The organism is Psychrobacter sp. JCM 18902, assembly GCF_904846615.1.
Taxonomy (GTDB): domain Bacteria; phylum Pseudomonadota; class Gammaproteobacteria; order Pseudomonadales; family Moraxellaceae; genus Psychrobacter.
The window spans coordinates 1,038,085-1,153,427 of the sequence record NZ_CAJHBK010000001.1; the positions used below are offsets into that span (position 1 = coordinate 1,038,085).

At 42.5% G+C, this 115,343-nt stretch carries 81 protein-coding genes, 1 tRNA gene and 4 pseudogenes (1 of these 86 running past the window's edge); 56 read left to right on the forward strand and 30 right to left on the reverse strand.

All coding sequences use genetic code 11. The annotated features are described in order from the left end of the window. The 4 genes from lysS to JMY05_RS04315 all read left to right on the forward strand — a co-directional run. Positions 1–807, forward strand: the 3' portion of a protein-coding gene (lysS, locus tag JMY05_RS04300; protein WP_045447448.1) for a lysine--tRNA ligase. 732 nt of this gene lie to the left of the window's left edge; only the last 807 of its 1,539 coding nucleotides appear in the window; its start codon lies off the left edge, out of view; it ends in the stop codon at positions 805–807. A 114-nt stretch (positions 808–921) separates the two neighbouring features. After that, positions 922–2,184, forward strand: coding sequence for a hypothetical protein (locus tag JMY05_RS04305; protein ID WP_201614242.1), 1,263 nt, complete (start codon positions 922–924; stop codon positions 2,182–2,184). 69 nt (positions 2,185–2,253) lie between these two features. Further along, the gene (gene dnaX, locus JMY05_RS04310; protein WP_201614243.1) at positions 2,254–4,212 is read left to right on the forward strand and encodes a DNA polymerase III subunit gamma/tau; all 1,959 of its coding nucleotides are present in this window, start codon (positions 2,254–2,256) and stop codon (positions 4,210–4,212) included. Between the two features lie 234 nt (positions 4,213–4,446). Continuing rightward, positions 4,447–5,346: a LysR family transcriptional regulator gene (locus JMY05_RS04315; protein ID WP_045448120.1), complete on the forward strand. Its 900-nt coding sequence runs from the start codon at positions 4,447–4,449 to the stop codon at positions 5,344–5,346. 114 nt (positions 5,347–5,460) lie between these two features. On the opposite strand, the gene JMY05_RS04320 is transcribed toward JMY05_RS04315, so the two are convergent. Continuing rightward, on the reverse strand, positions 5,461–6,642 hold the full coding sequence (locus tag JMY05_RS04320) for an aspartate aminotransferase family protein (RefSeq protein ID WP_045448123.1): 1,182 nt from the start codon (positions 6,640–6,642) through the stop codon (positions 5,461–5,463). A gap of 47 nt (positions 6,643–6,689) precedes the next feature. Continuing rightward, entirely contained in the window at positions 6,690–6,881 is a 192-nt protein-coding gene (locus tag JMY05_RS04325; RefSeq protein WP_045448126.1) for a DNA gyrase inhibitor YacG, read from the reverse strand. A gap of 209 nt (positions 6,882–7,090) precedes the next feature. Between JMY05_RS04325 and JMY05_RS04330 the strand changes: the two genes are divergently transcribed. Continuing rightward, positions 7,091–7,768, forward strand: a complete 678-nt coding sequence (locus JMY05_RS04330) for an SAM-dependent methyltransferase (protein ID WP_045448129.1) — start codon at positions 7,091–7,093, stop codon at positions 7,766–7,768. A gap of 155 nt (positions 7,769–7,923) precedes the next feature. On the opposite strand, the gene JMY05_RS04335 is transcribed toward JMY05_RS04330, so the two are convergent. Together JMY05_RS04335 and purD are read right to left on the reverse strand one after the other, a co-directional pair. After that, entirely contained in the window at positions 7,924–9,318 is a 1,395-nt protein-coding gene (locus JMY05_RS04335) for an ABC1 kinase family protein (protein WP_045448132.1), read from the reverse strand. Between the two features lie 298 nt (positions 9,319–9,616). Then, complete coding sequence (gene purD, locus JMY05_RS04340) at positions 9,617–10,945, reverse strand: phosphoribosylamine--glycine ligase (RefSeq protein ID WP_045448156.1); 1,329 nt, start codon at positions 10,943–10,945, stop codon at positions 9,617–9,619. A 457-nt stretch (positions 10,946–11,402) separates the two neighbouring features. Between purD and JMY05_RS04345 the strand changes: the two genes are divergently transcribed. Further along, the gene (locus JMY05_RS04345) at positions 11,403–16,250 is read left to right on the forward strand and encodes an NAD-glutamate dehydrogenase (protein ID WP_201614244.1); all 4,848 of its coding nucleotides are present in this window, start codon (positions 11,403–11,405) and stop codon (positions 16,248–16,250) included. A gap of 164 nt (positions 16,251–16,414) precedes the next feature. On the opposite strand, the gene JMY05_RS04350 is transcribed toward JMY05_RS04345, so the two are convergent. After that, positions 16,415–20,368 carry an AAA family ATPase gene (locus tag JMY05_RS04350; protein WP_201614246.1) on the reverse strand — a complete coding sequence of 1,318 codons (3,954 nt, stop codon included), beginning with the start codon at positions 20,366–20,368 and terminating at the stop codon, positions 16,415–16,417. A gap of 104 nt (positions 20,369–20,472) precedes the next feature. Beyond that, positions 20,473–22,035: an exonuclease SbcCD subunit D C-terminal domain-containing protein gene (locus JMY05_RS04355; protein WP_045448135.1), complete on the reverse strand. Its 1,563-nt coding sequence runs from the start codon at positions 22,033–22,035 to the stop codon at positions 20,473–20,475. A 272-nt stretch (positions 22,036–22,307) separates the two neighbouring features. Between JMY05_RS04355 and JMY05_RS04360 the strand changes: the two genes are divergently transcribed. Beyond that, on the forward strand, positions 22,308–22,973 hold the full coding sequence (locus JMY05_RS04360) for a DUF4377 domain-containing protein (protein ID WP_201614248.1): 666 nt from the start codon (positions 22,308–22,310) through the stop codon (positions 22,971–22,973). 97 nt (positions 22,974–23,070) lie between these two features. On the opposite strand, the gene cysG is transcribed toward JMY05_RS04360, so the two are convergent. Both cysG and JMY05_RS04370 read right to left on the reverse strand, forming a co-directional pair. Then, positions 23,071–24,675, reverse strand: coding sequence for a siroheme synthase CysG (gene cysG, locus JMY05_RS04365; protein WP_045448138.1), 1,605 nt, complete (start codon positions 24,673–24,675; stop codon positions 23,071–23,073). A gap of 260 nt (positions 24,676–24,935) precedes the next feature. After that, on the reverse strand, positions 24,936–25,886 hold the full coding sequence (locus JMY05_RS04370) for an acetyltransferase (RefSeq protein WP_055125451.1): 951 nt from the start codon (positions 25,884–25,886) through the stop codon (positions 24,936–24,938). 390 nt (positions 25,887–26,276) lie between these two features. Here JMY05_RS04370 and JMY05_RS04375 point away from each other — a divergent pair. Further along, a pseudogene (locus tag JMY05_RS04375) lies at positions 26,277–26,990 on the forward strand (DUF817 family protein); the annotation flags it as partial. Positions 26,991–27,103: 113 nt separating this feature from the next. Here JMY05_RS04375 and JMY05_RS04380 read toward each other — a convergent pair. The 3 genes from JMY05_RS04380 to JMY05_RS04390 all read right to left on the reverse strand — a co-directional run bounded on the left by JMY05_RS04380 (position 27,104) and on the right by JMY05_RS04390 (position 30,117). After that, the gene (locus tag JMY05_RS04380; protein WP_045448141.1) at positions 27,104–27,742 is read right to left on the reverse strand and encodes a phosphoadenosine phosphosulfate reductase family protein; all 639 of its coding nucleotides are present in this window, start codon (positions 27,740–27,742) and stop codon (positions 27,104–27,106) included. A 70-nt stretch (positions 27,743–27,812) separates the two neighbouring features. Further along, positions 27,813–28,433, reverse strand: a complete 621-nt coding sequence (locus JMY05_RS04385; RefSeq protein ID WP_045448144.1) for a DUF934 domain-containing protein — start codon at positions 28,431–28,433, stop codon at positions 27,813–27,815. Further along, entirely contained in the window at positions 28,426–30,117 is a 1,692-nt protein-coding gene (locus tag JMY05_RS04390; RefSeq protein ID WP_201614249.1) for a nitrite/sulfite reductase, read from the reverse strand. Before JMY05_RS04390 ends, JMY05_RS04385 begins: the two co-directional genes overlap by 8 nt. A gap of 242 nt (positions 30,118–30,359) precedes the next feature. Here JMY05_RS04390 and sat point away from each other — a divergent pair, with 242 nt between their 5' ends. Continuing rightward, complete coding sequence (sat, locus tag JMY05_RS04395; protein WP_045448147.1) at positions 30,360–31,610, forward strand: sulfate adenylyltransferase; 1,251 nt, start codon at positions 30,360–30,362, stop codon at positions 31,608–31,610. Between the two features lie 116 nt (positions 31,611–31,726). Here sat and JMY05_RS04400 read toward each other — a convergent pair whose 3' ends face one another. Further along, positions 31,727–32,233 carry a hypothetical protein gene (locus JMY05_RS04400; protein WP_227676745.1) on the reverse strand — a complete coding sequence of 169 codons (507 nt, stop codon included), beginning with the start codon at positions 32,231–32,233 and terminating at the stop codon, positions 31,727–31,729. 531 nt (positions 32,234–32,764) lie between these two features. Between JMY05_RS04400 and JMY05_RS04405 the strand changes: the two genes are divergently transcribed. The 5 genes and pseudogenes from JMY05_RS04405 to JMY05_RS04425 form a co-directional block, all read left to right on the forward strand. Further along, on the forward strand, positions 32,765–33,781 hold the full coding sequence (locus tag JMY05_RS04405) for a sulfate ABC transporter substrate-binding protein (protein WP_201615342.1): 1,017 nt from the start codon (positions 32,765–32,767) through the stop codon (positions 33,779–33,781). A 250-nt stretch (positions 33,782–34,031) separates the two neighbouring features. Next, on the forward strand, positions 34,032–35,129 hold the full coding sequence (locus JMY05_RS04410) for a sulfate ABC transporter substrate-binding protein (protein ID WP_201614250.1): 1,098 nt from the start codon (positions 34,032–34,034) through the stop codon (positions 35,127–35,129). 267 nt (positions 35,130–35,396) lie between these two features. Beyond that, the gene (gene cysT / locus JMY05_RS04415) at positions 35,397–36,281 is read left to right on the forward strand and encodes a sulfate ABC transporter permease subunit CysT (protein WP_045448154.1); all 885 of its coding nucleotides are present in this window, start codon (positions 35,397–35,399) and stop codon (positions 36,279–36,281) included. Continuing rightward, positions 36,281–37,219: a sulfate ABC transporter permease subunit CysW gene (gene cysW / locus JMY05_RS04420; RefSeq protein ID WP_201614251.1), complete on the forward strand. Its 939-nt coding sequence runs from the start codon at positions 36,281–36,283 to the stop codon at positions 37,217–37,219. Before cysT ends, cysW begins: the two co-directional genes overlap by 1 nt. A gap of 119 nt (positions 37,220–37,338) precedes the next feature. Next, positions 37,339–38,058 (forward strand): annotated as a pseudogene (locus tag JMY05_RS04425) (sulfate/molybdate ABC transporter ATP-binding protein); the annotation flags it as partial. A 152-nt stretch (positions 38,059–38,210) separates the two neighbouring features. Here the strand turns inward: JMY05_RS04425 and JMY05_RS04430 are convergent. Next, positions 38,211–38,540: an ArsR/SmtB family transcription factor gene (locus JMY05_RS04430; RefSeq protein WP_045447327.1), complete on the reverse strand. Its 330-nt coding sequence runs from the start codon at positions 38,538–38,540 to the stop codon at positions 38,211–38,213. Positions 38,541–38,918: 378 nt separating this feature from the next. Between JMY05_RS04430 and JMY05_RS04435 the strand changes: the two genes are divergently transcribed. The 3 genes from JMY05_RS04435 (at position 38,919) to bfr (JMY05_RS04445) (ending at position 40,582) form a co-directional block, all read left to right on the forward strand. Beyond that, a complete protein-coding gene (locus JMY05_RS04435; protein WP_045447323.1) occupies positions 38,919–39,110 on the forward strand; it encodes a bacterioferritin-associated ferredoxin in 192 nt (63 codons plus the stop codon). Positions 39,111–39,546: 436 nt separating this feature from the next. After that, positions 39,547–40,035 carry a bacterioferritin gene (bfr, locus tag JMY05_RS04440; protein WP_045447320.1) on the forward strand — a complete coding sequence of 163 codons (489 nt, stop codon included), beginning with the start codon at positions 39,547–39,549 and terminating at the stop codon, positions 40,033–40,035. A 67-nt stretch (positions 40,036–40,102) separates the two neighbouring features. Then, on the forward strand, positions 40,103–40,582 hold the full coding sequence (bfr, locus tag JMY05_RS04445) for a bacterioferritin (RefSeq protein ID WP_045447317.1): 480 nt from the start codon (positions 40,103–40,105) through the stop codon (positions 40,580–40,582). A 191-nt stretch (positions 40,583–40,773) separates the two neighbouring features. On the opposite strand, the gene JMY05_RS04450 is transcribed toward bfr (JMY05_RS04445), so the two are convergent. Then, complete coding sequence (locus JMY05_RS04450) at positions 40,774–42,150, reverse strand: DHA2 family efflux MFS transporter permease subunit (protein WP_201614253.1); 1,377 nt, start codon at positions 42,148–42,150, stop codon at positions 40,774–40,776. 355 nt (positions 42,151–42,505) lie between these two features. Between JMY05_RS04450 and yghU the strand changes: the two genes are divergently transcribed. The 10 genes from yghU (at position 42,506) to JMY05_RS04500 (ending at position 57,016) form a co-directional block, all read left to right on the forward strand. Further along, the gene (gene yghU, locus JMY05_RS04455; protein WP_045447313.1) at positions 42,506–43,360 is read left to right on the forward strand and encodes a glutathione-dependent disulfide-bond oxidoreductase; all 855 of its coding nucleotides are present in this window, start codon (positions 42,506–42,508) and stop codon (positions 43,358–43,360) included. A 359-nt stretch (positions 43,361–43,719) separates the two neighbouring features. Continuing rightward, positions 43,720–44,991, forward strand: coding sequence for a DUF1176 domain-containing protein (locus JMY05_RS04460; RefSeq protein ID WP_227678102.1), 1,272 nt, complete (start codon positions 43,720–43,722; stop codon positions 44,989–44,991). Positions 44,992–45,574: 583 nt separating this feature from the next. Next, entirely contained in the window at positions 45,575–47,239 is a 1,665-nt protein-coding gene (locus JMY05_RS04465) for a DEAD/DEAH box helicase (protein WP_201614254.1), read from the forward strand. A 176-nt stretch (positions 47,240–47,415) separates the two neighbouring features. After that, on the forward strand, positions 47,416–48,660 hold the full coding sequence (locus tag JMY05_RS04470; protein WP_045447311.1) for a DUF819 domain-containing protein: 1,245 nt from the start codon (positions 47,416–47,418) through the stop codon (positions 48,658–48,660). 299 nt (positions 48,661–48,959) lie between these two features. Then, entirely contained in the window at positions 48,960–49,508 is a 549-nt protein-coding gene (locus tag JMY05_RS04475; protein ID WP_201614255.1) for a peroxiredoxin-like family protein, read from the forward strand. Between the two features lie 418 nt (positions 49,509–49,926). After that, positions 49,927–51,690 carry a hydantoinase B/oxoprolinase family protein gene (locus JMY05_RS04480; protein ID WP_201614256.1) on the forward strand — a complete coding sequence of 588 codons (1,764 nt, stop codon included), beginning with the start codon at positions 49,927–49,929 and terminating at the stop codon, positions 51,688–51,690. A 49-nt stretch (positions 51,691–51,739) separates the two neighbouring features. Beyond that, the gene (locus JMY05_RS04485) at positions 51,740–53,821 is read left to right on the forward strand and encodes a hydantoinase/oxoprolinase family protein (RefSeq protein WP_045447309.1); all 2,082 of its coding nucleotides are present in this window, start codon (positions 51,740–51,742) and stop codon (positions 53,819–53,821) included. Between the two features lie 168 nt (positions 53,822–53,989). Further along, complete coding sequence (locus tag JMY05_RS04490; RefSeq protein ID WP_045447306.1) at positions 53,990–55,078, forward strand: AraC family transcriptional regulator; 1,089 nt, start codon at positions 53,990–53,992, stop codon at positions 55,076–55,078. Positions 55,079–55,165: 87 nt separating this feature from the next. After that, positions 55,166–56,176 carry a virulence protein RhuM/Fic/DOC family protein gene (gene rhuM / locus JMY05_RS04495; RefSeq protein ID WP_201614257.1) on the forward strand — a complete coding sequence of 337 codons (1,011 nt, stop codon included), beginning with the start codon at positions 55,166–55,168 and terminating at the stop codon, positions 56,174–56,176. Positions 56,177–56,272: 96 nt separating this feature from the next. Beyond that, positions 56,273–57,016, forward strand: a complete 744-nt coding sequence (locus JMY05_RS04500) for a zinc-dependent peptidase (protein WP_201614258.1) — start codon at positions 56,273–56,275, stop codon at positions 57,014–57,016. Positions 57,017–57,165: 149 nt separating this feature from the next. Here JMY05_RS04500 and JMY05_RS04505 read toward each other — a convergent pair whose 3' ends face one another. After that, entirely contained in the window at positions 57,166–57,831 is a 666-nt protein-coding gene (locus tag JMY05_RS04505) for a hypothetical protein (protein WP_201614259.1), read from the reverse strand. Between the two features lie 395 nt (positions 57,832–58,226). Here JMY05_RS04505 and JMY05_RS04510 point away from each other — a divergent pair, with 395 nt between their 5' ends. After that, complete coding sequence (locus JMY05_RS04510; RefSeq protein WP_045447303.1) at positions 58,227–58,712, forward strand: hypothetical protein; 486 nt, start codon at positions 58,227–58,229, stop codon at positions 58,710–58,712. Positions 58,713–59,929: 1,217 nt separating this feature from the next. Further along, positions 59,930–61,198, forward strand: coding sequence for a tyrosine-type recombinase/integrase (locus JMY05_RS04515; RefSeq protein WP_201614260.1), 1,269 nt, complete (start codon positions 59,930–59,932; stop codon positions 61,196–61,198). Positions 61,199–61,459: 261 nt separating this feature from the next. On the opposite strand, the gene lldD is transcribed toward JMY05_RS04515, so the two are convergent. The 3 genes from lldD to JMY05_RS04530 form a co-directional block, all read right to left on the reverse strand. Continuing rightward, complete coding sequence (gene lldD / locus JMY05_RS04520) at positions 61,460–62,602, reverse strand: FMN-dependent L-lactate dehydrogenase LldD (RefSeq protein ID WP_201614262.1); 1,143 nt, start codon at positions 62,600–62,602, stop codon at positions 61,460–61,462. A 127-nt stretch (positions 62,603–62,729) separates the two neighbouring features. Next, on the reverse strand, positions 62,730–64,436 hold the full coding sequence (gene dld, locus JMY05_RS04525; protein ID WP_045447344.1) for a D-lactate dehydrogenase: 1,707 nt from the start codon (positions 64,434–64,436) through the stop codon (positions 62,730–62,732). A 65-nt stretch (positions 64,437–64,501) separates the two neighbouring features. Then, a complete protein-coding gene (locus JMY05_RS04530) occupies positions 64,502–66,205 on the reverse strand; it encodes an L-lactate permease (RefSeq protein ID WP_045447300.1) in 1,704 nt (567 codons plus the stop codon). Positions 66,206–66,499: 294 nt separating this feature from the next. Between JMY05_RS04530 and JMY05_RS04535 the strand changes: the two genes are divergently transcribed. Continuing rightward, positions 66,500–67,405 (forward strand): LysR family transcriptional regulator, encoded by a 906-nt coding sequence (locus tag JMY05_RS04535; protein WP_201614263.1) that lies wholly within the window; start codon positions 66,500–66,502, stop codon positions 67,403–67,405. Positions 67,406–67,514: 109 nt separating this feature from the next. Here JMY05_RS04535 and JMY05_RS04540 read toward each other — a convergent pair whose 3' ends face one another. Then, positions 67,515–69,896, reverse strand: coding sequence for a TonB-dependent receptor (locus tag JMY05_RS04540; RefSeq protein ID WP_201614264.1), 2,382 nt, complete (start codon positions 69,894–69,896; stop codon positions 67,515–67,517). 523 nt (positions 69,897–70,419) lie between these two features. Here JMY05_RS04540 and JMY05_RS13955 point away from each other — a divergent pair. Then, positions 70,420–70,545 carry a hypothetical protein gene (locus JMY05_RS13955; protein WP_265089049.1) on the forward strand — a complete coding sequence of 42 codons (126 nt, stop codon included), beginning with the start codon at positions 70,420–70,422 and terminating at the stop codon, positions 70,543–70,545. A 35-nt stretch (positions 70,546–70,580) separates the two neighbouring features. Here JMY05_RS13955 and JMY05_RS04545 read toward each other — a convergent pair whose 3' ends face one another. After that, entirely contained in the window at positions 70,581–71,096 is a 516-nt protein-coding gene (locus JMY05_RS04545) for a hypothetical protein (protein WP_045447297.1), read from the reverse strand. A 340-nt stretch (positions 71,097–71,436) separates the two neighbouring features. Next, positions 71,437–72,393 (reverse strand): hypothetical protein, encoded by a 957-nt coding sequence (locus tag JMY05_RS04550; protein WP_201614265.1) that lies wholly within the window; start codon positions 72,391–72,393, stop codon positions 71,437–71,439. A gap of 237 nt (positions 72,394–72,630) precedes the next feature. Here JMY05_RS04550 and JMY05_RS04555 point away from each other — a divergent pair, with 237 nt between their 5' ends. The 14 genes and pseudogenes from JMY05_RS04555 to JMY05_RS04620 all read left to right on the forward strand — a co-directional run bounded on the left by JMY05_RS04555 (position 72,631) and on the right by JMY05_RS04620 (position 89,294). After that, positions 72,631–73,644 (forward strand): LysR family transcriptional regulator, encoded by a 1,014-nt coding sequence (locus JMY05_RS04555; RefSeq protein ID WP_201614266.1) that lies wholly within the window; start codon positions 72,631–72,633, stop codon positions 73,642–73,644. Positions 73,645–73,930: 286 nt separating this feature from the next. Next, on the forward strand, positions 73,931–75,229 hold the full coding sequence (locus JMY05_RS04560; protein ID WP_045454703.1) for an NRAMP family divalent metal transporter: 1,299 nt from the start codon (positions 73,931–73,933) through the stop codon (positions 75,227–75,229). Positions 75,230–75,583: 354 nt separating this feature from the next. After that, positions 75,584–76,474: a methylisocitrate lyase gene (prpB, locus tag JMY05_RS04565; RefSeq protein ID WP_045447287.1), complete on the forward strand. Its 891-nt coding sequence runs from the start codon at positions 75,584–75,586 to the stop codon at positions 76,472–76,474. A 93-nt stretch (positions 76,475–76,567) separates the two neighbouring features. Beyond that, positions 76,568–77,221 carry a DUF2059 domain-containing protein gene (locus tag JMY05_RS04570; protein WP_045447284.1) on the forward strand — a complete coding sequence of 218 codons (654 nt, stop codon included), beginning with the start codon at positions 76,568–76,570 and terminating at the stop codon, positions 77,219–77,221. A 189-nt stretch (positions 77,222–77,410) separates the two neighbouring features. Continuing rightward, positions 77,411–78,550: a 2-methylcitrate synthase gene (gene prpC, locus JMY05_RS04575; protein WP_201614267.1), complete on the forward strand. Its 1,140-nt coding sequence runs from the start codon at positions 77,411–77,413 to the stop codon at positions 78,548–78,550. A 140-nt stretch (positions 78,551–78,690) separates the two neighbouring features. After that, entirely contained in the window at positions 78,691–79,323 is a 633-nt protein-coding gene (locus tag JMY05_RS04580; RefSeq protein WP_201614268.1) for an MltR family transcriptional regulator, read from the forward strand. Positions 79,324–79,381: 58 nt separating this feature from the next. Then, positions 79,382–82,015, forward strand: coding sequence for a Fe/S-dependent 2-methylisocitrate dehydratase AcnD (gene acnD / locus JMY05_RS04585; protein ID WP_201615344.1), 2,634 nt, complete (start codon positions 79,382–79,384; stop codon positions 82,013–82,015). A 209-nt stretch (positions 82,016–82,224) separates the two neighbouring features. Beyond that, positions 82,225–82,473: pseudogene (locus tag JMY05_RS04590) on the forward strand (type II toxin-antitoxin system Phd/YefM family antitoxin); the annotation flags it as partial. A gap of 113 nt (positions 82,474–82,586) precedes the next feature. Then, positions 82,587–82,847 (forward strand): Txe/YoeB family addiction module toxin, encoded by a 261-nt coding sequence (locus tag JMY05_RS04595; RefSeq protein ID WP_045447278.1) that lies wholly within the window; start codon positions 82,587–82,589, stop codon positions 82,845–82,847. 84 nt (positions 82,848–82,931) lie between these two features. Then, the gene (gene prpF / locus JMY05_RS04600; RefSeq protein ID WP_201614269.1) at positions 82,932–84,185 is read left to right on the forward strand and encodes a 2-methylaconitate cis-trans isomerase PrpF; all 1,254 of its coding nucleotides are present in this window, start codon (positions 82,932–82,934) and stop codon (positions 84,183–84,185) included. A 73-nt stretch (positions 84,186–84,258) separates the two neighbouring features. Beyond that, positions 84,259–85,023, forward strand: coding sequence for a hypothetical protein (locus tag JMY05_RS04605; protein ID WP_201614270.1), 765 nt, complete (start codon positions 84,259–84,261; stop codon positions 85,021–85,023). 33 nt (positions 85,024–85,056) lie between these two features. Beyond that, positions 85,057–86,907, forward strand: a complete 1,851-nt coding sequence (locus JMY05_RS04610; protein ID WP_045447273.1) for an ABC transporter ATP-binding protein — start codon at positions 85,057–85,059, stop codon at positions 86,905–86,907. A 71-nt stretch (positions 86,908–86,978) separates the two neighbouring features. Continuing rightward, positions 86,979–87,605, forward strand: coding sequence for a GNAT family N-acetyltransferase (locus tag JMY05_RS04615; RefSeq protein ID WP_060491140.1), 627 nt, complete (start codon positions 86,979–86,981; stop codon positions 87,603–87,605). Between the two features lie 144 nt (positions 87,606–87,749). Continuing rightward, complete coding sequence (locus JMY05_RS04620) at positions 87,750–89,294, forward strand: bifunctional 2-methylcitrate dehydratase/aconitate hydratase (RefSeq protein ID WP_201614271.1); 1,545 nt, start codon at positions 87,750–87,752, stop codon at positions 89,292–89,294. A 120-nt stretch (positions 89,295–89,414) separates the two neighbouring features. Here JMY05_RS04620 and JMY05_RS04625 read toward each other — a convergent pair whose 3' ends face one another. Beyond that, the gene (locus JMY05_RS04625; RefSeq protein WP_201614273.1) at positions 89,415–90,206 is read right to left on the reverse strand and encodes an SDR family oxidoreductase; all 792 of its coding nucleotides are present in this window, start codon (positions 90,204–90,206) and stop codon (positions 89,415–89,417) included. 240 nt (positions 90,207–90,446) lie between these two features. On the opposite strand from JMY05_RS04625, the gene JMY05_RS04630 reads away from it, so the two are divergent. The 4 genes from JMY05_RS04630 to JMY05_RS04645 all read left to right on the forward strand — a co-directional run bounded on the left by JMY05_RS04630 (position 90,447) and on the right by JMY05_RS04645 (position 94,790). Then, the gene (locus JMY05_RS04630; RefSeq protein ID WP_045447270.1) at positions 90,447–91,811 is read left to right on the forward strand and encodes a DUF2868 domain-containing protein; all 1,365 of its coding nucleotides are present in this window, start codon (positions 90,447–90,449) and stop codon (positions 91,809–91,811) included. Positions 91,812–91,941: 130 nt separating this feature from the next. Further along, positions 91,942–93,567 (forward strand): DUF3482 domain-containing protein, encoded by a 1,626-nt coding sequence (locus JMY05_RS04635; RefSeq protein WP_045447267.1) that lies wholly within the window; start codon positions 91,942–91,944, stop codon positions 93,565–93,567. Positions 93,568–93,626: 59 nt separating this feature from the next. Continuing rightward, positions 93,627–94,601, forward strand: coding sequence for a hypothetical protein (locus JMY05_RS04640; protein ID WP_045447264.1), 975 nt, complete (start codon positions 93,627–93,629; stop codon positions 94,599–94,601). Further along, positions 94,602–94,790 carry a hypothetical protein gene (locus JMY05_RS04645; RefSeq protein ID WP_045447261.1) on the forward strand — a complete coding sequence of 63 codons (189 nt, stop codon included), beginning with the start codon at positions 94,602–94,604 and terminating at the stop codon, positions 94,788–94,790. It begins immediately after the preceding gene. Between the two features lie 38 nt (positions 94,791–94,828). Here JMY05_RS04645 and JMY05_RS04650 read toward each other — a convergent pair whose 3' ends face one another. The 3 genes from JMY05_RS04650 to JMY05_RS04660 form a co-directional block, all read right to left on the reverse strand. Then, entirely contained in the window at positions 94,829–95,845 is a 1,017-nt protein-coding gene (locus tag JMY05_RS04650) for an ArsA family ATPase (RefSeq protein WP_045447258.1), read from the reverse strand. Positions 95,846–95,878: 33 nt separating this feature from the next. Further along, positions 95,879–96,172 carry a cory-CC-star protein gene (locus JMY05_RS04655; RefSeq protein ID WP_045447255.1) on the reverse strand — a complete coding sequence of 98 codons (294 nt, stop codon included), beginning with the start codon at positions 96,170–96,172 and terminating at the stop codon, positions 95,879–95,881. Between the two features lie 123 nt (positions 96,173–96,295). Continuing rightward, positions 96,296–97,975, reverse strand: coding sequence for a carbon starvation protein A (locus JMY05_RS04660; RefSeq protein WP_201614275.1), 1,680 nt, complete (start codon positions 97,973–97,975; stop codon positions 96,296–96,298). Positions 97,976–98,271: 296 nt separating this feature from the next. Here JMY05_RS04660 and JMY05_RS04665 point away from each other — a divergent pair, with 296 nt between their 5' ends. Both JMY05_RS04665 and JMY05_RS04670 read left to right on the forward strand, forming a co-directional pair. Next, positions 98,272–98,940, forward strand: coding sequence for a hypothetical protein (locus JMY05_RS04665; RefSeq protein ID WP_045447252.1), 669 nt, complete (start codon positions 98,272–98,274; stop codon positions 98,938–98,940). A 102-nt stretch (positions 98,941–99,042) separates the two neighbouring features. Then, positions 99,043–99,606: a hypoxanthine-guanine phosphoribosyltransferase gene (locus tag JMY05_RS04670; RefSeq protein ID WP_045447249.1), complete on the forward strand. Its 564-nt coding sequence runs from the start codon at positions 99,043–99,045 to the stop codon at positions 99,604–99,606. A gap of 80 nt (positions 99,607–99,686) precedes the next feature. Here JMY05_RS04670 and JMY05_RS04675 read toward each other — a convergent pair whose 3' ends face one another. The 5 genes from JMY05_RS04675 to JMY05_RS04690 form a co-directional block, all read right to left on the reverse strand. After that, on the reverse strand, positions 99,687–100,205 hold the full coding sequence (locus JMY05_RS04675) for a MepB family protein (RefSeq protein ID WP_201614277.1): 519 nt from the start codon (positions 100,203–100,205) through the stop codon (positions 99,687–99,689). Between the two features lie 37 nt (positions 100,206–100,242). Then, a complete protein-coding gene (gene recD, locus JMY05_RS04680; RefSeq protein ID WP_201614279.1) occupies positions 100,243–102,453 on the reverse strand; it encodes an exodeoxyribonuclease V subunit alpha in 2,211 nt (736 codons plus the stop codon). Between the two features lie 74 nt (positions 102,454–102,527). Beyond that, a complete protein-coding gene (locus JMY05_RS14005; RefSeq protein WP_320157820.1) occupies positions 102,528–103,985 on the reverse strand; it encodes a PD-(D/E)XK nuclease family protein in 1,458 nt (485 codons plus the stop codon). A 145-nt stretch (positions 103,986–104,130) separates the two neighbouring features. Next, the gene (locus JMY05_RS14010) at positions 104,131–107,058 is read right to left on the reverse strand and encodes a UvrD-helicase domain-containing protein (protein WP_320157821.1); all 2,928 of its coding nucleotides are present in this window, start codon (positions 107,056–107,058) and stop codon (positions 104,131–104,133) included. Positions 107,059–107,134: 76 nt separating this feature from the next. After that, positions 107,135–111,679, reverse strand: a complete 4,545-nt coding sequence (locus JMY05_RS04690) for an exodeoxyribonuclease V subunit gamma (RefSeq protein ID WP_201614281.1) — start codon at positions 111,677–111,679, stop codon at positions 107,135–107,137. Positions 111,680–112,136: 457 nt separating this feature from the next. Between JMY05_RS04690 and JMY05_RS04695 the strand changes: the two genes are divergently transcribed. The 5 genes and pseudogenes from JMY05_RS04695 (at position 112,137) to JMY05_RS13960 (ending at position 115,044) form a co-directional block, all read left to right on the forward strand. Further along, positions 112,137–112,658, forward strand: a complete 522-nt coding sequence (locus JMY05_RS04695; RefSeq protein WP_045447235.1) for a hypothetical protein — start codon at positions 112,137–112,139, stop codon at positions 112,656–112,658. Positions 112,659–112,727: 69 nt separating this feature from the next. Then, a complete protein-coding gene (locus JMY05_RS04700; RefSeq protein WP_045447232.1) occupies positions 112,728–113,525 on the forward strand; it encodes a hypothetical protein in 798 nt (265 codons plus the stop codon). 67 nt (positions 113,526–113,592) lie between these two features. Further along, positions 113,593–113,668: transfer RNA gene (locus JMY05_RS04705), tRNA-Arg, on the forward strand. Between the two features lie 177 nt (positions 113,669–113,845). Beyond that, positions 113,846–114,595 (forward strand): annotated as a pseudogene (locus tag JMY05_RS04710) (IS5 family transposase). A gap of 362 nt (positions 114,596–114,957) precedes the next feature. Continuing rightward, positions 114,958–115,044 (forward strand): M48 family metallopeptidase, encoded by an 87-nt coding sequence (locus tag JMY05_RS13960; RefSeq protein ID WP_265089060.1) that lies wholly within the window; start codon positions 114,958–114,960, stop codon positions 115,042–115,044. The last annotated feature ends 299 nt before the right edge of the window (positions 115,045–115,343 follow it).

Genomic DNA, 115,343 nt, shown 5'->3' on the forward strand with positions numbered 1-115,343 from the left:
GAGCTTTACTTGAAGCGCTTAGTTGTTGGTGGTTTTGAAAGAGTGTTCGAGATTAACCGCAGCTTCCGCAACGAAGGTGTATCAACTCGCCATAATCCTGAATTTACCATGATTGAATTCTATCAAGCGTATGCTGATTATCATGACTTGATGGATTTGACCGAACGCTTATTTAATGAATTGGCGATGGATATCTTGGGCACAACTGAGATTACTTATCAAGAAGAAGCCATCAGTCTAAAAGCGCCATTTATACGTTTGTCTATGTCTGATGCAATTGCAAAATATGCCGAAAATTTCGATATGGCACGTATCAATGACCGTGACTATTTGGCAGAGTACGCTTCGACAACGCTTAAACAGCAAGTGAAAGAGGTGTTTGGTGTGGGCAAACTACAGACCATTATCTTTGAAGAAACCGCTGAACACCAATTGCGTCAGCCAACTTTCATCACTGAATATCCAGCGGAAACTTCACCACTGGCACGCCGTAGTGATGACAATCCTGAAATCACCGATCGTTTTGAGCTATTCATCGGTGGTCGTGAACTGGCAAACGGCTTTAGCGAGCTTAATGATCCTGCTGATCAGGCAGAACGCTTCCGTGGACAAGTCGCTGAAAAAGACGCTGGTGATGATGAAGCGATGCATTTTGATGAAGAATACATCGAAGCGCTGTCTTATGGCTTACCACCAACCGCAGGCGAAGGTATCGGCATTGACCGTTTAGTGATGTTGTTTACCGATTCTGCCAGTATTCGTGATGTGATTTTATTTCCGCATATGCGTCGCAAATTAGAAAGCTAGAACTGGTTTACTTGCCATAAATCCATGCTGGGACTAAACTGAACATAAGAAAGCTCTTTTGCTTTCAATGGAATGGTCCCAGATTCTTTATGAGACCTTATTTATAGGGATATCATGGATACTCAGCACGCGTCACCCTCACTTTGGCAACAAATGATTCACCAAAGTTTCTTATCTTTGTATGAGTTACCAGCAGATAAAACAACCAATCCTGAGCAGTTTCAAGGTTATGATTTTGTTTTTGAGTTTTCTAGCGCTATCATTTATTTGATCGTCAATGATGTAGTGATGCGAGCGAGTAGGCAAAAAGTAGACAGCGCTCAAGTTCGTGAGTGGAGAAAAGAAGTCGTCAACCAACTAATTAAGCGTCACGCTCAGCTTTATCTAAAAAACGATAGGTCGATGGCAGAAAGTAATACCTCGACAGCTGGTAAGGATGTTTATTTTATTGGTTTGACGTCACTGTCTGTCGTGCATCAAGATGATAAACCACAAGCATCCTCGCATACGGTTGATTATGAATATGGTAGTCAGTTTTTTGCTGAAGACTGTGTTTTAGATCTGGATGATGAGCAGAGTGTTTTACAGGTATTTAGCCATCAAAACTTTGTCGATATCATCAGCCAATTGGTTACGCCAAGCGATTTGTCCGCATTTTTAGACTTTCATCGCAGCCAGCTGACAGGGTTTGAGTCATTCCAAGACGAATCGACATTACTTACCCAGTTTTTACAGTCGCCTGACTTTCATCAAAGAGCGATTAGGGTGCAAGAGCAATTGATTGACAATCAGTTGATCGATCAGATTGAGCAACGCTTGCTCAAAGCTACAGAACCAGATCAGGCAGTCTTTGCCAAAGCACTCATGGCTGAGATTCAGAAAAATACTCGAATGTGGTACAAGCTGTTTAATAGTTTGATCAAAAATTATTATGAGGCAGGTCAACCACTACCAAAAGAGCCAGTCGATATTTTAGTCGATGAATCAATGTATACTTACGCTTGTTTGGTTGAAAAAATCTTAGCTTACAAAACGATGGATCAAGACTCTCGCTGGAATGGTTATGTTTGTCATGAGCACTCTTATCACGTGTTTGGGCGCCATTATCTGATGGTTTTCTATGCGCAAGATGATAATAGTTCGCTGAGTGCTGACAAGGTGCGCACGTCTCAACAAGACTTGTTATTGGAGCTCAATGCTCAAATGCAGGATCCAGTGATGGATGATTTTTTTTTGATTGGCGTAGAGTTTAGACCTTGTGATGATAGCGTCAATACAGAGGTGTACTTGGATGCCTTTTATCAAAAAGGCTCAGTGATTGACGCCAATACTCAGCGCTTATACGAACGTTTAGCACAACTTCAAGCGCAGTTATAATCTAAACCTAATATAGCCTACTGGTTTGACACTCCATCTATATTTGTATTATTCACATTGGCATTTATTATGACGCAGCAATATCAAGTTTTAGCGCGCAAATACCGTCCCAAAAACTTTCACGAGTTGATTGGGCAAACGCATGTTTCTCAAGCACTGATTAATGCGATTGATTATAACCGTTTGCATCATGCTTATCTCTTTACGGGCACACGCGGTGTGGGTAAGACCACGATTGCGCGTATCTTATCTAAATGTTTGAACTGCGATACGGGTATCACTAGTACGCCTTGCGGTGTGTGTGATAACTGCGTGGCCATCGATCAAGGGCGATTCATCGATCTTATCGAGATTGATGCGGCATCCCGTACCAAAGTAGAAGACACACGTGAGTTGCTGGATAATGTGCCGTATGCGCCAAGTCAGGGGCGTTATAAAGTGTACCTGATTGATGAAGTACATATGTTGTCCACACACAGTTTTAATGCGCTTCTTAAAACTTTGGAAGAACCTCCTGAGCATGTAAAATTCTTACTTGCCACGACTGATCCGCAAAAATTGCCGATTACCATTATTTCGCGCTGTTTGCAGTTTGTACTACGTCCGCTACCGCAAACGCTACTCAGCGAGCATTTGGCAAATGTTCTTACCCAAGAGCAGGTAGGCTATACGCAACCTGCGCTCTGGCAATTGGCCAGCGCCGCCAAAGGCTCGGTACGTGATGCGTTGTCATTGACCGATCAGGCCATTGCTTTTGGTCAAGGTGCGCTCGACGATGTCACTGTAAACGCCATGCTTGGTTTAATTGATGCGGCTGATCTGGTCAGTTTAATTACTGATATCTATAACCATGACAAATCTGCTGTCGCGGCTCATATAGAACAGATGCGCGCGCAAATGGTTGATGCGACGAGTATGTTTGATGGTCTTACTGAATTACTGCATCAATTGGCGTTGACTCAGCTGTTGCCTGAAGTGGCATTAAATGTGAATGAGGCACAGGCGCAAGATATTAACACGCTTGCGCAGCATATGAGTCCAGACGTTCTGCAACTGTATTATGAGATTGTTGTGCAAGCACGTGAAGGTGTTAAGCTTGCGAGCACACCAATGCAAGCGCTGGAAATGTGCATTTTACGTCTGCTGGCATTTCGTCCGTTGCCAGTCGATGAGATATTAAATCATACTTATGCTGGCTCTGTATCACCTGAAGTACCAGCTATAGAAGATGGAACATCTACACCTTCTACACAGTCATCGAATAAGTTATCAAATAGCCACTCGGCTTCTGCACCGCCATTACAGTCTTATGGCATTGATTATCAAGCACGAAATAATGATGATTTGCAAGTCGAGACCTATGACAATATTGAGCCAAGTTTGGCTCAAAATTCTGAGAAAAATCATGATGTATTAGTAACTAACCCTGAACCCGTTGTTGAGCCTGAACCCGTTGTTGAGCCTGAACCCGTTGTTGAGCCTGAACCCGTTGTTGAGCCTGAACCCGTTGTTGAGCCTGAACCCGTTGTTGAGCCTGAACCCGTTGTTGAGCCTGATGCAAATAATTCTCAGTTAACAAGGCAACTTGATGATCCTCGTACTTTGCTGCGTTGCTCACCGCAAGAACTGCTTGGTGAGTGGACACCAGAAAAATGGGATTATTGGCTACAAACGGCTCGTGAAGCGGAGATATTGGCTCAAGACGAATTGGCACTTGCGCGTCAAGGCATGATGACGGGCTTATGCGATGGCAAGGCAATATTTATAACAAGTGTAGATAGTCGGCATTTACAAACCACTTTTCAGCAATTAGCGGCTAAACTGCAACAGCAGTTCACCCAAGCAGAAATTGACTTGCAAATCGATGGCAGCGTCATGCAAGCAGAGGATAAGACGCCTGAGCGTCGCCAACAAAAGCGCTTGGTGCAAGCCAAAACGGTTGCAGAAGCAAGACTGCTTGCTACGCCTGTGATGCAGTATTTGAATGAGCGCGGTGAAGGAAAAATGGGTAAGGTTCAGTTGTATTAAACAGTCAGAAAAACTGTTGTTAAAATTATTTAAAAGTCTATATAGTTATTAAAGACAACTTTCATATAAAATATCAAGGCGATGTTGTACTATCGCCTTGATATTTTTGTTTTTATTGCAGATTAAATGGGCTTTTTTAAACAAGAGAGAAATATTTAATAACGATAAGATAAATTAAGATTCGTTATAATGGTTAAGTTATATTAAAAACTGAAATGAAGTTTAGGTGAGAATATGTTGGATAATTTACGCGGTATGGCTGTGTTCGCCAGTGTGGTTGGACATGGCTCTTTTAGTGGCTCTGCTCGTGAGCTTGGCATTACAACCAGTGCCGTCAGTCAGCAAATCCGCTCATTAGAAAATGAGCTGGGCGTCGTGCTATTACACCGCTCAACTCGTAAGCTGAGCTTAACAGAAGCTGGCGAAAGCTTTTATGAAGCCGCAAAGGATGTGGTAAGTGCTGCTGAACAAGGGCGGATTAAGGTCAATCAGTTGCGTGATGAGTTGGCAGGCAGCTTACGAGTGGCGACAACACCGGAGCTTGGCGTTAATCATATTTTGCCGGCACTCTCTACGTGGATGGCGGCACATGATGATCTTAGCATTACCTATCTGGCAGACAACCACTATATTGACATGATTGATGAGCGGATCGATATTGCGATTCGTATGAGTCCATCGATTAATGATTCGAGCCTCAGCAGTCATCCATTGACTGATGTGCGCCAAATGTTGGTTGCTTCACCGCAGTACCTACGTCAACATACCAAACTGCAGACGCCTAAAGATTTGGCTGACCATCAGCTGATTTGTATTGAAATCATGAAAGATGCCAATCAAATTGACCTCATTCAAACAGAAACGGGTAAAAAGACGCGTACGAAAATGAATTCACGCATTTATACCAATAATGTCTTTATGGCGACCACCTTGGCAAAAGAAGGTCATGGTTTGGTTAGAATGATGGAAATGGACATCAAAAAAGAGCTTGAAAATGGTGATTTGGTCGAAGTGTTGACCGGTTATCAATTACCAAGTTTTGTACTATATGCTGTCACCTTAAACCGTGATCAACAGCCAGCCAAAATCACTCGCTGTTTAGAGGTGTTAAAAAAGTACTTCCATGCCAATTAGGTGACGTTTGAATAACGCACCGTAGAGAGGAGTTTAAAGCCTCCAAAAGCAAAAAGCCTATAGACATATTATCTATAGGCTTTTTTAGTGTTAGCGTTTAGTGTGACTAATCATTTAAAATGATGGTTTTAGCAAGTCAATCAAACGCTCAGCCACTTGTGTGCTCTCATCGCGGCTCATATTAAGCGGCGGTAGCAAGCGCACAACATGCCCACCAGTGACATTGATGATTAGCTTTTGTTCATCACGTGCACGCTCAACCAACTGACTACAGTCCATGTCTTCAGGCAAAGAGATACCAATCATCATACCTGCACCACGACTGCTGACTCCATATTGTCCTAGTGTATCGACCAGCGTCTCTCGAATAAACAGCCCTTCGGTCACGGCATTGGTCATGATATCACTGTTAGCCAATACGTCATATACGCTATGTACCACACGACTGGCTAGCGGCGTACCACCATAAGTAGAGCCATGACTACCAGCACCAAACAGGCCATTAGCGCGGCCACGTACCATACATGCGCCTACTGGAAAACCGTTACCCAAGCCCTTAGCCGTCGTCAATACATCAGGACGCGCATTACTATGTTGATAAGCGAAGTATTTACCCGTACGGCCATTACCTGTTTGCACTTCATCCAGCATAAATAGCCAGTTGTGGGCTTCACACTCTGCTTGTAGTTCTTCAAGATACGTAAATCCGTTGGCAGCAGTATTTAAACCCCCTTCACCTTGAATAGGTTCTACAAAGATGGCGCAAATTTCATCATGATCTTGCGCGGCTTGCTTAATCGCGGCAATATCGCCAAAGGGTACACGGATAAAATCCTCATCTAATGTATAAAACCCTTCACGGGCTTTTGGGTTGGCGGTGGCTGACAATGATAATAAGGTACGACCATGGAATGACTGCTCCATAACGATGACTTTTGGGCGTTTAAAACCTTGCTGATAGGCATATAGACGCGCCAATTTAAGCGCCGCCTCGTTAGCTTCAGCACCACTATTGGCAAAGAACACACTGTCCATTTGGGCGGCTGTACATAGTACTTCACCCGCACGCTCTTGCCAGTCGATACCGAATAAATTACTGGTATGTACTAAAGTCGCTGCTTGCTGCTGAATGGCGTCAGTCACTTGCGGGTGGCAATGTCCTAAACCGCATACGGCAATACCAGTCAGCGCATCTAAATAAGGCGTGTCATCTTTGGTGTATAGCCAGCTGCCTGAACCGCGTGTAAAGCTGATTGGCTGACGGTTATAAGTGGGCATCAGATAAGTAGCAGACATATAAAACATCCTTAAGATGATAAATTAGTTAAAAGAGAAGGTGTTGATTATAGCTCGTCAGAAAAAGGCGTGGTTTCTGCAGGTAAGGTATAGTCTTCATTTGCCCATGCACCTAAGTCGATAAGTTTGCATTGACTGCTACAAAACGGCTTGTATTTATTGTCTTGCCATGCTGTTTTGGTACCACAACGTGGGCAAGGATAGGTTGTAGGGGAGGTTTGGGGGGTAGATTCAGTCATGATAGGGGTGGGAGTATCCTCAATTTATTTGTATGATGAACATCATTAGCGAGCGGCAGTCGGTAATTGCATCTATTTTCATCTCGTATGCGCTTGATAGACTACGATAGCGCGTTACTCGCTGTCGCCATATTACTATTGAAGTGGATTGGCTATATAATAGCATGCGCCTGAATAATGGCAAAAGACAAATACTTTAAGGATAGTAGATGACCGATAATATTGAGCTTACACATCAGCAACAGCGAGCATTTCAACCAGAAAAGCTTTCAGCACCACGTGATTTTATTATGCCAAATATCATTCATGACAATAAAAGCGCTGTTCCTTTAATATTAGAAATTGGTGCAGGGAAGGGTAAGCATGCGCTTGGTTTCGCTGCGAAAAATACTGATAAGCATCTGATTGCGATCGAACGTACGCGTAATAAGTTTGACGCTTTTGCCAAACTGGCAGTGCTACAAGACTCGCCGAATTTAACTGCCATTCATGCTGATGCGATCGCATGGATTGTGCATGCCATTAAACCCAATAGCGTCAGTCAAATCTTCATACTGTACCCCAATCCTGAACAGCAAAATCCCAACCAGCAATGGCTAAACATGCCTTTTTTCGAGTTTCTATTGTCGCGATTGCAAGTAGGTGGAGAGGTGGTACTAGTAACCAACATTGAAGCCTATATCAATAATGCAGAGCAGCAAACAACCGAGATATGGTCGTTGCCTAATGAGCGCTATCAAGTCGCTGATGACAGTCAGCGTACGCATTTTGAAATAAAATATTTAGCCCGTGGAGAGGTATGCTGGGAGCTTAATGTGCGTAAGCCGGAGGGTTATAAAACTAGGTTTGATGAGTGGCAGGCAGATATTGTGAATCAAGTTAAATAGCCTAAGTAATAAATCAAAACCAATATTGCCAATAATAAGTGCTAATTTGTAACATATAAAATAGCCTAAGTAAATAAAATACTAAAAAATAAAACCGCCAAAAAAGGGCGGTTCAAAAATTACTTGCTATTGGAAAAAATTTTCTTCAATCAGAATTACAAATAAGGTTTTACTAAAGTATCCGAATCGGTATAAGCATCAAGCACCGTCAAAAAGGTGTAAGCACCAATAAATTTTCGACTAATAAACATAAATTCTTTTGGTGGTAAGTTAAACTCAAAAGACTGCATCGCTTTTGTAGCTTGTGTTGAGAGGCGAGAGTGAAGTTTGCTGTTCGCCCAAATATAACGGTGGTCCTTATCTAGACAATCGCTAGGAATATCAGGATTGGTCGCTGGATCACTAAACGGTTCGGTTGCCAATAAAAATAGTGACGCCATATCAGAGCGTACTTTATCACTCATACTATCAAAGAAGTCATAACCCGTCATCGCAAGCATCATCGCCTGATGGTCATGGCGGTAACCAGCTTTTAGTAAGCCATGCGCAATGGTCAAAAGGTTGTTATCAAATTGACGAATAGCACCAAAATCTAATAATACTAATTTATCGATATCGCCTTCATTTTCACTGACACGAACCAGATAATTACCAAAGTTGGGGTCCGTCTGCATTTCACCCCACACAAAAATTTCCTGCATCATGATTTCGATGGCTGCCTGACCAATAGCGTTACGACGCTCATGAGGTAATAATTGTAATGCCTCAGAAACTACGGTAATACCTGGCTCATAAGACATACAGAGTAGGCGTTTTTTGGAATAAGTGCGATTAATCTTGGGAACTATGTAACGCGGATCATTACTCAGGCGGTCATAAAACCGTTCTGTCGTCGCGGCTTCAGCTTCATAGTCCACTTCATGATGGAGTAGGTCACGTATCTCTTCGAACCAAGCATCGAGCGAACGGGTCTGCGGAACGATATTACTCACTCTTAATAGTTGCTTAAATAAAGCAAGATCTGAATTGATTGCATCAGCAACACCTGGATACTGAATTTTTAATACAACTTGCTCGCCAGTTGCAATCACGGTGGCTCGATGAACTTGCGCGAGCGATGCGGTACCTATAGGAACCGTATCGACATCTAATTCATGTAATTTTTCGCCCAATAATTGCTGCAGCGTTTGTTGCATGGTTGGCCATGATAACGTAGCGGTATCGTCATTGAGCGTTTGCAAGGCACGGGTGATTTCTGGTGGCAAAATATGTTCGCCATAAATCGCTAGCATTTGACCAATTTTGACGACCGAACCTTTTAGCTTACCTAGCTCTTCTGCGAGGTAGTTTGCTTGGGCTTCCATAAATACTTGGTTACGTGCTGTGCGAGCTTCTTTATTTAAGAACATGCCAGACACACTATTACCCGCCCAGCGGCGACCAATATTTAAGGAGGTTTTAGCAATCGACATTCGTCTATCAAACCCTGAGGTTTTTAAGTTATCGATGGATTGCTTGGTGCTAGAAGGTTTAGACGTATCATTTGCCATAAATATAATCATTCATCCAGTTGGTATTGATTTGTGGGTTCAAAACCTACAATACAAGGGAGATGCGATGTACGGGTACAAAATTGTATCATATAAAGCACATTTGGTTGATGAGCCTAAGCTTGCCAATAGCAGTTACTTTGTAAGCCGCAGTATATATTTGCAGATTATAACTTCGTAAAAAATAATATCAAAAAATAAGACCTAGCATGATGCTAGGTCGAATCATAAAAGCTAAGAGTAATTTGGTGTATCAGACTAAAACTGCGAAAAGCTCTCGCCTGAGTAATATTGATTTTTAACTGTTTTCACGAGCAATGGCATGATGACCAATATCACGGCGATACTGTGCACCATCAAAACTAATCGCACCTGTTACCGCAAGTGCCGCTTGCTGAGCATCTGAAATACTATCTGCAAGAGCAGTCACGCATAATACACGTCCGCCATTCGTCACCACTTCTTTTTCACGGTCTATGGCATCGCCATCAGAAAAAGCAGTGCCAGCATGGAAGACTTTGACAGCGTTGTCATTATTGTCATCTAGTTCTGGCAAGCCAGCAATCACATCACCTTTTGATGATGTTTCAGGATAGCCTTTTGAAGCAATGACGATACCGAGGGCAGGGCGGCTGTCCCACTGAGCATCACTGGGCAACTGTCCTGCTAGACCTTGTGCCACCAAATCTACCATTGATGATTGTAAACGCATTAAGATAGGCTGAGTTTCTGGATCACCAAAACGGCAGTTAAATTCGATCACATAAGGGTCACCTGCTTCATCAATCATAAGACCTGCATATAAAAATCCCGTATAAGGGTGACCAGCATTATTCATTGCATCAACCACTGGTTGAATGACTTGGGTCATGACTTTTTCATGGACATCTTGAGTGACCACTGGCGCAGGGGAGTATGCTCCCATGCCGCCTGTGTTCGGACCTGTATCGCCTTCAAAAGCCCGTTTATGGTCTTGGCTCGTTGCCATTGGCAAGATATTTTTACCATCAATCATGCAGATAAAGCTGGCTTCTTCACCTTGCAAAAATTGCTCAATCACCACTCGGCTGCCTGCATCACCAAACTTATTGTCCGCAAGCATGTCATCGATGGCCTCATATGCCTGTTCGATGGTTTCTGCAACGATGACCCCTTTACCAGCGGCAAGGCCATCGGCTTTGATAACGATGGGTGCACCTTGTTCATCGATATAAGCTTTGGCAGCTACCGCTTCGGTGAAGCCTTTATAGGCTGCGGTAGGGATATTGTTTTGTTCCATAAATTCTTTGGCGAAGGTTTTGGAACCTTCTAATTGCGCACAGTATGCTGTTGGTCCCCACGCTTGAATCCCAGCATCGCGGCAAGCATCAACGATACCAGTGACCAAAGGCGCTTCTGGTCCAACAATGACCATATCAATGGCATTGTTTTGGCAAAAATCGATGATTGCACTATGCTCACTAGCGTTCTCGTCAGTAGATATTAGTACAACGTTTTGGCATTTAGGTTCAAGCGCTGTACCAGCATTACCAGGCGCGACGTAGACATTATTGACCTTATCGTCTTTTGCACATTGCCATGCTAGCGCGTGTTCGCGACCACCTGAACCAATCACCAAAATATTCATCATACGTCTTGCCCTTAGCATTAAAGTTAATTATGAGTTAGCCACACACTCTCAAATATACTGGCATATTCTAACAAAAAAGTCGTACCGATTGCCATGAGTATCCACTTGCCAGCAATTAATCATTAATAAACGGAAAAACCTGTCTCATGAGCAAATGTTATCGACATGTTGCTGATTCATGAAATGATGTTGTACGCTTTAGCTGGCGCGCTATGTACGTTACACTTCACTAAATTAATGGTATTAAATCCCAATTGCGACATATTCCTAAAAATAAGGGTTAAAAAAGGAGAGAAACTTAAAATATCAAGAAAAAACAGAATAAATTGCGTAAATGGATATACTGCTCCGCAGCACCAATAATGTTTCACATATTTATGCGCTGCCATTAGTTAGTACGAATTAATAAACTTAAATAAATGATAAATTAAATCTATAAAAAAGGATGAAGGACATGCCAAACTCCCTCAGTATCGCAAAAGAGCGCATCAGCCAGATAAGCGATATTGCTACCAGTTATGTACAAAAAGACAAATCATTATTTGATCATTTTATTCATAGCTATTATCAGCCATTGCACGCAGAGGCAGCTGAGACTATCAGTAATGCTGACCTAGCGGGCATGGCATTACATCATTTTACGTTGCTTCAAGCCTATGATGGTAGCAAGCCACAACTGAAGGTGCTAAACCCCAAAGCAGAAGAGCAGCATTTTCATAGCTCACATACGGTTATTCAAATTGTTGCCTATGACCGACCGTTTTTAGTCGATACGATTTTGATGAGTCTTGAGTCTGAAGGTATCGATGTTCATCGTACTTATAACATCATTGTCAGTGTTGCACGTGATGATAATGGTCATATTACTCATGTCGAAGGCGCACATGAAAGCGCGACATCTCATTTGTCTTTGATTCATTGTGAAATTGCCTATCAAGATGATGAAGATCTGGCTGCATTACAGCAAATGTTATTGGCAAAAATTGATACGCTAGATACAGTCGTTGGCGATTGGAAGCAGATGCGTGCGCAGTTGACGGATATCAAAGCTGAGCTATCAAACAAGCCGCTGCCAGAAGTTTTTTACTCGCAGCAAGAAATACAAGCATTTTTAGATTGGATATTAGACGATCATTTTATATTCTTGGGTTATCGTGAATACCGTTTGGAAGGCGGTCAGGCTGTCGAAGTGAATGCTGAACCTGCTGATTTAGATTTATTCGCCATTGGTAATAGCGGTCTTGGTCTATTACGCGGTGCTGAAGAAGATAAACTGTCAGAAAGTTTTAGCCAATTGCCAAAAGTATTAAAGCAACTATTGACTGAACCGCGAGTGTTGATGTTGTCCAAATCAAGCCGTGTATCGCCTGTGCATCGTCCCGTATATATGGACTTTTTGGGTATTCATAAGTTTGATGACAACGGTAAACTGGTTGGTGAATATCGATTTATTGGTCTATTGACCTCACAAGCGTATCAACTAACAGTACAGCAAATTCCGCTATTACGTGACAAAGCCAATAAGATTATGGCGATGGCAGAATTGCCGCGTGACGGTCATGCGCACCATAAAATGATGCATGTGATTAACACCTTACCGCGTGACGACCTCTTTCAAGCCAGCGTTGAAGAGCTATATCCTATTGTTTCTGGTATCAGCCAGTTGCAAGATAAAAAGAGCCTGCGCCTATTCAGCCGTGTGGATCATTATCAGCGCTTTGTCTCATGCTTGGTCTATATCCCGCGCGACAAGTTCAACACCGAGCTACGTATCAAAGTACAAAATGTCCTAAAAGAAGCCTACGGTGGCACATCATCAGGGTTTACCACAGAATTCAATGAATCAGCTCACGCACGTGTGCATGTCCATGTGCGTACAGTGCCAGGTCAAGTGAAAGATGTCGATACTGCTGCACTTGAAGCCAAACTATCTGCTTTAATGCAATCATGGAGCGACAGCTATCAAAAGATGCTGCTGGATAATGTGGGTGAGCAACAAGCCAATGCTTTAAACCGTCGCTTTTTAAATTATATCCCTGCGGCTTATCAAGAGCGTTTTGATGCCCGTACTGCGGTTGAAGACACCAAGCGTTTGGCTGTATTGACAGCAGAACAGCCGATGATTTGGCATTTATACCAATCAACGGGCGACGCAAGCAATCAATTACACCTAAAACTGTATGGTCGTGAACAGCCTGTTATTTTGTCTAAGGTCCTGCCAATCCTTGAAAACTTTGGTGTGTCTGTCATTTCAGCACAAACCTATGAGTTTGATTTGCCAGAGCAGCCCATTTGGATGCAAGAGTATGAGCTAACACTAGAGCATGTCGATACTGTCAATATGCAAGTGGTGCGTGGTCAGTTTGAAGACAGTCTCAAGCAGATTTGGGCGGGACATGTTGAGAGTGACTCCTTTAACGAGTTGGTATTGACGACCAATTTAGACACTTATGATGTGGTGGTACTACGAGCATTGTCACGTTATATGATGCAAGCGAAAGCACCATTCTCTAGTACGTATATTCAGCAAACGGTAGTAAAAAATAGCGACATTAGCGTGGCGCTAGGTAGTCTGTTTGATGCCCGTATGAACCCTAAATACAGTGAAGATGAACGCACAGAAAAAACCGCGCAGATTCAACAGCAAATCACGGCGGCATTGGCAGGTGTGGATAGCTTGGATGAAGACCGTATCTTGCGTTGGTATTTAGATTTAATTAACGCCATGGTACGCACCAACTTCTATCAAACCGATAGCGATGGTCAGCGTAAAGATCGTTTATCGTTTAAGTTTTTGGCAGCAGATATTCCTAATCTGCCAAAACCAAAACCGATGTTTGAGATATTCGTGTATTCGCCGCGTGTTGAAGCCGTGCATTTGCGCGGTGGTAAAGTGGCTCGTGGTGGTCTGCGTTGGTCAGATCGTATGGAAGATTTCCGTACCGAAGTGCTTGGTTTGGTCAAAGCACAAATGGTTAAAAATGCGGTGATTGTTCCTGTTGGTTCAAAAGGCGGTTTTATCGTCAAAACCAAAACCATGGCAGATGGTCGCGACGCATTCCAAGCCGAAGGCATTGCTTGCTATCAAGCATTTCTACGCGGCATGCTCGATGTGACGGATAATATCGTTGATGGAAAAATTGTCCCGCCAGCCAACACCGTGCGTCATGATGAAGATGATCCGTACTTAGTGGTCGCGGCTGATAAAGGAACGGCTAGCTTCTCTGATATTGCGAATGCCTTGTCTGCTGAATATGATTTCTGGCTCGACGATGCCTTTGCTTCAGGTGGCTCGGTTGGTTACGATCACAAAGCCATGGGTATCACTGCACGCGGTGGCTGGGAGTCGGTCAAACGCCACTTCCGTATGCGCGGCATGGACATTCAAAACCGTGATAACTTTACCGTGGTTGGTATTGGTGATATGAGCGGTGACGTATTCGGCAATGGTATGCTGCTATCAACCCATACCCAGCTGGTCGCCGCATTTAACCATCTACATATCTTTATTGATCCTAATCCAGATGCTGCTGCTTCACACGCAGAACGTGCCCGCTTATTTGACATGCCGCGTTCGACGTGGGATGACTATGAAAAGTCGCTTATTAGCCAAGGAGGTGGCGTTTTCTCCCGCCAAGATAAGAGCATCACGCTCAGTGCTGAGATGAAACAGCGTTTTGATATCGCTGAAGATAGCATGGCACCCAATGAGTTAATCAGTGCGTTGTTAAAATCGCCTGTTGACCTTATTTGGAATGGCGGTATCGGTACTTATGTGAAAAGCGTGAATGAGAGCCATGCTGATGTCGGCGACCGTGCCAATGACGCAGTACGAGTCAACGGCAATGAGCTACGTACGGCTATCGTTGGTGAAGGTGGTAACTTAGGCTTTACCCAGCAAGGGCGTATCGAATATGCACAAACAGGCGGGCGCATTTATACCGACGCTATCGATAACTCAGGCGGCGTAAACTGCTCAGATCATGAAGTCAATATCAAAATTCTACTTGGTAAAGTGGTCGAGCAAGGCGACATGACTTTAAAGCAGCGTAATGAGTTGCTTGAGAGCATGACTGATAGCGTGGCAGAGCTGGTATTGCGTCAAAATTACCTTCAACCACAAGCCATTGAGCTTAGCCACATTCGTGCGGCGGCTAACTTAAGCGATCATCAGCGTTTTATTCAGATGTTAGAAGGCGAAGGGCGTCTTGATCGGGCGATTGAATATCTGCCATCAGATGAAGAAATTGCCAAACGTCAAAAAGCAGATACTGGCTTGACCAACCCTGAGCTGGCAGTTGTCATGGCTTATGGCAAAATGTGGGTGTATGACAACTTGTTATCATCAGACTTGCCAGATGATGCGTACTTTATCAATGAGCTGCGCAAGTATTTCCCTGATGAGCTGGCGACGCGTTTCTTTGATGAGATGACTGAACATCGCTTACATCGTGAGATTATCAGCACCTATTTGACCAATAGTGTGGTCAATCGTTTGGGCATTGAAGCACTGTTCCGTCTTTATGAGGAAACAGATCAATCGCTGGCGACCATCGTACGTGGTTATGCGATTAGCCGTGATGTCTTCAATGTATCAAAAGCTTGGAACACGCTTGAAGCACTGGACAATCAAGTCGATGCTACATTACTGCTAACTCTTGAACTACGTCTACGTGACGCGCTTGAGCAAGGTGTGGTTTGGTTTATCAATGCCTTTGGTCAAGAATTACAAGTCGCTGACATGATCAGTCGCTTTAGCGATAGTGTTGAGAAATTAACCAAATCAGGCGGCTTTATTGAGCAACAATTTGCAGAATACTTGCAAGAAGATACTACTAGCCTGATGCAGAATGATCTGTCTAATAGTGATGCCGCGTTGTTTGCGATGCTGCCTTATCATGTTGATGCACTTGATGCCGCACTGCTCGCTGAGCAATATGAGCGTCCTGTTGATGAGATTGCAACGTTGTACTTTGATGCCTATCACGTCTTGCAGTTAGATTGGATGATGGACAACATCGCAACGTTACCACAGCAAGACTACTGGGATCGCCGCGCACGCCATGCGTTGATGAACGAGCTGTCACGTAGCCTACGTCTACTGATGGATGCCATATTATCTAAACCAGATGCAAAGCAAGCGTTTGGTGAATGGCGTTCACGTCACTTGGATCATCTGGAGTCTGTCACCACAGAGATGAGCAAGTTAGATAATCTGCATAGCAATGATGAAAATGGTCAAATTGGTCTTTCAACGTTGTCAGTATTGATGAGTGAGCTAAGCAGTTTGGTAACCAAGTAACTAAACTAAGCAACTAATCATTCAATAAACAACAAGATAAAGATCTTTTCAAAAAAACCACCGTTAATTAATAACGGTGGTTTTTTATTGTCTGGCTAAGCGTAATAAGCGTAAAAAGTAATCAACGGCGTGATGCATGCTCGACTCTTGATGACCGCTTTAAATTACGAGGCTTTTTCATTAGTAATATTGACCACTCGGCGACAGCCTTGGCCACTGATTTGACTGAAACCACCCGAGATTTTTTCAACCTTGATTTGAGTCAAGATGCGATCTTTTAAAGCCTGTACGTGAGAGATAATACCAATAAGCTTACCTTCTTGTTGTAAGCTCGTTAAGGTATCGAGCGCAATATCAAGCGACTCTTCATCAAGCGTACCAAACCCTTCATCCAAAAACAGTGAATCCACGCGAATGTTGTGACTCGCCATCTGCGATAGCCCAAGGGCGAGCGCCAAGCTGATAATAAATCCTTCGCCGCCCGATAGGTTTTTGGTACTGCGAATATCACCGCCTTGATAGTTATCAATCACATTAAGCTCAAGCGGATTACTGTCATCATGAATGAGCAAATAGCGGTCACTCATTTTTTGCAGTTGCGTATTGGCATGGCTAATCATGACCTCAAACGTTAAGCCTTGGGCAAAGGTACGATATTTTTTGCCATCAGCAGAACCAATTAACGTATGTAGCTGCTGCCAAACTTGTAGCTTTTGTTTTTGTTCATCGATTGCAATCAGCTGTGTCGCCTGTTGCCCTTTTTGGCTGTCGTTATCCTTAAGCTTTTGGTCAATCGCGCCGATTTTTTGACTTAACTCATCGATATCCGTCTGTATTTGATGATGCTTGCCAGCAAGTGTTTCTCGGTCTTCATCTGTCATAGGTGTGGCAAATTTTTGCTCTAATGCTTGCTGGGTACTATTTAAATGCAACTTAGCCTGTTGTAGGGTATTATCAATCGCTAGTTTACGTATATGTAATGCCTCACGCTCTTCTTTAGGCAGACGCGCACTCAAAAAATCTGCTTCATCGGCGAACTTTGACTCTGCGAGTAAGTTAGTAAAAATACTGTCCTGTGTATTTACGGTAGTAGTCGCCAACTGTCGCTCTTTGGCTAGCTGTTGCTCTCTGAGCTTTAATTGTTCTAAAGATTGCAGTACAGAATCTAGCTGTCTTTGCGCTATGATTTGTTTGGCTTTAGCCTCATCAGCAGCGCTGCGTAACTGGTTTTCTTCATAATCTGTATCTTTATCTGCGAATAGCGCTTTTCTAGCTTTCTTTAATTGTTCGATATCATCAGTTTTATTATCAATTAATGTCTCTAATTCATTGAGTGCTGTCTCATTATTGGCGAGCTGTGCTTGCTTACTCTCAATATTCGCAGTCAGGCTGCTCAGCGTATTGGTGAGTTGCTGTTGGCAGCTACTTTGCTCATGATGATATTGCTTTAACTGCTTCAAAGCATGACGTTGTGCCCGCAATTGGTCAATATGCTCATCATAATTTGCGCTTGCTAATACTGTTTGCTTATGAGTACTTTCAATGAGTTGCTGCAGTGCGCCTTGAACGTCAGTCGCTTTGAGCGCTATCGTTAAATGCTTCTCGTATTTAGCCGTTGGGTACTTACTCACCAAAGATGAAATATTGGTCATTATGGGTATGAGTTCAGAAAAATTAGTGGCAATCTTATCTTCGACACTTTCAATTTTTTGAGCATTTAGCTTGATATCAGTCGTCAGATTATTAATGTCGCGACTAAGTAGCTGTTGCTGCTGTTCATCGGCTTCGATGGCAATACTGAGCGTTGCAGCACTTTCAGCTAGGTTGTCATATTTGACGACTATCGTTTTAAGAGACTGTTTATGCTCAGTCAGTTTGTGTTTGATGATGCTTAATAAGGATAAGCCCTGATCAATATGAATATCAGTATCGTTGTTAATCTGCGCAAGTGGATCGATAATTGCCACAGTCGATTCCGAATAACTATTTTCAGTGTTAAATAGCGAGGAAAGGTTAGACTGAATATCAGCGTGTAAAATTTTAGATTGCTGCTGCAAGGGCGCTAACTGCTGCTGTTGATTATTGATGGCTTCTTTTTTGGTGGCATGGTCGATATGATGTTTAGATAAGATCTGCTCAAGATTATCAATAGCGATCTCTAATTCAGCTATGTGCTGCTGAGTTAATTGCGCCTTAGTCTGTTTTATTGTGGACGACTGGTTTTGGTCGTCATTGGCGTCGGTATTATTATTTTTGCTACTAGGGTCTAATAACGGATGCTGTTTACCATAAGGATGCTCATGTGCGCCGCAAAGCGGGCAGGGCGACCCATCCTCTAGCTCTACTATATAATCTTCAAGCTTAGCGACCTTTTGTAGTAGATGTAGATGCTCTTGTTTCTCTTGCCTCTTGAGCTTAGCCTCTTCAATATTTATCTTGTGACTGTCAATCAAACCTTCTAAAGTCTTAAGCTCTTGATTCAGTTTGGGTAACGTTGCATTGATGTCTTTAATTTGGTTGGTACGCTCAGACAGCTGTTCTAGCTTACTATGGGCTTGCGCAATCTGAGTGCTTATTTGATCGATTTGCTCTTGCTCGCTACGCATATTAGCAATGGGCTGGTTTTGAATGAGTGTGGCTTGCTGCTGTTGTACGCTGGCAAATTGCTCGCGCTGCTGCGTTATCAATAATTTCTCTGCACCTTGCTGCTTATATAACTTATCAAAATCAGTCTGTAGCATGCGGGCTTGATTACTATAAGCAAGTTTATCCGCTGTTAGATTGGCATTATCTTCCAACAGCGCCATTAATTGGCGACAGCTGTTATCGAAGGTCACCATATCTGTATCGAGATCGTTTAGCTCTTGGTAATCGCGAAAGTACTTTTCTACATTGCTAAGCTGAGTCTGAGTCTTTTGCTCTGTTTGTTTGTAGTCAGCTATATCTTGACCTAATTGTTGAGTGTTACTAACTAATACCTCTTTACGCTGATTATCGCTCGCTAAAGAATAAGAGTGCTGTTTTATCTCAGTATTCAACTCACGCGTCTTTTTGATAATAGGCAAAGTAGCATGTAGGCTATCTGTGGCTTGCTTTGCAATGGTATTGATAGAGTTTAAATGGGTATTGGCGTGTGCCAGCGCTTCTTGCTGAGTTGGAATCTTATTAAGCAAATCTTGCTGCTCAACCTCTAACTGCTTAACCAAATTTCGGCTGTAGCTAAGCTCACGGAAATAGCTATCAATCTCTAAAGCCTTATTAGCGCCATCTAAACACTGCGCTTCTGGAATAAAGGTTTGCTGCGTATGCTGTGCCGCTAAAAAATCGGTCTGATAGGTCGAGAGATTTTGCTGTAGCTGCTGAACGCTATCCAGCCATTGTAACTGTTCACTCAGGGTTTTAAAGGTTTGGCGCTGTGCGCTCTGCTGTTGGTTAAAGCGCTCTAAATCTGCTACCAGTAGTTTTTCGTCTTCAATATTTAATAACGACAAGCTATTCACGCCTGCCTGTAGTTTGTCAAGCGCTTCTTCCTCAAAGCGTTTCTTTTCATGAACGTTTAACGATATTTTGGCATAAATAGCAGTACCCGTTATTTTCTCTAAAATCGCGGCTCTATCGCCGATATCAGACTTTAAAAACGCGGCAAAACTGCCCTGTGCGAGCATGATGGAGCGAGTAAATTGATTGAAATCCATGCCGATGAGGTTTTGTATATAGGCAGAAGTTTTGGACTTCTTCTCTTCTAAAATCTTGCCGGTCTGCACCTCACTAATCTCATGCTTAATTGGTAATAAATTGCCCTTGGCTTTTTTGTGGGCACGATGTTGATACCAGTAGCATTGATAACGCTTGGAATCAATCTCTATAATGACTTCTGCTGAGCATTCACCTGTACCTTGAGTCATGATCTCATTCGTTGAACCAGTGATATCACCCAATCTCGGCGTTTGGCTATAGAGTGCTAAGCAAATCGCATCCAATATGGTCGTCTTGCCAGCCCCCGTTTGCCCAGTAATGGCAAAAATACCTTCGTTAAGAAAAGCGGGATCACTAAAGTCAATGTGCCATTCGCCTTTTAAGGAGTTGAGGTTTTTAAGTCTTAGTTCTATTAGGCGCATGGCAGGGTCTTATTTTTTATAGGTAGTAATAAAAAGGGCAATAATGAGAAATGAAGCTATTATTCTAGCTAGCTTCGATCAACAGCGTTTATGATTACATAATGCTATTCAGCTTGAGTATCTTCATGACGTAAGTTATAAACGATTTGATCATAGGCGTCACGCAAAGATGATTTTTGCTCATCAGGAATATCATGAGCAATCAAGCAACGCTCGAATACTTCTTGCTCATTTAAATCTTGTAGCGTCTCAGAGATCTGTTGTTGATTTAGTACTTTATTATAGGTACGAGTGTTTTTGATTTTTAACACCTCGCACGGCAAATTATCTACCATCGTTTGGATGTGCTCACGTAACTCGCTGATAATCTCCTCACCCGTATAAATAATTTCGAGCCATACAGACTCTGTTGCATCAAGAGATTGAATGACTTTATCTATAGCCTGATTAAGGCACTCCAAATCACCTGAAACTTGTGCTAACTTTTGAAATTTTGGAATAGGGAGGGAGATTACCTGCATCTGCGTCAAATTATCGCGATGCAATATTTTGTTGGGAGTATCGAGACTGTTAGTCATTGATTGGTTGTTTTGATCCCGTTGATCAGGGATGTTTTCTGTAGCAGCAGTTTTGGTCACCTCATTATTTTCTGATTGCTCGTCAAAACCAAACAAGTCATCCATAAATTCCGTCGTCTGACTGGCTGCTTTCTTAGCAGATTTTTCAATCGGGGTAACGGTATTGGTCAGCTGAGGAATACTGCTTTCAATTGTATTGTTTGAGGCTGACTTTTGACTGCTAATGTCATTTGCTACTGCACCAAACTGTACCAGTAATACTTGCTTTTGTTGCTTAGCCTCACCAAATCCCATCGCGATTGGCGAGCCTGAATAGCGAATGCTCTCACGACCACCGACACGCTGTGGCACGTGCAAATGTCCAAGTGCAACGTAGTCAAAACTTTCATCGAACATGTCAGCAGAAATCTTACCGAGTGAGCCGACATAAAGCTCACGTACACCATCGTCTTCAGTAGTGGTGCCACCGGCTGCAAATAGATGCCCTGTAGCAATGATGGGAATGTGACGCTGGTATACTTCAACTAATTTAGCTTTCTTCGCTTTGGCAATGCTAGCCACTTCATCGTAATGAGCACGAATGCCTTTAATGACATTGGCATCTTTGCTATCAGCCGACTCGCCAGCACCACTACTACGGACATCACGATCACGCAAATAGGGGACAGCCGCAATAATACAATGCGGGTTTCCATTTGTATCGTCTAACACCAATACTTCATCGTTTAAGTCTTCACAAGCGGTACCGATAACATGGACGTTTAAAAACTTGAGTACATTGCTTGGGGCATCCAAAAATGTCGGTGAATCGTGGTTACCTGCGACGATGACGACATGTTGACAGCATGATTTTGAAACTTTTCCTAAAAATTCATAATATAGCGCTTGAGCTCTATTACTTGGGGTCATGGTGTCAAAAATATCACCAGCCACGATTAATATATCCACTTTCTGCAGGCTAATGGTGTCTTGCACCCAACCTAAAAACGACTCAAATTCGTCATAACGCATTCGCCCATAAAGCCTGCGCCCCAAATGCCAGTCGGAAGTATGGAGGATAGTGAGAGGTTTGGTAGTAGATACAGGCATAATTGAGTTTCATGATGGATAAAAGACATCGATTATTCTAGCAAGAATTGGTGCGATTTGCTTTGCTATAAACTTACCAGTAAAGCAAAGTAGATACGAATGGGTAGTGACATTTAGCCGTAAATGAAACGATGATCGTTTATTAAAAATAATGGCTATTTAAAAAGGCTGATTAATAAAGCGCGTTGTTAATAGTATTAAGTAACAAATAAATGGTACTAGAAAAGGTCCATATTTAGTAACATCCAAGCCATTATTAATAAGGGTATGTTATGTCGTTTATCAGATTATGTACATTGGCTGTAATTGCCACTTCCTCTTTGGCTGCTTGTAGCAGTTATGAGCAAGCAAATATGAATAATAAAACCAGTGTGAGTCAAATAAAAGATAGCACCGCGTTTTTCCATTCGATCAAACCGAGTCATTCTGACGCAATCATTGGTCAAGTGATTGACGTCATCTCTCAAGACAGAGAGCAGCAAAAAGTCACTATCGTCGCTCAGGATGGACAGACGTATACCGCAGAAATCAGTAAAGCCAACTTTGCTCAGAAAAACGCCCATCAAATGCAGAAATTAACCATAGGCGATTATGTTGAAGTGATGGGAGAGCAATCGACATCACAATCAAAGATAGATAGTAAGCGCCACATTACTGTCCATGAGATGCCTTATATTTTGCGTAAAATTATCATCGCTGACCATCAAGTAGACTGTGTCGGTGTTGCGCCGCAATCATGCTTACTGACTAAGCCTGCTGAACAAGCTAACGCCGACTGGGAGTATCGATATAGTGGTATAGAAGGTTTTGATTTTGAACCTAATTATGAATACACTTTGCTCATCAAGAATACACCGATTAGCAATCCGCCTGCTGATGCATCATCAATTCATAGCACGCTAATAAAAGTCATTGAGAAACGAAAGACCAAATCTTAATTGTTAAAAATGAATAGCTCATAAAAGATCAATAGCGTGATACTCAAAAGCCCTGCTAATCTACTGGCAGGGCTTTTTAGAAATTGAAAATCATACTTCAACCAATCACTAACTGCTCCAAACCATCATCAGCCGTTGCTAAATTGGCCACCATTGATAACGCATGGGCTTGCTGGCTGGTATGATCTGCCTTTGGTGTAGCCGCTGTGCCACCACGTAGCCAGTTACTAGCTGTGGTGTCACTATTGTTGTTGTTCTGCTGATTTTGCAAATTATACCAAGCCAAATCATGATGGAGTGCGACCACGTCTCCCATAATGAGCAAAGCTGGCGTGGGTAGCTGGTTTTTTTCTTGCAACTCAACGATGTCGGCAAGCGTTCCCGTTAATACCTGCTGATTGGGCATACTGGCATTGGAGACTATAGCAATCGGGGTATCACTACTGCGCCCTGCATCAATCAAGCCTGTCGTCAAACGCGCCAGCGAATGCAACCCCATATAAAATACGACTGTTTCATCCGTATTCAAAAAGCTCTTAAAGTTATTATTGGGCGCGCCAGCCTTTAAAAATCCAGTGACAAAACGTACCGACTGCGAATGGTCACGGTGAGTCAGCGGAATGCCAGCATAGCTTGCGGCGGCATTGGCAGCGGTAATACCAGGTACGACTTGATACGGGATACTGTGCGCACGCAAACTCTCAATTTCTTCGCCACCACGGCCAAAGATGAAGGGATCACCGCCCTTTAAACGCACCACACGGCGACCTTCTTTAGCGCTATTGACCAACAATTCATTAATGCCCAATTGCGCCACAGCATGATTGCTGCGTTTTTTGCCAACAAATACTTTATCAGCATCACGGCGGCATAAATCCAATACTTGCGGTGAGACGAGCGCATCATAGTAGACGATATCCGCTTGTTGCATCAAACGCAGCGCTTTAAAAGTGAGCAGCTCTGGGTCACCTGGGCCTGCACCAACGATATAGACTTCGCCTACATTATTTTGTAGGGTTTGAGGTTCTGTGGATATATCATTCTCTGTATGTTTTTCAGTGATAATTGATGCTGTTTTATCTAAATCGGCTTGTAATTGTGCCGACGCTTCAGCTTCATTACCAGCAAACATCAGCTGACTGACTGGACCTTCAAATGTCTTTTCCCAAAACTGCCTGCGTCCTGTCAGCGTAGGTATTTTAGTTTTCACTTCGCTACGAAAATCGCCAGCAAGCTTTGCCAATTTACCATAGCCTTGTGGAATCAAGGTTTCGAGGCGAGCGCGTAATAGACGTGCCAACACTGGCGCTTTGCCGTTTGACGATATGCCAATCACGATTGGATTGCGATCAACAATCGCAGGGAAGATAAAATCGCATAAATGCGGCGTATCGACGACGTTTACAGGGATATTTAATGCCGTCGCATCGGCATGTACTTGATGATTCAGTGTTTCATCGTCAGTGGCAGCAATGATGACGCGTGCGCCTGTCATATAAGTTTTATTATAATTTTCATAAATCAGTTGGTGCTTGCTATCACTGAGCAAGGCTTGTAGTTCAACACAGATATTTGGCGCAAGAACAGTGATGCACGCGCCAGCACGGCTGAGCAAATCTGCTTTACGTAGCGCCACATCACCGCCGCCAACAATGAGTACTTTACGGTCTTCTAATTTAAAAAATAATGGAAAGGTGTTCATAGGATTACCTGTAATTCATTCAATGTAAGGTATGTCGCTATTATGAGGTATCACAGGCATACGCTCACGTAGCGAATTGGCATTAGCATATTCGTTTTTGTCATGTTGGTGATGGTTTTTGGTGGGATGTGGAATAGGTGAGGAGAGATGAAATGCAGAACTAGAAAAGCCACAGGCTTACGTCAAAGCTTGTGGCTGTCATGTAGATTAGATTTTTGCATTAGATATTAGCAATAACGAGATTTGACAACGTACAAAATCTACTCAAATTCACTCAGCATCTTAGTCATACGGGCATCTTTTTGTTGCCAGATATCCTCTAACCAATCAAACATCATTTTTTTAGTGGTTTCATCACGGTCATAGCCGCCGTCCATGATGGCAGCAAATAATTCGTCTGGTATCTTTAAGCGAGTCACATCGACGCCCAAACGGCGAATATTACCTTTCCATAAATCATCATAGTCAGGCGCGCCGTCTGGGTAGACAATGGTCACGTCCAAGATAGAATCCAACTCATTGCCTAACGCATTAATTGCTAATGACAAACCGCCAGCCCGTGGTTTTAACAAATGCTGATAAGGGGATTTTTGTTGGTCATGTTTTTCTTTAGTAAAGCGCGTGCCTTCCAAATAGTTTAATAGGGCGAAAGGTTTGTCCTTTAATTGACGACAAGCACGCTTAGCCTCAAGCAGGTTTTGTTTTTTAAGCTCTGGATTTTTGGCCATCGCTTTGGCAGAAAAGCGCTTCATCATCGGAAAGTCTAAGAAATAAAAGGCTTGACCGATAACAGGAATATAAATCAGATTAAACTTGGTAAAAAACCGTGTCAGAGGCAGCGTATCTTGGCTGATATATTGCACAATGCTGGTATCAACCCATGATTGATGGTTGCTTACCAATAGATACTGCTTGTCTTCGCTCAGGTCGTCAGGCAGGTTAATGCGCCAGTCTTTGTGAGGTAGCGCATGATCAATGACGGCGTTATTACTATTAATCCAGTATTTGGTAATCGCAATCAGCGCATCATCCGCAGCTTTCGCTCCTGTCAATACTTTTGCCGCTCCCAAAGTCCAGATGGGCAGACCCACCATCGCACTATTGGCAGTAAGAACACTCGTACCAGTTAAAAAAGAGGCAGTCTTGCCTACCGCTGGTAGCTTATCGTGCAGTTTTTCATAGAGTGAATCGATTTTTTTTATAAAAGACATAATAAATATCCATATTGATGAGCGCGAGTGCCTATAAGGAAATAAAAAAAGATGAGTAACTTTGTCCATGATACGGCTTTATAGCGTCGGTTTAATGCCGAGCAGCCACTGAGGCAAGCCATAGAATACCGCAATGTTAGACAATAAAACGTTCAAGAAACGTTAATTATTTAAACGCTGACTTCTTTATACAGATAGAGATATTCAAAAGTAATAGAAAATTGTCTATTAAGCGAACTATTTGCTATAGTTTGGCGGCCTCTAATGAATACTTTATATAATAAGCTATTGTGAGGAATAGGAGTATGTATGTCATGGTTCACCATAGCGTATTAAGCGAGCTGTTAAAGCAATAAACGGTAGTCAATATGATTGTAGTGCTAATCTAAGGTGTTGAAAATTATTCCGCGTGGCGCCGCGCTGAGTTTAGCGTCTGCTTTGTTTGGCATACTTTTATTATTGGCTTTTGTACTGACTCATCAAATAAGTTGGTCAATTTCTGGTATCTATCGCTATGATCTGTTGTTGGCTTATGCTTTGATTATTCAAGTCTTTTTGGTTTATTTCAAATTAGAAACGCCGCGTGAGGTATGGGTCATTGCTATTTTTCATATCATGGCCATGGCAATGGAGTTGTTTTTAACCCATCCCAAAATTGGTTCTTGGTACTATCCTGAACCAGCAATTTTTAGAATTGCCACTGTGCCACTTTTTGCCGGTTTTATGTATTCGGCCGTAGGTAGTTTTTTAGCGCGTGGCTTAAGATTGTTTAATGCCTCTTTTACCGACTTGCCACGTTTACTATGGGTGAGTGTATTGGTTATTTTTTCTTATGCCAACTTCTTCACTAAGTTTTTTGTCCCTGATATTCGCAATATATTGTTCATCGCTTCAGTAGTTTTATTTTGGAAAACCAGAGTATTTTTTCAAATCCATCACAAAAATAATCTTCAATTGCGTGATACCAAGCAATATCAATGTCCATTTTTACCATTACTGTTGTTCCTCGCTTTTTTGGTTTGGTTGGCAGAAAATATTGCTACTTTTACCAATATTTGGCGTTATCCGTCACAAGCGAATGTATGGCATATGGTAGGTTGGGGGTAGCGCTTGAATGATATATTCAAATTTTGTGGGACTGAATATTGAATCTACTATGACAATAAAAAACACCTCTTATATCTAAGAAGTGTTTTTATCGTAAAACTACGAAATACCTAAAGCTGCGTATGTAAACCACACTCACGGCTTTCTTCTACTTTCGTTGGATCAAAGTAATCAAATTCATTTGGTAGATTATGCTCTTCGAGATAAACATCTAAATCAGCGTCAGTGTTTTCAAACAATGGCGCTACTTTCAATACACCATCTTTTGACAAGCTAAGCACATCAAGACCTTGGCGGAATTCGGTTTGATCTTTACGAATGGCATTAAACCAAACATCTGGCTTTAGCTCATCTAGCGCACGGCGGAATGGCTCCAGTTTTACTTGGTCAGTGAATTCATCATGCTGTGGGTTGTCGATACCTGGGATACCGTTCATGGTCGCGTCACGATACGCTGCCGTTTGCTTAGGAATATAGGTGATGACGTTTAAATTTAAATCACGGATGACTTTATTGGCAAATTGATAAGTGGCATTAGTATTGTAGCCTGAGTCTACCCACAATACCGTGATGTCAGGGCGCTGTTTGGCAACCAAATGCAGAATCGCTGACTCGTATGGGCGGAAGTTAGTCGTGATGATTGGGTTTTTCGCTTGGCTTAATGCCCACTCAACGATTTGCTCAGGCGACTTGCCTTGCAATGCTTGGTTGGCTTGGTCAAGATCTAGGTTCGGATGTAATTGGCTCATAATACCTTCCTTAATGATTGTTAATATAAAAGTGTCGATTAAAAATTAAAATTTATGGTCAGTGTTAAAACTAGGCGATTAAGGGTTCTGACGGTTTAGCAAACATCGGTAAATCCGAAGCACTTTGTCCATCATAACTACTGGCAAGGGCAGTAAATGCTTGCTCAATACCGAATTTAGAGTCTGGCTGCATGTCATGCTCGCTCAATACAAAGCTATCAACGCCCATGCGCAGTAGATACGCGATTTGATCACGGCCAAACGCGCCAGCCACCCGAATCTCACCTTGGTAGCCAATTTGGCGTAGGGTACGTGCAAAGCTAAAGTTGCGACCATCAGCGAATTTAGGTACATCAATCACGATAAGCGCCTGCGTTGATAAGAATTCACTAATACCTTCTAACGCATCAGCATCGGTGTCAGCCGTCACCCACAATCCAAGTCGACTGCTATGCTGAACGATCAGCTCATAAACCTCTTTGATCAGACCACCGACCTGCGCGCCTGATTCGTCTAATAGATCAGCGAGCGGTACAATCACATCGGGCTTTTCTTGTCTTTGTAGCAGCTCAAGCAAAGTGATGTTTGTTGATACAATACTCTCTGGTAGCGCGTCCGTAGTGAGCACATGCCATGTATCTTGGCTGCCGATATCTACGCCATGACTGTCCAAAATATGGTGATTAGCCATAGACCTTCTCCTTAAATGGATCAATACCAACGCGCTCAACCAATTGACCAAAGCTTTCGACATCATTGTCGGTGCTGGCACGCAAGTCTACATAGACATCGACGATCTGCTGTATGGTATTGGCAACCTCAAGAGCAGGGACAGATTTACCTAATATTTTGCCAAGTTTGGCATCGTCACTGGAATTGCCGCCAATGCTGATCTGATACCAATGCTCACCTTTTTTATCGACGCCCAAGATACCAATATCGCCTGTATGATGGTGCGCACACGCATTGATACAGCCAGACATGTTTAAGCGAATCTCACCCAAATCATACAGATAGTCTAGATCATCGAACTGTTTTTCGATTTGTTCAGCGATGTTGTGTGTCGTCGCATTAGCAAGCGAGCAGTAGTCCCAACCTGGGCAGACAATCATATCTGTTAGGGTATTAATATTAGCGCGTGCTAAATGCAACTCTGCTAGCTGCTGCCACAACTCATAAAGGTTATTGGTTTGCACATCAGCGAATACCAAATTCTGCTGATAAGTACCACGCAGTTCACCAAAGCTGTATTTGTCAGACAGATCAGCCAGTGCATCCATCTGCGACTCGCTGACATCACCAGAGGGCACATATTTGCCATCGACCAAGCCTGCTTTGAGCGAAATCACAACCGCACGATAACCAGCGACTTTATGCGCCACCGTGTTTTGGTTGTACCAATTGGCAAAGTCTTTATCAGCGTTTAATTGCTGCTGTAAGTCCGACTGTACCTGTAGCGCATCAAACGACACATAGTCAGGCTCACTAAAAAAGCTGCTCGCCGTCGCAAAGTTCTCATCAGTTAAGGTAAGCGAACCATCTTTGGTGTGGGCTTCCCACTCAGCATTGACCAGTTTGGCAAAGGCAGGGCCGCCCATGCTCTCGACCAAAATCTTGATACGTGATCGGTATTTACTGCCTTTATCACGGCGACCATGCAAGTTATAGACACGTAAGATGGCATCTAAATAGCTAAGCAGATGCTGACGCGGCAAGAACTTATTGATGACTTTACCAAGGACAGGAATACGCCCAAGACCGCCACCGACCAATACTTCAAAGCCAATTTCACCTTCATCGTTGGTTTTGATATGCAGACCCACATCGTGTACTTGGGTTGCCGCGCGGTCATCATTGGTCCCGATGACAGCAATCTTAAATTTACGTGGTAAAAAAGCAAACTCAGGATGGAAGGTTGACCACTGACGGATAATCTCACAATAGGGACGTGGATCAGCGATTTCTTCTTTATGAATACCAGCATAGGGATCGGTGGTTGTGTTACGAATACAGTTGCCCGAGGTTTGGATTGAGTGCATCTGTACTGATGCCAGCTCTGCCAAAATATCTGGCACGTCTTCTAGCTTTGGCCAATTCAGCTGGATATTGGTACGGGTCGTGAAGTGCCCATAACCTTTGTCATATTTACGAGTGATTTCAGCCAATTTTCGCAATTGGTAGCTGGCAAGTAGCCCGTAAGGAATAGCGATACGCAACATCGGGGCATAACGCTGAATATAAAGGCCATTTTGTAATCGCAGCGGCAAAAATTGCTCTTCTGGCAGCTCACCTGCCAAAAACCGTTCGGTCTGGTCGCGAAACTGAGCGACTCGTTCTTCTACCAAGGTTTGGTCAGCGTAATTATATTGATACATGACGTAATCTCAATTTTGTTTTTAGTCTTAAAAGCAGTGACGAAAATGATTTGCGTGTGTAATCGGTCTTATTGCCAGTCGCAAGGTAAACCATTCAGAGTCACATCATATAAGCTTGCGTCTATAAACATAAATTCCTTTAAGACATATGTATATCCAAACACAGCATAAATTTTCATAACGAAAGTTAGGTAGCCTATGCTTATCAAATTTATCACTACCCATAAAGGTTATAAATCAATATGACATCTATCACCTCTAAGCAACCATCAAAACTTGTTCCGCCGCATGGCAGCACTGAGCTTAAGCCATTACTATTACAAGGTGAGGCGCGCGCTCAAGCATTGAAACTTGCCAGCACATTGCCGACCATTACTTTAAGCTCACGTGAGCGCGGCGATTTAATCATGTTCGGTATTGGTGGCTTTACGCCATTGCATGGCTTTATGAATCAAGCAGACTGGCAGGGTGTGGTTGATGATATGCATTTGCAAAGTGGTGAAAGTGCGGGTCTGTTTTGGCCAATTCCCATCACCTTGTCTGCACCAAAAGCGACTGCAGATAGTTTGAGTCAAGGCGATAAAGTAGCATTGGTCGCAAAAGATGGCGAAATCATGGGTATCTTGACGGTAGAAGAAACCTATACCATCGATAAAGCGCATGAGTGTCAGCAAGTATTCACCACAACAGACCCAGAACATCCAGGCGTACAACAAGTTTTAGAGCAAGGCGAAGTCAATATTGCAGGTAGTGTCGAGGTATTGAGCGAAGGCGAGTTCCCAACGTTATATCCAGAAATCTACAAAACGCCAGCAGAAACGCGCGCAATCTTGGATGCTAAGGGCTGGAAAACGGTTGCCGCTTTCCAAACACGTAATCCAATGCACCGCTCACATGAGTATTTGGCAAAAATTGCAATTGAGATCTGTGACGGTGTATTGATTCATTCATTGCTAGGGGCATTGAAACCTGGTGATATCCCAGCCGACGTCCGTCAAGAAGCCATTAAAACGCTAATTGATAACTACTTTAGACAAGATACGGTTATTCAAGCGGGTTATCCGCTAGATATGCGTTATGCTGGTCCACGTGAAGCACTACTGCATGCGGTATTCCGTCAAAACTACGGCTGTAGTCATCTAATCGTTGGTCGTGACCATGCTGGTGTCGGCGATTATTATGGGGCATTTGATGCACAAACGATTTTTGAACAGGTTGGTAAAGATGATCTTATCACCCAACCACTAAAAATTGGCTGGACGTTCTGGTGTAATGCTTGTAATGCTATGGCTTCCGACAAAACTTGCCCGCATGAAGCGTCTGAACACGTTAAAGTATCAGGTACCAAGCTGCGTAAAGCGCTATCAGAAGATGAAGTGGTGCCAGAGAACTTTAGCCGTCCAGAAGTACTACAAATTTTGCGTGATTATTATGCTGGTATCGCAAGAGAGGAACGTGCTGAAGTGAAATTAGTCGGTGCCTCTGCGGTGTGAACCAAGATTATCAGCATAAAAATAAGTATCAAAAAAGGTGTCAGACTTATCGTCTGACACCTTTTTTTTGATAATGGTTTTCAACGCCTGTTACTTAAGCTAGCGTTCGTTATCTATTAAATCTCTAAATCTGTTGTCAGCTTTTGATACTCACCAACCAATGTGCCACCGCCAGAGCAGAAGTAGTTAAGCGCGTATTTATCTTGACTATCAATAGTCAGTTTATCGTCCTTAAATTGAAAGAATGCCGTACTGTCATTGACTTTGCTTTGGAAAATAATGCCGTGCGCGTCATCTTGACCCATTAATGTCGCCTTGCCATCAAACTGGCAACTGGGCTTTTTAATATCGCTACGGGCGCGAACCTTTATGTTGATTTGCTGATCACTCTCTGCCCGTACCATGACGCCAACCCAATCATAGCCTTGCGCGCGCTTTTCATAACCTTCATCAGCATAATCTCCAACGACTGCTTGCACAGCTGGCATGACATCGGCTATCGGTTGTTTTATGGCTTGGTGATTCACGCTAGGTGTCACGTTATTACAGCCACTTAAGGCAAACAGAGCCGCCGATGTGGTGAAAAATACCGAAAAAAAGCGTGAGTGACGAGGTGGAGACATGATCATTTAAGTACCTTTGATAAAGGAGTGATTAAGAGGAATGGTCGTTATCTAAACGCAACGCCTAACAGCGTGGCTGTAAGGATATTAGAGATAGTATCGTTTACATAAAGGCTCGTCTATATAGTAAGCAATACCATTACTTACTCAAAAGTGTCTGCTCATCACTATAGCGCAAAATACTTAGAAAAAATAAGCCTTGTAAAATAATTAATAAAATGACTTATGCCAAGTTAACCACTCGATAAGCGCATTTGTCACTAAGCATTTGACTCTCATGCTGTTAGCATATTTCTCATTATCCATAGAACCGCATCCAAAGAATTATGAGCATTAATAAGATTGTTAATGCTGTGGAAAACGCTTCTATCAACATTATCGAGAGCACCCATGCAACCAGATAACAAAAGTATTCAGCAAATATCTCAAAAGCATCATTTTGCTAACCTCCATACACTTATTAAGGATAAAGAGACGCCAACGCCGCTCGCCAATATCAGTGTTAAAGTTGGTAGCGTACTAGCCTTTGCCATGCTAATGACAGGCTGTAATCCTACCGAAGCCACTCAACAAGACGGCTCGAACGCAACGGGTGATGCAAAAAATATCAGTTTATTAAATGTCTCTTATGATGTATCACGCGATTTTTATAAAGATTATAACGCTTTATTTAGCGCAGATTATCAACAAAAGCATTCAGACGGTCAGGTCAATATCAACCAATCACATGGTGGCTCAAGCAAACAAGCATTGTCGGTTGCCAATGGTCTGCAAGCAGATGTAGTCACTTTAAACCAAGAAAGTGATATGAATCTGTTGGTTGAAAAAGGCTTGGTTGCTTCTGATTGGCAGCAAGCATTCCCGAACAATGCGGTGCCTTATACCAGTACCATGGTGCTATTGGTACGCGATGGCAACCCCAAAAACATCAAAGACTGGTCAGACTTGGCGCGTAATGATATCGACGTGGTGATACCAAACCCGAAAACCAGTGGCACCGCGCGTTATGCGTTTTTGGGTGCTTATGGTTACGGATTACATCAATTTAAAGAAACGGTGCAAAGTCCTGCCAAAACGGATGATTTTATCAAAAAACTACTGGCAAACGTGGTCACTTATGATAATGGCGCACGCGCCGCAACGACCAGCTTTACTCAGCGCGGGCTGGGCGATGTGCTCATCACGACCGAAAATGAAGCGCATTTAGCCGCCAAGCAATTTGCCAAAGGACAGGTCAATATCGTTTATCCCAGTTATTCTATTGTGATTGCTAACCCAGTGGCGGTCGTAACAGCCGTTACTGACAAGGGCGGCAAGACGGCAGCGGCGAATGCTTACCTAAAAGGCTTATGGGACACTCCAGCACAAGAGCTCATGGCACAGATGTATATGCGTCCCAGTAACCCACAAGTGCTGGCAGCTCACAAAGCAACCTTGCCTGATATTGAGACTTTTGAGCCAGTAGCAGTATTTGGTTCTTGGGAGCAGATTATGGACACTTTCTTTGTCGATGGTGGGCGTTTCGATCAGCTAGCAAGAGTGAAGTAGGGGGTCATTTTTCAAGAGATTGTCAATGGGCTGATACATGCTCAAAGTGCTCAATTTGTATGAGCCAGAGCGGGTAGTTAGTAGGGTGTCAGCGTTATGTATTAACGATATTATTTAAGTGATTGATAACCTTGTATTTATACCTTTGTTATTCCATTTTGGCAATAACATACGCATATTCATCATTAAACATAATAACATGGCACTGTTAGCATACTTGCATTACTTAACAGATACCTTTGAGGGATTTATGACATACGCTTTGCAATATCAACAAAAAAGTAAAAAACGTCACGTCTTGAGCATTGCAGGCGTTGCATTAACCTTGGGGCTGGCTGGCTGTAGCAATAGCGAGACAGAGACGACTACTGCTAATGCAGATGGCACAGCAGCCGCTGAGGGTCAAAATATTGAGCTGCTGAACGTCTCTTATGATGTGGCACGTGACTTTTATAAAGACTACAACCCATTATTCGTTGAGCATTATAAAGCTGAAAATCCAAACAGCAATGTTCTAATCAAGCAGTCACATGGTGGCTCAAGCAAACAAGCGCTGTCAGTTGCCAATGGTCTGCAAGCAGATGTTGCTACCATGAACCAAGGTTCTGATATTGAGCTGCTTGAGAAAAAGGGTTTGGTTGAGTCAGATTGGGAAAGCAAATTCCCAGACAATGCCGTCCCTTTTACCAGTACCATCGTATTCTTAGTCCGGAAAGACAATCCAAAAGGCATCAATGACTGGGAAGATTTGACCAAAGAAGGCGTTGAGATCGTCATGGCCAATCCAAAAGTGACGGGTAATGGTCGTTATGCGTTCTTGGGCGCTTATGGTTATGGCTTACATGCTTTTGATAAAAACGAGACCAATGCCAAAAACTACGTGAAAGACATGCTCAAAAACGTCAAAGTTTATGAGAATGGCGGGCGCGCCGCGACCACTACTTTCGTTCAACGTGGTATCGGTGATGTCCTAGTGACTTTTGAAAATGAAGCCAACTTGGCAGCGACTGATTTCGGTGCGGGTAAAGTAGACATCGTTTATCCTAAATACTCTATTAAATCAGAAAGCCCTGTTGCGATTGTCAAGTCAGTGACAGATAAAAAAGGCACAACGGATGCCGCAAAAGCTTATCTTGACTACTTATGGAGCGAACCTGCTCAGCAATTGGCCGCGAATCTATACTTGCGTCCTAGCGTAAAAAGCGTCCTTGATAAAAATGGTGATAAATTACCACCAATCGAAACATTCCGTCCAAATGATACCTTTGGTACGTGGGATGAGATTATGGGTACTTACTTCAGTGATGGCGGTGTATTCGACCAGCTCGCCATTAACGCCCCGCAGTAATCACTTGCTAAGTGCATGAGAGAAGCTACTGCGCTAGCAAATGTAGTCATGCAGAATCTTATAAAGGACATGGTCATATACGCTATGTCCTTTATACCGTAAGCACACTAATAACTACCTGATAGCATGGTTTTATGGACGACATCATCGTTAAATGCTTTCTGTTAAGTGCTCTTTTTAAGTATCAATAGTGAAAACCCACGTTAAGCAATAACAATAAATAGTAATCATCGCTAAGTACGATTGGTTAGGCAATAGGACATCATTATGAGTGCAAAAACATCTCCTGCCAGCAAAGCCCCTGCAAAAAAAGGGTGGTTAACACGTTTGCGCCAACGCAATGTGCTGCCAGGTTTCGGCCTGAGCATGGGTATCACGGTCTTTAGCTTGTCGCTATTGGTGGTATTACCGTTTGCCATGATGGCCTACACCACGACTCAGATGGGTTGGACTGGATTCTGGGAGACGATTAGTCAGCCGCAAGTCACTGCTGCTATCAAGCTAAGCTTATGGATGTCGTTTTTGGCGATGCTGACCAACATGGTGTTTGGCACATTGGTCGCTTGGGTACTCGTACGCTACGAGTTCTGGGGTAAGTCGTTGATTAATGCGCTAGTTGATTTACCATTTGCATTACCAACGGCGGTCACGGGCATTTCGCTTGCGACCCTTTATGCGCCTAATGGTTTGATTGGTCAGTGGTTTGATAAATTTGGCATTCAGGTCGCCTTTACACCTATAGGTATTTGGCTCGCATTGGTTGTGGTCAGTTTTCCCTTTATTGTCCGTGCGGTACAGCCTGTACTCGCTGAGCTATCGGTTGAATTTGAAGAGGCAGCCGCGGTATTGGGCGCCAATCGTTTCACGACGTTTCGCAAAGTAATTTTGCCAGAGCTTTTGCCCGCTTTACTCATGGGTGCAGGCATGATGTTTGCCCGTGCCACTGGCGAGTACGGTTCGGTTATCTTTATCGCTGGCAATATTCCCATGCAATCAGAGATTTTACCGCTCATTATTATTAGTAAACTAGAGCAGTTTGATGTTCAAGGAGCTTCTGCGGTTGCATTATTTATGCTACTGATCTCATTTGTGATCTTATTGACCATTAACATTATGCAGTGGAAACTGTCGCGCCGTGTAGGAGCTCGCTAATGCAAATATCTAATAGCTACGACTACCAGAGCAACGCAGCGACTAAAGATACGCCATGGATACGCCTTACCTTTATCGTCATCGCAGTGCTATTTATGGTCATCATGTTGGTCATTCCTTTACTGGCTGTGTTCTATGAAGCTTTTAAAGGTGGCTGGCAGTTGTATATTGCCTCGCTGGTTGATCCAGAAGCCCTGCAAGCCATTAAGCTGACATTAATTACCGCGGCTATCGTCTTGCCGATTAATATGGTAATGGGTATCGCAATCGCATGGTTAGTGACGCGCTATCAGTTTAAAGGTAAGCAGCTGGTCACCACTTTGCTTGATCTGCCATTTTCAGTATCACCCGTCGTTGCAGGTTTGATGTTTGTTTTGCTATTCGGACTCAATTCCACCATTGGCGGCTGGCTTGAAAGCATGGGATTCCAAGTTATTTATGCGGTTCCAGGTATCGTATTGGCAACGCTGTTTGTTACTTTTCCTTTTGTAGCACGTGAGCTGATACCGCTGATGCAGACGCAAGGCGACTCTGAAGAGCAAGCGGCATTGACCTTGGGCGCAACTGGTTGGCAGACGTTTTGGCATGTGACATTACCCAATATCAAATGGGCACTACTCTATGGTTTGATTTTGACCAATGCGCGGGCAATGGGTGAGTTTGGGGCGGTGAGTGTGGTATCTGGTCATATTCGCGGCGAGACCAATACCATGCCACTACTGGTTGAGATTGCTTACAATGATTATAACTTTACCGCCGCTTTTGCCTTATCAAGCCTACTTGCAGCGCTGGCGCTCGTGACGTTGCTTATTCAACAAGTCATGACTAAGCTACAAGAGCGCAAATTTGCCAAGTCCGAACGGCTGGCAAGTGTGCCTGAGTTACTGGTAAATACCAACGCTACTAAGGCTACCAATACTATAATTTCAGATAAGTGATAAGCAAAACTATCTACACTTGGTCTGCACAAGGACTGGCATTAGATTTAATTTAATAATGTAAATGCGGTAACCAAAAAATCTGCCACGATACCAAAGATATAATAAGAGGACCCATTATGAGCATCGAGATTCGCAACGTTAATAAAAAATTCGGTCAGTTTACCGCCTTAGATAATATCAATATCACCGTGCCGACTGGCAAGCTGACCACTTTGCTGGGACCATCAGGCTGTGGCAAAACGACGTTGCTACGCATTATCGCCGGCTTAGAGTATGCTGACTCAGGGCAGATATTGTTTGATGAGATGGATGTGACCAATACGCCAGTACAAAAGCGCCATATTGGCTTTATGTTTCAGCATTACGCATTGTTTCGTCATAAAAATATCGCCGATAATGTCGCCTTTGGACTGACCTTGTTACCAAAGAATGAGCGACCGAGTAAGGCAGATATCAATAAGCGCGTTGCCGAGCTATTAGACTTGGTGCAGTTACCACAAGTTGCCAATGCTTATCCGCATCAATTATCAGGCGGTCAGCGTCAACGGATTGCGCTGGCACGCGCCTTAGCAGTGAAGCCAAAATTATTGTTGCTCGATGAGCCTTTTGGTGCACTCGATGCCAAGGTACGTAAAGAGCTGCGCACGTGGTTAAAGAACATCCACCATGAGCTTGGTATTACCAGTATCATGGTCACTCACGATCAAGAAGAAGCCCGCGCCATCTCAGATGAGATCGTGGTCATGAATCAAGGGCGGGTAGAGCAGGTAGGCACATCGGAGGAGCTGATACACCAGCCAGCCAATGCGTTTATCAGTGATTTTTTAGATTTGGCATAGTGAAATTTGGTGCAGTTTTTCTATTATCACCCATAAAAAAAGACCTATTTATTGTAGGTCTTTTTTTATGGGTTAAAGCAGGTCTCAATTTCATTTGGTATCTAGCATTATTGAGATCAAATGTTGATAGCAATAATGCTAGATAGTCATCATATCTCAGCAGGCTTGGACATATCGAGGTCTTTGCTAGATATTTGCTTATAAGTAATATCCAAAATCTCTTGGCACCATTCTGGCAAGTCGTCAGCGACTTCATACCACATCCACGTACCGTCGCGAACACAGCTTAAAATACCGAGTTTCTTTAAATGGTTCAAATGACGCGATATCGTTGGCTGTGGTTGATCTAGTATTTCTACCAACTCACCAACACAGCGCGATTCTTTGTTAAATAGAATTTGAAATATTTTTAAGCGCGTCGGGTCAGATAAGACTTTAAATAACTCGATAGGTCGTATCGTAAAATTATTATCAGACATAGAACAATTCCAATTGGGCTTTGTTAATAGGGGTTCAATATAACAGCAGTTATCTACAAAATCGATTAAAAAATGGGCTAAATTACAGTTCGTCGTTAATTTACTACCTTTCATCATATTCGGTTACACGCACGCTTATATTCACTTACATCAATTAACTGTGTGCAATATAACTCTACTTTGATGACTGTACTTTTATACCAATAATATATCAAATGCTATTGCAAATGATAATAGTTATCGTTATTATACATCAAGCCATAAAAATGACCGTGAATATCAAGACAAACACTCTACTCACCATTTTTATCATCAATGCACTAAATTTATGAGCAATAAAAGCAGTTACCGAATAGCGGTATTCAGAGGAGCCAGACCATGTACGTATGCATCTGTAATGACGTGAAAGAAAAGCAAATCAAAGCAGCCATTGCTTCAGGTATCGATACCCTTGACGGTCTAAAAGATACCCTCGATGTTGCGACTTGCTGTGGCTGCTGCGAACCGATGGTTAACGATTACTTAGATGAGCATCATGCTAGACTCGATGTCTTGGCTTACGCTGTTTAAACGTTATCAAACCAGAGATTTACTACCCAGCTGTTCATCACCTCATTACACCAATATCACTAGTACGCCTCGATACCACATACATTCAATATTCCGCACTTATCCTTTGGTCATTATACATAAAGGGTAAGTTGCGAGCGTCCATATAACTTTACCTATACACCTACTTCAATGATATTGAGCATCATTAGCAGCCATTGTTGCGATAAACCAGTGGTTACTAAAGCTAGCTAATTATGATTCTCAATTAGCATCTTATTCTTAGTTCATAACATTACAAGCTGTATAGAGCCTATATGCTACTATATCTGTCTCACGTTGTAAGACGTTTTGTTGATTTTGATCTTTACTGATCAGTTTACCAATAGTACTATCCTTATATGGGTAATTATGAATGTACGGTGATCTGTAAAATATAAATAGGGGAGTATAGGTTATGATAGGTAGCCCAAAAGTCATTGATTATTTGAATTTTTTGTTAGGCGGTGAGCTTGCTGCCCGTGACCAGTATTTTATTCACTCAGAAATGTATGCTGAGTGGCATTATGGCAAATTGTACGACCGTATCCATCATGAGATGGCAGATGAGACGCTACATGCCCAATCTATTATTCGCCGTATCCTAATGCTGAGCGGCACGCCGAAAATGACGGTCAATGCCATCAATATCGGCGCGACAGTTCCTGAAATGCTGCAACTTGACCTTGAGCTAGAGTATCAAGTACAACAGCACTTAAAAGACGGTATTGCTCTCTGTGAAGCAGAGCGCGATTATGTCACGCGTGAGATGTTGGTAGAACAGCTAAAAGACACTGAAGAAGATCATGCGCATTGGCTTGAGCAACAGTTGCGCTTAATTGAGATGATCAGTCTGCCCAATTATCTACAAAGCCAAATGGCTGAAGTCACTCCCAATCTTGTTTAATGTCACGAAGATATGAACAATAACCATAGTATTTAGCATAAATAACGGCATGAAAGGGAGAGAGATAATGAAAGGGGATAAAGAGGTTATTCGCGCTTTAAATAAAGTGCTCGGACAGTCATTGATTGCCATCAACCAGTACTTTTTACATGCGCGCATTGCGCGCCATTGGGGATTAGAAGCCCTTAATGAAAGTTTCTACAAACAATCCATCGCTGAGATGAAATGGTCTGATGAGCTGATTGCCCGGATTTTATTGCTAGGCGGTTTACCAAATTTGCAAGATTACGGCAAGATGTTCATCGGTGAAGATGTGCCAGAGATTATCGAATGCAATTTGCGCCTAGAAAAACAAAAATTCGAGATCATTACCGATGCCATTACTCTATGTGAAACAAAGTCTGACTATGTGTCACGCCAGCTATTGGTGACGCTAAAAGATGGTAATGAAGAGTATCAAGACTGGTTAGAGACTCAAGAAGACTTGATCGAAAGCATTGGGGTTGAGCGCTATATCCAATCACAAATGGATGATGACGCGCCTTAATGGTTCATTGTTGATGCAATGAACCGTACTATGCTCTAAAAATGCCAGCGTGTCGTGTGGTTTATAATCACTCACAGGCTGGCATTTTTATGTCTCATATTTGACAACACGTGCTATCTGCACTGCTGACAAAACCAACGCTTAATCAATATTTTTTCAAATTCTTTATTCAAAATTCAAATATCAGCGGCTCAGTATAAGCCGCGCCCATCTTCAGGCTTAAGTCGTAAGAAGTACAGCCCCGAGAGAATGGTCAAGACCCCAAGTATCCAATAGGTGGTTTGAAACGCTGTCAGCGTATCCATTTGTAGGCGTTCACGTAACAGCGTCAGTACCGCTGCCCCAAAAGCAATACCGAAACTAATCGCTAACTGCTGATTGACCGCCATCAAGCTATTGCCACTACTGGTTTGAGCACCTTGCAAATCACCGATAGTAATCGTATTCATCGCGCTGAATTGCATAGAATTACAAGCGCCCATTATGGTCAAAATAGGGATAAACCATAACCACTGTGAGGCATCGGTAAACTGTGCCAACACAATGATGAGCGTGCCCATCAAAAACGTGTTGAAGACCAGCACTTTGCGATAAGTATGACGCTGAATAATTTTACTGACCCAGGGTTTAATCCCGATAGCACCGACCGCGATGGGCGCGAGGAGCCAACCTGCCTGCGACGGTGAATACTCAAACACCACTTGCAGCAACAGCGGCAGCAAAAACGGTACGGCGCTGATGCCTAATCTGGTAAATAAGTTACCAGTGATGCCAATACGAAAGGTGCGAATGTCAAACAAACTCAAGGGGAACAACGGTGCTTGACGACGCTTGGCGTGCCAGATATAAGCGCCTATCAATAAACTGGCCACCAAACTCAGCAGCAACCCATAAAATCCTCGACCAGTCTGTGAGCCGAACTCTACAGCAAGCGTAAACCCACAAGCCGCTGCCGCAAACAATAAAAATCCTGTCCAATCAAGCCGCTTGGTATCCTCAAATAAGGCAGGGACCAGTTTTTTGCCCATGATAAAGCCAAAAATACCCATCGGTATATTGATCAAAAATATCCAATGCCAACTGGTATATTGTACGATATAGCCACCTAAGACCGGTCCTACTAGCGGTGCTACCAAAGCAGGAATTACCGCAAAGTTCATAACGGTCAGCAGCTTATTGCGTGGGTAGGATTTGACCAAAATTAAGCGAGCCACAGGCGTCATCATTGCCCCGCCAATACCTTGTATAACCCGTGAACCAATCAAAAAATCCAACGTTGGTGACGCAGCACATAGCAGTGAGCCAATACAAAAGATAATAATCGCTGCCAAAAACACTCGGCGCGTGCCGTATTTATCCGCCAAAAAACCACTGATGGGAATAAATATGGCCAAAGTTAGCGCATAGCTAATCACCGCCCACTGCATTTTTAATGGAGACTCACCCAGCGCCTGTGCCATCTGCGGTAATGAGGTATTTAATATAGTGGCATCCAAAATTTGCATAAATAGCGCCACCGCTAGCACATAGGGCAAGTATTTATCTTGTGTCGGGGTTAGCGTTACCATGTAAATCTCATTAGATATCCCATCATAAAATGAACAAAATAGTCTATTGACGACTAATTCGCTATACCAACCGAGTAGTATAAGAAAGACTCAATCATAATAAAAGGGAATCAAAGTAACGGCTGGCGGTTGAGGTTATAGAATTCTGTGTTTAGAGGTAATAATATTAATACTGCTTACAAGAGAGGACTTTAATATCAGGGTTGGTTATCGTTATAGTAAACCCTCGCTAACGACTTAAGCCAATAAATAAGCAGTATAGTCAATCTCATATGATTGAGATGAGATTGACTATACTGCCGAAGATATAACTAGAAGCATCAACAACATGATAAAGATAAATTAAGGATATATTATGAGTCAGGAAAATAACAAAGCTTGCAATCATACTGATGGGCAAAACGATAAATATGTTCCGCCAAAGGTTTGGACGCAGGACAAAGAAAACGGTGGTAAGTTTGCCAGTATCAATCGTCCAACAGCGGGTGCGCGCTATGAGAAAGCGCTGCCAGTAGGCGATGCGCCATTACAGCTGTATTCATTGAATACGCCAAATGGCGTCAAGGTTAATATCCTGTTAGAAGAGCTTGCCGAGATTGGTGTTAAAGGTGCTGAATATGATGCCTATAAAATTGATATCTCTCAAGGAGAGCAGTTTGGTTCTGGCTTTGTAGCAATAAACCCTAACTCAAAAATTCCAGCCTTGGTTGATCATTCTGCCGATATAGCTGGCGAGCCGATAGCACTTTTTGAGTCTGGTGCTATCTTGATGTATCTGGCAGAAAAATTTGACCAATTTATGCCTTTATCACTTGGCAAAGCACGGGCAGAGTGTTTGTCTTGGGTCATGTGGCAGATGGGCAGTGCGCCGTTCTTAGGTGGCGGCTTCGGACATTTTTATGCTTATGCGCCTGAACCGCTAGAGTACCCGATCAACCGCTATACCATGGAAACCAAACGCCAGCTCGATGTGTTGGATACCCATCTAAAAGACAGCACATATATGTGTGGCAACAACGAAGCCGATTATAATATTGCAGATATGATTATTTGGGCATGGTATGGACAATTGGTGCTTGGAAAGCTTTATGACGCCGCCGAGTTTCTACAAGTTGATGACTACAAGCATGTGAAGCGCTGGGCACAGGCAATTGCTGAACGTCCAGCCGTTAAGCGTGCCGTAGACCTGTCATTAAAGCCTATTGACTAAACCTATCGATAACAGACGCATTAATAAAATCAAGGCTGATAGGCTATTTGCTTATCAGCCTTGATTTTATCCGACATCTTGCTATTCTATATTCATATATGGTTATATTAAAATAGAGATATACTTACCTGTTTACACAATGATACATTAGTACAACAGATAGAAACCTTAGTACGTTAAGATAGCTTGAGTACCTCAAGCAGATAATACCTTAATAAGTTGATATTTATAGTGCTTATTTGATTGGTTTAATATTATTGGGATACCAGCAAGGCGAATAAAGCCACTTATTATATACTGAATAAATCAGACAACATATCTGATTGAAATAAGATTGACTATATTGATGGATAACGATTATGAAGGATGATAACCGTAAACGGATCAACTTCTCACGACAGGCGATGGCTAGCGAATTAAAAGTTATCAATACCAAACTCAGCGCCATTTATAATGATCAACAGATAGATGCTGATCGATACTCAATATTGCAATACAAAGCCAACTTAACCACCCATCCTAAAAAAATAAAAAAGATACTCTTATTGATGATAAAAAATAAAATGCGATTACCTATGTTTGCTGCTATCAGCGCAGCTTTATTTAGTACAGCGACGATGGCCAGCAATGGCGTTGAATTTACCAATCAAGACTGGCAGGTAGTCTGCGACAATACCCGTACGTGCCGGCTGGCAGGCTATCAAGCAGAAAACAATAGCGAATTTCCTATATCGGTATTGCTCATACGCCGTGCAGGCGCAAATGCTGGTGTGGATGGCAAGGTAAAGCTGGGCGGTGCTAAAGAAAGCTCATCTAAAGCCTTGATGCAACTTGGCAATCGTCATCGTATATCATTGTTCATCAATGGTAGAGACTATGGCGAAACCAAGCCGTTTTCAACTGCAGCAGGTAATGCTGATCTGACCCCAACACAAGTCACAGCGCTACTAGAGGCACTGACTAAGTCAAGCAAAATTGAGCTAGTGCTACGTAACTCACGCTGGCAACTGTCTGATAAAGGGGCTAGCGCCGTCATGCTCAAAGCAGATGAAGCCCAAGGTCGAGTAGGGACGTCATCTGCCTTTATCAATACTGATGGTGCCGCCAAATCAAATAGCACTGTATTGTCACCCAAGTCCGCACCAAAACTTCGCTTTGTGGCGCCCAATCCGAAAGCCGTCGCTAGTAACAATAGAAAGTTTGTGATGAAATCGTCGCAGCTAGCGGCGCTGATGAAGAGTACAATGAAAGATGCGGATAGCGACTGTCCCAATCTATCAGACAAATCACCATGGCGTGTGAGCCGACTGAATAGCTCACAGCTCTTGGCACAACACGATTGCTGGACAGGTGCTTATAATACTGGTGCAGGTATCTGGGTCATCAATGACAGTAAACCTTATAAACCGACATTGGTAACCACCAACGCCACTGGCTATGATAAGGGTAAAATCACTTCCGTACAAAAAGGTCGCGGCATCGGTGATTGTTTAACCAAGACTGATTGGGTATGGACAGGTAAGGCATTTGAAAAAAGTCATGAAAGTACCACAGGGCTTTGCCGTATGATTGAAGCGGGCGGTGCGTGGCAGCTGCCGACGTATGTCACCGAAGTTAAAATGGTGCGATAGCCGCCAATAATACTGCTGATTGTCTTATTACTCAGCATATTGAACGCGTACATCTATAAGCCAATTTGTTTTATTTACCGAGAAATTTAATAAATAGCTACATATAATATTTTATTGTGCTATACTGCGTCGCCACGTTAGCTTAGGCTTTCGTGAATTATGAGATTGATAACATCGCCTGCGATTTTGGGTCTAGGATGACCATAAGTAATTGTTGCCGATGATTTTGTGTACTTAAATAACCTGTAATGAAAATAGCAGTTATTTTTGACTCATATCTTATCTACCGAACCATAAATGTGGTTTAAATTGGTTGTTATTCGCGATTATTTGCTTTGGACAAAGCATTAATAATACGCTGATATCAAACAAGGATGAGACACTCGGCACTACCACCAAAATACGTCAGACAGCACGAACGCATTTATTGTAGAGGCTCTAAGCTTTATTGGCTTGGCTTCTGATTATCGACACTTACATGTGGTCCGGTAATTCTTTAATAAAGGCAGCGTGGTGAACGGTTATCAGTGGTATGCATCAAGCTTGCTGAATTTACAGCAACTTATACTTACCAAGGATTCTCATGACTGATATTTTATCTGCAATCGCCGCTGAAAACGGCATCATCGAAAACACTGACACTCCAAATACTGATACTAATAATCAAGCGGCTACTACTGACGCGACTGATGAAGATCAAATTACCTTTGCTGAACTAGACATTGCCAAGCCGATTTTGACCGCGCTTGATCGCAGTGGTTATACCAATCCAACACCTATTCAAGCACAAGCCATTCCTTTTGCACTAGCGGGCCGCGACTTACTATTGTCTGCGCAAACCGGTAGTGGTAAAACAGCGGCATTCGTTATCCCTGTACTTGACCGTTTAAGCCGTGCCACTAGCTTTGACAAACTAACTAAAGCCCTTATCTTAACGCCAACGCGTGAACTTGCTCAGCAAGTACATGATAGTGTACGTACTTATTCTAAAGACATGCGTGGCCTATTCTGCGTACCTTTAGTTGGCGGCGCACCATACAACGGTCAGATCACTGCGTTGAAAAAAGGCGTTCAAGTTATCGTTGCGACCCCAGGTCGTCTACTTGACCATATCAATGCTGGTCGTGTTGATTTATCAAGCCTAGAAATTTTGGTACTTGATGAAGCTGACCGTATGCTAGACATGGGCTTTGCTGATGACATCAGTGATATCCTTCGTGCCGCACCAATTGATCGTCAAACGATTATGTGTTCTGCAACTTGGGATGGCCCAGTAGGTAAAATCGCTGCCAGCTTCACTAAGAACCCTGAGCGTGTATCAATCAAAGTAGAATCTGCACACATCGAAGAAAAAGTGTACTACTGTGATGATTTTGATCATAAAAACCGTTTACTTGACAAAATCGTTTGTCAGCAAGATATGGAACAGATCATTATCTTTGCTGCTACCAAACGTAGCACTGAAAAACTGGCCAAACAGCTACAAGAAGCGGGTCATAAAGCCAGCTTCCTACATGGTGATTTGCCACAAAGCAAGCGTAACCGTATCGTTCAAGACTTGCGTAATGGTAAAGTTAAAATCTTAGTAGCGACTGACGTTGCTGCTCGTGGTCTAGATATTCCAGCAATATCGCACGTTATTAACTATGACTTGCCACGCCAAACTGAAGATTACGTCCATCGTATCGGTCGTTGTGGTCGTGCTGGTCGTACTGGTATCGCTATCAGCTTATGTAGCATGGATGATCGTCCACAGCTAAACGCTATCAACCGTTATTTAGATCGCAAAATGGAAGTATGTATCATCGAAGGCATGGAGCCTAAGAAGACTTATGTACCTAGCGAAAATAAAGGTAATGGTCGTGGTCGCGGTCGTGGTCGTTCAAACGGCGGTGGTAATGGTCAAGGCCGTGGTCGCGCGGGTGGTGGTTATCAAGGTAATCCTGCTAATGCTCGTGGTCGCTCAAGCGACAGCTCATCAACTGGTCAACGCGCTAGCAATGACAGCGGTTATCAAGGTAAGCCACGTGACACGTCAGGCAAGCCAAATGAGCGTTCAGGTGGCAAGCCGTATCAAGGCAAGCGCACTGGTGCTCCTAGCCGCGGCGATAGCACTGGCGTTCCACGTGGTGAGCGTGCTGCAACAGGTCGTGGTCGTCCAAGTGGCAGCCAAGGTCGCCCAGCAGGTCGTTCTGACAGCCGTGGTCAAGGTCGTCCAAACGGCGGCAACCGTGGTAACAACTCGTAATACTGTTATATTTGGTGATTAAAGTTATTAATTGCTTGATCGCCTAAAGATAGCACTAAAAAAGCCAGATACTTGTTATCTGGCTTTTTTGTGTTTATTCGATCGCTGCTTGCGCGTTTTTTTCGCCTTGTCTATACTAACAAGCTTTTATTCATCGTGTGCTGCGGAGCTATTTGATGCCCGATATTTCTCATTTAACCATTGATAGCCTGCCATTGGCTTTTGGCATCATTATGACCATTATCGGTTTGGTTTTTTATACCCAAGGATTACCCGGTAAATTCTGGCAGCGCTTTTATGCGGTATTGCCGGGTATTGTGCTGTGCTGCTTTATACCTGCAACGCTTAATAGTTTAGGCGTCTTCGCTGACGGTATCGGCTCACAGATTTATGGCTTTACTGCCACTTATCTGTTGCCAGCAAGTTTGCTGTTAATGACCTTGTCGATGGATGTACCAAAGATATTGGGGCTAGGCTGGAAAGCCATCGCCATGTTTTTCGCCGCCAGTATCGCGATTATTATTAGTGGTCCAATAAGCTTAGGTGTCGCTAAATGGGTATCGCCTGAAATGTTTACCGATGACACGCTATGGCGCGGGTTTTCGGCGGTGGCGGGTAGTTGGATCGGCGGCGCGGCAAACCAAGCGGCGATGAAGGAGCTATTTGGCGTCAGTGATGATTTATTTGGAATGATGATTTTGGTCGATACCACCAATGCTTCATTATGGTTATTGGCTATCTTGGTATTGGCGAAGCATAGCGATAAGATAGATCGGCTATTGAGGGCAGACACCAGTAGTATTGAGAAAGTGATTAAGGCGGTTGAGAGTTATGAGCGTGACAATGCTCGTCCAGCCACTTTAAATGACTTGATGGTGATGTTTGGCTTATGCTTTGCTATGGTGGGTGTCGCACACTTTATTGGTGGTCAAATTGCAGGGTTTTTTGCGCCCTATAGCTGGGCAGTACAATACAGCTTTGCCAGCTCGTTCTTTTGGATGGTTGTGATTATAACCTTGATAGGGGTAATTTTTTCCTTTACCAAGATACGTCGCCTTGATCATGTGGGCGCTTCCAAAATTGGTACGGTATTCATCTTCATCTTGATTGCTGCTATTGGTATGCAAATCAATCTTGCGGGTATCGTTTCGCAATGGCGACTGCTCCTTATTGGTTTATTATGGATGAGCATTCACGTTGTCATTATCTTTGCTGTGGCTAGGATAATTCGTGCGCCGTTTTTCTTTTTGGCAGTCGGATCCAATGCCAATACTGGCGGTGCCTCATCAGCACCCATTGTCGCAACGGCATTTCACCCATCACTCGCGCCAGTTGGGGTGTTTTTGGGTATTCTCGGTTATGCGGTAGGTACTTTCGGTGGCTATATTAGTACCCAATTGATGCGCTTGGTAGTAGGGTGAGCTCGAATATAATGCTCAGCATTGGTAACGCTAGACGCTTCTGTAGTAACGCTAACTAGTCTGCGCTGTTAATCGCTATAATATTCATATGAGTCGGACTGGTTAGTATTGGTTGATAAACAGCTATGTTGACCCATCATATCTCTACAGAGAGAAAAACTTTCAATTTATGCCAATTTAATAACAAAAAGCCGACTTCACCGTCGGCTTTTTACTTGTAGTATCAATACATACCAAATTGAGCAAACATTCAAATTTGATATTAAATATTTTTAACTCAAAACTATAAGTATGAAAAAATGCAAGCAAACTACAACCCAAAAATCATTGCTGGTGCAACATTCCCCAATATAGAAGTACCCACTTATAATGGTGACATGACGCTATTGGGCAAGCCCGAAAATGGTCATGACTGGAAAATGGTGGTTGTTTACCGAGGTCAACACTGTCCCATTTGCACCAAATACCTCAATCAGTTAGAAACATTAAAATCAGCATTTAATGAAACGGGTGTCGACGTCATCGCTGTTTCAGGTGACAGCAAAGAGCAGGTAGCAAGTCATTTGGAAAAAATAAATGTAAGCTTTCCTATCGCCTATGATCTGACCGTTGAACAAATGAAAATGCTGGGTCTTTATATCTCCAACCCACGTTCAGAGAAAGAAACCGATCATCCATTTGCAGAGCCCGGCTTGTTTGTTATCAATACAGAAGGGAAGATTCAGATTGTAGATATCTCCAATGCTCCTTTTACTAGACCTGAGCTGGAAGCCTTGGCAAATGGTCTGGCCTTTATCAGAAATCCAGAAAACAACTATCCTATTCGTGGTACACACGATTATGCTTAAGACTGTATTATTGACGACGGCATTTTTTCTTGATGTCAGACATTTAATACGCTTAAGTGTGGCTGTAAACTCAAAACTAAACTAATAAATAGTCAAAGACGTAAATTCATAGGGCAGTGCATCATAACCGATGCATTGTCTTTTTTATTGCAAACGCTCTTTATTGTTAACATTCTCTCCAAAAGCTGAAATCACAAGACTTATTCATACAGGTGTGCACTCACAGTCAAAAACTCTGCACTGTCAGTCAATCTATTTGCTAACAACCTCGCTATAGTAAAAAAGCTTCGTCATTAGGATGGATGACAGCCATATAAAGAATGAGTGTAATTGTTAAGTATTGACGGCCACATTGGGCGCTATATTTTACAGAGCCACTCATATCTTCTGATATAAATTTCTAGACAGGGAGTCTCACATGAGCAACGCTCACACTTCAATTGATCCTATTACCTTGTCCGTCGTACGTGGTGCCTTAGAAACGGCGCAGCGTGAGATGACGACAACCTTAGAAAAAACCGCACGCTCTAGTGTCTTTAACTTAGCTCACGATTATAGCAATGCTTTGTTTGATCATTTGCCTGAGATGATTTTACAGGGTCAGGATATTCCTATTCATCTAGGCTCGCTCATGCCAGCCATGAAAGCCGTTGCCGAATATTATGGTGATGACATTCATGAAGGAGACGTTATTTATCACAACGATCCCGTGATGATGGGCAGTCATATCCTAGATTGCTGTATGTATAAGCCAGTGTTTTATAAAGGTGAGTTGGTATTTTGGACAGTATGCAAAGGTCACGTCACTGATATCGGTGGTCCAGTACCGGCAGGATATAATCCAGACGCTAAAGAGATATACGCCGAAGGGTTGCGCATTCCGCCTATCAAAATATGGGAAAAAGGCGTTAGACGTCGTGATGTCATTAACTTAATTCATAGCAACATGCGCTCTCGTCGTAACCAAGAAGGCGATCTCAATGCTCAGTATGGTGCGTGTGCAGTCGGTGAGCGTAACATGATTGCGCTATTAGACAAGTATGGCGTAGAGACCGTCCGAGCAGCGATTGAAGAGCTGAAGAATATGGCTGATACCCATATGCGCTCATTAATTTCATCTATTCCAGATGGCCAGTATCATGGTGAAGCGGTATTAGAAGATTCAGGTCATGGTTTGGGTGATTTGACCATTAGCGCTGATATTGAGATTAAAAATAGCGATGTACATATCAAGATTACCAGTCCACCGCAAGTACCTTACTTCATTAACTCCTATGCAGGCAATTCGATGTCTGGTGTTCTCCTAGGGCTGATGATGTTTGCCCAAGTAGACCCACCGTACAACGAAGGTTTATACCGCTGTGTCACGGTAGACTTGGGCGAGCATGGCACACTATGTAATGCCAAAGAACCTGCCCCTCATGTGAATTGTACTACCACACCGATGGAAACCTTAACGGATGCCGTGCGTATGGCATTTGAAGATGCCGCGCCAGATCGTGTGATTGCTTCTTGGGGTCATGCCTCTGGTATCAACATCTCAGGTATTGACCCAAAAACAGGGGAACAGTACGTCACTATGATTCTAGCTTCGATTATCTCTGGTGCTGGCGCGACTCAGCAGATGGACGGCTGGCATGCTTGCGGTCCTTTATGCTGCTTTGGTGCACTAAGCTCCGGTGATATCGAGCTACTAGAGTATCAATATCCTATTTTGATTCATAAATATGGATTGGCAGAAGACAGTGGCGGTGCTGGTGAGTATCGTGGCGGCTGCGGCACGGTATGGGAAGTTGAACCGTTGGGTCATGAGATGACGGTAGTTGCCTTTGGTGAAGGCCGTGAGCATCCGACGATGGGTGCCGCTGGTGCGGAGCAAATCTCACCTGAACTGAAGCTAGGTCGCTTGGAGATTATTCATAAGGATGGCGTCACTGATCTTCATAAGAAAAACATAATGACTGAAATACAACCAGGTGACCGTGCGCGTAATACCAACCCTGGTGGTGGCGGCTACGGCATCTCGTTTGCACGGTCGGTACCCGCAGTGTTAAAAGACGTCGAAGAAAGAGTGATATCAGTGGCAGCAGCTAAGACTGAGTATGGTGTGGTTATTGACCCACAAACGCTGGCGGTCAATGAAGCAGAGACGAATGCTTTACGTCGTAAGCTGACGGCATAAAACCCAAAACTAACTGATGATATTAAATAATTTGAGTTAAGGATGACTTATGAAAAATGATTTCCGTATTGGAGTCGATGCTGGTGGGACGTTCACTGACTTTGTTCTGGCCGAAAGAAGTGGCCATGTACATCTATTCAAAGCACCTTCTACTCCCGAAGATGGCACTTTAGCTATTGCCAATGGTCTACAGCAAATAGCCACGCAGTTTGACCGTCCTATTGAAGAGATTATTCAAGCATGCGACCTATGTATCAATGGTACGACCGTTGCACTAAACGCTCTGATTCAGATGAAAGGGGTGAAGGTCGGACTATTATGTACGGCAGGTCATGAGGACAGTATCGAGATACGTTTAGGGCATAAAGAAGAAGGGCACCGCTATGATGCCAGCTATCCGCCAGCACCGCAAATCGCCACCCGTGATCGTCGCTTTCCTATTCGGGGTCGTATTTTAGCTGATGGTACTGAACACGAGCCGCTAAATGAGCAAGACGTGCTCGATGCAATCAGAGCACTTAAGGAAAAAGACGTTCAAGCAATTGCTATCTCTTTCGTCTGGTCTATTCGTAATACTCAGCATGAGCAGCGTGCCAAAGAGCTGGTTGAGCAGTATATGCCAGGGGTATTCGTTTGCTGTGGCAGTGATGTCTACCCGCAGATCAAAGAATATACTCGCACCTCAACGACCCTAGTAAATGCTTATTTAAGCCCAGTAATGGCTTCTTATGTCCATAAAATTGACGACTACTTTAAGGCGTTAGGCGCTGAGCAGCCAGTACGTTACTTCCAGTCGAATGGTGGGCTTGCTGTCGGTAGCATCATGCGAGAGCGTGCAGTAAATGCCATTAACTCGGGGCCAGCATCTGCACCACAAGCGGGTCTGTATATTGCCAGTCCTTTTGGGATTGACGATATTATCACGGTCGACATGGGCGGTACTTCTTTTGACATCACCATGGCGAAGGCAGGCAGAACCAGCCTCAACCGCGATATTGATTTCTTACGTAATCGTATTGGCGTACCTATGATTCATGTAGAGACATTAGGGGCGGGCGGTGGCTCTATTGGGCATGTTAATACCTTTGGTATGCTAGAGGTTGGCCCTCAGAGTGCTGGCGCGACGCCTGGACCGGCATGTTATGGTAAAGGTGGTGACTTGCCAACCGTCACAGATGCAAACTTAGTATTGGGCTATCTACAGCCGAATGCGGTATTAGGCGGTAGTGTGACCTTAGACAAAGACAAAGCCGTACAAGCGGTGCAAACACACATCGCTGATCCGCTAAACATCGAGTTAGATCACGCCGCATTTGGTATCAGTGCTATCGTTAACCAAAACATGTCTAATGCCATTCGTCGTATTACTATCGAGAAAGGCTATGATCCTCGGGATTTTGCGCTAGTATGCGCAGGCGGCGCAGCTGGCATGCATATTATTGCTCTGGCTGAAGAGATGGGGATTGGGACTATTTTAATACCGAAAATCGCATCTTGTCTCTGTGCTTTTGGTCAAATTATCTCTGATATCAAGTATAACTACTTAGCGACACAGATGATGATTCTAGCGCGAGATGTAGAGTTGCAATCACTCAATGCCAAGCTACAAGAACTTGAAGAGCAGGGTGTACAAAAGCTGCTAGAAGATGGCTTTACAGATAAAGATATCAGCATCGAACGTACCATGGAGATGCGCTATGTTGGTCAGGTGCATGAATGTAACGTGCTTATACCGAATGGTAAGCTCGATGCTGAAAGTGTTAGCACCATCTTAGAGTTGTTCCATCATCGCCATCGTGAGCTTTATACTTATGATGAGCGTGATAGTCACGTCGAGCTGGTCAACATTGAGGTATCGGTAATTGGTAAAATCAGTAAGCCAAAACTACCGAGCCTTATACCGCAGCAAGGGGATATCAGTAATGCTAAAACGGGTAGCCGTGAGATGCTGTTTGATCAGTCCTATGACTGGATTGATACGCCTATCTATGACGGTGAGAAATTCGGTGCTGGTGCTATAGTCACAGGTCCTGCGCTCATTCAAGAGCCAACCACTACCGTGGTCATTAAAAATGGCTGGCAAGCAGAGCTGCATGAGACTGGAACCTATAAGCTGACTCGAGCAGCATAAAGCAAGTCTATAAAAGCAGGTTATAAAGAAAAATCAACTCAAGGCTTTAGGCATTAAAGAGCACTTAATGCCTAAAGCCTTTTTTATTTTATGATATAAAAGAGGATTATTGATGAATAACTGATAGGATATCAGTACAGTTGTATACCATATATTGAGTGTTCAAGGATGAATGCAAATCAGAAGCCAGACCATTATCAAAATACCTCTCATCAAACCTTACAGTTGCAGGCAGGTCAGACAAACGATACCTCTGCACATGATTTGTCAATGAATAAAAATCTTCTAAGCCCCTCAGGGTTAGAGATGCCAGCAACGGATAGCATACAAACCTTAGGTGCCTTTGACTGGAAACATACCATCAACGAGACTTATTTTGATCTTGATGTTAGTTTTCGGCAACCGAATAAGTTTTCTGGTTTTTTGCAACATGCTAAGCTTCTAGAGATAGGTGTTTCGCACTATCATGCTAATACTGTGCACTATAATCGCGGCAGACAGAGCTCTGGCTATATTGATGACAGTATTTTAATTACTTTTCCTATGACAGGCGACGTCCGTTTTACCCAAAAAGGACGGCAGCTGACCTCTAAACCCGGTCAATTCTTTATTGAACTGTCCAGCTTACCTTATGAGTTTTATCATCTGCATGAAGCATCATTGTATGTGATTAAAGTGCCTTTAGCGCTACTAACCCCGCAAATGGGTACTATAGAGCGGCAGTTTGCCCGCAGTCTATCTATTGATGAAGGGGCAGGCAGGTTACTGGTATTTCAAATTGGTCAAATACTGGCGCTTATTCATAACAATCATCTGGGTGATTTAGAGATAAAAATATTAGAGCAGCAGCTGCTTAACCTTATTGTATTGACATTGATCGCCCCGAAAGAGGTGATGATGAGTACCAGCTCGTCCATACAATCGGTGCACTTAAAGCGGATAGAACACTATGTAAGTCTAAACTTAGCAAGCTCTGACCTTAATCCTAAGACCGTCGCTGCTGCTTGTCATATCTCTGCCAGATACTTACACAAGCTGTTTTCCGATCTACCTTATACTTTTTCAGACTGGGTCAAGGAATTGCGTTTAAAGCAGGCCAATCATATTTTAAAAACCAAAAGCTATGTGACCATCTATGAAGTGTCGCATAGGGTCGGTTATGGCGACCAAGGTTACTTTTCACGCATTTATAAGCAGCATTTTGGTTATACGCCGCGGGATACTCCAGGCACAGGCACAGGCACAGGCACAGGATAGTCATTGTTATGTACTCTGTTATGCAGTCGCTGTATGATTTATACATTGAGCATTAGCGCATATATTTATATTTAAGGAAAAACTAAGATGACTGGTGCTACGAATGATAAAACAGCAAAAGTAGAGATATATGAAAGCGCTGATGGGAAGGCGCAGATAGAGATACGCTTAGAACACGACACACTATGGCTCTCACAAGCCCAATTGGCGACGCTGTTTGAAAAAGACTCGGATACCATAGGATTACATCTAAAAAATATTTATAAAGAAGGTGAGTTAGACCCAGAAGCAACTACCGAGCAATCCTCGGTAGTTCGTCAAGAGGGGAATCGGCAGGTTCGACGTAACATTCGCTTTTACAATCTAGATGCTATTATTTCTGTGGGTTATCGGGTTAATTCTAAAAAAGGTACTCAGTTCCGTATATGGGCAACGCAGCGCTTACGTGAATACTTGGTTCAAGGTTATACACTCAATCAAGAGCGCTTTGATAAAAACTCAAGCGAGCTACAACAAGCTTTAAATTTAATTCGAAAAACCGCGCAAAGTCCCGAACTTAACACCGATGAAGGACGCGGCTTGGTTGAAATTATCAGCCGTTATACACAGACATTCTTATGGTTACAGCGTTATGATGAAGGCTTGCTTGATAATCCCGCAGGGGAGGATGGCGGTATCTTACCCAGTCCGACTGAGGCGATGGCAGCGCTGACGGATTTAAAATTGCAGCTGATAAATAGAGGCGAGGCGACTGAGCTATTTGCTAAGCCTCGTGGTAATGGTTTGGACAGCGTACTGGGTAATTTACAGCAAACGGTGTTTGGTGAGCCTGCATATCCGACCATCGAGAGTAAAGCCGCGCATCTGCTATATTTCATGGTCAAAAATCATCCTTTTACCGATGGTAATAAACGCAGCGGTGCTTTTTTATTCGTGGATTTTCTGCATCGTAATAATCGACTGCTCAATGATAAAGGTGAGATGGTTATTAATAATACGGGGCTTGCTGCATTGACCTTGTTGGTTGCCGAGTCTGATCCCAACCAAAAAGAAACCTTGATTAAGCTGATTATGAATATGCTGTCATTAGAGGGTTGATAAACAGGCTTATTGTCAGCATTATTTAACATCATAAAACGCATAACGCTAATAATAAAAAGCACAGTCCAACGATAAAATTAAAGGAAATTCAATATGTTTAGCATGATAAAAGACTGGCGCGAGCAGCGCATACTGGACAATAGCGAGTTTACCCATGCTGACTGGCTGCAAGCGGCTCAGCGTATTGTGATACTTGATCGGTTGAACGAAGACGAGCTAACACGCTTGTTTGAGCTGGCGACGCTGTTTTTGGCGGATAAGTCGATTACTGGCGCGCAGGGTTTCGAGATTACCAATGCGGTGCGGCAATCCATCGCCTTACAAGCTTGCTTACCTATCTTAAACCTTAGCCTTGAGTGGTATGCTGGCTGGTCAGCCATTATCATTTATCCTGGTTCCTACAAGAGCGAAACTACCACTGTCGATGAGCTGGGCATTGTCCATGAGGGCAGTCAGCACCGTAGCGGCGAAGCATGGCTGCGCGGCCCCGTTATTCTGTCGTGGAAGGATGCCAAACACTCAGGGGAGCGCGATGGTCACAACGTCGTCATTCATGAGTTTGTACATAAGCTTGATATGTTAAATGGTCGTGCCAACGGCTTTCCACCACTGCAAACCGATATGGATCCTGCGCGCTGGACTGAGATTATGACACGAGACTTTGAGGATTTTCAAAGCCATCATAAATCAGGTCTTGATCGTTATGGCGCGACTAATCCAGCGGAGTTTTTTGCGGTACTCAGTGAGGTATTTTTTGAGACGCCGCAAAAGCTGATCGATGCTTACCCAGATATTTATGAAATTATGGTGAAATTTTTTCGCCAAACACCACTTTAATCAAAATCATTAATAGTCACTATTAATGTTCGATAATGAATATATAGACATGAAAAAGCAATAAAAAAGGGCAGTGCATGGGTTTCATGACACTGCCTTTTTTTGGCTTATTTTTCCTTTAAGTCTATGTTTTTATAGATAAAAAATATTTAAGTTGTCCATTGCTCATTCACAATAGCGACCAAATAGCGTTTACCTTCATACTCTTCAAACACTAAACGCATGATGCGCCAATCCATACCAGCGTATTCCTCCGAGCCTTTATGATAAAACTCGACAACCTCTGAATTGGGATAAATTTTCTTTAGGTTATTAATCATATTCCCACTGTGTTGGAACTCATTAATACTGATACTGGCATTGTTAAATTTGCTAGCATCAATCCACGTGTCTAAATATGTAGGTAGTGGCGTGACGAGTAGATCGCCCGTACCGTCTTTTTCACCCCAAGTAAAACGAATTTTAGACTGTTGCAAATATTGGGCGAATTGTTCACGGCTAAAGACTTTATCTGTCTCAGGACGCACATAGGCATACATCGAAAAACGGACGCCACGGGTCGGATGAATATCATTGGTAATGCGAGCAAAATCTTTATTCGCAAGCGCGCGCTGAATACGTAAGGCTTGCTGCTTAAGGGTTTGCTGACTGATATCGGAGACAACGGGCGTTGATGAATGGCCGTTAGATTGATTTGGAGTGGCTATATTGGATTCAGCAGAAGATTGACAGCCAGTTGCTGCTAGCGCCAAAGCCAATGTGCCGCCAACGGTTAATTTAGATGAACGGTCTTTGAAGGTAGATAATAGGGTCATGAAGCATCCTTATCGCAGTGGTTAACGAAATATACGTTACTGTGAATATAAATGAGAAAATTTCACAAGATTACTGAGCAAAAATTTATTATTTAAAAGTTACTAGGGTGTGTCCTTATTCTAAAAATGGTGATAAAAATGAGATAAATTGCCGTCAAACAAGGAAAGTAGCGCAAATAATATCAAGATATTCATAAGCTATTTAACGATGTTTGGCAAAATTTAGCCATTTTTAGTCCATTTAGATAATAATCGATTGAATTGAGGACACGCCCTAAGTAACAGATCGTTTTTAGTAGATAAACCGGAATGATACGATAATACAGCAGAGTCATAATATGGTTATGATGTAATGGTTTATAACACTTATATCATTGAAGCTCGTAGAGAACGCCATGCCAACATATTATTCACTGACGCTGCTAGCTATGGGACTGATAGCAACCAATTCTGCTATAGCTGATATAGCAGAGTCAACTCAGACTTATGCAGCCATAAAAATAGCGACCATTAGCAACATGTATCAGCAAGACGTCAGCAATCAAGGCATGGATAATCCGGTCGTATTGCAACAGTATGCCGACCCAGATCTACAAGCCGCGATGCAGATTGAGCAAGACTATTTTGATAGAGAGCAAATATCTTGTCATGTTGATTATGATGTATTGTGGGATTCGCAAGATCCTGATTATACCCAAGACAAACAGTTTTCGATGACTGACCAAGGATTGGTGCAAGTGAGTTTGGCACATGGCAGCAATGTCTATTATGAGTTGTCATGTAATGGTACCGATGACGATGCTAATTGCCGAGTAGCAGATGTGATTTTAGATGAAGATGGCAAGTCTTTGCGCAAGCATTTACTAGAAACCTGTCGCTAGTAAATGTTGAGTATTATTTTTATTAATATCTAAATATAAAAAGCTATAAACCCTAAATAAGAATCACAGTACCAATCATGAGAGCTTATAAATGGCACTGTATAAAACTATGAACCTAACTTCTAAAGCCATTGGTTTGTTTTCGCATAATGTATATTATGTTAAATAAACAGTATCTGATAGTAAATTCATGGGGGTTATGTTATGCATCATAAACAACTAGTTAGTTTAGTTAATAACCGTTTCAAATGTATTGCAATCATCACTATAGTAAACCTTAACTAAATCTTCTTTATCGCTTATCGAAGCTTTAAAGCTAAACTGTTTGATGAGCTCGCTCTATGTATCACCATCATACTGGCTACATCTGCCAGAATAGCCAATCAGCACTTTATCCAATTCCTCATTCCTAATCATCACCCAACAGCCAAATTCACTATCATTCAATTGTTAGCATCTTAATCATCTGGCTCTTTGGTAAGAATGCTTTTGCAATACGTTAGGCATATAAAGATATCACTACCTATAGATTATTAGCTTAGCTCAAAAATCATCACTCTTTTGGTTATCTGTTATTTCATATCAGTTCTAATAGCGCAGGTATGATCTTACAATGCTCCTACTTAGCCTGTCTGCAAGTCTGGTTTAGATCTACCTTATAGTGGCAAATATCATGACCAACTAAGCTGTAATACTTTTTGCTTTAAGTTATCAAAAACCCCTTCACTATTCGTAATATAATTCCATCTAAAGCACTGAGTTAACAACCGCCAAATTTGCACAGAACAGTACTATGCCCCTAATTTTTATATTCTGTGCACGTACAGGAGCATGGTTTTTATCGAAAATATGTTCAATCAAATGCTAGGCAAAGCATCCATCTTATATTAAATCCAATTATTTGACCAAAATAACCAGTAATAACAACCTACAGCTCAATAAACGCATAGCCTACTCCTCCTTCAGTCGTTATACTATAATCATCCCCAAGTGAAGGTTGGGGATGATTATACTTTTTAACCTTATATTTAAAGGGTTTTGTAAACTCACTAATGAATAACAGTGTCCATGTTAGTGTCCAATAGCTATCTACGTTTCCCAGAAGACGCTTTTCAGGATTTATAAAACGTGCGCAAAGATTGCTCTAAATCTAAGTATAGAGATAATAGATTAACATTCACAATTTACCTAGCTTATAAAGCTGACGGATGTACATCATGGCTGTCGATAATTTAAATGATATCAATAAACTTGAATGCCGAGATAAAGATTACTCTGTCAGTGTCTCAGGTATCGCGGGTTTAAGTATTCGTATTTATCCAAATGGTAAAAAGGAATACTACTTACGGTACGCTCATCCCCATATCGATGGTAAGCGCCCTAGAATAATGCTAGGTAAGGTCGAAGATATCAGTCTATATGAAGCTAAGTATAAAGCAGAAACTATACTTAGCACGGTCGCACAAGGCTCCGACCCTAAAGCCATTCAAAAAAAAGAACAAGTCAATAAGTATGCTCATCTAAAGAACGCCACATTTGCTGATATTACACAAGTTTGGCGAGACCACAAAACATCAAGTCGTCATCACAGTAAATCCAGAAAGCGCGCGTTTAGTGAATCGACCCTTAAATTTTGGGATTTATGTCTAGGATATATGTGTCGCGAGATTGGCGACTTAAGAATGAACGATATCACGAGCGAGATGATATTAAGTGTGTGTGAGGCGATTCAGAATAATGAAAATCAAGCAACCTTCGTTGGTGCCAGCACTCGGCTTTATACTGAAAAGGTCTTCTCATTTGCTGTCGCAAGAGGATTATGCGATAGAAATGTAGCTATTGATACACGTGGTGAGCTAGCACCTGCCAGTTCAGGTAACCACTTACCAGCCATCACCAAACCTGATCAGTTTGCCACTCTCCTAAACGATATGTCCAATTTTAAAGGCGCAAGTAAAATCACATTAGAAGCGATGAATTTACTGCCATATGTCTTTGTGCGTAGTATCGATTTGCGGTCTATGCGTTGGCAAAATATAGATTGGGATAATAAGCTATGGGAGTTTTCCCCAACAAAAGGCGAAGGTCGTGATGACATGGTATCGCACTTAGTTGTACCACTAGCCACTCAAGTAATTGAGCGCTTACGAAAAATAAAAGCAATCACAGGTCACAAAGAACATGTATTTGCATCGATACGTGCCTCAAGCAATCCTTATATTAGTAAAGCAACACTAGTACAAATATTTCATAGGCTTGGCTACAAAGATATTCAATGCGCTCATGGATTTCGAGCATCAGCTAAAACCTTACTTATGGAGCAACCTGAACTGCGTTATTCAGATATCGTGACCGAGCTGCAATTAGGACATCGAATAAAGGATACGCATGGCGGCGCTTATAACCGATTAGATGAAATAGATACTAGGGTACAAATGATGCAAGATTGGGCTGACTATATAGATGAGCTCCGGTGTTCAACGTAATGATTGCTTTAAGTTGAGGTTATCGTTCAACAATAATATGCCTATTACCTTCACAATGCACAATAAGCCCTTTTCATAGCATCTCATTCCCAGTCATCACATAACAACCAAAACACCCTAACATTCGATTGTTGGTAGCTTAGATATTGGAATTTCTGCAACCTCGCGCTTGTGATCAACGACCAAGCCGACGGCTTCTAAGCTCCGGTATCTTATCTGCAATAGCTCACTTCTTGTACTGACAAACTCTATAGCCTCGGTTTAATTATCCAGTGTTACCAAACAGTCAGAATTAATATCAGCAATCGTTTTGGCACCAGTCAAGGTCATTGCGACGCGTATTTCTTTATCTAACAGTTCTAACAAATTGCTTACCCCTGCACCGCCATCCGCTGCTAAAGCATAAATAAAGGCGCGCCCTAGCATGCAAATATCAGCGCCCAAAGCCAACATACGCACAATATCTAAGCCATTGCGTATGCCAGAGTCGGCTAAGATTTTAATCTCTCCTTTAACCGCATCGGCAATAGGAGGCAGCGCCCGTGCACTGGATAAAACACCGTCCAGCTGTCGCCCACCATGATTGGATACGACTATGCCGTCGGCTCCAAAACGCACCGCATCTTTGGCATCTTCTGGATCCAAAATACCTTTGATGACCATAGGTCCATCCCAGTATTCCCGAATCCAATCTAAATCTTTCCAAGAGATAGAGGGATCAAAGTTATTACCTAGCCAGCCTATATAGTCTTCCAATCCTGTTGGCTTGCCTAAATAAGTAGAGATATTACCCAGATCGTGCGGACGGCCATTCAGTCCTACATCCCATGCCCATTGCGGATGCGTCATAGACTGTAAGTAACGGCGCATAGCGGAATTTTTACCGCTCATACCAGAGTGCATATCTCGGTAGCGTGCGCCTGGCACCGGCATATCCACCGTAAAAACCAAGGTCGAACACCCCGCAGCTTTGGCACGCTCCAGTGCATTTTTCATAAAGCCTCGGTCTCTCAACACATAAAGCTGAAACCACATCGGACGGTTGATCTTAGGCACTACTTCCTCAATCGGACAAACCGAAACTGTCGACATGGTAAACGGAATGCCTTTTTGATCGGCTGCCATAGCGGCCTGCACTTCTCCGCGGCGGGCATACATGCCTGTCAGACCCACGGGTGACAACGCGACAGGCATAGACAGAGTTTCATTAAATAACTGCGTCTCGAGACTAAGCTGTGACATATCATTCAGTACACGTTGTCTAAGGGCAATTTTTGATAAATCTTCAACATTATGTTTTAAGGTATATTCCTCATAAGCACCGCCATCTATGTAATGAAATAGAAATGGTGGCAGTCGGCGCTTGGCAGCAGCCCTGTAGTCGTTTGGAGATGAAATAATCATACGCATGCCCTTACTCTGTTAGATATCTACGTAATATTTTTGAATCTCTAATTATTTATTGATTAGTGCTAAACGATGGATGCAATTGGCTTATTTTTGAAGCGGCAAGCTCAACCCACACTCACTATTACACACAGCAAGAGCAATTACGTTTGGTTTTCGACATTTTACCGATGCCGGGATTAAAGCTATTGGTTGGGTCTAGACTTTTATAGAAATTCTGCAAATCAGGCTCTGCTTCGTATAGATGACCGACATTATGCTCAGCAGGATATTTGGCTCCGCGTGCGCTCAATAGCTCTAACATCATCTTTTTAACAAGCTTGGCATCACTGCCCTTCTTTAAAATATAATCTTGATGAAACACATAGCAAAAGAAATGTCCGTAATACAGCTTCATCTCTAAGTGCTTTTCAATTTCTTCAGGCAAGCTTTCAAGCCACTCTAACTCGTTACGTGGTATGGCAATATCCAGCGCTAATATCTCACCGACTTCTTTTTCATGTATGACTTCATAGCGTAATGCGGCACCGGCTGCGGCAAAACGATTTAAAAGTGCGCTTTCTGATTCTTCCTGACTACATTCAAAATAGTTACCCGTATCCGACGCATCAAAAAACGTCTTCAGAAAATCTTGAGCCTCTGCTATACCTTCATCACTCATTTTTATGATGAGGTGATGCTCGTATTGATTGCGGTACTCCATCATGCGCTTGGGCAAATGCTTTGGAAATAGAGTAGCGATAAACTGCATGACTTTGTCAGTGAAATGCTTTGGCATCCATGACCATTTATGGAACTTTGCGTCCATAGCGCCTTTGATAGAAAACAATCTAGGTAAGGCATTTGTACCGAGATGCTTAATACTCAGGAACGTGTCCTTGCCATACTTAGCAGATACATCAAATATATCACGATGCATATACTCACCCACTTCAGGGATATTGTCGAAGCTTGATAGTATCTGCCTTCTGAGCTGTGCAAGCTCACTCACACTGTTAGTGCCTATGTAGAAGGTTTGCTCTTTTGCCGCTATTGGATAAGTGTCAAGACGTACTGCAAACACAGCAAGCTTGCCAGCACAGCCACTGGCTTCATACAGTCTGCGCTTGTCCGCATTAAAGCGACTGGGCGTGCTTGCATCAACATCTTTTACTCGGGCGATGTACTCTCTGTCAGATGCAAGCTTACCAGTGTCAGGTAATTCTTTTTTATCAAAATGACCGTTTTGCAAATTTGTTAATATTTCTTCAGGAGTATCACCCAACTCGACGTCTAGATGATTGACTAGCACCAGTTGACCGTGTTCATTTATTTGGGCAAACATAGCAAGCTCGGTGTAAGCAGGCCCTCTTTTAACCAGCGCCCCACCAGAGTTATTAGATATACCACCAATAATAGACGCACCTAACGTCGAGGAACCAATGACGGAGTGAGGCGCTCTATTGACAATATTAAGCTGACTTTGCAACTGATGCAATGTCGCCCCAGGCAAGCTAATCACTTGCTCGTTGTCATTCACCAAATACAACTGGTTTATGGCAAGCGTATTAATCACCACAACGGGTCTATCGTAGTCATTACCGCTCGGTGTTGATCCTTCAGTCAGGCCTGTTTTTGCCGCTTGCATAATGATAATACAGTCGCCTTCAACGCACACTTCTAGGCTACGCCAAATGTCCAGCAATGTTTGTGGAAACAAAACCGCTAAGGCACTGCCGCCGCCAGAGCGCCACCCCATTCTATAGTGCTCATTTTTCTCTGGATCAGCCTGTACATTACTCGCGCCTAGCAAGTTGGTTAGTTTATCTAGCACCTGATCAGGACTGAGCATGCCTTGAGAAGCGTGATTTGACGAAGATATATGACGCTCCTTATTTTGTAATGGTGTGTCATTCATCATGCCAAGGGACCTTGAAAACCAAAAATGTAAATGGCGGCCATGACGATGATGCCACAGAACAACACATAGTATATGGTGGGTAAAATAGTACGCCTAAGTGTGGCGCCCTCCATACCAAGTAAACCCACCGTTGCTGATGCAGCAACTACGTTATGTATGGCAACCATATTACCGGCTGCGGCACCAACCGCTTGCGCCGCGATGATTAGAGAAGGTGAAATATGTAAGCTCATGGCGGCTTCATATTGGAATTGACTGAACATCATATTAGATACGGTATTAGAGCCGGCGATAAATGCACCTAAAGCACCGATGGTTGCACTAATCAATGGAAAAATATTACCAAAAGTACCTGAAAACAACTCTGCACTGGCGACTGGCATACTTGCCACATCTGATAAGTTTATGCCTGAATTAATAAAAATCCTAACCATTGGGATCGTAAAAATAAGTACAAAACCTGCCCCTAATACGGTCTTACCTGATTCTTTAAAGGCATTATTTAGGGCGCTGACGGGCTTTCTAGTTTGAAAAGCGGCAGCAACCAAAGCACTAATTAGTAACAAGCCGCCTGGTAAGTATAAAGGACTAAAACTGGCACTGATATCTGTCTCACCTAAAATCGAGGTTAGGTCTACTGCCACACTGTTAAGTAAATACTGAAAGCCTGTAAATACTCTTGAAAACACCAGTAAAAGGGCAACCAGTAAATAAGGGAACCATGCCATAAGGGTGGACATCTTCTTATCACTCAAGGTCAGCGTAGTATCTTCTTTACTAACCACTAACTTACCAAGCCATTCACTCGGCCAGTTTTTTTGCGGTTCAAAATCCCATGTGGTTTTTGGTACCAAAAACCCTCTTTTAGCAGCATTAACAACAATAGTAATACTGACCAAGCCACCGACCAGTGACGGAAACTCTGGCCCTAAAAAAACACCAGTTATCATATAAGGGATTGTAAATGCCAAGCCTGCAAAAATCGCAAACGGCCAAATCGCAAAGCCTTCCCGCCAGCTTTTGTTTTTACCAAAGAAGCGAGTGAGCATCATCACCATAAAAAGTGGCATAAACGTACCAATGACACCGTGAATAATGGCGACTTGACTGGTAATCAGTTGTAAAAATTCGCCCCACTGTACTCCTTCTTGTGCCAGTTGAGCGCTAATGGCAGCTTTATCTAACCCATCATTTACCCCTATCACAATAGGCGTACCGACCGCACCAAATGATACAGGTGTACTTTGTATCATCATTCCCATCAACACCGCACCCAGCGCCGGAAATCCTACTGCCACCAGCAAAGGCGCTGCAATAGCGGCAGCTGTACCAAAACCAGAGGCACCCTCAAGAAAGCAGCCAAAGCACCATGCAATAATAATGGCTTGCACACGCCTATCTGGCGATACATTAGTAAACCCAGCACGGATAACAGCGATTGCACCAGTATGTTTTAATGTATTCAACAAAAAAATAGCCCCAAAGACTATCCACAATACCGAAACCGTAATGACCAAACCCTGAATAATAGATGATGACACTCGGTTAAGCGTCATATCCCATATAAAAATGGCAAGCGCAGCGGTAACCACTAAAATGATTGGCGTTGTTTTTTTAGCTGACCATTGCAAACCTATCAGAAAAATACCACAGAGAACGATTGGCAGTAATGCCAAAAGCCCATATATTGTTTGATTCAAAATTACATCCTTTTGATTGTGTGATCTTCCCTGAACCAAGTCATCGAAGCCTTTATTTTAACGAACCCATGATGACTAAGTTGTATTAAATATTCACAAATAGGGATTGCTTATTTACTAAATCTGTCTTGTAGACAAAGCTGAGCACGACTTGCGACAGTTTATGTCCCAATGTTAAAAATGCCCTGAAATAGTCTACGCCTTGTTAATTCATTGATATATTGCATCAATGGACAATGTTATTTTCCTTTTTTGCTATAATTAGAAACACATTACTACAATTGGAGAACAAGTGTGACCAAAGCTGACGACATGATTTTATTCGTTCAAGTTGTCGAAGAAGGGTCATTCTCTAGAGTCGCTGAAAAATTATCATTGACGAACTCGGTAGTGAGCAAGCGCATTGCGAGATTAGAAGAGAACTTAAATACACAACTGCTTTATAGAACCACTAGAAAGTTGAGCTTAACCGATGCAGGCAGGGCGCTTTATAACAAAGCTAAAATTGCTAAATCCGCCTTTCAAGAAGCTGAAAATGCTGTCACGGGTTACGGCGAAGATATGAAAGGCCATATACGTATAACCATGCCTGTGGTCTCTGCGAATTTCATATTTAGCGAATCTATTGCCGAATTCTGTAAACAACACCCTGAAGTATCAGTAGAGTTACAAATTACCAATCGATTGGTTGACTTGATAGAGGAAGGATTTGATTTGGCACTAAGGACCGCTGTGCTTGAAGATTCTTCACTCATTGCAAGGCGCCTTATAGATAGCCAGTGGATTATATGCGCGACTCCAGCCTATTTAGAGCAACATGGTGCGCCTCAAACTCCTGAACAGTTACAAAATCATGAGTGCTTGGTTTATAAGTTTGATAATACGGCTAACAGTACATGGCCGCTATATATAGACGGCAAAGAGCAATTAATATCTGTCCCTGGTCGGTTTCATAGCAATCATCTGAGTGCAATTAAACAAGCCGCGCTTAGCGATTTAGGTATCGCTTTTTTACCACAAGTGTTGATCTATGAGGAGATACAGAAAAATACACTCACGCAGATTTTACAATGTTTTACCAGCAAGAAGCTGGGGCTATATGCGGTTTATCCTAAGGCCAGACAACCGGATCAAAAGTTAAAACTGCTCGTTGCACATTTACGAGACTCATTACATCAAAAACAGGCTTACTACTACTAAGTAATAAGCCTGTTTTTGATGTATATAAAAAAACTAATAAAGCGGTCTTAAAATTAAAGAGATAGTGAAGAGTTTTTTATGGGCAATAAAAACTGGTCTGATATTATTTTTAATAATCCACAGTGTAGCTCAACCCGTAAGTTGTACCCGATGCAGGCAAACGATTCAAATCGCCATAGGTTATTTGATGATAAACCGTTAGATAATCCTTATTGAGTAAGTTATAAATCCCATAGTCTACTCGACCTACCGGCATTTTGACTTGTCCTAATACATCAAGTGTCATATAACCTGTGACTGGTAATGCACTAGAATCAGGATCTTTTTGTTGATCCTTAAAGGCTTTATTATTACCGCCAATTGCTAATGCTTGTAGACGTACATTGCTGCCTTCATCGAAGTTATATTGTGTAAATGCCGTGCCTTTAAGGGGTGTCAAGCGTACGGCATCAAGCTCCAACCAATCACCATCTTTATCATACTGACCACGAGTATAGGCAACACTGCCACCCAATTGCCATTGATCATCAATATCATGGCTGAGCGAACCTTCTATTCCGTAGACGCGCTCATCAGTATCGACCACTTCTACCGTATAGTCATTGGTAAAGCGTACCGTTTTATCTGATTTATTATAAAAACCGCTCAATCGTGCAGCAGTATTGCCATGCTTGCCCTGCCAGCCCAACTCGTAATTGTCGATTGCGATAGGTTGTACATTGTCTGAGTTGACGACAAAGCCTGCCCGTACATCACGTAGCGCACGCTGAATGTCAGCAGTGGTAAAGCCTTGTGAAAAATTGGCAAATACTTGGTCATTTGGGGTTAATTGATAGCTGGTACCGATATTAAATAGGGTTTTATCGTGGTCTGTATTGCCCTTTTCCACTTGACCAGCCTGATAGTCAATGCCATAAGCATCGCTGACACCACTGATGCGAGGATCATTAAAATACTCTTCGAGCAATTGCTCATAAATGGGCGTGAAAGTAGCCGTTTCTGCTTTCAATTTTTGATAGCGCACGCCAGCACTGGTATGCCATTTATCAGTGATATCTATATCGGCATTGACAAAAGCGCCCCATTTATCAATGGTGGTATCTGGTCCACCATTATAAGATAGTCCGTTGGTTTGAGCGCTCAAACCATTACTAGCAAGAAACGTGTTTAAGTCTTGCCCTTCATAGGTTTGCTCACTTTTTTCGCGTTCAAAATCAGCCCCATAGCTAAACAGTGTCTTTTTACCCGCAATTTCACTATCCGTTTGCATAGCGGCACGCAAACCCATCACCTCAATATCTGCTTCTGATTGAGTGACGAATGTTGCTGCGCTCAACAGCTTACCTAGTGTGTCTTTATCAGTCAGACCATTGGCAGCCCAAACTTCAGCTGCTTGGTCTGCTGCACTTTTCCCAGAAGGGTAAAAACGGCCTTTTTCGTCTCGATAGTACCCTGTGACGCTCAAATTTGAGCCTGCAATATCATCATTATTATAGTTAAGGTTCACTGATGCTTTGGTGGTATAAGGCTCGTTTTCTACATTGGCACCATAAATAGCCTTTAAGGAGGGTTCTGCGCCAAATAATACTGCCAAACCATCACCATAGTCTGGACCATAGTCAGTATCCTGCTCATCATTATAGTAAGTCATTGCTAAATCAAGACGTTGGCTGTCAGTGAGCTCTATACCCAAGCTACCATTAATACTTAGCGACTCGGTATCTTGTTGGTCAGTTTGATTGACGTCTGGGCTGATGCGATTATCATGACTATCGAATTTGCCGCCCTTACGATCATAATCCAAATCTAGGCGACCATAGACTCGCTCACCGCCATAACCTAATGTCTGCCCCACATGATAACCCAATGAATCTGAGTCAACATTACGACTGCTACTGACGCCGACTCTGGTTTGTCTGATAGAGCCATAACCCACCATAGATTTTGTGACGAGATTAATCAGACCACCAGCCGCGCCAGCCCCATAAATACTGGTCGCACCAGAGAGCACCTCTACCCGCTCAAGCTGCGCAGGGTCGATACTGTTTAGCTCGCGTGAAAGGCTGCGTGAGCCACTCAATGGCACACCGTTCAGCAAAAACTGCACGGGACGGCCATGCATGGTCGTGCCATAGTTACTGGTTGAGCCGCTGCTTGCCCCCAAACTTGGAATCAGCTGAGCCAATATATCTCCAGTAGTACGATTGCCTGTCGCCTGCATCTGCAGCTCATTTTCGGTAATTACCTGTGTGACGGCAGGCATCTCACTAATTTTTTGTGCCAAAGCCGTTCCTGTTCTTGCTTTAGCAGTGACCGTAATGGTATTTAAAGTCACGTTTGGTAACTCACTTGAGGCGGCGTTGACAGCTAAGTCTTCTGAAAGAATCGTATTTGAAGCGATGTCCATAGCATTGACATTGTTTTGTGCATATAGTTGCTGGCTGATACAAAGGGTAAGAAAGGATAGAGCAACTTGATGGTGGCGTTTCATATTCACTTCACTTAATTGGAGGATCAAAAAGTGGTAAAAGTTATATTTAGCTAATAATGCTGTGTGTACTAACTTTGTGAACAGTATTGTAAATGATAATCATTGTTGTTTCTATAATTATTTACAATGTTAAAAACCCCTAGTGCTTCCAAAAAATACTGCTCCATCGTCACTCAAGATTCAATATTTAAGCGGTATCCATAACTTAATTGATAGCTCTCTATATGGCTCAACACTGATATATTGTTCATATCACCGAAGCGCCTGAACAAGGCTTCTTAGAGCATATGATGGCCTTGGTAGAATATAAGGTGCCAAACGTACCAGAACGCCAAATGAGATTGAACTGACTATATTGCCGTCCTCTCAAAATGCAAACTCATTGCTATTTTTATTTCAGTGGCTTTGTTAGTTTGCTTAATTTCGACAACGATTGGCGTAGTAGTCATGAGCTAGATGCTCAAGCTAAGGTGATTGTGATCTTTGGACGAGCGGTGGAAGCTGCTGGCGACGTCGATGTACTATGGATTCAGAACAACAATTACCAGAAGTGGCACGCCGTGGTAGTACGCTACTGCTGGTTGCAGATGGTCAGCAGATATTAAGTGTCATTGAAATTAAAAATATGGTTAAGTCCACTATCAATTAGCATTAACCAAAGTGACTGTTAGCCTATAAACTTGATTATTTTTCCTCACGGTATAAGATATTTTTTGCTTCTACTCTAAAATCTTCATGACTAATGGCAGGCTCAATGCTAGCTGTATTTAGGTTCACACGTGAGACAGACGCTTCTGCCTCACGATATAAGATATTCTGTGCTTCCTGTCTAAAATCACCATAACTAATAGCATTCTTGGCTTGAGCATGCTTAGCTTCAACATTAGCCTGATTGTGATTATTTTTAACTTTTGCTAGCTGTGAACTATCTGCTGCCGTCTCGTTGATTTGATGAGTAGCTACCGTAACAGGTACATGAACACTTACCATGGATGTTTGAGGGATTGTTGAAAAAAAACGAGCCGACACAAATATAGTCATTAACAACAAGACGCCCACTATGGCAAACCATTTTACATGACTCAGCAAACTGCCTTTTGCTAGCTTTGCTGTGTCGGTTGCTAATAGAGGCTCGTTATTAGAGTTACTGGATAAGCCAACACTTTCATTGATATCATTTTTATTGTCTGAGATAGTCATAATTCAATACCGAGTCAATCCATGTTATGAACGGCCTATCACCGTATCCTTGATCTCAGGATACGGGCTCTCGGGTATGTTGCAATGATTTTTGGTATGAGCGATAGAATTGACTGATAAGCGGCTTGAAAGCACTATTATTGTATGGCTAGTTGCTGATGAGTAATTTGAGAAATGGTGATAAAAATGAGATGAATTGCAGTCTAATAAGCAAAATAGCACAGGTTATCTCAAGGTATTAAGCAGATATTTAACGCTGCTTGGCATAACTCAGTCCATTTGAATTGAGAATATGCCTTAGATTGAATGACTAGTTGAAATTATGAATGTGCAACAGACCCTAATCATTGGTCTCACGATACAAGGTACTTTGGGATTCTTCTCTAAAGTCATCATAAGTGATGGCTGCCTCAGCTGCTGGCATGGTCGATGGGGCTTCAGTAGTCTCTACCCCATTAGGATTAGTGTCTGGATTTTCAGTGGGGGATTCATCTGGTTGCGACATCACTGTCGATTTGTCTATCGCGCCTGTATCAGCAGAAGGTTGGTTATCATCGGTTACTACTACTTTGCCAGTGCTAACAGCTGGTGCTGCATCTGTCGTTGTTGTTTTCGTCTCTGTACTATCAGGTGCCATCGTTTTCGTTGAGGTCGATAGAACGCCGGTGAAAATTAGTGTTGCTACAATAATAGCAATCAATAATGAGCCAAAGATCATGCCAATAATAAGCGGTTTTTTGCTACTTACTTGCTTTTCCTTTGACTTTACTAATTGTTTAGCAATGGCACTGTCATTTACAGCGTCGTTATTATTAGATAGTTGTTCGTTTCTAACTTTTTCAGCTGCTAATCTTTCTGAATCTTGACGTTTTAAATCATCAGCATTTGCGCTGTCAGCGATATATAAAGAAGATTTACCATTATTTGCATCAGAATCTAAAGAGTTGTCAGTATTAGCTATCGGTGCATGATTTGTCGAAAAACCCTCGTCTTTATCGTCATCAGAAAAATCTACATGAATATCTGTGCTCACGCTTTCTTGCTCTAAATTAGCAAATAATTCTAGCTCTGTGGCGCTTAATGGCTCATACGATGAAAGATGATTGGTGTTTTTTAGTGGTTTTAATGCATTTTCTTTGAAAGTAGCGTTATCCTCATTACTATCGACATTTTCGACACGTGTGATGAAACGCTCGTAGATATTATCTTTACGCATACGCTTACGTGGCTTAGTATTAGCAATTTTGGCTAAATTTGCCTCTAACTGCGCATTAGGGCTATTTTTTTTGTCGCTCATGAAGTAATACCAAACCAGTTTTTACCGCGGAAAAGTAGATGACGGCTAGAATTAAGAATAAAGTTTTTATTGTTTGCTAAAGTGTAACACTAACGTTAACAAACAATATAGTAGCTCGCCTCGTTCGCTTCAAGCATAATTTGTCGCTTGCTGCTCTTATTCGGATAAAATAATCAAAATAGCCAAAAAAATAAGCCACAAGCAACGATGACATCATAAACAAGTGAGCATAAAGATATGGATTTAAAACAGCTCAATGCTTTTATTGCTATCGCAGATTCACGGAGCTTTAGTGCCGCAGCGACTAAAACTGGATTGTCACAACCAAGCTTGAGTCGTCTGCTTAAACAGCTTGAAACAGATATGGGTGTGGAATTGGTCGATCGCTACCATAGACCGCTACATCTGACCGAAGCTGGTACATTCTTTTACGACAAAATCAGCGCCATATTGACAGAGATTGATACCGTCACCAGCATGACGCAGCGGCTATCGACGCCCAGCAGCATGCTGAATATTGGCTTTGTCCCATCCGTGCTTTATGGATTGCTTCCTGAAATTATTGCCATGCTGAAGCAATCCAGCCCCGATATCGAAGTCAATCTCAAAGACATCAGCTCATATCAACAAATAGAGGCGCTCAAATCTGGTGAAATAGACATCGGTTTTGGGCGTTTCCCTCATCAAGATCCATGGATTCAGCAAATACTACTGCGTCATGAGCGTTATGTCGTTGCCTTACCGAAAGCCCATCCTTTGGCGCATGTAAAGGAGCAACGGTTGATAGACTTAGCAAACAATCGACTGATTCTCTACCATCAAACCCATTTACCGATAGCGACTAGCGTAAGATCAACAAGTGCAAAGCTGGATAGTAATACAAAATCCAGACGCACAAGCGCTGAGCAATCCACACTTAGCGCGCCTATTACGGAGCCGTTGCTACACTTATTCGCACAATACGGTATTTCGCCTTTTATGACTACGACGGTGAGTGACTTGCAAGTAGCGCTAGGATTGGTGGCGGCTGGCGAAGGCATTACGCTTGTGCCTGCTAGCCTAAAGACTGTGCGTACCGACCAAATCAGTTATCAACGTTTAGTACACGAAAACGTCACCTCCCCTATTTATCTACATACACTCAAAGATTTCGTTCATCCCAGCATTTCTGATTTACTGAGCGCCACCTATCAGGTATATGAGCAGCGCGGCATCACTTATCGGCAGCAAAAATTTGTGTCACAGCCTTAAATTATCAGATATTGAATGGATATTGTGTTATAAAGAACCGCTAAAAAATAATCAGCCTTAATGCTTGATATTAGCAACTGATTATGCTAACTAAAAAGAATGGCAATGCAAACAAATAGTAATAACAACTAGAATAATCATTCTCTTGACTGGCTTCGGTGTGCTAAAGTCGATACAAGATGAATCGTTTTATATTTAAGCAGTTTATAAAGCGCTTCTCTCATGATCATTGGCAAGCTGACACAGGTAAGTGATAATTTGCCGTTTTAACCATTTAGAGGTATTCATGACCACACAACCACTCAATAACCCACGCACCAACCCAAATGCCACTGACGATACTGCGACCTCGCCGCAAGAAGGCTTTAGCTGGCGCATCTTTGGTCCCGGTATTTTAATGGCAACCGCTGCTATCGGTGGCTCGCATTTGATTTCATCGACGCAGGCTGGCGCTATATATGGCTGGCAACTGGCCATTATGATTATTTTAGCCAACGTTTTTAAGTATCCATTTTTTCGCTTTGCAACCGACTATGTCTATGACACTGGCGAGAGTTTGATTGCAGGCTATGCCAAACGCTCAAAAGTATATCTGTGGGTATATTTTATACTCTCTATCCTATCAGCTGTCATTAGTACGGGTGCGGTCTCGCTCATCGCGGCGGTGATACTAGGCTTTATGCTACCCGCCTCCCTTGGTCTTTCGACGATGGCGCTGTCATTGATTATCGTGGCGGTCTCTTGGTTCTTTTTGATTGCAGGGCATTATAAATTGCTCGATGGTGTGACCAAATGGATTATGATTGCGCTGACGACTGCGACCGTCGCTGCTGTCATCATTGCTGCTGGCAAGCCGACAGTCATGGCTGCTGACTTTGTGGCCGCCTCTCCTTGGAATTTAGCAACTTTAGGTTTCATCGTGGCACTCATGGGCTGGATGCCAGCACCGCTTGAGTTTGCCGCCATTACCTCGATGTGGACATCTGCCAAAGTCAAAGCCGATCACACCACCCATCGCCAAGGTTTGTTAGATTTTAACGTCGGTTATGCCGTCTCAGCAATTTTGGCATTGTTCTTCTTATCGTTAGGTGTGTTTGTACAGTATGGCTCAGGACAAGAAATTGAGCTGGTCGGTGGCGCTTATATCAATCAGTTGATCAACATGTATACCGCAACCATCGGTGAATGGTCACGTCTATTGGTCGCTTTCGTCGCCTTTATGTGTATGTTTGGCACGACGATTACCTGTGCAGACGGTTATGGCCGTGCCAACGCTGAGTGCTGGCGTCTAATAAAAGGGGAAAGCGAAATCAACAAAAAGCAAATCGCTTTTTGGACGACCTATGCTATCGGTGGTGGGTTGATGATTATCACTTTCTTTACTGGACAATTAGGTACTATGCTTAAGTTTGCCATGATATCGGCGTTTGTCTCAGCGCCTATCTTTGGCTGGTTAAATTACTCACTGGTTAAAAACCATAAAAAACTGTCTTTTGGCATGAATGCACTCTCTATCGCGGGACTCATCTTCTTAACGGGTTTTGCGCTGTTATTTTTAGCCAATCTTGCTGGACTATTTGGCTAGGTATCGGTTTTAAAAACATCTATTTATATCATAAAAGCCCTTTTAGCTTAGCTATTAGGGCTTTTTGATAAGCTAAAACCATGAATCGATAAAAATAAGCGCAACCGCTATTGTAAATAAATGTAAATAATGGGCTATACGTGTCTTTGTGAATTCAGCAATATGAATAATAGTTTGAGCAAACCATTACTTTATAGATAATGCTATTCATATAGTGAATAATATTAATTTTAATAAACTATTTATTTAAATTATTTAAATAAAGATGCTCAAACAATGCTTTTCACTCACTGATTATTGAGTATAATCGAACACAATAACGATAATACTATTTCTCTATGCAAGGACACTCACATGACTTTATCTTCAGCAGGCGCACGCTTTCGCAGTGCCCTCACTCAAAAAAATGATAATAACCAGCCACTACAGATTGCAGGTGCTATCAATGCCTATACAGCGATGATGGCGACCCAAGTCGGTCACCAAGCGTTATATCTCTCTGGTGCTGGTGTGGCAAATGCCTCATTTGGTCTTCCTGATTTGGGTATGACTAGCCTTGATAATGTACTAGAAGATGCACGACGTATCACTGACGCAGTTGATACGCCGTTATTAGTAGATATCGACACTGGTTTTGGCGGTGCATTCAACATTGCCCAAACCATCAGAAAAATGGAAAAAGCGGGCGTGGCAGCGGTACATATCGAAGACCAAGTGGCGCAAAAACGTTGTGGTCATCGCCCAAATAAAGAAATCGTCAGTATTTCAGAAATGGTTGATCGCTTAAAAGCGGCATTGGACGCAAAAACTGATCCTGATTTTGTGGTCATGGCACGTACGGATGCGCTATCGGTAGAAGGTCTTGATGCTGCTGTCGAGCGCGCTGTTGCCTTCCAAGAAGCAGGCGCAGACATGATTTTTGCCGAGGCGTTAACCGATATCGAGATGTATCGTAAATTCACCGATGTACTAGATATTCCAGTACTGGCAAACATGACAGAGTTTGGTCAGACCGACCTTTACACCACTGACCAGCTATATGGCGTGGGTGTCGAGATGGTGCTCTATCCATTATCTGCCTTCCGAGCGATGAACAAAGCGGCATTAAACGTTTATCAGCATCTATTGACTGATGGCACCCAAGAAAAAGTTGTTGATACCATGCAAACCCGCATGGAGCTGTATGATTTCTTAAATTATCATGAGTTTGAGCAGACGCTAGACAAGCTATTTGCTAATAAGTAGTTAGGCATTCTTCATTGGCAACACTGAAAAGATAGCTCACCTTTGAGTGTGTTATCTTTTCGAAATCCGTCTTCATTTATTTTTAGGTTATTTATGCCATTTTTTACTGCTAATACTGCTCTTAGAACGTCACTACTGAGCAGCACGATTGCGGCGCTATTATTCATGACGGGCTGTGATAAAACACCAGAAACCGCCGACGATACGACCAGTGGTGCAAGCACTGCTGAAGTTGATGCTACCAAAGAGGCTCCTGCACCTGTCACTCAAGATGATTTGGTCATGACAACGATTACGCTAGATACCGTCGACAGTCTATTGTTCGCACCAGTTATCAATAGTGGTGCGCTCAGTGCAGAGCAAGTCAGCTGTCTCGAATCACGCGACAAAGACTTGGGTAAAGCCGAAGTCGATCGTTTCTATAAGAGTCAGTTTACCGGTGCAGAGTTAAAAGAGTTGGATAACTTTTATACGTCAGAGGTAGGGAAAAAGCTGATTACGTTTGGTAATGAGCAACTGCGCGTCATGAATGGTGAAGAGATTGCAACGCCAATGGCTGACCCTACTCCAGAAGAGATGACTGAGATTCAGACGTTCATGGAATCACCACTGGGTGTCAAGTACATGAAAATCAATAATGCAGAAGGCGAAGGCAGCGCAATGGAAGTCTTAAACGGCCCTATCGAAGCGGAGTTTGAGCGCTGTAATGTCGATTTAGATGGTCCACAGCTTGAACAGCCTGCGTAACGCTATAGTCAGTCATTAACCAATAAATTTATTATTAGAAACTTAGAAACTTAGAAACTTAGAAACTTAGAAACTTAGAAACTTAGAAACTTAGAAACTTAGAAACTTAGAAACTTAGAAACTTAGAAACTTAGAAACTTAGAAACACCGTTTTTCACCCAAAAAGCTACCCACAAAAGGAATTTTATCATGGCAGCACAAAACCCATCAACAAAAGTATTGTCAGGCGCAGGTCTACGCGGACAAGTCGCTGGCAAGACCGCTCTATCTACCGTCGGAAAATCAGGCTCTGGTCTGACGTATCGCGGTTATGACGTGTCAGAGCTGGCAGACAAATGCATCTTTGAAGAAGTCGCTTATCTACTGCTTTATGGCAACTTGCCAAACCAAACTGAGCTTAATGCTTATCAAGCCAAGCTCAAAAGCTTACGTGGTCTACCACAGTCATTAAAAGACGTGCTTGAGCGTATCCCTGCCGAATCGCATCCAATGGATGTATTACGTACAGGTTGCTCTATGCTGGGTAACTTAGAAACCGAAATGAGTTTTGATGAAGAAAACGACCAAGCAGATCGCATGCTTGCGGCATTCCCTTCTATCATCAACTACTGGTACCGCTTCACTCATGACAACGTGCGTATCGAAACTGAAACGGATGATGCGACGATTGGAGGTCATTTCTTACATTTGCTTAAAGGTGAAAAACCAAACGAGCTACACACAAAAGTGATGAACGTCTCGCTTATCTTGTACGCAGAGCATGAGTTCAACGCCTCGACCTTTACCGCTCGTGTGTGTGCTTCTACGCTATCTGATATCCATTCTTGTATCACTGGCGCAATCGGTTCACTACGCGGTCCTCTGCATGGTGGCGCTAATGAGGCGGCGATGGATATGATTGAAGGCTTTAGTTCACCTGATGAAGCCGAAGAAGAAATGATGGGTATGCTGGCGCGTAAAGACAAAATTATGGGCTTTGGTCATGCCATCTATAGCGAATCAGATCCACGTAACGTCGTTATTAAAGGTTGGGCTGAAAAACTGGCAGCAGATGTCGGTGATGAAGTGCTATATCCAGTATCAGTACGCTGTGAAGAAGTGATGTGGCGTGAGAAAAAACTGTTCTGTAATGCTGACTTTTTCCATGCCTCTGCTTATCACTTCATGGGTATCCCAACCAAGCTGTTCACACCAATCTTTGTTTGCTCACGTCTAACAGGTTGGGCCGCACACGTGTTTGAGCAACGTGCTAATAACCGTATCATTCGCCCAAGTGCGGAATATACCGGTGAAGAATTGCGTCCAGTACCAGAGATGAGTGCGCGTTAGGCTTAATTTAATTTAAATTTTAGAAAAGTTTTTCTTATAGCTAAAATGAGCAATTCTGATGTTAGAAGCTTGTCTTGGCTATTTTTAAGGCTTTTCTAAGTTAATTAGAATACATTTCATACTGATATGAGTTTTAAATAATGAATGACAAGAAAAATTTATCTGTTGAGCAAGTTTTGGAAGACATAATGAATTTACTTCCACTTCCAGAGGCAGCTAAAGAGTCATCGAATGAGTTTATAAAACTACGAAAAGAAATGATTAAAGAATCTGATAGGGGATTAGCATTATATGCCACTGCCCATATCGATAATGAGCTTGAAACTATTTTGAAAGATAAGCTTGTTGGAAATGCCAATCATTTGAACGATGTTTTTTCTTTCAATGGTCCACTTGGAACATTTTCATCTAAAATTAAATTATCTTATTCTTTAGGTTTGATTAGTAAAATAACAATGAATGATATCAATACTTTAAGAAAGATAAGAAATGAATTTGCTCATTCTAACCAGCCGCTTAGCTTTGAATCTGAAAAGATTAGAAACCTATGCGATGGTTTACAACTAAATGTTCAACCAGAAAATTCATCCTCACGCATTAAATTTATGAATGTAGTATCAGGAATTTCAGGACTTCTATATGGAGCGAATATTAAATTTGAAAAATTTGAAGAGTTAGAAAGTATCAATCTAGAAGAAAGAAAGACTGGTTTTGATTCACTCTTAAATTATTCAAAAAACCTGCTACATCCGACGACTGAAAATAATCTTTAAAGTATTCCAACCAGCCAACAGCTAAAGGTGACTTATGGACAACGCCCTTGTACAACCGATGAATGAACCCTTTAAAAAGCCATTACCTGGCACAGATTTATATTACTTTGATACCCGTGAAGCCATCGAAAACATCGAAGCTGGCGCGTATGACAAGCTACCGTTCTGCTCAAAAGTATTGTGTGAAAACTTGGTACGCCGCTGCCCACCAGAAGATTTAACCGCAGCGCTTAAGCAACATATCGAAGGCAAGCAAGATTTAGATTTTCCGTGGTACCCTGCTCGCGTCGTTTGTCATGATATCCTAGGTCAGACTGCGTTTGTTGACTTGGCAGGTCTACGTGACGCCATCGCTGAGCAAGGCGGTGACCCATCAAAAGTGAATCCAATCGTCCCAACGCAATTGATTGTTGACCATTCACTAGCCGTTGAGCATGCAGGTTTTGAAGAAAACGCCTTTGAGAAAAACCGTGCTATCGAAGAGCGCCGTAACGATGACCGTTTTCACTTTATCAACTGGTGTCAGTATGCCTTTGATAACGTCAACGTCGTACCGCCCGGTAACGGCATCATGCACCAAATCAACTTAGAAAAAATGTCACCGGTTGTACAAGTGGTACAAAACAAAGCCGGGGAACAAGTCGCTTTTGCTGATACCTTAGTCGGTACTGACAGTCATACACCAATGGTTGATGCTTTAGGTGTCATCTCAATCGGTGTTGGCGGGCTTGAAGCTGAAAGCGTGATGTTGGGCAATCCATCATATATGCGCCTGCCTGATTACGTCGGCGTTAAGCTAACGGGCAAACTGCAAAAAGGCATTACTGGCACCGATTTAGTACTCGCTATGACCGAGTTCTTACGTGATGCTGGCGTAGTCTCTACCTATATCGAGTTCTTTGGTGAAGGTGCACGTCAGCTGAGTGTCGGTGACCGCGCGTCTATCTCTAATATGACCCCTGAGTATGGCGCAACGGCTGCGATGTTCTATATCGATGAGCAAACCATCGATTACTTACGCCTAACTGGTCGTAGTGAAGATCAGATTAAACTGGTTGAGCAGTATGCCAAGCAAGTGGGGCTATGGGCTGACGGCATGGAAAAAGCCGAATACGCCCGCGTCCTAGAGTTTGACTTGTCCGCTGTTGTCCGTAACATGGCGGGCCCTTCACGCCCGCATGCTCGCGTATCAACCACGGATTTGGTTGCCAAAGGCATTGCTCACGGTGCTGATGAAAAACTACCAGAACCCAAAGACGGTATGATGCCAGATGGCGCAGTGATTATCGCGGCTATTACCAGCTGTACCAACACCTCAAACCCACGCAATATGGTTGCTGCTGGTCTGGTTGCGCGTAATGCTAATAAGAAAGGTTTATTACGCAAGCCTTGGGTTAAATCGTCACTCGCACCCGGCTCAAAAACGGTCAAAATGTACTTAGAAGAAGCAGGACTGATGCCTGAGCTACAGGAAATTGGCTTTGACGTGGTTGGTTTTGCTTGTACCACCTGTAACGGCATGAGTGGCGCGCTCGACCCTGATATCGAAAAAGAGATCATCGATAACGATCTGTTTACCACTGCGGTGCTATCTGGTAACCGTAACTTTGATGGTCGTATCCATCCGTATGCCAAGCAAGCATTTTTGGCATCACCACCATTGGTGATTGCCTATGCTATCGCCGGTAATATCCGTTTTGATATCGAAAAAGACTCGTTAGGCAAAGACCAAAACGGCAATGATGTTTATCTAAAAGACATCTGGTTTGACGATGATGAAGTCGATGCCATCGTGGCAAAAGCAGTGAAGCCTGAGCAATTCAACGCCGTTTATATTCCGATGTTTGATGAAGCTAAAAAAGACACAGGTAAAGCATTAAGCCCACTCTATAACTGGCGTGAACAGACGACTTATATCCGCCGTCCGCCGTATTGGGAAGGCAAAATGGCAGCGATGAATAAGCTAAAAGGCATGCGTCCATTAGCGGTGCTTGGTGATAATATCACCACTGACCATTTATCACCGTCTAATGCGATTTTGGGCGATTCGGCGGCTGGCGAGTATCTTGATACTATGGGCTTACCTGCCGAGGACTACAACTCGTATGCAACCCATCGCGGCGATCACTTAACCGCGCAGCGTGCGACCTTTGCCAATCCTAAGCTATTGAATGAGATGGTACGTGACGAGAAAGGTGAGGTGATCCAAGGTTCACTGGCTAGAGTAGAGCCTGAAGGTAAAGTCATGCGTATGTGGGAAGCCATTGAAACCTATATGAACCGCGAGCAACCGCTTATCATCATCGCAGGTGATGGCTATGGTCAAGGATCAAGCCGTGACTGGGCTGCTAAAGGCGTCCGTTTAGCAGGTGTAGAAGTGGTGGTTGCTGAAGATTTTGAGCGTATCCATCGGCAAAACTTGGTCGGTATGGGCGCGCTCCCTTTGCAGTTTAAAGAAGGGGTCAATCGTAACACCTTAAATATCGACGGTACTGAGGTATTTGATATCGAAGGCGAAGTCTCCGCTCGTGGTGATATGACACTAGTCATTCATCGTACAGACGGCACTGTCGATAAAGCGTCTGTTATCTGCCGTTTAGATACCGCTGATGAAGTCAAAATGTATAACGCTGGCGGTATGCTACAGCGCTTTGCCAAAGAATTTATCGATGGCACGTTAGATATTGCGTAAATGACATGAGTGTTAAATAAATAAAGAGCCGATGTTGTATAGATGATACGGCATCGGTTTTTATTTGCTTTTGTATTCTATACCTTGACTTCTCTTACTTACATCTAAGTGTTGGATAATAGTAGCTAAATATTGAGCTTCCTTAACCAATGGCGTAATATGTACTATATATTGTACAAGTTATAAATACATCATAAAAGGAGTAAGCTATGAGAGTCGTTAGTTTTTCAGAAGCCAGAAAGCATTTAAAGTCCGTTCTAGATACGGTAAACGATGATGCCAACGCCACTATCGTAACCCGCCGTGACGCTGATGATGCGGTTGTAATGTCACTTGATTATTACAATAGCCTGATGGAAACCGTCTATCTACTGAAATCTCCTGCTAATGCAGCACACTTAGCGGAATCTATTGCCCAATATAAAGCTGGCAAGACTGTGACGCGTGAGTTAATGGATACAGCAGAAGACAGTGATAAAAGTGATGGTAGCAGCGATGACAATGAGCATACGGATAGCGACATTGAGAATGCTTGAACTCAAAGGCTTTAATCAATCCAAAGGGTCTAATAATGAGTGAGCAATTAGCGTGGACAGATTCTGCGTGGAAAGACTATCTGTACTGGCAAACACAAGACAAAAAAACCCTCAAACGTATTAACAAACTTATCACTGAATGTAAGCGTAATCCGTTTGAAGGCATTGGTAAACCTGAACCTTTAAAAGAAAACCTATCTGGATTTTGGTCAAGACGCATCGATGACGCAAATCGGTTGGTATATGCCGTCGATGATAATTATCTGACGATTATCTCGTGTCGTTATCATTATTAATAAGCATTTTTAGTTGTTCGTATTTATTTATCAATCATACTATTTCAACCCAATTTTATAACAATATAAAAAGGACTTAATACAGTGGCCCAAACCCATTCTAAATCAACACCCTCTTTTGCCCCACAAATCTCTGTTCCTGCTACCTATATGCGCGGCGGTACATCTAAAGGTACATTTTTTAAACTATCTGACTTACCAGAGCGCTGCCAAGTTGCTGGCAAGGCGCGCGATAATTTTCTATTGCGGGTTATCGGTAGCCCTGATCCTTATGGTAAGCAAATTGACGGCTTAGGAAATGGTAGCTCTAGCACTTCTAAGACAGTCATTCTATCTCCAGCAGATGATGATAGCCACGATGTGAACTATCTTTTTGGACAAGTTAATATCGCCAAGCCCATGATTGATTGGGCGGGAAATTGTGGTAATTTAACCGCTGCGGTAGGTGCTTGTGCCATCAATATGGGTTTGGTCGATGCCGATAAAGTTGCTAATAGTATTAATAACAGTACGGATAACGGCATTTGCGAAGTTCGTATTTGGCAAGAAAATATCGGCAAAACCATTATTGCCCATGTGCCTGTTTACTTAGACGCACAAGGCAAGGTACAAGTGCAAGAAACCGGCGATTTTGAACTAGACGGCGTCACCTTCCCAGCAGCGGAAGTCAAAATCGAATTTATCGATCCCGTTGATTCATCAAGCGACATGTTCCCGACAAATAATCTAATCGATGACTTTGATGTATCTGGCTGTGGCTTAGCTGCTGATAGTGTCAAAGCAACCTTTATCAGTGCAGGTATTCCAACCATCTTTATGAAAGCAGAAGATTTAGGCTTTACTGGCACTGAGTTGCAAGGTGATATTAATAGCGATAGTGAGCTACTTGCCAAGCTTGAAAACATCCGTGCCAAAGGCGGCGTTGCTATGGGGCTGTTTAAAAATGAGAGCGAGGCGCAAACCAGCCAACATATTCCTAAAATTGCCTGGGTCGCTCCTGCGCAAAGTTATGACGCCTCTAGTGGTAAAGCCGTTAATGCCAATGATATCGATCTCGTTGTACGTGCGATGAGTATGGGTCAATTGCATCATGCCATGATGGGTACGGCAGCCGTTGCTATAGCAGCAGCAGCGACCACGCAAGGGACATTGGTCAATGAAGCAGCAGGTGCAGGCAAGCTGACCGAGGTGCGTTTTGGTCACCCTTCAGGAACATTACTCGTGGGTGGAAAAACCGAGCAAGTCGATGGACGCTGGCAAGCAAAAAAGGTCTCAATGAGCCGCTCGGCACGTCGTATTATGGTTGGTGAAGTTTTTGTGCCAGAAGATGCTTTTTAGTTTTGATAATATTTTTCTATAATATAATTTAAAGCTAAAATAGTTAGATTAATAAAATAAAGGCTAAACTCATATGTTATTTCATGAAGTCATTGAACGAATGAACTTGTTTACACTTTCGGCGGTAAGAACATCAGATTTAGCAATTTCAGCAAAAAAAATGATGAATTGGGATAAAGAAGCATGGTCTACCTCTCCTCGTTTGGCTACTGCAGCTAATAGACCAGACCTAGATGAAAAACTATTACCGTTAGTACATGATTTATCAAATGAGTTAAGTGTAACTATTTCTTTAATCTTTAGAAAACCTGAACCATCTGATATCTCAGAGCATGGTGGTGTAAAATTTGGTCATGAGAAAGAATTCACACCTATTGAACATATAGTAGGTACTCAAATAATTCTATACAACTTTTGCCTTCTTGAAGCATATGAATTCGACTTGTATAAACAATTATTAGATAAAAATAAGGAAAAATTTTTAGATGAAAAGGTTTCTTTAAAAGACATTCTTAATAGGGGTTCGGATAAGTTACTTGCGGGAATTCTTGAACGTGAGCAAAATAAACATGAGAGAATGGGAGTAAGAAACAGAGTTAATAACTGGAATAAACTTGGTGTAGAACCTATACCCGAAGAATGGATAAAAGCATATGAAGATATTTCAAATAGAAGGAATACACTTACTCATGAAGCTCATCCAGATGATGTAACTTTAATTGAAGCAATTATTTGTTTCCATCGCATGAGGTTAATAGCAAGGAAAATTGCAGTACATTTCGAAGACGATACCGTAGCCCTTTGTCAAAGTCCTTTAGACGATTATCTTGAAATTTAGGAAAAATTTAAAATGAAATTATTAAACTAATTTATGTCACTTACCCAACCAAGCCAATCGTCCTTCGTTAAAAAGCCGCCACTCAAAAAAACGGAGCGGCGCGCTTTGTTATGGGATATCCTCAAAAAGCTTGCCGTTTTTGCCGCGCCATATAAAGTTTTAATTATTGCCACACTGATACTCACAGTACTTGGCTCGTTTACAGCGCAAGTTAATGCCTTTGTGCTGCGCTATGCCGTTGATACCTTGACCGAAATCGCTACCCTCGCTGAGCCTTGGGAAGCTGGCGTGCGCATGCTGACCATTATCAGTGCGGTACTCTTAACCAAAGAGATATTGTCGATATTCATCTCATTTGGGCAACGCTTCTTTGGTGAAAAGATTCGTATCAATCTCTCGCGTGATTTATCGCAAAAAATCATTGAGCGTATCTTAACCTACCGCATGGCATTTTATACCAGTAGCGAAAACGACAGCGGCAAGTTGCAAACGCGTATTGATTATGGGGTCAGCAGTTTAACCAGTTTAGTGCAAAACTTCTTTATCGATATGCTACCGCTGTTTGCCAGTGCGATCGTCTCACTCATCATTATGTTTTCGACCAATTTTTGGATAGGCTTGGTCGGTCTTATTATCATTCCCATTTACTTTTTCATCAGTCAAAAACAAGCGCGGCGTCTACAAGGATTCCGTCGGCAGATGCGTGGCTATCGAGAAGCCAAAAGTGGCTTGGTTATCTCCTTGATCAACTCTATCAGCGTGGTGAAATCCTTTGTTCGTGAGTCGATAGAAGCGGAAAAGCACTTAACCATTCAAAAAGACATGACTGACAATCAGCTGCGTATTCGCAGTATTGGTTTTATTTATGATGCGATAAAGACCTTTATTGAGCAGATTGGCGTGGTGGTAATCATTCTGCTGACGTCCTACTTTGTTTTAAAAGGCGAGATGACCATCGGTATGATTTTATTCCATGTCATGCTGTTTCAAAATGTCGCCGCCCCTATTCGTCAATTGCATCGTATCTATGATCAAATCAACAATGCTCTGACTTATGCTGAAGGCTTCTTTGATATATTAGAAGATGAAAGCCAAGTTGAAGATATCACGGGCAGAAGTAGTGAAAATTTAAAAGGTCATATTGAGCTGAAAAACGTCGATTTCACATATCCGAATGGCACGCAAGCGCTAAAAGATGTCAGCTTTACTATCAAGCCCAATCGTATTACTGCGCTGGTGGGTTTAAGTGGTGCTGGCAAGAGTACGATTATCAGCTTATTGGTAAAGTTTTATGCGCCAGATAGCGGCACTATATGGCTAGACGGACATAATTTAGCTGACTGCGATACTCATGAATTGCGTCAAAATATTGGCTTGGTACTACAAAGTAATCATATATTTTCCGGTACGATTAGCGAAAATATCCGCTATGGTGATATGAATGCGACAGATGAAAATATTATCATTGCAGCAAAAAAAGCCTCTATTCATGAGCAAATTATTAATTTAGCAGAAGGCTATGAGAGTACAGCAAAGTCATTGTCTGGTGGTCAGCAGCAGCGTATCGCGCTGGCACGGATGTTTTTAAAAGATCCACCCATTGTGTTTTTGGATGAGCCAACCGCTAGCCTCGATGCCATCGCCAGCCAACAAGTGAAGAAGAGCCTAGATCTCATCAAAAAAGATCGTACCGTGATTATGGTCTCGCATAATATTGCCCAAATTATCGATGCGGATGATTTGGTCGTGATAGAAGATGGTCGCGTGGTTGAAACCGGTACGCATGAAGCGCTATATGAGAAACACGGCAAATATTTTGAGATATTCAATGCCATGTCGGATAGCTTAAATTTGGATAAAATCAGCCAGACTCTAAAGGGTTAGGAATGGTTAATGTGTGCCTAAATCGTTATAATGCCAATCTTTTACCGCCTATTTCCAGAAGCTAGCCCACTATGACTTGTGAATTTTCTATCAAAACCTTTGATGAGCTGACCTCAGTTGATCTCTATCATATTTTAAAAGCCCGATCACAAGTGTTTGTGGTTGAGCAAAACTGCGCTTATCAAGATATGGATGAGGTGGACTTTGATTGCCTACATCTGATCGCGCATCAAAACGAGGCGTTGGTAGGCTACTGCCGTATCATTCCGCCTGAATTTAATAAATTAAAATCCAATCTATCGGTCGCTGACCCTACGATTAAGACCAATCATACTGCTATGCCTGCCATCGGTAGAGTGCTGGTATTATCAGAGCACAGAGGTGAAGGTATAGCACGGCAGATGATGATTCATGCCATAGCGCACTGCCGTAAAAAATATGGTAAGAAGCGCCCGATTATACTCTCTGCACAAGCCTATTTACTCAGCTTTTATGAGTCCTTGGGGTTTGTCCCTGAAGGCGATCATTATCTCGAAGACAACATAGAACATGTAAAAATGGTTCTATACGTTGCCAAGAAAAACAAAGTACAAAAAGAGCGTACTGAGTCTGCCTCCACAACGAACAAAGTATTAAGTTTTCTGCTGTTTATCATGGCGGCTTTATTTGTGTTAGGTCTGCTATATTTGATGATTTAAGCGCGCCGCAAGGTTTTAATTTTTAACATAATTCAGTTTGGTTGTTTCATATTGAGTGTGCTACTTTTAAATGATGGCTAATTTAAAAAAATGACCGAGATAATGGGTCAAGAAAGTAGCACACTCAAGGAAGAGGAGACAACCATGTCAAATGATAATTTAGATACAACACATTCAAATAAAAATGATGCCACGGTAGAAAGCAATGTCCGTCCAGAATATGACATTGAGATTCAAAAGATTGCTGATTATGTGCTTAATTATTCGATAGATAACGACTCCCCCAATAGCGCAGATGCTTGGAATACTGCGCGTCATTGCTTGATGGATACGCTTGGTTGTGGTCTGCTTGCGCTACGTTTCCCTGAATGTACTAAGCATTTGGGTCCTGATTGTGCCGATCAGCTTACCCCTAATGGCGCGCGCGTTCCGGGTACAACCCACAGACTAGATCCTATCAAAGCTGCCTTTGATATCGGCTGTATGGTGCGCTGGCTAGATTATAATGACACGTGGCTGGCTGCTGAATGGGGACACCCTTCGGACAATTTAGGCGGTATCCTAGCGGTCGCCGATTATATTAGCCAACAAAGTGTCAGTCGCAATCATCCGCCATTAACCATGCGTGAGGTGCTTGAGGCTATGATTATGGCGCATGAGATTCAGGGGGTAATTGCACTGGAAAACTCATTCAACCGTGTGGGTCTTGATCATGTGTTTTTAGTTAAATTGGCCTCTACTGCTGTGGTCGCCAAGCTCTATAAATTACCACGTGAGCGTATCATGGCTGCCATCTCGCAGGCGATCGTCGATGGTCAGGCGTTGCGTACCTATCGTCATGCACCCAATGCCGGTAGCCGTAAATCTTGGGCGGCAGGCGACGCTACCAGTCGTGCGGTACGCTTGGTTGACATTACTCGTCGCGGTGAAATGGGTATCCCTGGGGCACTCTCTGCACCGCAATGGGGGTTTTATGATGTATTGTTTAGCCATACCAATAAAGACTTAGCCCTTAAACCTGCAAACGAGCGCCGTTTTACTTTCCAGCGTGAGTTTGGCAGTTACGTGATGGAAAATATCTTATTTAAGTTAAGCTTTCCTGCCGAGTTTCATGCGCAGACTGCTTGTGAGGCTGCGGTGATTTTACATCCACGCATTGATGACAGAATCGATGATATTGAAAAAATTGTCCTGATGACTCATGAATCCGCGATTAGAATCATCTCTAAAGAAGGCACATTGGCCAATCCTGCGGATCGCGATCATTGTTTGCAATATATGGTTGCGGTGCCTCTGCTCACTGGCGATTTAATGGCAGAAAATTATGAAGACGATTATCATGCACAGCACCATGTTTTGATCGACGGTCTACGCCGCAAAATGATCGTAGAAGAAGATGTGGGTTATTCAAAAGATTACCATGACCCAAGCAAGCGCTCGATTGCCAATGCCATTCAGATATTTTTTAAAGACGGTAGCAGTACCGACAAGGTTGTGGTCGAATACCCTATCGGACATAAGCGCCGCCGCAAAGAAGGTATCCCTGTATTAGAAGCCAAGTTTCGTGCCAGTTTGGCAACGCGATTTATCGACAGTCGCTGTCAGGATATTTTTGCGCTTTGTAGCGATCAAACACGCTTAGAGCACACACCTGTACATGAGTTTATGGACTTGTTTATGGCGAATTAAGCATGTGCCTATTTAAAAAAACCCTTATCTTATCAATAAAATAGGGCGTGTTCTCATATTAAGGACACGCCCTATTTTTATCTCTTGAATTGGCTTTGTGAACGTTTCAATCATTTAGAGCTACCAAGGTATGGATTCCCCTGCCCAGTCAACAAAGCTTCCTGATTGCACCGCCGTCATACGGTTAAGCACTTCTAATAAGCACTCCGCACTGTAGGCTGGCGAAAACAACTGACCTTCGACCACATTACCTTGAAAAGGGGCTGATAGTTGCGTATTTACCGTTCCTGGTTGCATGACAACCACGCACCCGTCTTTAAGCGAGCGACTCCATTCAATACTCAGGTTTTTCATGCCCATATTGAGTGCCGCTTTACTCATACGATAGCTATACCAGCCGCCCAGTTGGTTGTCACTGATACTGCCAACGCGCGCGGATATCGTCGCAAAGATCGCGGGCTTGTCATTACTACGCGCAGATTTGGCTAATAGTGGTCTAAAATGCTTGGCAATGAGCAAGCTAGCTAAGGCATTCACTTGCATATTTTGTAAAAAGAAATCAGTCTCAACCTGACGCAGCGCTTTTTCTGGCTGCTGCGTCGCCGTATGTAATAACCCTGCACAATTGATAATCCAATCAATATGAGGGGTTTGCTGCTGAATAACCTCGGCTGCTTGCTCGATACTCTGTTCGTCGCAGAGGTTCATGGATATCCAATGCAGATTGTCAGCCTCAAAATCAGGTACATTGCGATGATAAGTCGCAAAGACATGAATACCCTGTTTTCCACCATTATCGGTATTCGCATTCTCATCCTTATTGCCACTGGCAGTGCCATCTACTAATTGCTTAATCATCGCTCTACCAATGCCGCCTGTACCACCAACGATTAGATATGTTCTGTTATTCATGATGATTCCTTTTTTGGATTCCCTTTAACAGCGTTTGTTCACCCTCTGTTTTTTTACACTATTGTCATTATCATTTTATTCATTATTCATTTTGGCTGATTTTTATTGTCTTTACCATGATAAAAATGCTTAATAAATGTTCATTTTTTAACATTTGGCGAAGGCGTGTCCTCATATATACGCTACAATAATCAAGAATTATCTCCTACAAAAACGCCTTTATATGGATGTTATCGCATTATGCTATCACCCCAAGATCAATTGACTGAGTTGGTACGCACGCTTGAGACTCAGCAACATGTCTTTGCCACTGACCCGCTACTTATCACGGAAAAACTACAAGGTGAGGATGGCAAACCCATTCAAAAATTGCACCGCCGAGCCTCACGCATCGATAGTAATGGTGCGTTGGCACAAGTATTAGGAAAAATTGACGGGCGTATTAAAGGCATCATGGTGGTCATGAGCGTGGTGTGGTGTCTCTCGGGATTTTTGGGATTATTCACCTTACTACAGACCAATGTGGTGAATTTCTTTTATGTCTTGGTTTGCTTACTGGGTTTTCATACCATTATGCTGTTAGGCTGGCTGGTGATGACCCTGATTAATCAAGGCAAGCAGTCTTCGAATTGGTTTGCCAATTTTGTCAGTCCCAGTTATCTGATACGTGGTAAAGACGATGTTACCAAGGCGGCAGTCGACTTGTACGAGCGCCAATTACAGCATAGTGGGATGCGCTGGTATTTGGGGCGATTTAGTCATCAGTTATGGCTGGCAACGTTGACGGGCATGCTGCTGGCGATTATTTTCCTATTGATTGTGCGTCAGTATAGCTTTAGCTGGGAGTCGACTTTACTATCCGATCAAGCGCTAATTACTTTGACACAGGTACTTGGCTGGTTACCAAGTATGGTGGGATTCGATGTGCCAGATAGCAACGCTATTGTACAGAGTCGCTTGGTGACTGATGCGATGCCATTGACTGTCGCGCGGCAATGGGCAGGCTTATTGGTTGGTAGCTTGCTGATGTACGGTATTGTGCCAAGAGCGATTGCTTGGGCGTTTTGCGCATTGATGTTCCGTCGTAAAAAGATGCGTTTGGACATCAAGCAGCCTTATTATCAAAAGATAATAAACTTTTGGCAACGTCAGGTGGTAGATGCTGATGACTTTAATGAAGTGCCCGTTCCTATTGCGCCAAAAGCAGCCGTCAGCGCTGGCAAGAAGCTGGTTGCTTTGCTTGAGTATCCAGCAGAGCAGGATAACTGGTGGCTTGAAGGTTTGGATGCCAATATTAATAATAGTGAGATAGAGAATTTCGGTATCGTTGATGACCGTGACGATATGGCACGTCTGAAGACGTATTTAGACAATCATCCAGTGCAGGTCTTACTTGGTATTCATCATAAATCCTTACCTGACCGTGGTACATTGCGTAAACTTGATCAAATCGCTGCTCACGCCAAAAATGGGCTAATTGTGCAGCTGCTGAGTGATTCAAGCGCTTTAGACTTAACCAAGCAGGTTGCAGACTATCAAGATGTCCGTTATCAGCAGTGGCAAACCGCACTCTCTGCCCGCAACATTGGTCTAGTGAATAATTGATTGACTAGCCAAAATGGGATTATTAGTTACTTAAGACAAATGGTTAGTATTAATACCGAAATAGCACATAATTTGTTCTACAATAAAAGTCACTGTATGTTTTGATCATTAATAAATATAAGACGATATTATGAATAATGATAATAAAAAAGAGAATTATGAACACAATAAGCCTGCTGGTCTCTTTGCAGATAAGGCTTATGAGGTAACCCCTAACCCTAATACCGCAAACAGCACTTTAAAATCAGTTGTAACTCAGTCAGTGGAAACTCAAGACAATCAACCTTTATCAACTGAACCATTAACAACAACGACAAGTATGACAAGGAAAACCATCGCCAGTGGTGAACCGCTAAAATTGGCCGTCGTTGGTCATACCAATACGGGCAAGACATCCATACTGCGTACACTATTGCGTGACGTCTATTTTGGTGAAGTCAAAAACGAAGCCGCAACTACCCGTCATGTAGAGCAAGCCAAATTAACAGATAGCCAAACGGGCGAAGTGTTGGTGGTATTGTATGACACACCGGGTTTAGAAGATGCTTCAGGATTGATGGATTGGTTAGAGGACAATACCGCCAGTCGGCGTGATGGCATTGAGCGTTTGCAACAGTTTTTGGCAGCAGACATTGCCCAAGGTGGTGATGCGCTAAATAGCAATGAGGACTATAGCCAAGAGGCCAAAGTGATTCGGCAGCTGCTGGCAAGTGATATGGCCATTTATGTCGTCGATGCACGTGAGCCAGTACTCGGTAAATATAAAGACGAGTTAGCTATTTTATCTTGGGCAGCGATTCCTGTCATGCCTGTATTCAACTTTACGGACGCTCAGGATGCCAATATAGATGAGTGGCAGACGATGCTGGCAAGACGTAATTTGCATATTTCTACACGCTTTGATTCGGTCGCGTTTGAATTCGAAGATGAAATGCGCTTATGGCAGAATTTAGCCACCATGCTTACCCACTCTGAGATGCTTGAGCAGTTGATGGCACGTCGTACTGAAGACTGGGCACAGCTAAATGACGAGGCCAACATTATCATTGCGGATTTTCTGTTAAACGTCGCGGCTTTTGTTCGTGAGATTAGTGAAGATGACGACCCAATGCCAGTATTACAGCAAATGCAAGAGGCCGTGAGGCAAAGTGAACGGGCGATGCAGAACAACTTGCTCAATTTATATAAGTTTTATGACAATGACGTAGCGGCAACCCCGCTTGAGCTAAAAGCCTATCAACAAGATCCGTTTGACCCTGAGCTGCTAAAAAGTTACGGTATTCGCACCACTTCTGGCGCGGCAGCTGGCGCATTATTAGGTCTTGGCATCGATGCTGCAGCACTTGGTACAACCTTGGGATTGGGTGCAGCGATTGGCGGTATCGCAGGTGGGCTGTTATCTAATACCAGTAGTATTGCCGATAGAATCACTGGGGTGAAACGTTTGTATATCGATCCTGCTACGTTGACACTACTGGCCACTCGCTCGATAGATTTACTCACGGCACTACGTCATCGAGGTCATGCTGCAATCGATGCCACGCAATTGCTGTATAAAGGTGAGAAATCCAGTATTGAACAGTCGTTAGATGACGAAAGCACCACTGTCACACCATGGCCGACACATAAATTGCCAAGTGAGCTCAAGAAAGCTCGTGGCAAACCGCAGTGGTCATCACTCAGTAGTGGCAAGTCTGAACAAGCGCAGCTATTACGCGCAGATATGGCATGGTCGCTTTCAGTTAAATTGCAATAGTACAAGCGTGAGTAGCAATCTATTTTTAAAAAAATATTAATTATTTGGATAGAACTTATATGAAACATGAAGATGAACTTTTCGAACTAGAAGACCTTCAAGTAGAAAGTTTAAAAGCAGCTCAGATTGATAAAGAAGTATTGGTACATATATATAGGGATTACATGAGCAATCAGGTAATGCTCATGGAACAAGCACGTTACCTTGGTAATATATTACAGAATGGGAATAGCATAAATTCCGTGAAGCAGAGAATCAAAGACCCTCTTCATTTACTAACTAAAATAGTAAGAAAAAGAAAAGAAGCTCTAAAAGGGAAGGCTGATGTTAAATATTTAAATGTTAACGTAGATAATTATAAAGATATAATCAATGACTTAGTTGGGATTAGAGCTATATACCTCTTCAAGGATAACTGGGAATGGGTTAACGACTTTGTTCTAGGTAATTTTGTCGTATGTGAAGACGAATGTATAACAATCTACCATGCTAACGATGATGATCTTAGTTTATATCCAGAGCATGAGACTACGCATAAAGGATATAAATATGTATTAGACACAAAACCATCCCGCTATCGATCTACGCATTACATAATTAAAGGTATTCCACCTTATGATTTTAAATTTGAACTTCAAACTCGAACTATCTTAGATGAAGCCTGGGGTGAAATCGATCACCATATTCGTTATCCAGATTTCCAGAATAATCTAGAACTAGAAAGAAAGATGTCTATCCTTAATGGCGCTCTTAGTGGATGTGAGGAACTTACCTCGACTTATTTCACTCATTTCAATGAAATAAGAGCTAAGAATGAAGAAGACCTATTGGAAGCAGACGAGCAAGGGTTAACGCTTATGCCTAGACAACAAGCCTTAGATTTAATTTCTGATAGTGCTAAAGTAACAGACAGTACATGGGATCAAATTATATTAGATTTAGCTTTAACAAGAGAAAGAGAGAGAGTGGCAACAAGTCAGGAGATCCTTAAAAATAAAATGTACTTCGAAAAATTCAATATTCAAAAGAAATAGATGGAGGATCTACTGCTTCGTGGTGCAATGAAGAAATTAGAAAATAAACAAGTGGCTAATAAAGAAACAGACTCATCAAAAATTTCACAAAGAGAGCTTCAAATCACTAAATACAAAAGTGCTTTGAAAGGAGTGTCTGATCAAGTACCTATGATAAATATCAAAGGTGAGGACGAGAAAGACACATAAATTATTAGCATTGTATAATCCTATATGTCTAAAATTTTTTATAGTACTGATTTTAACAACTCACTCAATGCATCAGTGCCGCGTACGTCCGTTTGTTGCAGATATATTGGGTATAGCGGATACTTGGGAAAGCTTTGCTCAATATCTTGCATTAATTGCTGTTGGCGTTCAGCTCGATGACGCCAAAACGCATCAGACTGGGTCGGTGCTATCAACTGATTGATCACGATGGCGGCTGGCATGAGCTTACTGTCTTCTAACTGAGCTATCGCTCGCTTTGTTTCAGCCAGTGGCAATACATCAGCCGTCATAACCAATACAATGGCGGTTTGTGTACGGTCATGCAGTAGCAACCCTGCCTGACAAAACAGCTGTTTGCGTTTTTCTAGTACCGATACTGCTTGCTCCCAGCGGTCGGTTTTTTTTGCGGCAAATGGATTGGCTAAGTCATTTTTGTTATTGTGTTGTTCATGACTGCCTAAATGATTTGCCACTGAGCGAAGTTTTGCTTGCCTTCGCTGCTGAGCGAGCAATCCATCCGTCCATGCCCCCATCATTTCAGGCAGCACTAATAAACGCAGTGTATGTCCCGTCGGTGCGGTATCAAAAATGATGTGCTCATAACCGGCATCTGCTGCTGCAACCAAGTGCTGGCACATAGATTCGAGCATCGCGGCTTCTTGTGCGCCAGGTGCTGATTTTGATAGCCGTAGATGTTCGCGAATTTTTGGCATCATGTCTGGATTGGCATAAGAGGTGATGGTGCGTTCAACTTGGGCAAAATGCTCATCAACGATGATATCAGGGTTTAATTCAATAGCATCTAGATAAGGAGTTACGACTGTTTTTTGGTTTTTGAGCGGGACGTTTAACACATCGCCCAAGCTGTGTGCTGGATCGGTCGAGACAATCAATGTCTTTTTGCCTTGATTGGCATAATAGCTGGCAAGTGCGGCGGCAGTGGTGGTTTTACCGACACCGCCCTTTCCACCGATAAATATAATCGGCTGCTTTGCCAGTTGCTCTACCAATGCGGGTAAAGGGTGTAATGCCATACTTATATCTCATTTTGATGAATTCAAAGGAAACTAGCAGCAACCTATGTGGTCAAAAGGGCATCTATCCATGCCCATACGTGTATGCCATTCATGGAAGTTTTCTAAAAATAATGGCTGCAACTCTAGCGTATAAAAGCTGGCCGGATTGTCGATACCTAAGCTTTCTGCGAACATGAGTAGCATAAAAAAATCTTCTTCATCACGCGCGGCGCGTGCCATTGTCTGACGATAAGGTGCATGATAAAACTCATTTAACCCTGCCGCAAATCTTTGCCACCATGGCTCAATATTTTTTATAGGTTTTGTTATATCCGTGTTTTCCATAATCACTCTTCTTTTGCGGATGCTTATTAACTATCATGCCTATATGAGACAAAAAACGCCAGCAATTGCTGCTAGCGTTTTTTATACATTTTAGTAAATATTTAACTAGGCATTCAACATGGCTTAGAGGTTACTTTTGCCTCTGTGTATTGACCATTCTTTGCGGAGTACCGATAGACTCTCAAACGTCACTAAAATCGTGGCTATTAAGATAATGATATCCATAATAATAAGCAGCCAATTACCATCATTGAAAAAGGTTTTTAGCTGAATCAATAACGCAAAAACCGTCATGACTAGTAAGAATGACAATGGCCCCAAGGTATACCACACAGGTCTGCCTTTACGTAACAAGATAACGGTGACAATCATCAAGGTTAATGCAGCCATGAGCTGATTCGTCGTACCAAATAACGGCCAAATAATCATACCGCCAGCACCATCGATGCCACCAGCACCAAAGGCTAACAACAAACAGCTACCAACGGCAAGCAATGTTGCCACCACACTTTTATTCAGAACAGGCAGTTTATAAATTTCACCAAACTCTTGGAAGATATAGCGTTGCAAACGTACCCCAGTATCCATCGTAGTACCAGCGAACAATGCTGCCATTACCGTCAGCATCGTCTGCGATAAAACCATATCAATACCGACGCCTGCATTCAGTATGGTCGCACCGCCATCAATAAAGGCACCAATAGAGCCATCGCCAAATTTTTGATAAACAGCTTGCCAGTCGCCAAGGGTTGCAAAGCCTGCCGTTGCCGCAAGTATCGCACCCAGTGCCAGCATTCCCTCACCCATGGCACCGAAGTAACCAACGAAACGCACATCTTCTTCTTTATCAATCTGCTTAGATGTCGTACCCGTTGCCACCAAACCATGAAAACCTGAGATTGCACCACAAGCAATGGTGACAAACAATAAAGGCACCATAGATGGTGTACCGATTGGCAATGCCGTGTTTATCGCTGGCGCGACAATATTCGGCGTCGCAATAAAGATGGCAGCGTATAACAAAATTAGACCGACAAATAACTGTAAGCCATTGATGTAATCGCGCGGCTGCAAGAGCATCCAAACCGGTAATAAAGAAGCGATTGCCGCATAAGCAAACAAGATAATAATCCAAACAGCATTGTCAGGTAAGCCTAAGAATGTCTCAGGCAATACAACAGGGAACATAGGACCAAGATAGATAAGCCCATATAAAGCCGTGACCCCAATGATTGATACCCAAACCAGATTCATCTTATAGCGATAAATACACTGACCGATAATAAAGGCGACTATCAAAGCCCCCCAAACAGGTAGCACAGCGGACGGGGTTTTTATCATCATATTAGCAATAGCAACACCAAATACCGCATTCACCATGAGTAATAATAAGAAGATAACGATCATCATCAAGCTACGTACACGTGTACCCATGACGGTACCGGCAATCGAACCAATCGACTGACCTCGATTACGCGTACTAGCCCAAATGGCTGACATATCGTGGACACCTGCCATAAAAATCGTGCCCAATACTACCCAAATGATAGCAGGTACCCAGCCCCAAATAACTGCAATGGCAGGGCCAATAATCGGCGCCGCTCCTGCGACTGAAGTAAAATGATGTCCCCATAACACATATTTATTGGTGGGGATATAATCCACCCCATCTTTCATAGTATGCGCTGGCGTGGGGATACTGTTATCCAATGCCAAGATTTTAGTAGCGATAAATTTTGAGTAAAACAGATAACCGCAAAGCATCGCGGCAACAGCAAACACTAGCACGATTGCACTATTCATCTTATCTCTCCTTAGACAAGTAATAGGTAGCCTTATAAGTTCAAGCTTTTTAATTTAGAATATAAAAAATATGTTAAATTAGTCGGCGACTAGTGACTTAGCGCACCTGTCCAAAGGCTGTTTATAGAAGTACTGTGGTATCATCATCCATTAATAAGGCTTTGCATTCTATCGTTAGCACATGTCACTAGTCAGCATATGGTGAGTCTTTGACTGCAACCCATTTAGATACTAACTGATTTAACGACAAATGTAACGCTGGTTAAACATGAAAAACAACAAATAAAGGAAGCACCATGGCGCATTATTTTGGGTTTGTACCTTCAGATAAATTGAAAGCATTAATCATTGACGCTGAGCAAGTGATTGCCTCAAATGAGGAGGTCGAATACTACCCATATCGTGATGCCTTGACGCATCAAACAGCACGTGATCTAATCGACAATTTGTTGATTGGATTGGTAGATATTATTCCAAACCCTGAACGTCAAGCTTCAATGCGCAAAATTGTTGGCACAGTTGAAAAAGCAACAGATACGCTGCTTAACATCTTACTCGGTAAAGAGAATAACGAAGAAGTGATGCCAAGCTTTCATTTCTTGAGAGATCGGGCGACGTTTATTGATAATGAAGGCGTAAAACGAGTGGGTTTCAAATTATCTGATGCAGATGCGCAAACCATCGAAAAAGGCTTTGCTGCTATCACACCTGAGCAAGTAGACATGAAAGCATTTAAAACAGCGCTTGAAACCATGAATGAAGAGACATTGACTCACTTTATCAGCCGCTATGCTGAAACGCTGAAACTTGGCGTGATTAAACGCAAAGCTGTCCCAGTTGCCAAAGCCGCCATTGATAAAGGCATGAGTATGGCCTTAAATAAGTTGCTACCCGACCTACCTGATCGCTCTTTAAATCGTTTAGCAAACTATTACCGCCCTTTCATCGTAGAAAAGCCGGAATAAATGCCAGTATTTGATTAATTTTGCCTTAAAAGACAGATGGCATTGGGCAAATTCACTAAAATTTGCTAAAATAAGCGGCACTTTTTACCGAAGGCGCACCCGATGACCCAAATCAGCAACCAAGAAATTGAAAAAACATTACGCAACTCAGAGTGCCTTATCAGTAGCATCGAAGTAGCCGCTGCTTATGAGCGCCTTGCCGCCCAACTCAACCTACATTATGCTGGTTTAAACCCAATCGTTATGGTTGTTATGAATGGTGGACTTATTCCAGCTGGTCAATTATTGACTCATTTGACGTTCTATCATCGCATGCATTATATTCATGCATCACGCTATCGTGATAATGCAGGCACCAATGAGCTAGATTGGAAATTCAAACCTGATGTTAGTATCGAAGGTGAGCATGTATTGCTGATTGATGATATTTTTGATGAAGGTATCACGCTAAAAACAGTTGTCGAAGAATTAAGCAAAGAAAAACCTTTATCACTTGAATGTTGTGTGTTGCTTAATAAAGAGCATGATCGTAAAGTTGAAGATTTTGATGTTGATTTTGTCGGTATCAATGTTGCAGATCGTTATGTCTATGGCTGTGGTATGGATTTCCATGGTTACTTGCGTCATCTGCCTGGCATCTATGCCATCAAAGAAGACAAAGTTTAAGTTCTATATTTGAGTTCAAAAAAAGCATCCAATTTGGATGCTTTTTTATTGCTTAGATTTTGCACTTACTGTTAATTTTTCTACTCATACAAAGCCCGTATTTTTTCTGTAGGCAGTATGTTTGTACCAGTCACCACGAAGAAATAATCGAGTTGCCAATTCTGTGTCTTCTTAGCGGTATTACTGATTAGCTTATCCCAGCTAGGATACACTCTTATACCCATCCTACCTTTTGTAAAATGAGACTGAAGAATATTATGTCTAAGCAAGACATTTTTTGGAAAAACAAACTGCCCAAATGTATGCTTATCTTTAAATGTCGTGATTACTAACAAGTCTGGTGACGAATCATATTGAAAAGGTTGATTAATACCTTTGGAATCTTTTTCCCAAAAGGTAACGAACTGCCCTACTTTGGTAGGTGTTTGTTTAGCTACTCTGAATCTAACTGTCTTGACAGTCAGTCTGTTAATTAATTCAAATGTACCAGCAGTATATTCTAGATTTTGTTGTTCTTCCTTAGTTGAAGCAATAATCAATTGGTTGGGCTTATAAATAATTTCATTAATATGCTCTAGCACAGTATCAAAGGTATACAACTCTAGTCCTCTTTTTATATTTCTGAGCATTTATCTGTTAACGCTGAGAAAACTGTAATGCCAAACCTGTATGGCGCTCAGTAGGTGTTTGAACAGCCTTTTCAAAAGCAGATTTTGTACTATATATAGTTACCTGTTTCTTAGCACGGGTCACCGCCGTATAAATAAGCTCTTTGCTTAGCAATCTAGCATGATTATTATCAAAAGTAATGGCAACGTGCTCAAACTCAGATCCTTGCGATTTATGAATGGTCATCGCATATGCGGTGGCAACTACCTCTTCGTTTAGCAGATTGACGGGAATCCCCTGTGTTTTATTCTCGAAAAAAACTTCTAATCGACTTCTTTCATCCGATGTTTGCAAGCAGAAACCAATGTCACCATTAAATAATCCTAGTTCATAGTTATTTTGTAAAACCATAACAGGACGACCATGGAACCATGTGTTTTGGCCCAGTGGTAGCTTTAGTTCAGTTAGGTGCCATTGAGTAAGATAGTTATTAATGTAGTGATCGCCCCATTCACCATTATGACCAGCACTGAGGATTCTAAACTCATTAAATATCTCCATTAATGATGTAATCGTATTCTTTACTGATTCTGGCATGGATTTTTCTATCGGATCTTTCAGGAGTTCTTTTATTTTATTTATATACTTAATATATTTTGATGATATTTTTGGAATAATTTTTTTATCACCTAGGCTATTCCTTGTCTTATTATCTTTAAGCTCATTTGTTTGCAGCGTATTTACATACTGAAAACTCAAGACTTCATCCTGCCTTAACAGCTGCCAGATGGCTTGCGTATCTATCTCTGCCTGATTAATTTGGTAGGCAAGTTTGCCAATACCTGATTCTGCGCTGAATCTGCGGCTTTCGGTTAACTCTGCATGAATGGGTTGTAACAGTGGGATATGGCACAAGTCAGCCAATACTGCTCCTGCATCGACTGCTGCCAATTGGTTCGCATCGCCTAGCAATATAAGCCTTGCACCTGGTTTCACTGCACTTACGAGATAATTAGCCAACTCGACCCCGAGCATCGACGCCTCATCAACGATGATAATATCTTCGCCAAGTGGATTGTTAGTATCGTAGCGCGGTCTACCCGTACGACCAATACCTAACAAGCGATGGATGGTTTTAGCTTCTTGTAACTGTAGATCAATATTTGCTGCATCGAGAGCCGCCTGTAAAGATTCTTGCATGCGCTGGGCGGCCTTACCAGTTGGTGCTGCCAAAGCTAGACTGGCACTGTCCGTACTGAATCTAATATTTTCAGCCCCGTATCCCCCACTCTCTGTCGCTTGTTGCAGCGCAATGACTAACTGCGCCACGGTATAGGTTTTACCTGTACCTGGACCACCAGTGATGATGCTAAATGCATTATTATTAGCCACATTAATAGCTGCTATCTGCTGATCGTTTAAATTTTTGGGTATTGATATATTTAGAGGGGTTATCTGTTGATTTAAAATAGTATTAATGTGCTGTGCTAAATTAAACTCGGCTTGCCATGCACGATGTAGCCAAAAAGTTAGTGCTAGCTTTGTTTCATTATTAGTCTGACTTTCTCGAATTTTATATATGATAGGTTTATTTTTGCTTAGGCTATTTACTTTATCGTTATTATTAATGCTAGTATTAACCTCAGCAAACAAATCGTGTTCATTAACTAGGCGTATAAAAAAATTTAAGTCCGTATTTTTCAATAATTGGTATAGCATAGCAATCATGTCAAAACGCTTGGTTAGCACCTCTTTTTCGTGGTTGCTAAGCGCCAATTGCATCCACAGCTGCTCTTTCTTATCAAATAGCGTGTCTAGCAATACGAATAGCGACCTTTCAGTTATAGAGTCATCTTCTGATTGCGTATTTAGTTTGCTATCTATTAGCGCAAAGATTGGCATTGCTAGCATCTCTAATAACTGTTGCTGCCAAGCATATAGCGTAACTACCTCATTATTGATTTGACCTTGCAATGCTTCTTCATGCTCAGCGTCCTCAATGGTTAATACGGTATGTCCCTCTTCCAAATGAGTCGCTAACATAACGAATAAAGCGGTGAATAAATTACTTTCTTCTGTTTTAGCGACTTGCTTGCTATCAGTATTAGCTTTTGCCTCTGTTGCGTTATAGGCTAAATACGTTTGCTCGCGGCGTAGCAATATATAATCACTGATGTTACTAGCCCAGCTTTGTTGTAGCCCAATTACTGCCTTACTCTCTTTTTTATTATTACTCATAGTATGCTTATCTCTATATTAAAATAGTTAATCGATATCATGTTTTTTAGCATTTAATCATTACTTATAGCCTACTAATCGGGCATGCCAAACAACGCATCCAAACCTTTAATAAAATCGATTGGAATATCCCACGTGACTAATCCATAGCGGTCGTTGTGCATTGAGTGGCTATTATCAGCCTCTTTAACATGTTGTGATAGATCATCAGCTGCTTGAGAATTGGGACTATACACACCTCGTAAAAAGACATACTCCACAGCGCCTAAGTACTTATCTTCATTGCCTGTATAATCATGGATTCTCATTGAAAGGAATCGATGTAACGCTACTTGATAAATCGCTGCTTGTAGCCAGTACCCTGCCTTGGACATTGCTTGCTTAAGTGTATTTTCATTATAATCGCTTAGGCTATTTCCTAGAAAGTTGCTTTTATAATCGACAACGTAATACTTGCCAGCATGTTCGTACACTAAGTCAATTTCGCCGCGCAAATAACGATACAAATGCGCTTTGTTTTGCGGAATAAGAGTGACGTGTTTGTCCATCTCATTAGGGAGATGCTGTTGGAAGAGTTTACTGATATCCTGTGCTTTAAAGTTCTCTGACAACCCCATATTGAACTCTAACTCAGAAAATCGATGACCTGCATCAATAGAGCGCAACGGCTGCTTGGAGGCCAATAGCGGCGCATCTAGTACCTCTTCAATCCAATTGATTAGTGCCTCATGCTTGGTAGCATCTATTGAAGCAAGATCAAGTGAACTAGTATTGAATGAACCGTCATCGCCTTGCTCTTGCTTCTTCGCTTGTGATCGACGGCCTTGCTGCTCAGCACTGCTATATGCCAGTGGCAGTTGATAGCTGCTGATAGCTCTATCGATAACCTGAGACCACTGCGCTTTATTGTTGAAATCAATTTTTTCAAATATCTCATGCAAAAACGTACCCGCATTGGCTCCTTTCACAAAAGTAAAGCGGATATCATCCTCTGATTTGAGATTTAACCCATCGACTTTTTCAAGAGACGCATCACTATTAAGCAAATGCTCAACCGACACTGAAGTGTCTGCCATATCAATGTCTATAGCATCATCAATACGCTCATCCACTATCGCCATTGCTTGTGTAGATTCATCGAGCTGACGAGCCAAAGCGGTAAAGCTAGTCTTAGCCCAACCATGAAAATAATTGGTTTTCATAACCTCTGCAAAAGGCGCGTATTCAATAGTCTCTGTGGCAGGCTTATGAGCATCTAACTTGGTTGCGGCTAACTGAACATTGTCATTTACGCCTGCTGATTTAGCAGCATTACTTGCGTAATTATTGTCATAAAACTCATTAACCTTATGCCCTCTGAGCATGCCTATGGTGCCTTTGAGCCTATCAGGTAGTTCAAACTTTGCTTCTGGCGATTCAAACCAATAAAACACTGGTTTTCGCTTCATATCTCTTGTGTCATTAGGGTCTCTCAGAACAACATAAAGCTGCTCACTGGCACGGGTAAAGGCCACGTAACCTAGTCGTCGCATCTCATCGAAATCTTCCCGCGTTTCGATATCGGTGTAGTAGTCGTCTGTGGTAGCAGAACCTTGTATCGGTGAGAAGCGGCGTTGATTTCCTGTTGATTGACTATCTAGTGACTGCTGTACTAATGCTGAAGGTGCTTGATCTGCGTTATATTAAATACAGGCCATACTTCTCATTGGTGCCTGACCTCCTACTGGCATCACCCATTCCCAGTACATAGACAATGGGAAACTCAAGCCCTTTGGATTTATGAATGGTCATTAGCTGCACACCAGACTCTGTCGGTAGCGGATATTGCTTAGCCCAATCGCTATTGGGCGCTGCATCTATATTTTGTCTAAACCAAGCCAATAGTTCATGCTCACCCATACCTAGGCCATACTGCGCCAAGATATCCATCACATGACGCAAATCCATGATATGACGATCGCCTTCTGGATGAGCCGCTAGCGCTTGCCAAACGCCTTGCGGCTGTATGGGATTTTTATCTAACAAGTAATGCAATGCTGACAAAATACCAAAGTGCTGCCAACGCTGTGCGCCTTCTTTTAGATAAGTAATAAAAGCTTGATAACTTTTTTTATTATCAGTAGCCTCATTAACTGAGGTATCCTTCGAATTAGAGTTGTGTGAATGGGCGCTTGTGGTACTGCTGCTATCAGTAACTCCTGACTCATGATCCGTCATCATGGCTTTGATGTTTTTAATACTCAGTCCATACAGATGACTTGTCAACACCCGATTAATCATGTCATGACGATACGGATATAGCATGGCACTCAGCAGCGCCGCCACATCTTCTGCCATGATGGTTTCAAAGATACTGACATCACTAGTAGTCAAGGTCGGTACATTAAGCTTAACCAACTCATCCTCAACCCGCTTTAAGTCTTTTTTGGTACGTGCCAGCACGCCGATATCACTGGGCTGAATAGGCTTGCCTTTTAAGGTCTGACCACTATTGAGCAAAGTCGCAATATGACGCGCTGTGATTTCATACTCATCGTACTCAAGCTCTTTGTTTTTATCATAAGGCAGATGTAATACGCTCACTGGCTGAGCAGAGAGCACCTCAGTCACTAAAGTAGTGCTGTGAGCGTCTGGTTCATTAAACCAAGACAGCTGATTTTCTGGTTTTGCCGCTTTAATATGCTGATAGTAAATACCTGCGCCTAATTGAGCTAACTTATTCTCAACAATGGTTGCATCAGCCATGCCGAACCAACAGTTTAGGGCATTAATCACACCAGCATTTGAGCGTCGGTTAATATCGAGCGTCCAAAGCGTGCTTTTATCAAATTGGGCTTTCATGTAGTTATAGTTGGCCACATCGCCACCACGAAACCCATAAATAGCCTGCTTGGGATCACCAACCAATAATAAAAATTCATGACTAGATTTTTTAGTAGCTGACTGTTTATCATTATCAGCAACCTTGCCCTTTTTCTTTGGTAAATAGATACTTTCAATCATAATAGCTTGCGCGCCATTGATATCTTGCGACTCATCAATCAACGCCACAGGATAGTGATGACGAATATAACGCGCCAGCTTTTCGCCTTGCCGACCCGTTAATGCTTGGTTTAAACGCACCATTTGCAGGCTAAAGGTCGTCTCACCACGCTCTTCCAAAATAATTGGTAGCCTGTCACGTACCGCAAGCACGATATGACGATTAAGATTGGCTAAAACAGTCACTATATATTCATCGAGCTGTTGGATATAGTTATATAGCATGAGCAACATCTGCACTGATTCAGTATTGACGAATCTGATTCTTCCTTGCTCTTTATCTTCTAAAAATCCAGAATCTTCTGAATCATCGAAAGTTGCTTGAAGCTGTTTTAAGAAATTCGCTTGCGGGGTAGATAAACTTTGATAAAAAGAAAGCTGCTTCTTTTGAATAAGGCCTTTAAAATCTTCATAAAAACATAAGTTTTTAGCGACACTCTTTCGATTATTAAATCCTTCTTTTTTTCTAAAGCTCAGATCTAAATAAGGTTGAAGATCATTAAAATCAAAATCACAGAACTGAACTAAGAACTTTTCATAATTTTGAATACTAAAGTCATTTACTACAATCTCATCAATTGGCGCAGAAATAAAATTAAGCGAGCGAGTCACATATTTTTTATGATCACTCACGGCAGTCAACTTGCCTTGCTGATCCATAAGCGCATACAGTTTAGGCTGCTCATGATGTAAGCGGCTTTGAAACTGACGCAGCTCATCATGAATAATACTATCGGTCACCTGCTCAATACTGCTCTCTTCGATAATAGCCATACCTTGCTGATGACCTGTCTCGCTACTGTACTCCTTCAGCCATTTTTGTGCCAAGCTATCGAGCGTACCCACAAACAGTTTATCCAACGTGGTTAAAACCAGTGCGGTACGCCTGATAGCTTCCGTCATTGGATAGCTGTACACGTGATCCAGCAAATAACCAACGAGATGCAGGTTAATGGGATCTTGCATGATGCCATCCAAGCGCACATATTTAGCCTGTGCTACCAACCAATCTTCACGGTCTTTTTTTGCTTGCGCACGCTTTGTGGCAGCAGCTTGCTTATCAGTAGCAAGGTCTTGGTTTAACTCATCAGCGCCTATCTCAGTATTTAAATCCGTACTTGATTTTTTGCCCTCTTGTTTATCCTTATCGCTTTCAGGCATCACCTGCAATATATTGGGATACAAAGCCTCCTTATTACTGATGTCAGCACTTAAACTGTTGACCCACTGCAATAATTGATAAAAATCCACCAAACGATCATGAATACGCTGACGCATCTCAGCGGCAGCGGCTCGCGTAAAGGTAGTAGCAATAATTTGCTCTGGCGCACGTCGTGCTTCAATTAGCAGGCGCAATACAATGCCTGTTAGCGTCCAAGTTTTACCAGTACCAGCAGACGCTTCAATCAGGTGCTTGCCCGTTAGGTCAACATCAACTGCTGGTATCACATCAGCCTTACGCTCACTCATAGGATCTGAGTGAGGCGCATCTGAGTGCTCATCGAATAAATGTGGCTGTGTAGAAAGTTCAATGATATTGGTTGGATCAGTCAAGTCTGTCATATGGGCGCATACTTTTAATTATTATTTATTAAAACAAGATAGCAAAAATTAATTAGAGGCTGTTCTAGATAATGGGCTAGCCATCTAAGTCAATTAACGCAGTAAACATCGGCTCGTACAATGGTCGCGCCAAGGTGGTCAACGCGTCTGACAAAGCCTTAAATCCATCTTGATCACGTAGTACATATTGCCAAATGGCATGCTGAGAGCAAGTATCATATACTGTGTCTGTATGATAGCCAGACCGTAGCCAATCTGAAAAGTCTGCTCGTTTTGGCCAATAACTGCCGCCTTCACTATCTTCAGATTTTGAACACTGATCAAGGTAATTGAGTGCATATTCAGGCAATAAAGTAATAGGCACTTGCCCAGATAACTTGGAAAAAATCGCCCATTTTATCAGCTCAATAACAGCGTCTTCATAGACAATGGGGCTTAGTTTAAATGCGATTACTTTGTCATACTTTTTGACTTGTGAGCTAGGCTTATTAAAGCGCCAAATACTCACCCCATCATTGAGTGCCACTTGCTCAGCAGTGGTACGTCTGGCCACTTGCCAATACAAATGTGATAACCAAAATTTGAGTAAATGCCTAGGACTGGCAGAATTGGGCAATATGTTTAACCACTGCTTGGGTGATTGCTGAGCATAAGGCATGCCCGCCTGAATATGAGAGTGGCTATCATGCGCATCTATCGGCACTGCTGTTGGTAATGATACTGGTGCTAATATAGGTACTGAGCCTTTGATCTTAATGATTTTCGGCAACAGCTTAAGCAGTGCTTCTATCTCGTTAATATCTGTCTGGCTGTTTGACCCGTTATCAGTGTTATTCAGTATATTTTTTAGCTCTATCTGGACAGGATGCTCGGCGGTTGGCGTTAGTAGCTGCAAACCTGTCGTACCCTCTATCCCATCTTCATTGGGTACAATATTTTCGCCAAAACCATTAGCTATTAACTGCTCTTTAAATTCCAAACATTGCTGTTGCAGTTTTTGTTGTTGATTGGGTAGCGTGGTTTGGCGAGCCACACCTGCTGGCATGATTTTTTGATACATCAGGATTGGAGTAGTGGTTTCAGCCGCTGCATTACTATTATTCTTACTCTCATCAGTAACCAACTGTTTAATCAAGTGCTCTTTGATTTGATAGGTAGTCAAACTGTTTAGAAATAATGGCTCTTGATGCGACAGTGCTTCTTCACCTTGTACCACATGCACCTTTTGAGCCCGTAAGAACGCTTTGGCAGGATGGCGCACTTGGTAAGCCAATGCACCTTCAACATCTATCTCCCCAATATTAAATATGCTATCAGATACAGCTTGGGAGAGCACCTGAGTCATATCACTGATATTGCTAGTATCAACAACAGCCTCTAATGCCAATAGTTCAACCAATGCAGACAAGGTTTGAGTGTTTACTTGACCGAGCTGACCCAAGCCTTGACCAAGCATCTTAGCGATTGCTTCGTACTGTGTCTTTGTGGGCAAGCCAACCAACTGTACCTGCTCACTAGACACTCTGCCCTTTAGTGTATCAAACACCGCTTGCCAAAGCGGCGCAGGCGGAAATTGCTTTTTTTGCGCCAATTTGGTTTTGCGCATGGCTTTACTTAAGAGAATGTCCAGCTCATCAATCATCTCAACAGGGCTGGAATCCTGAGCATTGATATTAATGTTGGCATTAGCATTGTCATCAATATCAGAAGACGCTTGCTCAGAAACATTCGTACCTTCAATTTCTGTTTCAAACAGACTCTCATGAAAAGGCAGAGCAGGATGCTCAGTCACCAACCACTGCTTAATCAATTTAGGCAAATAGCGCTTGAGACTTTCGGTGGTTGGGTCAACATCCTTAGGTAATGTCTCAAGCGAGTTCACCTGCCATTGCACTTCGCCTTGCAAAAACTGTAATAGCTCACTCACTGGATTGGCTGGCAGATGCTCATGAGTGTCCGTCAAGCTTTGACCGTTGTAGAACATCCAGCATGCACTGCGCGCGCACAGCAGGGCATCTAAAAATGCACCGTTGTCATCGTCCTCACTGACTCTGTCACCGCGGCGAGCATTGGTCGCTTTCATCAAATCATAGCGGTTGTCACGATCACGCCCAGGGAACTCTGAGAGATCCATGTTGAGCATGACCACCAACTCAAAAGGCACGTTCCTTAAAGCACCAAACTTACCAAAGGTAATAACACCAGTAGGCTCAGCACTGACTTGCTGACTTTCAAGCTCGTTTTCAATACTGTCTAGCATAAAGCTCAACTTTAGTGGCAAGTGCTCCACACCTGCCAGCCTTTGCTCCACTTCTCTGTTGTCGACATCACCACTCGAGTACTGCCTATAGTGACGATTGGCTCGCAAACTTGATTTAAAGCCATTCATCGCATTGTAAATGGCGCGCATGGTACGCGTTTGGTCCACATCGCCAAAGTAGCAATGAATCACTTGTCTCTCAATCTGATCGAGCCAGTCTTCCGCTTTCATTTTTTTTGTATGGTCATCCCGTCGTGCGACCAAACCGGTATAAATGCGGCAAAGCGCTTCAACAATCAACGTATCATTTAAGCTGACTTGTGGTAGCGGTAAAGTCATTTCTGGTAAGGCAGTGCTTGGACATTCATCCTCATCTAAAGGATACAAGCAGTCGCTCAACTCAGCCTCTGGCATGACCAGACCTAGGGTCAATCTGTCTAACGCTTGCGCAAAGCTAAAGCGATAGTCGTAATCATTACTATCCAACGTTTGCTTAAGATGCAGCTCGTCAAAACCGCGAATAAAGCCCGCCTCTACCAATAAATCACAGCCACGGCTCATTTGCTCATGAGTCAGTCCAAAGCTTTCAAACAAGGGCGGCAACATCAACCAGTCTAAGACTTCAGCTGCTTCAAAACGGGCGCTATGGCTACCCAATAGTTTGTAAAAACCGATAATCGCTTCCCATAACTGCCGAATGTCGGCATCAACAACACCAGTTACCTTAGCAGGCAAAGTCAAACCATCTTGACCTCTGCCACTGACAAAGATAGAGCCAATCAGTGCATGATGACGCTCAACATCGGGTAGCAACACAACAATATCGGATATGTGGCGTTTTTTCTCACCAGATTTGATAGGCTCATTTAGCCAACGACCAATCATGATACGCAGCACTTCAAGTTGACGCTGCAAATTATGACATGAGTGAATGCTTAGGCTATTATCTTGCGAAGAGATTGCCCAAAAACGGTCTTTCTCAAAGCGCTTCTTCTCCAACGCCTCATCGTCATACCAAGCCGTTGCTTGCTTATCCTCATCAAGGCTTGGCGCTATCTGCTGACTCACTGCTTGCGAGACTGTAGCAGCCGTTGCTTGCTGAGTCGATTGCTCATCAAGCATTAACACATCGTTCTGTAAACGCTTTAACAAACTTGGACTATTCTGAGCGCTACTAGCATCATAGATATACTCAGCAGCAACCCCATTATTAGAACCAATGCTCAGCGTATCATCAAAATTATCTTGCCATTCAACCAGTGCATCGTCGTATTGCTCATTACCTGAAAGATTGGCAAGCATCGCAAAAGCATCGCGCGACTGTTTGCCCAAACGTGATAGCAAGCTATGACCATAATCACGCAAAAATACACTCTCAGGGTTAATAATCTGCTGGCGTTGTAACCAAGATTTATCAACAATATCCGCCCAAAACAGCTTTGATGGGTTGTAATGCAATAACATGATATTCATGTATTTTGACAAGCGCTGTAAAAAATCAAGCTCGGTCTGTGGCAACTGCTGAATGGTAAAAATGCGCAGTACTTTGGGCAACTGAGCACGCTCATTCGCCTTGTTGTCTTTTAAGGCTGACCAGAAAGCATGCTCCAGTGCCACACGGTGTAGATGAACGTCAGCAAACAAATGCGACCACAAAAATCGTTGCGCCGCCTCTAACTCAACATAATGCTCAACCAACCACTCAGGCGTGCCGCGCGTATATTTATCAAAGCGCAATGACAATGCATCTTTGTCTGCTATCAACTCATTCACATTCAGCGGTTTGTTGTACGACCATGAATCTAGCCAATCCTCACGGTGTGTTAAGTAGCGGTTAAACACTCTTGCCAAATCGCTTGCTAACTGCCAGATACGGGCGTCTTGTTGTGACTTGTCCTTTATAATGTCCTGTCGCACATTGTCTTGATGAGTATCTGCCTGCGGCTCATCAATCAAAGAAGCTAATAGTGGATTAACTGGATGCTTCTCATCTGTGACAATCGCCTCTTGATAGTAGGTCAAATAGCCAAACAATCGCCACTGCATGACCGTTGGTGACAACACCGCCACTTCTGGTACATTAAGAGTTTCCGCTTCAGGGTTTTGCGCTAGCAAAGAAGCGTTATGGCGGGTTAATACATCCTGCATGAGCGTCCATTGATACTGACCCCAGAACTTAGTACGCACCAAGGTACTAATACCAGCACGGCTGGCAATGGTTTTGTCCAACCAATCGCCCAATACCATTGAGGGCACAATGACAATAAAAGGCTCAAAAACAGGCTGATCCTTAGACTGATATTGCACAAGCAGTTGATCAACAAGGTTTTCGGTGCGGTGCGATTGAATAATGGTAAACATAGAGGATAGTCTGATTGAAGTTATAATATGAGTGATAGTGTGATGTAGACGGTCGTGAATGCCTGAAATGGAATAGCATTTGCGTTAACTTTCTAATGCATATTGATGGCTGCTAAGGAATACCACGAAGGATACTCACCAATCTATGTTTCGCGGTCGTTACTACAATGTATTTCTGCTAGCATGGCTGTCATAAACACGATGCAAATGACAACAACGATTAACTATCCTTGTATCATCAGTGATTATTTATAACAATCATAAAACAGGCTGCTGATTAGTGTGCCATCGATAGCTATCGTTTACTAGTATATGTGCCACTATTATAATATCTTACGACAGATAGTGTCGCATTGATAAGTCTCATATTTATGAATAGAGAAGTCAGTGCTGCTGTCAGATTAATTGCTGTAATTTTTATGTCCATAACCCTTTTTTAACGGAATAATTTAATACTATGCCCTTGCGTCCCATTGATGCCATTTTCGTTCATCCTAAACGACGTTTATATGTTGTATACTATCGCGGTGAATTGTGGCAATTGCCACGTATGAAAATTGACGACAGATCGTGGCAAAATAGACAGCCCTATACTGATGATAGTCGCTCGCTTTATTTGAGCATCCATCAAGCCATTAACGACCCCATACTTGCACAAAAACTGCGAACATTGAATCTGCCTATCGCGGTGCGTGGGAGTACGCTGCCACGCTTTGAAGCATGGTGGGAAGCCCATGGTTTTGAATGGCTTAAAGACAAGCTTACGATGGGCGAATCGCCATTGGCTGCACACCAAATAAAAGCCATTGACAATGATGTTACCTCCCCCTCAAACGATCAACCTGTGCTATCCAATCAAAATAGTACAATGGGTCATAAGAATAATAGCGAGAAAAAACTTTTACCTGATTCAAAAACCGATATTTTTGCAGATATGCTTGCGGACTTAGCAGATGAAGTGTTACACCAACAGCTTTAAAAATAATACGTCATACACCGCATTTTATGTAAACTTGACACAAACCCATTAAGAGAAGAGCAGTAACATATGAGAGACTACAAGCTGCTACTGGCTGGGCTAATTTTACTGCTGCTGATAATCTTTATTGCAATCTTTACGTGGTTATGGAGCAATAACCGTAAAAATATAGATCCCCTACCGATTATGGCAAATGCAAATGAGCCGTCAGCCACCACTCAAGACGAGGTAAATACCCTCACCGACAGTACGCTGTATATAAAGGCAGAAGAGGATTTACAAGCACCCTTGGACGATATCATCGTTAGCTTCGAATCTCGTTATCCTCATGTGCAGGTTGTGCCAAGTTATGTACCTGCCAGCGACCTCTTAACATTATCAAACGCCAATCCTAGCCATGATAAACACTCTGAATTTGGCGCTGATATAGACATGATCATCGCTAACGACAGCCTATCTGCAGACCGTCTGACACCGTTACAAGCAGAGCTAAAAGCGGCTCAAGATAAAATAAACCAAGACAAAGAAAATATCAGCAATACTGATGATAAAAAAGTAGATACTGCTGAGACTGGTGCCATTGAGACTGACAATGCAGAGGCACGTACCCTAAATTCTTTCAGCTATGCATTGAGAGACAAGCAAGCGCTTGAAGGGGTTATTTTGACAGAGAATACTGCTGCTATTAACTTTCGTAATTTTTTACTTTCGAGTACCGGACAAGATATATTAGAAAAGTACGATTATTATAATATCGAAGGTTATAAAAACAGTGTAAATGACTTGTTTAATCCAACATCACGTGCACAAAAAGCAGCAAATGCCAACACTGTGAATGTCGCTGACGCCTTGAGTAATGGCAAGTAATGATAAAATCTTTATATTTTGTTGATTGCTTTTATGAGCGATTTTTCCTACAATGTTATTCCAAAATGCGCCTATAGCTCAACAGGATAGAGCAGTTGCCTCCTAAGCGATCGATCCGAGTTCGAGTCTTGGTGGGCGCACCAATCATTGTATTTAGACATAACCTCGCATTACCTCAATCCCTTTAAACACCTATCATACCTAGTTATCAGTCTTTATTAAACACTTGTCATTACCTACTAGGGCGTGTCCCTAATCTGTAAAAGTAAGTATAAAGGCTTTAAAATAAAGAGACTATTTCAAACAGGGCTCTCTAAATTATGGCAAGAACAGTGCTCACCGATAATACATGGGAACAACTCCAAAGTACCATGAAGGCTCATGGCTGTCATACTTGGAAAAACGACAAACAAGTCATGGAAGCCATATTGTGGAAACTTCGTACAGGCGCGCCATGGCGTGATATACCGAGTGAGCTATGCCCATGGAAAACGGCCTACAACCGTTTTAATAGGTTGTCAAAAAAGGGGTTGTGGGAACAATTTTTTTGACCTACGAGCAAGTATTGATGAAGAATGGGTATTCGCAGACGGAAGCTATATCCGCTGTCATCAGCATTCAAGCGGCGCAAGACGAGGAGAGCTTCGAGCCACTGGAAAGTCACGAGGTGGAACCACTACCAAGATTCATCTCGCCGTCGATTCGCATGGAAACCCGATTGATTTTAAAATCACTGGGGGTGACGTCCACGACAGCCAAGCGGTAGATGATATTATAGAGATGCTAACGGATGCGACCTACTTTATTGCTGATAAAGCTTATGATTCTGAAACCATTAGAACTAGGCTAAAGCAAGATAACATAAGCCCTGTCATCCCTAAAAAAAAAATGCTAAACAACCAGATGTAGCGTTTGATCACTATTTATATAAGCTACGACACTTAGTTGAAAACACGTTTGCAAGGCTAAAGCACTTCCGTAGTATTGCGACTAGATACGAAAAATTGGCTCGTAATTATAAGTCTATGCTGTATCTAGCTTGTACTATGATTCATTGCAAACTGAATTAGGGACACGCCCTAGTAAGCTAGTAGTTCAGTCAAAACTATTTAATATCTTTACTTTCATATCATTAGTTAGCAATCACACGGATTACAACTACATAAAAAGGATTACTAGTTATTTTATACCCCTTTCCGATGTGTAGTGGCGCAATGGCTTACAAATGTCACAGTTCCTGAAGAATTGTAACGATATAAAATTATTATTTACTTATCAATTAATTTTGCATAAATCGAGGGTAATTGAACAATAACTGTGCAAGGTAAGGATTCGCAGTTAAATAGTCTGAGCAGATCAATGTAACTGTCTCTAGCTAGCAAGTACAAAGAAGAAAACTAAATGGGGCAGCTGTAATATCAAGGAAGGGCAAATATTACTTAATCTTGAATTGGCTAAAAAGCCCCTTCCCTGTTTAGAGTATATTATCGTGCATGAGTTATTACACTTTAAAGAATGACAACATAACGATAGGTTTAAAGCTTTATTGTATACACACATGCCTGACTGGAGATCAAGACGTGATGTACTTAATCACATGACCTTTAGGTCTAGAGGGCTGGAAACAGCGGGGGTAGTATCTTATTGTCTGATCAGATATATATGTTGGCCACTATTAAGCTAGATAAGTCATTTTATTATACGAATGAAATGACTTATCTAGCTTGACTGATACTCAAAATCTTCTCTATCTTTAACTAAGTTTAACGCTATAGAAAAATCACTTTATAGGCTGGCTTGATATTTGTCAGATGCCAA

Excerpts from the sequence above, each read along its gene's own strand:
- JMY05_RS04545 (WP_045447297.1), bottom strand. The coding sequence starts at position 71,096 with ATGACTATCTCAGACAATAAAAATGATATCAATGAAAGTGTTGGCTTA.
- lldD (WP_201614262.1), bottom strand. The coding sequence starts at position 62,602 with ATGATTATTTCATCTCCAAACGACTACAGGGCTGCTGCCAAGCGCCGA.
- JMY05_RS04660 (WP_201614275.1), bottom strand. The coding sequence starts at position 97,975 with ATGAATAGTGCAATCGTGCTAGTGTTTGCTGTTGCCGCGATGCTTTGC.
- purD (WP_045448156.1), bottom strand. The coding sequence starts at position 10,945 with ATGAATATTTTGGTGATTGGTTCAGGTGGTCGCGAACACGCGCTAGCA.
- JMY05_RS04410 (WP_201614250.1), top strand. The coding sequence starts at position 34,032 with ATGACATACGCTTTGCAATATCAACAAAAAAGTAAAAAACGTCACGTC.
- JMY05_RS04390 (WP_201614249.1), bottom strand. The coding sequence starts at position 30,117 with ATGTATCAATATAATTACGCTGACCAAACCTTGGTAGAAGAACGAGTC.
- JMY05_RS04460 (WP_227678102.1), top strand. The coding sequence starts at position 43,720 with ATGAAGGATGATAACCGTAAACGGATCAACTTCTCACGACAGGCGATG.
- JMY05_RS04510 (WP_045447303.1), top strand. The coding sequence starts at position 58,227 with ATGCCAACATATTATTCACTGACGCTGCTAGCTATGGGACTGATAGCA.
- JMY05_RS14010 (WP_320157821.1), bottom strand. The coding sequence starts at position 107,058 with ATGACAGACTTGACTGATCCAACCAATATCATTGAACTTTCTACACAG.
- JMY05_RS04475 (WP_201614255.1), top strand. The coding sequence starts at position 48,960 with ATGCAAGCAAACTACAACCCAAAAATCATTGCTGGTGCAACATTCCCC.
- JMY05_RS04655 (WP_045447255.1), bottom strand. The coding sequence starts at position 96,172 with ATGGAAAACACGGATATAACAAAACCTATAAAAAATATTGAGCCATGG.
- JMY05_RS04690 (WP_201614281.1), bottom strand. The coding sequence starts at position 111,679 with ATGTTTACCATTATTCAATCGCACCGCACCGAAAACCTTGTTGATCAA.
- JMY05_RS04335 (WP_045448132.1), bottom strand. The coding sequence starts at position 9,318 with ATGGCAAATGATACGTCTAAACCTTCTAGCACCAAGCAATCCATCGAT.
- JMY05_RS04380 (WP_045448141.1), bottom strand. The coding sequence starts at position 27,742 with ATGAGCCAATTACATCCGAACCTAGATCTTGACCAAGCCAACCAAGCA.
- dld (WP_045447344.1), bottom strand. The coding sequence starts at position 64,436 with ATGCTCAGTCCTGATCAGGTGCTAGATAAACTAACCAACTTGCTAGGC.
- JMY05_RS04665 (WP_045447252.1), top strand. The coding sequence starts at position 98,272 with ATGGCGCATTATTTTGGGTTTGTACCTTCAGATAAATTGAAAGCATTA.
- cysT (WP_045448154.1), top strand. The coding sequence starts at position 35,397 with ATGAGTGCAAAAACATCTCCTGCCAGCAAAGCCCCTGCAAAAAAAGGG.
- cysG (WP_045448138.1), bottom strand. The coding sequence starts at position 24,675 with ATGAACACCTTTCCATTATTTTTTAAATTAGAAGACCGTAAAGTACTC.
- JMY05_RS04305 (WP_201614242.1), top strand. The coding sequence starts at position 922 with ATGGATACTCAGCACGCGTCACCCTCACTTTGGCAACAAATGATTCAC.
- bfr (WP_045447320.1), top strand. The coding sequence starts at position 39,547 with ATGATAGGTAGCCCAAAAGTCATTGATTATTTGAATTTTTTGTTAGGC.
- JMY05_RS04470 (WP_045447311.1), top strand. The coding sequence starts at position 47,416 with ATGCCCGATATTTCTCATTTAACCATTGATAGCCTGCCATTGGCTTTT.
- JMY05_RS04325 (WP_045448126.1), bottom strand. The coding sequence starts at position 6,881 with ATGACTGAATCTACCCCCCAAACCTCCCCTACAACCTATCCTTGCCCA.
- cysW (WP_201614251.1), top strand. The coding sequence starts at position 36,281 with ATGCAAATATCTAATAGCTACGACTACCAGAGCAACGCAGCGACTAAA.
- JMY05_RS04610 (WP_045447273.1), top strand. The coding sequence starts at position 85,057 with ATGTCACTTACCCAACCAAGCCAATCGTCCTTCGTTAAAAAGCCGCCA.
- JMY05_RS04650 (WP_045447258.1), bottom strand. The coding sequence starts at position 95,845 with ATGGCATTACACCCTTTACCCGCATTGGTAGAGCAACTGGCAAAGCAG.
- rhuM (WP_201614257.1), top strand. The coding sequence starts at position 55,166 with ATGACTGGTGCTACGAATGATAAAACAGCAAAAGTAGAGATATATGAA.
- JMY05_RS14005 (WP_320157820.1), bottom strand. The coding sequence starts at position 103,985 with ATGCGACGACTAGGTTACGTGGCCTTTACCCGTGCCAGTGAGCAGCTT.
- JMY05_RS04515 (WP_201614260.1), top strand. The coding sequence starts at position 59,930 with ATGGCTGTCGATAATTTAAATGATATCAATAAACTTGAATGCCGAGAT.
- JMY05_RS04620 (WP_201614271.1), top strand. The coding sequence starts at position 87,750 with ATGTCAAATGATAATTTAGATACAACACATTCAAATAAAAATGATGCC.
- JMY05_RS04400 (WP_227676745.1), bottom strand. The coding sequence starts at position 32,233 with ATGTCTCCACCTCGTCACTCACGCTTTTTTTCGGTATTTTTCACCACA.
- JMY05_RS04645 (WP_045447261.1), top strand. The coding sequence starts at position 94,602 with ATGGAGGATCTACTGCTTCGTGGTGCAATGAAGAAATTAGAAAATAAA.
- JMY05_RS04615 (WP_060491140.1), top strand. The coding sequence starts at position 86,979 with ATGACTTGTGAATTTTCTATCAAAACCTTTGATGAGCTGACCTCAGTT.
- prpC (WP_201614267.1), top strand. The coding sequence starts at position 77,411 with ATGGCAGCACAAAACCCATCAACAAAAGTATTGTCAGGCGCAGGTCTA.
- JMY05_RS04430 (WP_045447327.1), bottom strand. The coding sequence starts at position 38,540 with ATGTCTGATAATAATTTTACGATACGACCTATCGAGTTATTTAAAGTC.
- JMY05_RS04385 (WP_045448144.1), bottom strand. The coding sequence starts at position 28,433 with ATGGCTAATCACCATATTTTGGACAGTCATGGCGTAGATATCGGCAGC.
- JMY05_RS04480 (WP_201614256.1), top strand. The coding sequence starts at position 49,927 with ATGAGCAACGCTCACACTTCAATTGATCCTATTACCTTGTCCGTCGTA.
- JMY05_RS04700 (WP_045447232.1), top strand. The coding sequence starts at position 112,728 with ATGAGAGACTACAAGCTGCTACTGGCTGGGCTAATTTTACTGCTGCTG.
- JMY05_RS04505 (WP_201614259.1), bottom strand. The coding sequence starts at position 57,831 with ATGACCCTATTATCTACCTTCAAAGACCGTTCATCTAAATTAACCGTT.
- JMY05_RS04625 (WP_201614273.1), bottom strand. The coding sequence starts at position 90,206 with ATGAATAACAGAACATATCTAATCGTTGGTGGTACAGGCGGCATTGGT.
- JMY05_RS04560 (WP_045454703.1), top strand. The coding sequence starts at position 73,931 with ATGACCACACAACCACTCAATAACCCACGCACCAACCCAAATGCCACT.
- JMY05_RS04635 (WP_045447267.1), top strand. The coding sequence starts at position 91,942 with ATGAATAATGATAATAAAAAAGAGAATTATGAACACAATAAGCCTGCT.
- JMY05_RS13955 (WP_265089049.1), top strand. The coding sequence starts at position 70,420 with ATGGATTCAGAACAACAATTACCAGAAGTGGCACGCCGTGGTAGTACG.
- recD (WP_201614279.1), bottom strand. The coding sequence starts at position 102,453 with ATGAGTAATAATAAAAAAGAGAGTAAGGCAGTAATTGGGCTACAACAA.
- JMY05_RS04605 (WP_201614270.1), top strand. The coding sequence starts at position 84,259 with ATGTTATTTCATGAAGTCATTGAACGAATGAACTTGTTTACACTTTCG.
- JMY05_RS04355 (WP_045448135.1), bottom strand. The coding sequence starts at position 22,035 with ATGCCTGTATCTACTACCAAACCTCTCACTATCCTCCATACTTCCGAC.
- yghU (WP_045447313.1), top strand. The coding sequence starts at position 42,506 with ATGAGTCAGGAAAATAACAAAGCTTGCAATCATACTGATGGGCAAAAC.
- JMY05_RS04580 (WP_201614268.1), top strand. The coding sequence starts at position 78,691 with ATGAATGACAAGAAAAATTTATCTGTTGAGCAAGTTTTGGAAGACATA.
- JMY05_RS04550 (WP_201614265.1), bottom strand. The coding sequence starts at position 72,393 with ATGAGCGACAAAAAAAATAGCCCTAATGCGCAGTTAGAGGCAAATTTA.
- JMY05_RS04640 (WP_045447264.1), top strand. The coding sequence starts at position 93,627 with ATGAAACATGAAGATGAACTTTTCGAACTAGAAGACCTTCAAGTAGAA.
- bfr (WP_045447317.1), top strand. The coding sequence starts at position 40,103 with ATGAAAGGGGATAAAGAGGTTATTCGCGCTTTAAATAAAGTGCTCGGA.
- JMY05_RS04490 (WP_045447306.1), top strand. The coding sequence starts at position 53,990 with ATGAATGCAAATCAGAAGCCAGACCATTATCAAAATACCTCTCATCAA.
- JMY05_RS04320 (WP_045448123.1), bottom strand. The coding sequence starts at position 6,642 with ATGTCTGCTACTTATCTGATGCCCACTTATAACCGTCAGCCAATCAGC.
- JMY05_RS04345 (WP_201614244.1), top strand. The coding sequence starts at position 11,403 with ATGCCAAACTCCCTCAGTATCGCAAAAGAGCGCATCAGCCAGATAAGC.
- JMY05_RS04570 (WP_045447284.1), top strand. The coding sequence starts at position 76,568 with ATGCCATTTTTTACTGCTAATACTGCTCTTAGAACGTCACTACTGAGC.
- JMY05_RS04450 (WP_201614253.1), bottom strand. The coding sequence starts at position 42,150 with ATGGTAACGCTAACCCCGACACAAGATAAATACTTGCCCTATGTGCTA.
- JMY05_RS04595 (WP_045447278.1), top strand. The coding sequence starts at position 82,587 with ATGAGTGAGCAATTAGCGTGGACAGATTCTGCGTGGAAAGACTATCTG.
- JMY05_RS04695 (WP_045447235.1), top strand. The coding sequence starts at position 112,137 with ATGCCCTTGCGTCCCATTGATGCCATTTTCGTTCATCCTAAACGACGT.
- sat (WP_045448147.1), top strand. The coding sequence starts at position 30,360 with ATGACATCTATCACCTCTAAGCAACCATCAAAACTTGTTCCGCCGCAT.
- JMY05_RS04435 (WP_045447323.1), top strand. The coding sequence starts at position 38,919 with ATGTACGTATGCATCTGTAATGACGTGAAAGAAAAGCAAATCAAAGCA.
- JMY05_RS04330 (WP_045448129.1), top strand. The coding sequence starts at position 7,091 with ATGACCGATAATATTGAGCTTACACATCAGCAACAGCGAGCATTTCAA.
- JMY05_RS04630 (WP_045447270.1), top strand. The coding sequence starts at position 90,447 with ATGCTATCACCCCAAGATCAATTGACTGAGTTGGTACGCACGCTTGAG.
- JMY05_RS04555 (WP_201614266.1), top strand. The coding sequence starts at position 72,631 with ATGGATTTAAAACAGCTCAATGCTTTTATTGCTATCGCAGATTCACGG.
- JMY05_RS04315 (WP_045448120.1), top strand. The coding sequence starts at position 4,447 with ATGTTGGATAATTTACGCGGTATGGCTGTGTTCGCCAGTGTGGTTGGA.
- prpB (WP_045447287.1), top strand. The coding sequence starts at position 75,584 with ATGACTTTATCTTCAGCAGGCGCACGCTTTCGCAGTGCCCTCACTCAA.
- JMY05_RS04350 (WP_201614246.1), bottom strand. The coding sequence starts at position 20,368 with ATGCGCCTAATAGAACTAAGACTTAAAAACCTCAACTCCTTAAAAGGC.
- acnD (WP_201615344.1), top strand. The coding sequence starts at position 79,382 with ATGAATGAACCCTTTAAAAAGCCATTACCTGGCACAGATTTATATTAC.
- JMY05_RS04405 (WP_201615342.1), top strand. The coding sequence starts at position 32,765 with ATGCTAATGACAGGCTGTAATCCTACCGAAGCCACTCAACAAGACGGC.
- JMY05_RS04465 (WP_201614254.1), top strand. The coding sequence starts at position 45,575 with ATGACTGATATTTTATCTGCAATCGCCGCTGAAAACGGCATCATCGAA.
- JMY05_RS04500 (WP_201614258.1), top strand. The coding sequence starts at position 56,273 with ATGTTTAGCATGATAAAAGACTGGCGCGAGCAGCGCATACTGGACAAT.
- dnaX (WP_201614243.1), top strand. The coding sequence starts at position 2,254 with ATGACGCAGCAATATCAAGTTTTAGCGCGCAAATACCGTCCCAAAAAC.
- JMY05_RS04540 (WP_201614264.1), bottom strand. The coding sequence starts at position 69,896 with ATGAAACGCCACCATCAAGTTGCTCTATCCTTTCTTACCCTTTGTATC.
- JMY05_RS04360 (WP_201614248.1), top strand. The coding sequence starts at position 22,308 with ATGTCGTTTATCAGATTATGTACATTGGCTGTAATTGCCACTTCCTCT.
- JMY05_RS04485 (WP_045447309.1), top strand. The coding sequence starts at position 51,740 with ATGAAAAATGATTTCCGTATTGGAGTCGATGCTGGTGGGACGTTCACT.
- JMY05_RS04370 (WP_055125451.1), bottom strand. The coding sequence starts at position 25,886 with ATGTCTTTTATAAAAAAAATCGATTCACTCTATGAAAAACTGCACGAT.
- JMY05_RS04670 (WP_045447249.1), top strand. The coding sequence starts at position 99,043 with ATGACCCAAATCAGCAACCAAGAAATTGAAAAAACATTACGCAACTCA.